The organism is Oceanobacillus saliphilus (assembly GCF_023522835.1).
Classification (GTDB): domain Bacteria; phylum Bacillota; class Bacilli; order Bacillales; family Amphibacillaceae; genus Oceanobacillus; species Oceanobacillus saliphilus.
The window spans coordinates 115,344-205,534 of record NZ_JALCZU010000009.1 but is presented as its reverse complement, the minus strand read 5'-3'; the positions used below and the strand labels follow the sequence as shown (position 1 = coordinate 205,534).

The 90,191-nt window shown below is 37.9% G+C and carries 92 protein-coding genes, 4 pseudogenes and 1 riboswitch (1 of these 97 only partly in view); of the genes and pseudogenes, 84 read left to right on the top strand and 12 right to left on the bottom strand.

The genetic code is table 11. From position 1 onward, the window contains the following. Positions 1–893: 893 nt before the first annotated feature. Complete coding sequence (locus MN204_RS15535) at positions 894–1,670, bottom strand: YqhG family protein (protein WP_249871990.1); 777 nt, start codon at positions 1,668–1,670, stop codon at positions 894–896. After that, positions 1,657–3,309 (bottom strand): DEAD/DEAH box helicase, encoded by a 1,653-nt coding sequence (locus MN204_RS15530; RefSeq protein ID WP_249871989.1) that lies wholly within the window; start codon positions 3,307–3,309, stop codon positions 1,657–1,659. Before MN204_RS15530 ends, MN204_RS15535 begins: the two co-directional genes overlap by 14 nt. Before the next feature lie 137 nt (positions 3,310–3,446). Further along, positions 3,447–3,534, top strand: a riboswitch (glycine riboswitch). Positions 3,535–3,711: 177 nt separating this feature from the next. Here MN204_RS15530 and gcvT point away from each other — a divergent pair. The 3 genes from gcvT to gcvPB are packed head-to-tail and all read left to right on the top strand — an operon-like array spanning position 3,712 to position 7,643. Then, the gene (gene gcvT / locus MN204_RS15525) at positions 3,712–4,827 is read left to right on the top strand and encodes a glycine cleavage system aminomethyltransferase GcvT (RefSeq protein WP_249871988.1); all 1,116 of its coding nucleotides are present in this window, start codon (positions 3,712–3,714) and stop codon (positions 4,825–4,827) included. A 13-nt stretch (positions 4,828–4,840) separates the two neighbouring features. After that, positions 4,841–6,190, top strand: coding sequence for an aminomethyl-transferring glycine dehydrogenase subunit GcvPA (gcvPA, locus tag MN204_RS15520; protein ID WP_249871987.1), 1,350 nt, complete (start codon positions 4,841–4,843; stop codon positions 6,188–6,190). After that, entirely contained in the window at positions 6,183–7,643 is a 1,461-nt protein-coding gene (gcvPB, locus tag MN204_RS15515) for an aminomethyl-transferring glycine dehydrogenase subunit GcvPB (protein WP_249871986.1), read from the top strand. The genes gcvPA and gcvPB overlap by 8 nt, the downstream gene beginning before the upstream one ends. 51 nt (positions 7,644–7,694) lie before the next feature. Here the strand turns inward: gcvPB and MN204_RS15510 are convergent, their stop codons facing one another. Next, positions 7,695–8,069, bottom strand: a complete 375-nt coding sequence (locus MN204_RS15510) for a rhodanese-like domain-containing protein (RefSeq protein ID WP_249871985.1) — start codon at positions 8,067–8,069, stop codon at positions 7,695–7,697. A gap of 381 nt (positions 8,070–8,450) precedes the next feature. On the opposite strand from MN204_RS15510, the pseudogene MN204_RS15505 reads away from it, so the two are divergent. The 13 genes and pseudogenes from MN204_RS15505 to MN204_RS15445 all read left to right on the top strand — a co-directional run. After that, positions 8,451–9,263, top strand: a pseudogene (locus MN204_RS15505) (ribonucleotide reductase barrel domain-containing protein); the annotation flags it as partial. Between the two features lie 420 nt (positions 9,264–9,683). Further along, a pseudogene (locus MN204_RS15500) lies at positions 9,684–10,331 on the top strand (ribonucleotide reductase barrel domain-containing protein); the annotation flags it as partial. A 193-nt stretch (positions 10,332–10,524) separates the two neighbouring features. After that, positions 10,525–11,460, top strand: coding sequence for a PDDEXK family nuclease (locus MN204_RS15495; RefSeq protein WP_249871984.1), 936 nt, complete (start codon positions 10,525–10,527; stop codon positions 11,458–11,460). 60 nt (positions 11,461–11,520) lie between these two features. After that, positions 11,521–12,642 (top strand): annotated as a pseudogene (locus MN204_RS15490) (ribonucleotide reductase barrel domain-containing protein); the annotation flags it as partial. Positions 12,643–13,046: 404 nt separating this feature from the next. After that, positions 13,047–13,469: a TnsA endonuclease N-terminal domain-containing protein gene (locus MN204_RS15485; protein WP_249871982.1), complete on the top strand. Its 423-nt coding sequence runs from the start codon at positions 13,047–13,049 to the stop codon at positions 13,467–13,469. 74 nt (positions 13,470–13,543) lie between these two features. Next, positions 13,544–14,107, top strand: coding sequence for a TnsD family Tn7-like transposition protein (locus MN204_RS15480; protein ID WP_249871981.1), 564 nt, complete (start codon positions 13,544–13,546; stop codon positions 14,105–14,107). Positions 14,108–14,377: 270 nt separating this feature from the next. Beyond that, the gene (locus MN204_RS15475; protein WP_249871980.1) at positions 14,378–15,046 is read left to right on the top strand and encodes a response regulator transcription factor; all 669 of its coding nucleotides are present in this window, start codon (positions 14,378–14,380) and stop codon (positions 15,044–15,046) included. Next, positions 15,043–16,410, top strand: a complete 1,368-nt coding sequence (locus tag MN204_RS15470) for a sensor histidine kinase (protein WP_249871979.1) — start codon at positions 15,043–15,045, stop codon at positions 16,408–16,410. Before MN204_RS15475 ends, MN204_RS15470 begins: the two co-directional genes overlap by 4 nt. 116 nt (positions 16,411–16,526) lie before the next feature. Further along, entirely contained in the window at positions 16,527–17,438 is a 912-nt protein-coding gene (locus tag MN204_RS15465) for an ABC transporter ATP-binding protein (protein WP_249871978.1), read from the top strand. Continuing rightward, complete coding sequence (locus MN204_RS15460) at positions 17,435–18,145, top strand: ABC transporter permease (protein WP_249871977.1); 711 nt, start codon at positions 17,435–17,437, stop codon at positions 18,143–18,145. Before MN204_RS15465 ends, MN204_RS15460 begins: the two co-directional genes overlap by 4 nt. Next, complete coding sequence (locus MN204_RS15455) at positions 18,146–18,874, top strand: ABC transporter permease (RefSeq protein ID WP_249871976.1); 729 nt, start codon at positions 18,146–18,148, stop codon at positions 18,872–18,874. Positions 18,875–19,452: 578 nt separating this feature from the next. Continuing rightward, positions 19,453–19,872 (top strand): transcriptional regulator MntR, encoded by a 420-nt coding sequence (gene mntR / locus MN204_RS15450; RefSeq protein WP_249871975.1) that lies wholly within the window; start codon positions 19,453–19,455, stop codon positions 19,870–19,872. Between the two features lie 165 nt (positions 19,873–20,037). Next, complete coding sequence (locus MN204_RS15445; protein ID WP_249871974.1) at positions 20,038–20,928, top strand: patatin-like phospholipase family protein; 891 nt, start codon at positions 20,038–20,040, stop codon at positions 20,926–20,928. A 16-nt stretch (positions 20,929–20,944) separates the two neighbouring features. On the opposite strand, the gene MN204_RS15440 is transcribed toward MN204_RS15445, so the two are convergent. Further along, positions 20,945–21,328 (bottom strand): SA1362 family protein, encoded by a 384-nt coding sequence (locus tag MN204_RS15440; protein WP_249871973.1) that lies wholly within the window; start codon positions 21,326–21,328, stop codon positions 20,945–20,947. Between the two features lie 314 nt (positions 21,329–21,642). Between MN204_RS15440 and MN204_RS15435 the strand changes: the two genes are divergently transcribed. The 24 genes from MN204_RS15435 (at position 21,643) to spo0A (ending at position 41,842) form a co-directional block, all read left to right on the top strand. Further along, complete coding sequence (locus MN204_RS15435) at positions 21,643–22,152, top strand: YqhR family membrane protein (RefSeq protein WP_249871972.1); 510 nt, start codon at positions 21,643–21,645, stop codon at positions 22,150–22,152. Positions 22,153–22,261: 109 nt separating this feature from the next. After that, positions 22,262–23,323 carry a M24 family metallopeptidase gene (locus MN204_RS15430; RefSeq protein ID WP_249871971.1) on the top strand — a complete coding sequence of 354 codons (1,062 nt, stop codon included), beginning with the start codon at positions 22,262–22,264 and terminating at the stop codon, positions 23,321–23,323. A gap of 26 nt (positions 23,324–23,349) precedes the next feature. Beyond that, positions 23,350–23,910, top strand: a complete 561-nt coding sequence (gene efp / locus MN204_RS15425; protein ID WP_249871970.1) for an elongation factor P — start codon at positions 23,350–23,352, stop codon at positions 23,908–23,910. 261 nt (positions 23,911–24,171) lie between these two features. Next, positions 24,172–25,152 (top strand): stage III sporulation protein AA, encoded by a 981-nt coding sequence (gene spoIIIAA / locus MN204_RS15420; protein WP_249871969.1) that lies wholly within the window; start codon positions 24,172–24,174, stop codon positions 25,150–25,152. Then, positions 25,097–25,609 carry a stage III sporulation protein SpoIIIAB gene (spoIIIAB, locus tag MN204_RS15415; RefSeq protein ID WP_249871968.1) on the top strand — a complete coding sequence of 171 codons (513 nt, stop codon included), beginning with the start codon at positions 25,097–25,099 and terminating at the stop codon, positions 25,607–25,609. The genes spoIIIAA and spoIIIAB overlap by 56 nt, the downstream gene beginning before the upstream one ends. Before the next feature lie 98 nt (positions 25,610–25,707). Further along, positions 25,708–25,908 carry a stage III sporulation protein AC gene (gene spoIIIAC, locus MN204_RS15410; RefSeq protein WP_067728093.1) on the top strand — a complete coding sequence of 67 codons (201 nt, stop codon included), beginning with the start codon at positions 25,708–25,710 and terminating at the stop codon, positions 25,906–25,908. Between the two features lie 13 nt (positions 25,909–25,921). After that, entirely contained in the window at positions 25,922–26,314 is a 393-nt protein-coding gene (gene spoIIIAD / locus MN204_RS15405) for a stage III sporulation protein AD (RefSeq protein ID WP_249871967.1), read from the top strand. 51 nt (positions 26,315–26,365) lie between these two features. Further along, positions 26,366–27,547 (top strand): stage III sporulation protein AE, encoded by a 1,182-nt coding sequence (gene spoIIIAE, locus MN204_RS15400; RefSeq protein ID WP_249871966.1) that lies wholly within the window; start codon positions 26,366–26,368, stop codon positions 27,545–27,547. 12 nt (positions 27,548–27,559) lie between these two features. Continuing rightward, positions 27,560–28,177, top strand: a complete 618-nt coding sequence (spoIIIAF, locus tag MN204_RS15395) for a stage III sporulation protein AF (RefSeq protein ID WP_249871965.1) — start codon at positions 27,560–27,562, stop codon at positions 28,175–28,177. Then, positions 28,174–28,803 carry a stage III sporulation protein AG gene (spoIIIAG, locus tag MN204_RS15390; protein ID WP_249871964.1) on the top strand — a complete coding sequence of 210 codons (630 nt, stop codon included), beginning with the start codon at positions 28,174–28,176 and terminating at the stop codon, positions 28,801–28,803. The genes spoIIIAF and spoIIIAG overlap by 4 nt, the downstream gene beginning before the upstream one ends. Positions 28,804–28,815: 12 nt before the next feature. Then, positions 28,816–29,367 (top strand): SpoIIIAH-like family protein, encoded by a 552-nt coding sequence (locus tag MN204_RS15385; RefSeq protein WP_249871963.1) that lies wholly within the window; start codon positions 28,816–28,818, stop codon positions 29,365–29,367. Positions 29,368–29,722: 355 nt separating this feature from the next. Continuing rightward, positions 29,723–30,217 carry an acetyl-CoA carboxylase biotin carboxyl carrier protein gene (gene accB, locus MN204_RS15380; protein WP_249871962.1) on the top strand — a complete coding sequence of 165 codons (495 nt, stop codon included), beginning with the start codon at positions 29,723–29,725 and terminating at the stop codon, positions 30,215–30,217. Between the two features lie 13 nt (positions 30,218–30,230). Then, a complete protein-coding gene (gene accC / locus MN204_RS15375; RefSeq protein WP_249871961.1) occupies positions 30,231–31,586 on the top strand; it encodes an acetyl-CoA carboxylase biotin carboxylase subunit in 1,356 nt (451 codons plus the stop codon). Between the two features lie 29 nt (positions 31,587–31,615). Then, entirely contained in the window at positions 31,616–32,011 is a 396-nt protein-coding gene (locus tag MN204_RS15370) for an Asp23/Gls24 family envelope stress response protein (protein ID WP_249871960.1), read from the top strand. A 294-nt stretch (positions 32,012–32,305) separates the two neighbouring features. Next, a complete protein-coding gene (gene nusB / locus MN204_RS15365; RefSeq protein ID WP_249872004.1) occupies positions 32,306–32,686 on the top strand; it encodes a transcription antitermination factor NusB in 381 nt (126 codons plus the stop codon). A 14-nt stretch (positions 32,687–32,700) separates the two neighbouring features. Then, a complete protein-coding gene (gene folD / locus MN204_RS15360) occupies positions 32,701–33,558 on the top strand; it encodes a bifunctional methylenetetrahydrofolate dehydrogenase/methenyltetrahydrofolate cyclohydrolase FolD (protein WP_249871959.1) in 858 nt (285 codons plus the stop codon). Then, a complete protein-coding gene (gene xseA / locus MN204_RS15355) occupies positions 33,551–34,897 on the top strand; it encodes an exodeoxyribonuclease VII large subunit (protein ID WP_249871958.1) in 1,347 nt (448 codons plus the stop codon). The genes folD and xseA overlap by 8 nt, the downstream gene beginning before the upstream one ends. Continuing rightward, positions 34,897–35,127, top strand: a complete 231-nt coding sequence (locus tag MN204_RS15350) for an exodeoxyribonuclease VII small subunit (RefSeq protein ID WP_249871957.1) — start codon at positions 34,897–34,899, stop codon at positions 35,125–35,127. The genes xseA and MN204_RS15350 overlap by 1 nt, the downstream gene beginning before the upstream one ends. A gap of 2 nt (positions 35,128–35,129) precedes the next feature. Beyond that, positions 35,130–36,017 (top strand): polyprenyl synthetase family protein, encoded by an 888-nt coding sequence (locus MN204_RS15345; RefSeq protein ID WP_249871956.1) that lies wholly within the window; start codon positions 35,130–35,132, stop codon positions 36,015–36,017. 212 nt (positions 36,018–36,229) lie between these two features. Beyond that, positions 36,230–37,057: a TlyA family RNA methyltransferase gene (locus MN204_RS15340; protein ID WP_249871955.1), complete on the top strand. Its 828-nt coding sequence runs from the start codon at positions 36,230–36,232 to the stop codon at positions 37,055–37,057. 48 nt (positions 37,058–37,105) lie between these two features. Further along, positions 37,106–37,555, top strand: a complete 450-nt coding sequence (gene ahrC / locus MN204_RS15335; protein WP_249871954.1) for a transcriptional regulator AhrC/ArgR — start codon at positions 37,106–37,108, stop codon at positions 37,553–37,555. Between the two features lie 49 nt (positions 37,556–37,604). Beyond that, on the top strand, positions 37,605–39,305 hold the full coding sequence (recN, locus tag MN204_RS15330) for a DNA repair protein RecN (protein WP_249871953.1): 1,701 nt from the start codon (positions 37,605–37,607) through the stop codon (positions 39,303–39,305). Positions 39,306–39,557: 252 nt separating this feature from the next. Further along, on the top strand, positions 39,558–40,799 hold the full coding sequence (spoIVB, locus tag MN204_RS15325; protein WP_249871952.1) for a SpoIVB peptidase: 1,242 nt from the start codon (positions 39,558–39,560) through the stop codon (positions 40,797–40,799). Positions 40,800–41,062: 263 nt separating this feature from the next. Continuing rightward, a complete protein-coding gene (spo0A, locus tag MN204_RS15320; RefSeq protein WP_249871951.1) occupies positions 41,063–41,842 on the top strand; it encodes a sporulation transcription factor Spo0A in 780 nt (259 codons plus the stop codon). Between the two features lie 153 nt (positions 41,843–41,995). Here spo0A and MN204_RS15315 read toward each other — a convergent pair whose 3' ends face one another. After that, positions 41,996–43,342 (bottom strand): aspartate kinase, encoded by a 1,347-nt coding sequence (locus tag MN204_RS15315; RefSeq protein WP_249871950.1) that lies wholly within the window; start codon positions 43,340–43,342, stop codon positions 41,996–41,998. Positions 43,343–43,443: 101 nt separating this feature from the next. Next, positions 43,444–43,689, bottom strand: a complete 246-nt coding sequence (locus MN204_RS15310) for a DUF2627 domain-containing protein (protein ID WP_249871949.1) — start codon at positions 43,687–43,689, stop codon at positions 43,444–43,446. 149 nt (positions 43,690–43,838) lie between these two features. On the opposite strand from MN204_RS15310, the gene MN204_RS15305 reads away from it, so the two are divergent. The 10 genes and pseudogenes from MN204_RS15305 (at position 43,839) to MN204_RS15265 (ending at position 54,607) form a co-directional block, all read left to right on the top strand. Beyond that, positions 43,839–45,887 (top strand): sigma 54-interacting transcriptional regulator, encoded by a 2,049-nt coding sequence (locus tag MN204_RS15305; protein ID WP_249871948.1) that lies wholly within the window; start codon positions 43,839–43,841, stop codon positions 45,885–45,887. Positions 45,888–46,081: 194 nt separating this feature from the next. Next, positions 46,082–47,176: a Leu/Phe/Val dehydrogenase gene (locus tag MN204_RS15300; RefSeq protein WP_249871947.1), complete on the top strand. Its 1,095-nt coding sequence runs from the start codon at positions 46,082–46,084 to the stop codon at positions 47,174–47,176. Positions 47,177–47,182: 6 nt separating this feature from the next. After that, a complete protein-coding gene (gene buk, locus MN204_RS15295; RefSeq protein ID WP_249871946.1) occupies positions 47,183–48,286 on the top strand; it encodes a butyrate kinase in 1,104 nt (367 codons plus the stop codon). Between the two features lie 4 nt (positions 48,287–48,290). Then, positions 48,291–49,712 (top strand): dihydrolipoyl dehydrogenase, encoded by a 1,422-nt coding sequence (gene lpdA / locus MN204_RS15290; RefSeq protein ID WP_249871945.1) that lies wholly within the window; start codon positions 48,291–48,293, stop codon positions 49,710–49,712. 17 nt (positions 49,713–49,729) lie between these two features. Next, positions 49,730–50,728 (top strand): thiamine pyrophosphate-dependent dehydrogenase E1 component subunit alpha, encoded by a 999-nt coding sequence (locus tag MN204_RS15285; protein ID WP_249871944.1) that lies wholly within the window; start codon positions 49,730–49,732, stop codon positions 50,726–50,728. Between the two features lie 14 nt (positions 50,729–50,742). Next, positions 50,743–51,726, top strand: a complete 984-nt coding sequence (locus MN204_RS15280) for an alpha-ketoacid dehydrogenase subunit beta (protein ID WP_249871943.1) — start codon at positions 50,743–50,745, stop codon at positions 51,724–51,726. A 23-nt stretch (positions 51,727–51,749) separates the two neighbouring features. After that, a pseudogene (locus MN204_RS21730) lies at positions 51,750–52,194 on the top strand (biotin/lipoyl-containing protein); the annotation flags it as partial. A gap of 20 nt (positions 52,195–52,214) precedes the next feature. Further along, entirely contained in the window at positions 52,215–53,009 is a 795-nt protein-coding gene (locus tag MN204_RS21725) for a dihydrolipoamide acetyltransferase family protein (protein ID WP_438804711.1), read from the top strand. A gap of 117 nt (positions 53,010–53,126) precedes the next feature. Beyond that, positions 53,127–53,558, top strand: coding sequence for a BrxA/BrxB family bacilliredoxin (locus MN204_RS15270; protein ID WP_249871941.1), 432 nt, complete (start codon positions 53,127–53,129; stop codon positions 53,556–53,558). Between the two features lie 77 nt (positions 53,559–53,635). Further along, entirely contained in the window at positions 53,636–54,607 is a 972-nt protein-coding gene (locus MN204_RS15265) for an aromatic acid exporter family protein (RefSeq protein WP_249871940.1), read from the top strand. Positions 54,608–54,823: 216 nt separating this feature from the next. Here MN204_RS15265 and prli42 read toward each other — a convergent pair whose 3' ends face one another. Next, the gene (gene prli42, locus MN204_RS15260; RefSeq protein ID WP_249871939.1) at positions 54,824–54,961 is read right to left on the bottom strand and encodes a stressosome-associated protein Prli42; all 138 of its coding nucleotides are present in this window, start codon (positions 54,959–54,961) and stop codon (positions 54,824–54,826) included. 130 nt (positions 54,962–55,091) lie between these two features. On the opposite strand from prli42, the gene MN204_RS15255 reads away from it, so the two are divergent. From MN204_RS15255 to MN204_RS15235, 5 genes are all read left to right on the top strand, one after another. Further along, a complete protein-coding gene (locus MN204_RS15255; RefSeq protein ID WP_249871938.1) occupies positions 55,092–56,738 on the top strand; it encodes an acyl-CoA mutase large subunit family protein in 1,647 nt (548 codons plus the stop codon). A gap of 13 nt (positions 56,739–56,751) precedes the next feature. Further along, positions 56,752–57,573 carry a methylmalonyl-CoA epimerase gene (mce, locus tag MN204_RS15250; RefSeq protein ID WP_249871937.1) on the top strand — a complete coding sequence of 274 codons (822 nt, stop codon included), beginning with the start codon at positions 56,752–56,754 and terminating at the stop codon, positions 57,571–57,573. Continuing rightward, complete coding sequence (locus MN204_RS15245) at positions 57,573–59,135, top strand: acyl-CoA carboxylase subunit beta (protein WP_249871936.1); 1,563 nt, start codon at positions 57,573–57,575, stop codon at positions 59,133–59,135. The genes mce and MN204_RS15245 overlap by 1 nt, the downstream gene beginning before the upstream one ends. A gap of 43 nt (positions 59,136–59,178) precedes the next feature. After that, entirely contained in the window at positions 59,179–60,306 is a 1,128-nt protein-coding gene (locus MN204_RS15240; protein WP_249871935.1) for a M20/M25/M40 family metallo-hydrolase, read from the top strand. Positions 60,307–60,412: 106 nt separating this feature from the next. Continuing rightward, a complete protein-coding gene (locus tag MN204_RS15235) occupies positions 60,413–61,651 on the top strand; it encodes a DNA polymerase IV (protein ID WP_249871934.1) in 1,239 nt (412 codons plus the stop codon). A gap of 353 nt (positions 61,652–62,004) precedes the next feature. Here MN204_RS15235 and MN204_RS15230 read toward each other — a convergent pair whose 3' ends face one another. Genes MN204_RS15230 through MN204_RS15220 form a run of 3 tightly spaced genes read right to left on the bottom strand, consistent with a single transcriptional unit; the run spans position 62,005 to position 65,078 of the window. Beyond that, complete coding sequence (locus MN204_RS15230; protein ID WP_249871933.1) at positions 62,005–63,375, bottom strand: aldehyde dehydrogenase; 1,371 nt, start codon at positions 63,373–63,375, stop codon at positions 62,005–62,007. A 13-nt stretch (positions 63,376–63,388) separates the two neighbouring features. Further along, entirely contained in the window at positions 63,389–64,315 is a 927-nt protein-coding gene (gene rnz / locus MN204_RS15225; RefSeq protein WP_249871932.1) for a ribonuclease Z, read from the bottom strand. A gap of 37 nt (positions 64,316–64,352) precedes the next feature. After that, positions 64,353–65,078 (bottom strand): glycerophosphodiester phosphodiesterase, encoded by a 726-nt coding sequence (locus MN204_RS15220; RefSeq protein WP_249871931.1) that lies wholly within the window; start codon positions 65,076–65,078, stop codon positions 64,353–64,355. A 311-nt stretch (positions 65,079–65,389) separates the two neighbouring features. Between MN204_RS15220 and MN204_RS15215 the strand changes: the two genes are divergently transcribed. The 3 genes from MN204_RS15215 to MN204_RS15205 all read left to right on the top strand — a co-directional run bounded on the left by MN204_RS15215 (position 65,390) and on the right by MN204_RS15205 (position 67,631). Continuing rightward, entirely contained in the window at positions 65,390–66,343 is a 954-nt protein-coding gene (locus MN204_RS15215; RefSeq protein ID WP_249872003.1) for an MBL fold metallo-hydrolase, read from the top strand. Further along, the gene (locus MN204_RS15210; protein ID WP_249871930.1) at positions 66,333–67,127 is read left to right on the top strand and encodes an SDR family NAD(P)-dependent oxidoreductase; all 795 of its coding nucleotides are present in this window, start codon (positions 66,333–66,335) and stop codon (positions 67,125–67,127) included. The genes MN204_RS15215 and MN204_RS15210 overlap by 11 nt, the downstream gene beginning before the upstream one ends. Positions 67,128–67,298: 171 nt before the next feature. After that, on the top strand, positions 67,299–67,631 hold the full coding sequence (locus MN204_RS15205; protein ID WP_249871929.1) for an iron-sulfur cluster biosynthesis family protein: 333 nt from the start codon (positions 67,299–67,301) through the stop codon (positions 67,629–67,631). A 72-nt stretch (positions 67,632–67,703) separates the two neighbouring features. Here MN204_RS15205 and MN204_RS15200 read toward each other — a convergent pair whose 3' ends face one another. Continuing rightward, on the bottom strand, positions 67,704–68,624 hold the full coding sequence (locus MN204_RS15200; RefSeq protein WP_249871928.1) for an aldo/keto reductase: 921 nt from the start codon (positions 68,622–68,624) through the stop codon (positions 67,704–67,706). 135 nt (positions 68,625–68,759) lie between these two features. On the opposite strand from MN204_RS15200, the gene MN204_RS15195 reads away from it, so the two are divergent. From MN204_RS15195 to MN204_RS15100, 20 genes are all read left to right on the top strand, one after another. Next, positions 68,760–69,305 carry an NUDIX hydrolase gene (locus MN204_RS15195; protein ID WP_249871927.1) on the top strand — a complete coding sequence of 182 codons (546 nt, stop codon included), beginning with the start codon at positions 68,760–68,762 and terminating at the stop codon, positions 69,303–69,305. A gap of 3 nt (positions 69,306–69,308) precedes the next feature. Beyond that, the gene (locus tag MN204_RS15190; RefSeq protein WP_249871926.1) at positions 69,309–70,472 is read left to right on the top strand and encodes an endonuclease Q family protein; all 1,164 of its coding nucleotides are present in this window, start codon (positions 69,309–69,311) and stop codon (positions 70,470–70,472) included. Between the two features lie 87 nt (positions 70,473–70,559). After that, on the top strand, positions 70,560–71,195 hold the full coding sequence (gene spoIIM, locus MN204_RS15185; protein ID WP_249871925.1) for a stage II sporulation protein M: 636 nt from the start codon (positions 70,560–70,562) through the stop codon (positions 71,193–71,195). Between the two features lie 108 nt (positions 71,196–71,303). Beyond that, positions 71,304–71,762 carry a ferric iron uptake transcriptional regulator gene (fur, locus tag MN204_RS15180; protein WP_249871924.1) on the top strand — a complete coding sequence of 153 codons (459 nt, stop codon included), beginning with the start codon at positions 71,304–71,306 and terminating at the stop codon, positions 71,760–71,762. 256 nt (positions 71,763–72,018) lie between these two features. Next, positions 72,019–72,222 (top strand): DUF4227 family protein, encoded by a 204-nt coding sequence (locus tag MN204_RS15175; protein WP_249871923.1) that lies wholly within the window; start codon positions 72,019–72,021, stop codon positions 72,220–72,222. Between the two features lie 7 nt (positions 72,223–72,229). After that, the gene (xerD, locus tag MN204_RS15170) at positions 72,230–73,120 is read left to right on the top strand and encodes a site-specific tyrosine recombinase XerD (RefSeq protein ID WP_249871922.1); all 891 of its coding nucleotides are present in this window, start codon (positions 72,230–72,232) and stop codon (positions 73,118–73,120) included. Positions 73,121–73,215: 95 nt separating this feature from the next. Beyond that, complete coding sequence (gene deoB, locus MN204_RS15165) at positions 73,216–74,394, top strand: phosphopentomutase (protein ID WP_249871921.1); 1,179 nt, start codon at positions 73,216–73,218, stop codon at positions 74,392–74,394. Positions 74,395–74,406: 12 nt separating this feature from the next. Beyond that, positions 74,407–75,231 (top strand): purine-nucleoside phosphorylase, encoded by an 825-nt coding sequence (locus tag MN204_RS15160; protein WP_249871920.1) that lies wholly within the window; start codon positions 74,407–74,409, stop codon positions 75,229–75,231. A gap of 20 nt (positions 75,232–75,251) precedes the next feature. Next, positions 75,252–76,556: a pyrimidine-nucleoside phosphorylase gene (locus tag MN204_RS15155; RefSeq protein WP_249871919.1), complete on the top strand. Its 1,305-nt coding sequence runs from the start codon at positions 75,252–75,254 to the stop codon at positions 76,554–76,556. Between the two features lie 114 nt (positions 76,557–76,670). Then, a complete protein-coding gene (locus MN204_RS15150) occupies positions 76,671–77,840 on the top strand; it encodes a D-alanyl-D-alanine carboxypeptidase family protein (RefSeq protein ID WP_249871918.1) in 1,170 nt (389 codons plus the stop codon). Positions 77,841–77,946: 106 nt separating this feature from the next. Further along, a complete protein-coding gene (gene spoIIAA, locus MN204_RS15145; protein ID WP_249871917.1) occupies positions 77,947–78,300 on the top strand; it encodes an anti-sigma F factor antagonist in 354 nt (117 codons plus the stop codon). Further along, positions 78,297–78,737: an anti-sigma F factor gene (spoIIAB, locus tag MN204_RS15140; protein WP_249871916.1), complete on the top strand. Its 441-nt coding sequence runs from the start codon at positions 78,297–78,299 to the stop codon at positions 78,735–78,737. The genes spoIIAA and spoIIAB overlap by 4 nt, the downstream gene beginning before the upstream one ends. 10 nt (positions 78,738–78,747) lie before the next feature. Next, positions 78,748–79,506, top strand: coding sequence for an RNA polymerase sporulation sigma factor SigF (gene sigF, locus MN204_RS15135; RefSeq protein ID WP_249871915.1), 759 nt, complete (start codon positions 78,748–78,750; stop codon positions 79,504–79,506). Between the two features lie 301 nt (positions 79,507–79,807). After that, positions 79,808–80,425, top strand: a complete 618-nt coding sequence (locus MN204_RS15130; protein ID WP_249871914.1) for a stage V sporulation protein AA — start codon at positions 79,808–79,810, stop codon at positions 80,423–80,425. Then, entirely contained in the window at positions 80,403–80,831 is a 429-nt protein-coding gene (locus tag MN204_RS15125; RefSeq protein WP_249871913.1) for a stage V sporulation protein AB, read from the top strand. The genes MN204_RS15130 and MN204_RS15125 overlap by 23 nt, the downstream gene beginning before the upstream one ends. A 25-nt stretch (positions 80,832–80,856) precedes the next feature. Continuing rightward, on the top strand, positions 80,857–82,335 hold the full coding sequence (locus tag MN204_RS15120) for a spore germination protein (RefSeq protein WP_249871912.1): 1,479 nt from the start codon (positions 80,857–80,859) through the stop codon (positions 82,333–82,335). A gap of 84 nt (positions 82,336–82,419) precedes the next feature. Then, positions 82,420–83,727 carry a diaminopimelate decarboxylase gene (gene lysA / locus MN204_RS15115; protein ID WP_249871911.1) on the top strand — a complete coding sequence of 436 codons (1,308 nt, stop codon included), beginning with the start codon at positions 82,420–82,422 and terminating at the stop codon, positions 83,725–83,727. 77 nt (positions 83,728–83,804) lie between these two features. Then, positions 83,805–84,242, top strand: a complete 438-nt coding sequence (locus MN204_RS15110) for a peptidylprolyl isomerase (protein ID WP_249871910.1) — start codon at positions 83,805–83,807, stop codon at positions 84,240–84,242. A 35-nt stretch (positions 84,243–84,277) separates the two neighbouring features. Continuing rightward, entirely contained in the window at positions 84,278–84,724 is a 447-nt protein-coding gene (locus tag MN204_RS15105) for a site-2 protease family protein (protein ID WP_249871909.1), read from the top strand. Positions 84,725–84,928: 204 nt separating this feature from the next. Continuing rightward, positions 84,929–85,306, top strand: coding sequence for a GNAT family N-acetyltransferase (locus MN204_RS15100; protein WP_249871908.1), 378 nt, complete (start codon positions 84,929–84,931; stop codon positions 85,304–85,306). Positions 85,307–85,495: 189 nt separating this feature from the next. Here the strand turns inward: MN204_RS15100 and MN204_RS15095 are convergent, their stop codons facing one another. Beyond that, the gene (locus tag MN204_RS15095) at positions 85,496–85,579 is read right to left on the bottom strand and encodes a YjcZ family sporulation protein (RefSeq protein ID WP_249872002.1); all 84 of its coding nucleotides are present in this window, start codon (positions 85,577–85,579) and stop codon (positions 85,496–85,498) included. A gap of 147 nt (positions 85,580–85,726) precedes the next feature. Here MN204_RS15095 and MN204_RS15090 point away from each other — a divergent pair, with 147 nt between their 5' ends. The 6 genes from MN204_RS15090 to MN204_RS15065 form a co-directional block, all read left to right on the top strand. After that, positions 85,727–86,467 carry a segregation/condensation protein A gene (locus MN204_RS15090; protein WP_249872001.1) on the top strand — a complete coding sequence of 247 codons (741 nt, stop codon included), beginning with the start codon at positions 85,727–85,729 and terminating at the stop codon, positions 86,465–86,467. A 2-nt stretch (positions 86,468–86,469) separates the two neighbouring features. Continuing rightward, positions 86,470–87,054 (top strand): SMC-Scp complex subunit ScpB, encoded by a 585-nt coding sequence (gene scpB / locus MN204_RS15085; protein ID WP_249871907.1) that lies wholly within the window; start codon positions 86,470–86,472, stop codon positions 87,052–87,054. A gap of 121 nt (positions 87,055–87,175) precedes the next feature. Further along, positions 87,176–88,285 carry a D-alanyl-D-alanine carboxypeptidase family protein gene (locus tag MN204_RS15080; RefSeq protein WP_249871906.1) on the top strand — a complete coding sequence of 370 codons (1,110 nt, stop codon included), beginning with the start codon at positions 87,176–87,178 and terminating at the stop codon, positions 88,283–88,285. Next, positions 88,278–88,862: a nucleoside recognition domain-containing protein gene (locus MN204_RS15075; RefSeq protein ID WP_249871905.1), complete on the top strand. Its 585-nt coding sequence runs from the start codon at positions 88,278–88,280 to the stop codon at positions 88,860–88,862. The genes MN204_RS15080 and MN204_RS15075 overlap by 8 nt, the downstream gene beginning before the upstream one ends. A gap of 2 nt (positions 88,863–88,864) precedes the next feature. Next, positions 88,865–89,395: a spore maturation protein gene (locus MN204_RS15070; RefSeq protein WP_249871904.1), complete on the top strand. Its 531-nt coding sequence runs from the start codon at positions 88,865–88,867 to the stop codon at positions 89,393–89,395. Positions 89,396–89,469: 74 nt separating this feature from the next. Further along, a protein-coding gene (locus MN204_RS15065) for a pseudouridine synthase (protein ID WP_249871903.1) crosses the window boundary here: on the top strand, positions 89,470–90,191 show its 5' portion. It continues 13 nt past the right edge of the window; the window shows 722 of its 735 coding nt (coding positions 1–722); it begins with the start codon at positions 89,470–89,472; its stop codon lies off the right edge, out of view.

The following is a 90,191-nucleotide window of genomic DNA, read 5'->3' as shown; positions in this document are numbered from 1 at the left end:
ATAAATATAAATAGAAAAATAAGCGTGATACCTTTTTTCCAATTTTCATGGAATGGTATCACGCTTATTTTTATTTACTGGGGTTTTGTCCCAGCCTCTTTTCAATAACTCAATTTTGCACTAATAAGTAATGTTTGTTGATTTAAAAACCTCGAATTTTATGTGAACTCCGAATTAACTTAATTAATTACAATTGGATTTGATATAAGCTGTGACGCGGTATAAGTAACTTCGGCGATCGCTCTGGGGAATACACTACGCTTTTCGCGGGCGGCTGGTGAGCCAACTTGCGCTAAAGCGCTACGCTGGCTCACCGATGCCTCTCTTCCCGCAGAAGTCTCCGTGTATTCCCCAGAGCTAGGTAGAAGATTGCTGACAACTACTCCTGCGCATCCCCATAGAATAATCGAGTCTAGTGAAGATGATTACTAAATATCTTTGAAGCTTGTTATAAAAATGCTGAATTTGATCAAAGTTAACCGAAAAGCTTCGATTGTTCTGAGATTTTGTCTTTTTGAAATAACTCCTATACTAGCAGCCCGTATACACGGAGACTCCAACGGGAGGAAAGGCATCGGTGAGACACTGAAATGCGTGATTCTTGAAGGGGCTCACCAGTCGCCCGTGGAAAGCGCAGTGTATACGGGCTGCGGTTGCTTGAGAATCTATTATTCATTAAAAATGCTTTAAATTTAACATTGAAGTTACATCGCATTTTATATCAAATACGATGGTAAAAAGCCTTGGATATAGACCTAACAATTAATCCAAAGTCAATTGAAGCAGTGTATCTCCATTCTCCAATTACTACTCAGGTTATTTGTAGATTTTCCATGCGAAAGTTTAGTGAATAACATATAGAAGGGAATTTCAAGTATTCACGAAACTGCAAATCATAAAGCATCTTTCTCCAAATAAAATATCCCTCCATTAATGACGTTCATCGTTATACAAGGATTGTAACGATTGGTTATTTCGTCCATTTCCTTCTTCATTTTCGGATCATCATCATCTGTATAAAAATGCTTTAACGTACGAATTTCTTCATCCAGGATTTCCAAAGAACTTTTCGCCCAGTCATGATCCTGACTATAAACGTAATTGGAAATAACCTCTTCCATTCTAAAATAGCCACTTTTAAGCTTAATGATTGGAGAGAGGGTGAAACAAAAGTCGGAAATTGTCGTCTGAAGTTCCAATTCATTCAATGCTTCCATCATATCTGTTCTCATTCTGCCATTGACTAGTTGCAAGCCTATTGAAAATATCTCATCTTTTTTAAGTTGACCCTGGTAACTTATTTTAATATTGGTTACTAGCCATGGGTAGAGAGGGGTTTTGTTTGTAGTTTCTATTTTTTGAAACAACTTCGTAAAGCGTTCATTACGCTTCAGATTATTCATAATCTGCTGCAGTCTGGGACTTCCGAAGTGGATCCATTCACCAGGTATATCACGCTTGTCAGGATTTGTAATTAACGTTAGCTGCATGGGATCACCTTCACGTCCGATCTTTTTAATATAATGCCAGTAAAATGGTCTGTTCATTAATTCCCTGTCCATTTGTTCATTCAGCTGTATGTTGAGTATCCCATCATTATTCTGGATAATCCTGCATTTTTTTGCAGTGAAATAGCTACATAAAAATGAATTCAGATTAGTTATTGCCATAACGTCTCTCCTCCGTATCATCATGTATCGCAGAACTTTGTATGATCGATGATAGGTTATTTAATTTGATCCTGACCTCTCCTGAAGATGTAGATTCCTTATAAATCGATTCCATTTCAGTCTCAATACTTTGTATATTGAGCTCTGCAAGAATATCATCAAGATTTCCGACAACTTTTTCGAACAAGTTGATTTTTTCATAGAGTAGGGTAAGGATATGTTCCTCAATTGTATTTCGAATAACAAGATTATAAATATGAACATCCTTTTCCTGGCCATATCGGTGTATACGTCCAATTCTCTGTTCAAGCCGCATCGGATTCCATGGGAGGTCATAATTAATCAAGTGATTGCAGAATTGGAGATTTATACCTTCACCACCGGCCTCTGTGGCAATTAGTACTTGTGCATGATCTTTGAAAAGCTGTTTCATCCAATCCTTTTTCCCTCTTTTAAATCCACCCCTGAAAGGAACCGATGAAATCCCATGCTGCTTAAGAAACCATTGAAGATAAAATTGTGTTGCACGATATTCGGTAAAAACGATAATTTTTTCATCTCCAATTGATTTAATTAATTCTACAATCTTTTCGGCTTTTATATGATGGGGTAGTTGTTCAATTTTGGTTAGAAGCGGCTTAATTCCTTTATTATTCTCCACAATTTTTGCAAGCGACATGTAGCATGCTTCCCGTGATGAACAAAATTCTCTTAAATAAGTAATTTTAGAAAAAGTTGAATATCCTAATGAAGTTGTTACAAGCTGATCATAAGTATTACCAAATTCTTCATTAAAATCGAGCCAAACCGTTTTTATTTTCCGTTTTGATTGGGTAAGCTTGGTTGCTTTTCTGGTATTGCGAATCATGACCTTTTGAATTAATTGCTTTAAATATGGATCTTGTTCCAGCTTATTCCGGTCTTTGCCAAACTTTTCGACAAAGGATTCATAGCTTCCTAAATGTCCGGGTTTAAGAATGGTGATCAGATTAAATATTTCAATCAGGCGGTTCTGCACTGGTGTGGCTGTCAGCAGCAGACAATATTTCTTTTTCAATGCCCTAGCAAATTGGTAGTTTTTGGTCTTATGATTTTTCAACTTATGTGCCTCGTCAATCAGAATGAAATCATAGGCTGTATCCAAAATCTCTTCCTGATTGGGAGAACGCTTCGCAGTATCCAGTGAAGATACGATAACCGGATTGTCCTTCCAGCTGTAGTTCTTTCGATGAGCTACTGCAGGTATATAAAACTTTTCGTTCAATTCATTGACCCATTGATTGACTAATGAAGCCGGCACAAGAATTAAGGCGTTCTTAACCAACCCTCGAATCATGTATTCTTTTAAAATAAGCCCAGCTTCAATTGTCTTACCTAAACCTACTTCATCTGCCAATATCGCTCTCCCATTCATCGTTTCAATTGCCTGTTGGGCCACTTCAATCTGGTGTTCCAAAAATTTCATATGAGGGAGATATGTTAGGGCACGCAGCCCATTAAATGAAGGGGTTATTGTCGTTAGCTCAGCTTGATAGGCCATTGAAAAAAGATCCCAATTAGATAGTTGATCATTTTTCTCAATGACTGACTCGAGTTCATCTATAAAAGATGTATCTTTCTGTACATGAATAGAATCCATATGATAATTCCACTTCCCATTATTAAAATTTGGATTTTACTATAATTTTAGTATTTATTATGATATAATTCTAAAAGAAATAGACTTTCTCAAGTACTGGTTCATAGTATAACCAAATATATTATTTTCATCAGCGGATGATTACAAGGGGAGAGCTTACGAACAGTAACGCCGAAGGAGCAAGTTAAGAGCGAATCTCTCAGGCAAAAAGACTCTTGTAGGACGCAACTCTGGAGAGTGTTTACGTATGTAAACCACCCACGAAGCAAGTATCTATATTGATTGACATTTAAATCGGTACAGATATGCAACTTTCTGGTTTAAGGACAGAGATTTTCTTCAGTATGGAGGAAGTCTCTATTTTTATGTAATTTTTAATTTAAAGACAGGAGAGTGGATGGGATGAATGAATTAAAACGCACACCTTTATTTCCTGAATATGAGAAACATGGGGCAAAAACAATTGATTTTGGTGGATGGGATCTTCCAGTACAGTTTTCCGGTATCAAAAAGGAACACGAAGCAACACGTACAAAAGCAGGTCTTTTTGATGTTTCCCATATGGGGGAGATTTCTGTAAAAGGACCAAAAAGCTTGGAATTTTTACAACATTTAGTAACAAACGATGTATCAAAATTAGTGCCTTTCCGTTGTCAATACACGATTATGTGTTACGAAAATGGCGGTACGGTCGATGATCTGATTGTGTATATGTTGGAGGAAAACAATTATCTTCTCGTTGTCAATGCGGCAAATACAGAAAAGGATTATAAATGGCTGATTCAAAATAATCATTACACCGATGAAGAAGTATCGATTACTAATGTATCGGAACACTATGTACAATTGGCTTTGCAAGGTCCAAAATCGCAGGAAATTCTGCAAAAGATAACGGACACGGAACTAGGTGAAATTGGATTCTTCCGTTTCAAGGATGATGTCCGCTTCACAGATCTTAAAAGCAAGGCAATTGTTTCCCGTACTGGTTATACAGGGGAAGATGGGTTTGAGATTTATATTGATAAATCAGATGGCCCCGCACTGTGGAATTTGATACTCCATGCAGGACAAGAAAATGGCATTGAACCGATAGGGCTCGGTGCAAGAGATACACTTCGATTCGAAGCAAATCTAGCATTGTACGGACAAGAGTTATCAAAAGAAATTACTCCTGTAGAAGCCGGTCTTACATTTGCCGTTAAGGTGAATAAGGGAATAGACTTTATCGGTAAAGATATTCTAAAAGAGCAGATTGAAAATGGACCATCCAGAAAATTAGCAGGTATTGAAATGATTGATAAAGGTATTCCTCGCCATGGTTATTCCGTAATAAAGGATGGGGAAGAAATCGGATTTGTTACTTCAGGCACACAATCACCTACATTGGATAGAAATATTGGTCTTGTCTTGGTAGATTCGCAGTACGCCAGTGAAGGAACGGAATTGGAAGTACAGGTAAGGAAACGTACACTTAAAGCAGTTGTAGTAAAAACACCATTCTACAAACGTGATAAATAGGGAGGAACTAGTAATGGAATTTCGTTATTTACCTATGACAGAAACTGATAAAAAAGAAATGCTCCATTCAATCGGAGTAAAGTCTACAGACGAACTTTTTTCAGACATTCCGGACAATGTTAGGTTTAAAGGGGAATTGGACCTAAAAAATCCTGTCAACGAATATGAGTTAAAAAAAGAACTTACCGCTATGGCAAATAAAAATGCCAACTTGAAGCAATACAGTTCCTTTCTCGGTGCTGGAGTTTATGATCACTTTATACCTTCCGTCGTCGATCATGTCATCTCAAGATCTGAATTCTATACTGCATATACACCATATCAGCCAGAAATTTCTCAAGGTGAGCTGCAGGCTATTTTTGAATTCCAGACAATGATTTCCGAATTAACAGGAATGCCTGTCGCAAACTCTTCCATGTATGATGGAGGAACTTCACTCGCTGAAGCTGTGAATTTAAGTGCAGCTCAGACAAAAAAGAAAAAAGTACTTGTCTCGAAATCTGTCCATCCTGAATCACGTGCTGTAATCGAAACGTATGCAAGAGGGCAGGGTGTGGAAATCGTTGAGATTGGATTGATCGATGGCCTAACCGACCTCAAGCAGTTAGATGAGGAATTGGATGACACAATTGCTGGTGTTGTTGTTCAATATCCAAACTTTTTTGGTCAGATTGAGCCATTGCAAAAAATAGAAGAGTTAATCAAACAGCAAAAGAAGACAATGTTTATCGTATCCAGTAATCCATTGGCACTAGGGTACCTGACCCCACCTGGTGAATTTGGTGCTGATATCGTTGTCGGTGACACACAGGTATTTGGAATTCCAGCACAATTTGGAGGTCCTCATTGTGGATATTTTGCTACTACAGAGAAATTAATGCGTAAAGTGCCCGGGCGACTCGTCGGCCAAACAAAAGATGAAGATGGTGTAAGAGGTTTTGTTTTAACATTGCAAGCAAGGGAGCAGCATATTCGCCGTGATAAAGCTACTTCAAACATTTGTTCCAATCAGGCGTTAAATGCACTTGCCAGTTCTGTCGCGATGAGTTCTATTGGTAAACAAGGAATTAAAAAGATGGCAACATTAAATATGCAGAAGGCAAGATACGCAAAATCCAGAATGAAAGAAGCTAATTTAGAAGTCGTTTTTGAAAGTCCTTTCTTCAATGAATTTGTTGTAAAGCTTTCCAGTTCTGTAGATGACATCAACAACAAACTGTTTAACAAAGGAATCATCGGTGGGTATGATCTCGAACGCGATTACCCTGAGTTAAAAGGACATATGCTGGTTGCAGTGACAGAAATACGTTCAAAAGAAGAAATTGATACTTTTGTTAAGGAATTGGGGGATATCAATGGCTAATCAGGATTTTCCATTAATTTTCGAACGCAGTAAAGAGGGTAGAACCAGCTACAGTCTGCCGGAGTTGGATGTAACTGAATTCGATTTGGACGCTGAATTGGAAGATGTCTACATTCGTAAAAATGCACCAGATTTACCTGAAGTAAGTGAACTGGATATCATGCGTCATTATACGGGACTTTCCAATAGAAACTATGGTGTCGATTCCGGATTTTATCCACTTGGATCATGTACAATGAAGTACAATCCGAAGATCAACGAAGATGTGGCACGTCTAGAAGGATTCACGCATATACACCCTTATCAGGATCCGAAAACCGTACAGGGCGCAATGGAAATGCTCTATGATTTACAAACGTCCCTGAAGGAAATTACCGGTATGTATGAAGTCTCCTTGCAATCAGCTGCCGGAGCACATGGCGAATGGACTGCTTTAATGATGATTCGCGCTTTCCATGAGTCCAATGGTGATTACGAAAGAACTAAAGTTATCGTTCCTGATTCAGCACATGGTACTAATCCAGCCTCTGCAGCCGTGGCAGGATTTGAAGCAGTTACAGTAAAATCAAATGAAGCTGGCTTAGTCGACTTGGAAGATCTAAAGCGTGTCGTTGGTAGAGACACAGCTGCACTCATGCTGACAAATCCCAATACACTTGGTTTATTTGAAAAGGAAATACTTCAGATGGCTGAAATTGTTCACGGAGCAGGGGGTAAACTCTATTATGATGGGGCGAACCTGAATGCGATCATGGGATATGTCCGTCCGGGAGACATGGGGTTTGATGCTGTCCATCTTAACCTCCATAAAACATTTACAGGTCCTCATGGTGGTGGTGGACCAGGTTCAGGACCAGTTGGTGTATCCAAAGAACTTGAACCGTTTCTTCCCAAACCTGTTATCACAAAGAAAGATGATGCGTATGTATTTGATATCGACAGACCGCAATCGATTGGAAGAATAAAACCGTATTATGGTAATTTTGGAATCAATCTGCGTGCATACACGTATATTCGTACAATGGGTGCGGAAGGATTGAAAAAGGTTAGTGAATTTGCCGTATTGAATGCCAATTACATGATGCGTAAATTGGAAAAGGAATATGAATTACCATATCCACAACATTGCAAACATGAATTTGTCCTATCAGGAAGCAGACAGAAAAAATTAGGTGTACGTACACTTGATATTGCAAAACGGCTTTTAGATTTCAATTATCATCCGCCAACAATTTACTTCCCGTTAAATGTTGAAGAAGGATTGATGATTGAACCGACAGAGACTGAATCCAAAGAAACACTGGATGGTTTTATCGATACGATGCTTACAATTGCTGAAGAGGTCCGAAACAATCCGGAAATCGTTCAGGAGGCACCACATACCACAATCGTAAAACGTATGGATGAAGCAACAGCAGCAAGAAAGCCAATTCTTAGATATAACAAACAATGATTTGACATGAAGAAAAAAAGCCCAGGAGTTAACATGCCTGGGCTTAAACTTTTAATTTTTGGTTTTTATTTTACCAGTCCATTTTTTGAAGCCGCCTTTTAGCTGGTAGATATCCTGATACCCTTTTTTATGCAGTAACTGTGCCGCTCTGGCAGAACGAGAACCACCCTGGCAATATAGGTATACTGGTTTATCTTTTCGCATTTCGACAAGCCGTTGACGCATCTGGCTAACCGGAATATTTCTCGCTCCGAGAATATGTCCACGGTCAAATTCCTGAGGTTCTCTTACATCGATAAGCTGTGCTTTACGGTAACCTTCCCGGAACTGATCCTCTGTTAACACCTTTAAATAATTTCGTTGTCTATAGTAGCGGAAAACTCCAACCGCAAGTAGAACAACTAAGACAATAAATAAAAACTCCATTATAGTTCCCCCGTCTGTCCAAAAATGTACATTATCTATTATATGGCTAGTTGGGTTATTTTTCAAAGTTTTTATCCTGAATACGTATCAAGAAATAGCGAAATCAAGGATTTTGTCGAAATTTAATGGATTATGACAAAATGCAATACGTAAAAAAGGTTGTTTTTATGAAAAAATAGCAGCTTCACATTCAATAGCTTTATTTTCCTTCCAAAATCATAGGTTTTCCACTATTGACAAATCGATAAGTATTTGCTTCTTATACAATATATAGTATTTTTAATAAAAATTAATACTATATATTGTTTAATTATAATTCGATGTGGTATTGTATAACTATCGATTGTAAAATAGATAGATATATACAAAAGGAGAGATCGAATGTCGATTGTTGTAGATTCTCAAAATAAGCTGGATGTGGAGTCGTTAAACGAGGATATTAAGCTTTTCCCACCAGTACATCCTATTACAGAAGATATGAAGCTTACCCATAAGGGCGTATCACGTTTGGTAATGTTGGATCGTTACGCATTTAAAGATACGGAAAAGAAAACATTAAAAGTTGGAGACTTTGTCGTGCTTACAGTAAAAGCAGATCCTAAGTTTCCTGCAAGAGGACTTGGCTTTGTGAAAGAAATCGATTGGAACGAGGAAAAAGCCAAGGTGCTAGTTGATCCGGAATTTGTCTCCGTGCTCGACGATGAAGAGGAAGCGGAAACTGGAATCATCACACGTTCGCTTGATATTATCGAAAAGCCATTGGAAGTATATTACGAACAAATCGCAAAGCGAAATGCAACTGGTCTTTCCAGCGTGGAAGAAACAGAAGAGCAACGTAACAAGTGGTTCGACGTCTTCAATAAAGAACTTGCTGACTTGAACTTCATTCCTGCAGGACGAGTGCTGTACGGAGCAGGGGCAGATACAGATGTCACCTATTTCAATTGTTATGTAATGCCGTATATTAAAGACTCAAGGGAAGGTATTTCCGATCACCGTAAACAGGTAATGGAAATAATGTCCCGCGGTGGTGGTGTTGGTACAAACGGTTCCACATTGCGTCCTAGAAATACACTGGCTAGAGGTGTTAATGGGAAATCATCAGGTTCTGTCTCATGGCTCGATGATATTGCCAAACTGACTCACCTTGTTGAACAAGGCGGTTCAAGACGTGGTAAAATGATGTGCCTCGTCTATAAACAAACCTCGTGAATTGCTGGGAACTCTTTAGATTTCATCAATGAATGATTACCTTAGAAAAATAAGCACGTTGAGGTGGAATATGTATGAAATCATATGATGCTAAAAAACCAAAGGAATGTAAAATTTTTAAAACTGTGGAAAGCATCATATATGACTTGTTGGCTACAACGTAACTGGAAACGGTAAGCGTGAATGCAAAAAACAACAGGTGGATAAAGACAATCAGCAGCCAAGCTTCTAAATAGATAGAAGAAGGTTCAACGACCATCGAAAACACGTCAAGAAGGCGGAAGTGAGTAGAGTAGAAATCAAGTGATTTCGAAGTGCGAGGACACAGAATCATGTGTAAGATATGGTCTGAACTCTAAGGTGACTTAGAGAGTTGATGTAACGAATCAACGTAACAAACTGGCACAAATGATTATGTTAGTGGATTCTCATCCGGATATAATCGAATTTATCATTTCAAAAATGCAAAACCCTAGAATTCTCCGTTATTTGGTCGAGAATACAGAAGATGAACAAATCAAACGACTTGCTGAAGAAAAATTAAAGTTTACACCATTAACAGAAACGGAATTCGATTTATACCAAAGTGTTGTAAACTACAAAGCAATCCAAGGACTAGGCGGATTTACAGAGGCAGCAATTAGAGAAGCGGATGAAAAACTACGAACAGGCGGAACGTATTCCGTCCATAATTCTGAATTTCTGACTGGTGCGAACATTTCCGTATGTATTACAAAGGAATTTATGGAAGCAGTCGAAAATGATGAAGTCTATGAGCTTCGCTTCCCGGATGTAGAGAATTATACAGCTGAGCAGATGCAAGATTATAACGAAAAATGGCATGAAGTAGGCGATGTTCGTAAATGGGAAGAGATGGGCTACGGTGTCCGTGTCTATCGTCGGATCAAGGCAAAGGAACTATGGAATTTAATTAATGTTTGTGCGACCTATTCTGCAGAGCCAGGCATCTTCTTTATCGATAATGCAAACGATATGACCAATGCCAAAGCATATGGCGATCAAGTAGTTGCAACAAACCCGTGTGGTAAAGTCGCGTAGTTTGCCTCACGTAAAACATTGCGGGATGAAGCGGGAAGGCTGAGATGCTAATCCGAACCGAAGGCTGAAGGTAAAAATTCAGTCAGGGGCAACGCATAGGTGGTGAACCTCTTGGAGAATATAATCCACCCACGAGACCGCAACATTACACACACTTAAAATTTTATGGTATCGGGTGATAGGAATGAATCGCGGATATGCAGGGTTCTATAAAGGTTATTACTTAAGAAGCTCATATGAATACGCATATGCTAAATTTTTAGACTATCATTCAATAAGTTGGAAATATGAACTAGACATTTTTGATATCGGCTATCGAATATATAAACCAGATTTTTTTCTGTACAACAGTAAAAATAATTTGTATAAAATAGTTGAAATAAAATCAAGAAATGAAATTGAAAAGGCTAAAGCACAGAAAGCTCTAAGTGCTATTGAAAATCTCTTTGAAATTAAAACTGAACTGATTTCATACAAAGAATTGTTGAGTTTGTATATAGGACTACCTTTTTCATTGAATTCTATAATAACTGAGTGGATATCCTCTGAAAACACAACTATTAATAAATCTGCTTTTGGAGAGTTAAACGGCCATTACAACAGGACGCATACATTAGAAACCAGAAGTAGAATTGGTAAAAACACCAAAAAAATATGGGCGTCTGATAGTATAGCTAAGCAAAATATGGTTGAAGGATTAAGAAAATCTGGATTGTCTCAAAAAGGAAAAGTAAAAACTCCTAGAGAAAAGAGACAATGTACAGAGTGTGCAAAAACATTTATAGTCATGATTTCTTCTACTCAAAAATTTTGTAGTCAAACTTGTGCAGGAAATTCTGCTATCAGAAATGCAACTGTTGCATATGTAAATAAGCGAAATCAGATAAAAGAGGATATAAAAAAATATATTATCCAATGGTCAAGACAAAACAAAGAGATAGTTTTAGCTGCAACTTTCAATAAGATTAGTCCAACTTTAAGTCCTCTACTGAGAGACATTCAAGATCAATTTGGAGTTAAAGATCTTAGAGTTATCTGCAATGCAGTATTCGGTCAAGATAGAGGGCGTAAAGAGCTTTTAAAATTCATGAATCATGTGTGTAATGAAAAGATATGCTGAACTTGCAGGAAGACAACTGTAAGAACTATCGGATAAAAAGCCGGTAGGATAACAAAATTGGAACAACCACTTGCACCTTATTCAGTGTGTAACTTGGCTGCGGTAAACTTAGCTGAAATGGCTGATAAGGATACGAAAACAGTTAACTTTGAAAAACTTAAACAAACCGTTCAGACTGGTGTAAGAATGCAGGATAATGTAATCGATGCAACACCATATTTCCTGGAAGAAAACAAAAAGCAGGCACTTGGAGAACGACGTGTAGGCTTAGGTGTCATGGGTATGCACGACTTGCTAATCTACTGTGAAACCCCTTATGGAACAAATGAGGGAAATGACTTGGTAGACAAAGTATTTGAAACCATTGCAACAACTGCGTACCGAACTTCCATTGAGATTGCGAAAGAAAAAGGTAGTTTCCCATTCCTGATCGGTAACACGGAAGAAGAAACAGCAGCATTGCGTGAAGCCTTCATCCATACAGGATATATGAAGAAAATGCCTGAAGATATCCGACAAGATATCTTGAAATATGGTATTCGTAACTCACACTTACTAACGGTTGCACCAACAGGCAGTACGGGTACAATGGTTGGAGTGAGCACAGGTTTAGAACCTTATTTCTCCTTCTCCTATTTCAGAAGTGGAAGACTTGGTAAATTCATCGAAGTGAAAGCAGATATTGTGCAGGAATACTTGGATAGAAATCCTGACGCAGATCCTGAGAATCTTCCGGAATGGTTCGTTACAGCCATGGATCTGGCTCCTGAAGCACATGCAGATACACAATGTGTCATACAGCGCTGGGTCGACAGTTCCATCTCTAAAACCGTTAATGCACCAAAAGGATATACGGTAAATCAAGTAGAGAGTGTTTATCAACGGCTTTACAATGGCGGAGCAAAAGGTGGAACGGTCTATGTGGATGGAAGCCGTGACTCACAAGTTCTGACCTTGAAAGCAGAAGAAAATACGGTCGGGGAACAAACAGAGTTGTTTACAGATCAGGAAAAACCAAAAGTCGTATTAATGGATACCATTCAGGAACTAGGAAAGACAAATGTTACAATCGGTTCCGAAGTCGGAGACACCTGTCCAGTGTGCAGAGAGGGAAGTGTGGAAGATATCGGTGGTTGTAATACATGTACAAGCTGTGGAGCACAGTTGAAGTGCGGATTATAGGAGAGATGGAAAAGGACCATATGTGGCTTTGAATTAAAGTTTGATAATTTTAAATAAAGATTGATAATCCGTATTAAAGTTTGATAAAAAAACAACCTTTTCGGTATGATAGCCGTAAGAGGTTGTTTTTTATATTTCTGAAAAATACAGTTATGAATGTTACCTAAATATGGCCCGATATTTATTCGAATGGCTAGTTTACTTCAAATGAACCATTTAATTAGGAGGGGGTTTCATCGCAAAACGAAAACGTTCATCATCAATAGAGTGAAAGTTTAAGGAAGGGCTTGGACAAGGCTTTGGTAGCGATTATAAACCGTGGATTAAAATTCAAGGTGTACCATCACTAGGACGCTCTACTCGATTAAAAGGGATTACCTAGACAATATGAATTTCTTTCAGACTTGGAACGGAACTATTTTTACTTGTTGGAATACTCCGATTCAGTCATAGACATTCGCGAACAGTTTCCATTGCTACCCGTGGCTGAGACAATAGTTATAGCAGATGAATTAGGAATAAAGCATCCCACCAATCCCAAAACAGGTGAACCAGCAGAGATGACTACAGACTTTTTAGTTACTATTAATAATAATGGTCAATCTCAACATTTAACTAGGACTTTAAAATATAAAGATGAGTTAATGGATGAACGTGTACTAGAGAAATTTGAAATTGAACGTATTTATTGGGAAAGAAATGAAGTAGATTGGGGTATCGTAACGGAATTAGAAATACCAAAGACAATGGCTGCTCATAATTGCTTTTGTACGTGTGGTGAGAGAAATTCCCGAATTCTAATCGAAAGCAATTTCAGACGGAGTTAAAGAAAACTTTTACTTACTTATATAATCATGATAGAGAATGGCTTGATGCCAAATTCCCTTCAAAACGTGATACCTTGCATACACCGAAGAATCCCAATATTACTTTAAAAAATAATACTGAAAATCGTATTGAATACTATCGTTTCTTGTTATTAGATGCAATAAAGGAATGCCCTGATGTTACGAGAACACAGCTAAGGCGAAAATTCCAAAGAGTATATAAGTACCTATCTGAAAATGATAAAGAATGGTTCGATGCTAATTTACCTCAGACACGTCAGGCAACAATAATAACAAATGCAACTGACTGGAATAAGCGCGATCAAGAATATTATCAAAAGATAAAGGAAGTTTATCCCGAATTAATGGCATTAGAAAAGCCAGTTAGAATTACAGGTACATTATTTAGCAAACGATTAAATATATTCAACCTCGCAATTAAAAGTTATGTGGAAAAACTACCACAGACTAACAAGTTACTTAATGAAATTACAGAAACAGTTCAAGAGTTTCAAATTCGCCGTTGTTGCATAGTGATAGATCAAATGTTAGAAGAAGATAATGTCGTGAGATTTGAAAAATTAAGGGATACTTGTGCAATAGAAACCAAGAATTTTAAAAAAATAAACATTACTTAGAGGAATATATAAGTAAGAAGCAAAAAAAGATTTAAAATAAAGAAAAAAAAGATGTTATAACGTCCGTCCTATTTGCATTAATCTTTGTTCCGCAAACGGTCCAGTTTGTGGAGGACTTTCTCAAAGAGAAGGGAAATTTAGCTCCCTTGAAAGGTCCGGATTATATACGTTTAATTGTATTTATTTGTAGGATTTTTTAATAGGGGCTAATTTTTAGAAACTGTAGTTTAAGGTTGTTATATTTGATCTAAAAATAGGGGAGAGCGAAAAATGATTCAAATATTGTATATAGAAGACGAGATAGATATTGGTAGTTGGGTGACAAAGGAGTTAACGGAAAGAGAATATGTTGTAACTTGGCTAAAAAATGGAGAAAATGCTGAAAAATATCTTCAAAATGCAGATATAGTCATTTTGGATATCATGTTGCCCGGTTTAGACGGTTTTTCTATCGGAAAACGTATTAAAAATGAAATTGCTGATTTACCTATATTGATGCTTTCGGCGCGAACTGCAGTAGAAGATAAGATAGAAGGACTCAGTTTTGCAGACGATTATTTAACAAAACCATTTCATCCAGATGAACTGGTTGCACGAATAGAAGTGTTATTGCGAAGATTCCAAAAGAATGAAGACATACTAGAGATCAAGCATTTGAAAGTATATACAAAAGACAGGAGAGTCGTTAATAGCAACACTAATGAGGAAATTTCATTAACGGGAAAACAATATTATTTATTTCAATATTTTATTCGAAACTTAAATCAAATTCTAACTAAGGAACAGCTATATGAAGGAGTTTGGGGCGAAACATACATGGAAGGCGATAAAACTTTAATGGTACATATTCGGTACTTGCGAGAAAAACTTGAAGAGAACCCAGCAAAACCAATGATTATCGAAACCATTCGAGGAATTGGATATAGAGTGAAGGTATGAGGGAATTTTTAAGATCTTTACAAGCAAAATATATGCTCATTATTTTGATAGCCATATCTCTTATTCAAATCGGATATTTATTCATTGCAATCTTTGTAATGGGTATAGCTAAAAACATGGATAATCAAAACTTTTCAGAAGATATAACTAATCCTGATGCAATAGAAGGGAAATGGCATGAAGAGGCAAATGATTTACAGCATATCTCGGAGGAGCAAATAATTCAACACTTTGCAAAGTGGAAAAAGTCATACCCAGAAGCCTCAATGTTTTGGGTGGATGAAAATGGAGTATTGGCAGAACAAATGGATGTGAAAGAGGAACTTCCATACGATTGGACACCTTCTTTTACGGCAAAGTTTATTAAAGAGCGTTATGGAGGAGATCCCTTTACCGTTATTGCATTTATCGGAAAAGATGAAACGAACGGATTTATTGTTTTGGAGATTACTAGAAAATCTTTCCAACCGCCATTGCAAACAGTTTATGACCAATATGGAACAATTCTATTGATAGGTATGATTCTGATCATACTATTATTCATTACCGTTTCATTTTTGTTTTTTAGGAGTATTCGAAAACGATTATTGCAATTGCAAGAGGCGATGGCAATAAGGGATGTGGATGGTTTGCCAATTCAAATTGATGTAAAAAAGATGGATGAAATTGGACAACTCGAAAAAACGTTTAATGAAATGGTACTGGAGTTAAGAGAAAGTAAACAAAGAGAACAAGAGGAAGAGCAATTACGGCGGGAGTTAATCGCTAACCTTTCTCATGATTTACGCACACCATTAACCAAATTACGGGCGCAAACCTATTCATTAGGAAGAGAAACTTTAACTCAACAGGGGAAACAGGCTGTTAAAGCTTTAGAAACTTCTATTGTGGATACGGATAGACTTATAGATAATTTGATGTCCTATACCCTATTAATGGCAAGTAAGTATAAACTTGACCGAAAAGAAATTGATGTTGTTCGTTACGTACGTGAATCTTTGGCTTCATGGTATCATTTATTTGAAAAAGAAGAATTTGATATCGAAGTTGAATTACACCCATTTAAGAACAATAAATGGAAGATTGATCCGATTTGGTTGGGACGCATAATAGATAATTTATTGCAAAACGTGCTGCGCCATGCCAAGAATGGTAAATATATTGGAGTAAAAACAGAATCAACAGATGAATATGATGCGTTTGTCTTTATTGATCGGGGCAAAGGGATGAAAAATGAATCAATTGAAAGAGGAGTAGGGATTGGTTTATCTATTGTCGATATGATGGTAAAGGGCATGAAACTGGATTGGGATATTGAGTCAAGTGAAAAAGGAACAACTATTAAAATAAAAAGATATAGGTAAAGCATATCTAAAAGGTCCTTAATGCCTTTTGGATATGCTTTTTTAAACAAAATTTAAACTTTATATATACCTTATTTTAACCTTTCATCTCTATGATAGTTTTTGAGGTGAGAGAAATGGAATATGTAGTAAAAACTAAGGGTTTAACAAAGAACTTCGGAAAAGAAAAGCCAGTTACCGGATTGGATATGAAAATACCAAAAGGGGAAGTATACGGGTTTTTAGGACCAAATGGAGCTGGTAAGACAACAACGATTCGAATGTTATTAGGTTTGATGAAACCAACAACGGGAACAATTCATATTTTTCAAAAGGATTTAAGAAAAGAAAGAGTAAACATCTTAAAAAGAGTGGGTTCACTAGTGGAGAATCCATCCTATTATCCTCATTTAACCGCATATGAGAATCTAGAAGCATTGAGAAAAATTTTGGGTGTTCCGAAAAAAAAGATTTACGAAGTATTAGAAATTGTCCGCTTATCAGATGTGGCTAATAAAAAAGTAAAAGGATTCTCACTTGGGATGAAGCAACGTTTAGGAATTGCTGCATCTCTATTGAATAATCCTGAATTATTAATCTTAGATGAACCGACAAACGGGTTGGACCCTTCTGGAATTATTGAGATTCGCCAATTAATTAAACGCCTGCCTGCTGAATATGGTATGACGATTTTAATTTCAAGTCATTTATTATCAGAGATTGACCAAATGGCAACAACTGTTGGAATTGTAACGAATGGAAAGATGATTTTTCAAGATTCAATAGAAGTGATGCGTATGCTCTCTCAGCAGAAAATTTCATTAAAGGTTAACAATAGTGAGCAAGCTTGGCGCTCGTTATTAGCGAAAGGAATAAAAGCAGATTATAAGGATGATACCGTTTTATTATCTGAACATTCAAACAAAAAAATAGCAGAGGCTGTTCGTACTCTTGTTCAAGATGGATTTTCTATTTATCGAGTAGAAGAGGAAAAAAGATCACTGGAAGACATCTTTCTTCAAATGACAAGGGGTGGGAAAGAAGGATGATAAAAAAACTTTTAAGTTCAGATTTTTTAAAAATAAAGCGAAAAGGATTCTGGTTTTTAACGTTTTTAGGGCCTTTTGGCGTTGTTGCTTTGCAAATGGTGAATTATGGTGTTCGAAAGGATTATCTACTCCAGCAAAGTGACAATGATTGGGATTATTACTTATTGAATGTAAGTACGTTTACCCCACTTGCTCTTGTATTGGGAATTGTGATTTTAACTTCATTTATGGCAAGTTTAGAAAATGAAACGAATGCATGGAAGCAATTAATTTCGCTCCCGGTTTCTAAAATGAGCGTATATTTATCAAAATTCACGGTACTTGCATTTTTATTATTGATTTCTTCATTTATATTAATGTTGTTCACTCTAGCATACGGGGTTTTTCTAGATTTAGGTGAGGAAATATCATATTTTGAACTATTTAAGTTTAGTTTCTATCCGTACTTTGCAGGGTTACCTATACTAGCATTACAGCTTTGGATTGCAACTGTTAGTCAAAATCAAGGGATTCCGATTACTATAGGTATTCTTGGAGTCATTTTCACCTATTCAGCTTTTATTTTACCAGATTGGATGATTTGGAAGTGGCCGTCATTAATTAATGAATGGAATGAACCGATCATTAATGTCCTATTAGGTATCGGTGTTGGATGTTTATTGTATATCGTTGGAATGTTCGATTTCACAAGAAGGGATGTGAAGTAGATGTTATCAATTTTACAAGCAGAATGGTATAAGTTACGAAAATCAAAAATTTTATTTATTATTTTTGTAGGGCCACTGATAGGACTTTTTCTTGGATTAACTTCTAATTTATCAATTGATGTGGCGATTAATGAATGGTATTTATCACTCTTTTCTATGAATTTAACATATGCATTGCTTTTCTTGCCCCTCATCACAGGAATTTTGGCCAGTATCATTTGCAGATATGAGCATCAAGCGGGCGGCTGGAAACAACTATTAGCACTACCTGTAACAAGAGGAAAAGTATTTATAGCAAAATATGTAATATTGATGCTAATTGTACTGGCTATACAATTATTATATCTTGGTGCTGTTTATGTAGTGGGAATGATAAAAGGCATCACAGACCCTTTTCCGTTAGAGATTGTTTGGAAAAGTATTTTCGGGGGATGGGTGGCGACATTTCCATTAGTTGCTTTGCAATTGTGGATGTCTATTCTATTCAAAAGTTTTGCTGCACCATTTACTGTTAACGTTATCTTTACATTACCATCAATATTAGCAGTGAATTCAGAGCGTTTTGGGCCTTATTATCCGTGGGCGCAGCCTTTTTCAATGATGTATATCGGTGGGAATACAGATGATATATTTTTTGTTCCGTGGGATCAATTATTGACCGTTGTTGGGGGGAGTTTTGTCTTATTCTTTCTTGGAGGATATTTATACTTTCAAAGAAAGTCCGTTTAGGGATTGGCATCAATGGTCAATAAAAAAATGTTAAACAGGATATAAAACGGCTTTATTCAACTAAACGAAATCAAAAAGGGCGAAGTTACTTTTGTAGCGACGAGAATATGGGCTTTTTTTAAAGTTGTACATTTTACCTCTTGGATGATGTACGCAAAGGGTAATGTTATGAAATATATTCCTTAGTCGGGGCGCGATTGTTGAAGATTACAGCTAGAAATGATCAAACTTTTTTACAAAATATGTGCAATGTATTACAAATAAAGAACCCGTTTTGATCAAACTTTTTTTTCAAAACGGGTTCTTTTAAGTTAACGTAAGATGTGGGTTTGTGAGATGTTTTTTAATCAAACTTTATTCCAAAGCTACAACCATATCCATGTGGTCCTTTTCCTTATGGAGCAGAAATGTATAAATCTTGGCAAGCAATTATATTCGTACAGGTAGTGAACCTTTCAGATCCGGGCTTTTGTTCTGCCAACGATATCACTTGAGTTAAACTTGAATTTCCTGTATCCTCAAAGAATAGAAACAGTTTTGCCCTAGATAAAAATATTTTTGAAACGAGGAGATCCCTTATGCCTACACCAAGTATGGAAGATTATATAGAACAAATATATAACCTGATCGAATCCAAAGGGTATGCCAGAGTATCCGATATTGCCGAAGCACTTGAAGTACACCCTTCATCCGTGACGAAAATGGTTCAGAAGCTGGATAAAGATAAATACTTAAACTACGAAAAATACAGAGGGTTCGTCCTGACTGCAAAAGGAAAGAAAATTGGAGAGCGCCTCGTCTTCAGACATGAACTCCTTGAAGAGTTCCTAGAGATAATTGGGGTGGAAAAGGAAAATATATATCAAGATGTTGAAGGAATTGAACATCATCTGAGTTGGAATTCCATTGATCGCATAGGGGACCTTGTGAACTATTTCAAATCAGACAATATTCGAATAGAAGAATTAAAGAAATTAGCAGATGTAACCGAAAAATAATTTCATCCTAAAACCATACAATTATGACTAAATTGTATGGTTTTTCTATGCATCGGTTCTATTTTTTAAAATCAGTGCTTACATATAGATTAAATCGATTCGAAAGTTATAAGTCTTTTTTTTAATCACACCACGATGGACAAAATAAGCATAGGGAGCGATCCTATGAAAATTGATGCTGTATTTTCAGGTGGAGGAGTAAAAGCATTTGCTTATTTAGGTGTTCTCGAAGTATTGAATGAGCAAAACCTGGAATTAGAACGTGTAGCAGGCACATCGGCAGGAGCAATTGTAGCTTCATTGATCGCGGCAGGATTCGAACTCGATGAGATTAGAGAAATAATAAACCAACTAGATTTATCCGAATTTGTAGATCCACCTGTATTGACTAGAATATTGCCATTTTCCAAGTGGCTATTCCTTTACAGTAAGCTTGGCATCAATAAAGGAGATAAACTGGAAAACTGGCTCAACATGGTATTGGCGTCCAAGAAAATTCATACGTTTCGTGATATTCGACCAGGATATCTGAAAGTCGTTGTCAGTGACCTTTCATTAGGTAAACTTATTGTGATACCGGATGATTTGGAAAGAGTATATGACATTCAGCCAGATTACTTTCCAGTTTCTAAAGCCGTCAGAATGAGTGCTGGGTTTCCGTTCTTTTTTATGCCAAAGAAAATGCCTGGAAGGTATAAAAAGAAAAGTGTTATGATCGATGGTGGATTATTAAGTAATTTCCCATTATGGATTTTTGATAATGGTGCAAACATTAAAAAAAGACCCATACTTGGAATAAAGTTGACCGACTCGGATACAGGGGTAGGGCCAAGAGACATCAACAATGCACTCGACATGTTCCAGGCGCTTTTTACTACGATGAAGCAGGCCCATGATACAAGATATATAGCCAAGAATGATAAGCAAAATATCCTATTTGTGCCCGTCAAACCGACAGGAGCGGTAAATTTCCAAATTTCTGAAAAGGTTAAGGCAGAACTAGTAGAAAGTGGAAGAGTAAACACTGAGAAATTTTTAAGTAAGTGGAACAGATAAAAAGACCGTACTTCTTTTAGAAAGAAGCCCGGTCTTTTCCTTTTGGTTTATTTCCCTCAATTACCCTTAAATGGGATGTGCGTCTATTTCGCTTTTTCTTTTGTGGAAGCTGTTGTTTTATATTATTTGATGCATGGAAATTAACTTGGTTCGGTTGTTTATATTTGGATTTAGATTGCTTGACAGCCTGTTTGTACTTCTTCATATCATTCGAATTGGAAGGACCTCTTTTCTTCAAAACAAAAAAATAAAGTAGGGCGAATATTGCTGCTCCAAATCCAAGCATCAGGAGAATATTGGTAAGGAAGTTTACTGTATTGCCTAAAAGCTGAGAAAACAATCCGATAACTGCAAATCCAATTATCAAATATATGAAAATAGAAAATTTACCGCGTCCCATAAGATTTCCTCCTTTCATGTCTCTTCAGTTATGATGCCTCTTACTATGATATACCTCTAATGATGAGTTTTTATCCATCTTTTTTAAAAAAATTCACTTAAAAGTTTCTATTAGAATTGTTTCCAGAGTCAAAGGAAAATATTCAACAGGAAGATAATTTTCCGAATTACTCATTTTTACGTTTCATCTTATTTCTATTCTACTAAATTAATCTATTCTTAACTACTATTATTTTTTATTATAGCCTGCATAACATTCATATTTTGTAATTTGTTTCATGGTATTTGGCAATAATACGGTTGGAGGTGCATGAAATGAAAGCAGAAAAACAAGAAAATAAAGTTAGCTCAGAAGAACAGTTATCGATTTTATCGAGGTCCTTACTTACCGGATTTATCGGAGGGATATTATGGAGCAGTATAAGTAGTCTCATGTATTATTTTAATTTCAGTGAAGTGGCACCCAAATATTTTATATTAAGATCTTGGCTTGATGCTCCTTGGACAGACAGATGGCTTGGTGTCATCATTTCCATACTGCTTGCTGGTTTGCTTTCCATTGGGGCTGCTTTTATCTATTATGGTTTATTCAGAAAGATTAACTCCATGTGGATGGGGTTATTGTATGGTGTAATCTTATGGGTCATTATTTTTATTGTTATGCAGCCCATCTTTCCAAATATACCGAGTTTCAATGATTTATCATACAATACACTCATCTCTACATTGTGTCTTTATGTTCTTTATGGGACTTTTATTGGCTACTCTATATCTTATGACTATCACGATATGAAGATAAGAGAGATAAAGAAGAAAGAGGGTTAAAAAAGAGGATACAGATTAGAATAAATTATTCAATTTTCTTCATTTATGATACACTTAGACACAGAAAATAAGAGAAATTGTCAACGTTGGAGAGGGAGATGACCATTAAATGGAGAAACTTAAAAAGTTGAGAAATAGCCTTGAATTAAATTCACTTGATGCAATACTTATAGCTAGCCCTATCAATAGAAGATATGTAACAGGTTTTACAGGAACAGCGGGAGTTGCTTTAATTTCCGATAAGGATGCAAAGTTCATCACTGACTTCAGGTATACGGAGCAGGCCGCAGACCAAGCGAAAAATTTTACTGTTATTGAACATAAACAACTGATAGAACATGAGATTGCTGATCAGTTAAGAGAAATGGGAATTAAACGGCTTGGTTTTGAAAAAGACTATGTGACTTATTCTCAGTTTGAAACCTATACGAAGAATTTTGATGTTGATCTCAAACCTGTAAGTGGATTAGTTGAAGAAATCCGGATGATTAAAACAACGGATGAACTGAATATAATGAAAAAAGCAGCAAAAATCGCAGACGATGCGTTTGAACATATTCAGTCATTCCTGAAGCCTGGTGTTAAAGAGATAGATATTTCAAACGAACTTGAATTCTTTATGCGCAGAAACGGAGCGGTATCTTCGAGTTTCGATACGATTGTTGCATCCGGCTTCCGTTCAGCATTTCCACATGGTGTTGCATCTGAGAAAGAAATTCAGAGCGGTGAACTGGTTACACTTGATTTCGGTGCACTGTACGAAGGCTATTGCTCAGATATTACAAGAACTGTTGCTGTCGGAGAAATTTCGAGCGAATTAAGGGAAATCTATGATATAGTATTAGAGGCAAATCTTCGTGGAGTGAACGGGATTAAACCGGGAATGACTGGTATTGAGGCTGATGCATTGACAAGGGACTATATTACGGAAAAAGGCTACGGGAAAAACTTCGGCCATTCCACTGGTCACGGATTAGGCTTGGAAGTGCATGAAGGACCTGGATTATCCACTCGTTCCAATAAAATTCTGGAAACAGGCATGGTGGTTACCGTAGAGCCTGGTATTTATGTTAACGGTCTTGGCGGCTGCAGAATAGAAGACGATATCGTAATAACAGATAGTGGGAATGAACGTTTGACCTTTGCTCCGAAAGAATTGATACAACTTTAAGCATTTCTACATAGGGAGGAATTAGAATGATCTCAGTTAACGATTTTAAAACTGGTTTGACGATTGAAGTGGACAAAGACATCTGGCAAGTATTGGAATTCCAACACGTAAAACCTGGTAAAGGTGCTGCATTTGTCCGTTCAAAACTCCGCAATTTACGGAGTGGGAACATCCAGGAAAAAACATTCCGTGGTGGGGAAAAAGTTAGCAAAGCACATATTGAAAACAAGAAAATGCAATATCTGTATGCTTCTGGAGATACGCATGCATTTATGGATACGAATACCTATGAACAGATTGAACTTCAAAGCAGTCAAATAGAACAGCAGCTGAAGTTCATCAAAGAAAATATGGAAGTATCAGTAATTAGCTACGAAGGTGAAATACTAGGTGTTGATCTTCCGAATAACGTAGAGTTGGAAGTAGTGGCAACCGAACCAGGGATTAAAGGTGATACGGCAAGTGGTGGATCAAAACCAGCGACACTCGAAACAGGTCATACGGTACAAGTACCATTCTTCATCAATCAGGGTGATGTATTGATCATCAATACGTCAGACGGGAAATATGTTTCAAGAGCTCAATAATTGAATGTAATAACAGGAACAGTCCTATATGGTAGGGCTGTTTTTTTGTGTGGACGTATAAAGAATAGACAACCAAAAGGAATGTGTATGTACGTTCCCATCCTTCCCTTTTCTTCTACTTCTCCGCTTCTTCAGTGGAATGATCAGCCATTTCTCATGTACATACCAATCGATAGAATTTCTTACTTACAAGAAGGTCATAAATTAACCATTTGAACATACATTTACTATAAAGCTACTTCTAAAAAGTGAGGAATCAAAATGGACGAGATTATGCGATTGTTTCCAAGTGAAATGAGGCAGGCTGTAAGAGTGAAAATCGATGATAGATGGCAATTCTTACAGGAAATACGGATACGTTTGCATCGTCCTGTAGAGCTGATTTTTGATGACAGGACAGAATGGCTGAAATCAACAGTTCCAGGAAATGATGAAGGCATTTACTTAATTAACCAGCTTAGTGAGTTTTCATTATATAGGATGGAAGATGAATTAAGAGAGGGTTATATAACGATTGAAGGCGGTCATAGAGTAGGAATTGCCGGCAAAGTAATTACTTCAAACAGCAGGGTCAAAGCAATACAGAATATTACTTTTTTTAATATTCGTATCGCAAAAGAAAAAATTGGATCCGCATCATCCATCCTCCGACATCTATTCAAGGGAGAATACTTGAACAGCCTGATTATTGGCCCACCGCAAGCAGGAAAAACAACGCTGATCAGAGACTTAACCCGATTGATTGCTAATGGAACTGAAAAAATAGAAGCAAAAAAAGTTGCAGTTGTTGATGAAAGATCTGAAATAGGTGCTTCCATAAAAGGGATTCCCCAGCATAATTTAGGATTACGAACAGATGTAATGGATGGCTGTCCGAAAGCTGATGGGATGATGATGCTGATCAGGTCCATGTCTCCAGAAGTAATGGTTGTTGATGAGATAGGAAATAAGAAAGATATTGAAGCTCTACTGGAAGCTGTCAACACGGGGGTAACGATAATTTGTACCATACATGGCAGCGATATGGAGGAATTAAAACGTCGTCCTTCATTAAAACCCGTGTTTGAACATAGGATTTTTGAACGCTTTATTTTTTTGGATAGGAAACAACAAAGACCCGGGCAAGTTGGAAAGATATTGGATAACAATGAAAATGAACTGTTTCAGAAATCGAGGTGTAAGGAAGATGAAGTGGATTGGAGCGCTACTTTTAATAGGCACAGCCACTTTGGTAGGATTTGAATGGAGTAATCGACTTACAAATAGACCAAAGCATATTCGACAATTGAAGAGCGCATTACAAATATTGGAGGCTGAAATCGTTTATAGTCAGGCACCGTTGAAAGAAGCATTCTTATCAATCTCGAAGAAAATTCCGGATCCTTTAAAAACCTTTTTTACAGGACTCGGAAATGAAATGAATGAAGAACAAATTGACTTTTTCCGACTATGGGAAATAAAAGTGGATGACCTGATAAAGAATTCCACCCTGAAAGAATCCGAATATGAAATACTGAAGCAATTCGGCAGAACACTTGGTCAACATGATATTCATCAGCAACAGAAGCACATACACCTGGCAATCGTCCATTTGGACAGAGAACTCGAAGATGCAATTGACAACAAACTTAAATATGGGAAGATGGCAAAAAGTTTGGGCGTATTAAGTGGGATATTTATTGTATTGCTACTCATCTAAAAATATTTTGATGATCGAAACGTCATATACAAGTTTTAAAATATAAAAAGTGTATATGTTGCTAGCGCTGTCTTTGGACAAGGGGAAGGAGCAGATTCATGTTTACAGATGCATCCATTCTTTTCCAGATTGCTGGAATAGGGATAATCGTGGCAATGATTCATACGATTTTAAAGCAGATGGGCAAGGAGGAAATCGCTCAGTTTGCAACATTGATTGGCTTCATTATTGTGCTGGTTATCGTAATAAATGGGCTTTCTGACCTTTTTCAGCAAATTAAATCGGTATTTCTGTTCTAGGAGCTAAAAATATATGGATATCCTGCAGATTGCTATTTTAGGCATAATAGCCAGTATTTTATATATCGTTTTAAAAGACATCAACAAGTCATTTGCTTTTTATTTGATTTTAATTACAGGCATTATTATTTTTCTTGCTATTATCCAACAGATAAGCATTATTTTTGAAATGATACAGACTTTGGGACAAAAGGCAAATATTGAAGGACTTTACATGGAAACGATTCTGAAGATTATTGGAATTTCGTATATCGCTGAATTAGCTGCCAATCTTACGAAGGATGCGGGCCTTAGTTCTGTTGCAAAATATATAGAACTTGCTGGTAAGATATTTATTCTGCTGTTGGCAGTACCTATCATAACTGCCGTCATAGAAGCTATAGTCAGCTTTCTGCCGAGTGTTTAGCATAATCTACACTATTTTCTTTGTATTGGCTGAAGGGAGCAATCGGGGTGGATGAAATCAAATAAGAAAGCTCTTATATTTCTGCTTGTATTTATATTCTTACTGAATGGCCAATCTGTCATCAATGCATCTACAGCCAGCGATGAACGTGAAATTGAGGAAGCGATACTACAGGATATTTCACTGGACGGAGTCAGTCAGTATTGGGACGAGCTTGTCAGTGATTATGGAGGCTTTTTACCTGATCTAGAAAAAATAACAATTAATGAATTTATTAAAAGCCAGGACTCATTTTCACTTAAAAATATTTCAATTGGATTTATAGATTACCTATTTCATGAGCTTATTCTCAATGGAAAGCTACTAGGAACTTTATTGATGCTTACATTATTTTCGGTTGTTTTGCAGACGATGCATACGGCATTCGAGCAAAGTGCTGTAAGTAAGATTGCTTATTTTGTTGTTTACCTGGTGCTTATTTTCATAGCGCTTAACAGTTTTTATTTGGCTGCTTCCTATACACAGGACGCAATCGATGCGATGAAGGGTTTTATGATTGCACTGCTGCCATTGGTTCTGGGGTTAATGGCAACATTTGGAAATGTCATATCTGTCTCATTTTTCCATCCGATTATTATTTTTCTCATCAATTTCAGTGGAATTCTCGTTTCTACATTTATCCTGCCATTATTATTTCTGTCCGCCTTACTGCTGATTGTCAGCAGTATGAATGATAACTATAAAGTTACACATTTGGCAAATTTATTTAAATCAGTAGGTCTGGGAACGCTTGGTGTATTCCTCACCTTATTCCTTGGTGTCATTTCGGTACAAGGAACAGCAGCAGCCATACAGGATGGCATCGCCATGAAAACGGCGAAATTCATAACGGGAAATTTTATCCCTGTAGTGGGAAGAACCTTTACGGACGCGGCCGACACGATTCTTAGCGCTTCATTGGTTCTTAAAAACGCAGTGGGGATGGCTGGTTTATTGATTATACTGTTAATTGTCGTATTTCCTGCTATTAAAATAGCTGCTATTGCATTAATCTATAAATTGGCTGCCGCCATCCTGCAGCCAATCGGTGGTGGCCCTGTAATAACAGCTTTGAATACAATCAGCAATTACATATTATATATCCTTGCATCTCTGCTTGCTGTGTCTTTAATGTTTTTATTGGCTATCGTAATCATCATTTCTGCCAGTAATATAACAATCTTGCTGAGATAGGGAGAGAAATCGATGGATGTCATTATACAATGGGTAACCCAGATTATATTATTTATTGTTATTGCTGCAATTATCGATTTATTGATCCCTGCAGATTCAATGAAGAAATATATTAAACTGGTTGTTGGATTAATTTTACTATTGATTCTGCTTAAGCCAATTTTTTATCTCTTCAATACAGATATTGAAAAGACGATTGAGACGTCAATTAACCAGATTGAACAGGAATATAAATCGGATAGTTCCATAGAAAATCAGATCGAATTTCAAAAAAAAGAAATACAGGACAGTCAACATGCATATATTTTAGAACAAATGGCTGTCCAATTGGAAAATTTAGCCGAGGACCCCTTGAAGGAAGAATATCAGGTTGAAATCAGAACGATGGATTTTAAATTCCATGACCCTGATAATATCTCCTTTGAGGAGCTTGCAGAAGTCATTGTTTATATAAATGAAGCGCAACATGGGGAGGGAGCGGTGAACACAGTTGAAGATGTCGTAATTAATTCCAGTGATCATCAGGAAAAACCTGCAAGAGATACAAATGGAATAGAAGTATTGCTAATGGATGTATGGGAGCTGACAGATAAGAAAGTATCTATTTATTGGGAGGGAGGGACATCTTGAAAAATAAATTGGATCAGTTCTTTCGACCAAAAAAAGAAGATGGAGGAGACAAAACTCCATCCAAAAAATTGGGGTATCTTATTATTTTAGGCCTGACAGGAGTATTCTTGATTATTATCAGTAATATCTTCTCGTCAGAAGAAGAACCCGAAATAATTATGCAGTCTCAAAATGAAGTCGAGAATTCATTACAGACTGAAAATTCAGCAGAGCAATCTGCTTCTGATATAAGTGAACTGGAGGACAGCTTGGCGCAACAACTTTCAGGGATGCTTAATAAAATACAGGGATTGTCCGAGGCGGAGGTAATGATAAATCTTGATGCAACCAGTGCCAATATTTATGAAAAGAACTTGATGAGGGGACAGCAGACAACTGACGAGACAGACAGAAATGGTGGTACAAGAAAAATTGAGGACCATACGGAAGAAAATCAAGTTGTTCTTGTTCGTAAGGGAGACCAGGAGGTTCCTTTACTGGTACAAACGAAGCAGCCGGAAGTCAGAGGGGTTTTTGTAGTTGCAAAAGGCGCAGACAATCCCACACTTAAAAATCAGATTGTGGAGTCAGTATCGCGCTTACTCGATGTTCCAACCCATAAAATCTCTGTAATGCCAAAAAACTAAGGAGGAGTTTTCATGTTGAAAAAACAAACGGTTTGGCTTTTAACGATGTTGAGTTTAATGATTGTGTTAAGTGTCTATTATATAATTTCCCCGACAAGTGAAGATTTAGCTTACCTTGATGATGGACAGGCAACCACAGAACAAACTTCCACTCAAGGTATAGAGGAGTCTGACGAAACCGAAGTAAATAATATATCAAATCTTGGTAAAGATGAATTATTTACAACCATCAGGATGGAGATTCAGGATGAGCGAAGTATGAAAAAAGGCCGATTGACCGACATCGTGGCATCCGCATCTGCCAATACAGATGAGAAGGAGCAGGCATTAAGAGATATTGATGTATTGGATGAGTTATCTACAAAGGAAACCATTCTTGAAGAGCAAATTATTGGTGCGACCGGCTTTCAAGATGTACTCGTCAGATCTGATGGTAGTAAAGTACATGTTCATGTAAAGGCTGATCAACTTTCAGAAACAGAAGTAGTGAATATCATGCAAATGGTAAGAGATGAATTTGGAGAAATCACTGCTGAAGTAAACTTTCAACCAACTGGAGAGTAAGACTTCGAAGGGGTAATCCTTTCACCGGGCGTCGCTGCTTAATGATAAAAATAATTAAAACGAGAAACATATCCTTTCCAACCTTTTAAGAGAATATATTGTGTATGAAAAAATCCAGACGTTATAACGTCTGGATTTTTTCATACACATTAAGTGGCATTCGCATTGTAAAATCAATACTGCTATAATGAAGGTACAAATAATATTCCAAATTATAAAAATAAAGATGTAGACTTGATGTTTAGTATTCCTTTATCGTAAACTGTTAACAGGTGTTATTAGTACCTAATATTAAATATGATGATAAGTTCTAACCTATCAGTGATAAGTATTGATTATAAGAGGGGTGTCACAAATGTTAAAAGTACAGGAAATACGGGAGATAATAAAATTGATTGACCAATCAAGCATAACCGAATTTACCTATGAAACGAACGGGACTAGCGTTTCGCTGAAAAAAGAATCTGCTGGAACAGCAACTGTTAGCGCACAGCCAGCAGCAAATCAACAAGTAAGGGTAGCCGAGGAAAAGCCTCAAGCGCAAATTCCAGTGGAATCTGATCCTAGTGAATCAGTGCCTGCTAATGAAACAACAAGCAATGCTGATTATGATTATGAAATTGTTTCCCCTATGGTAGGAACATTTTATACAGCTTCATCACCTGAAAATGATCCGTACGTTTCAACTGGAAGTTCTGTTAAACCAGATACCGTTGTGTGTATTGTTGAAGCAATGAAATTATTTAATGAAATTGAAGCCGAAGTATCCGGTGAAATTGTCGAAATATTAGCTGAAAATGGCCAACTGGTTGAATACGGACAACCATTATTTAGAGTTAAGAAAAAATAAGGGGATGAAGCAATTGATTGAAAAGTTATTAATTGCTAACAGGGGAGAAATTGCAGTCCGCATCATACGAGCATGTAAAGAACTCGATATTGAGACTGTGGCAGTCTACTCAGAGGCAGACAAAGAGTCATTGCATGTTCAATTGGCAGATGAAGCATACTGTATTGGACCCAAGCTAAGTAAAGATAGCTATCTGAACTTCGCAAATATAATAAGTGTCGCTACATTGACCGAAGTCGATGCCATTCATCCAGGGTATGGATTCCTGGCTGAAAACGCAGACTTCGCTGAACTATGTAAAGCCTGCAATATTATTTTTGTCGGTCCGACTCCTGAAGCAATCCAAAAAATGGGAATAAAAGATGTAGCCAGAGAGACAATGAAAGAAGCAAATGTCCCGATCGTACCTGGCTCTGACGGTATCATTGAAAACGAGAAGCAGGCGATTGAAGTTGCCAATGGAATTGGATATCCTGTAATTATTAAAGCGACTGCAGGCGGTGGCGGTAAAGGAATCCGTGTCGCACGATCTGAAGACGATTTAATTAACGGTATCCGGGTAACCCAAAAAGAAGCAGAAACCGCCTTTGGTAATCCTGGCGTTTACATTGAAAAATTTATTGAAGATTTTCGCCATGTTGAAATCCAAGTATTGGCAGATACATTTGGCAATACCGTGCATCTTGGGGAAAGAGATTGTACGATCCAACGAAGATTACAAAAACTTATCGAAGAAACACCTTCTCCTGCATTGACACCTGAGATTCGTGAGAAAATGGGTGCAGCTTCCGTTAATGCGGCCAAGGCAGTGAACTATGTGGGTGCAGGTACAATAGAGTTCATATTTGATAGAAAGAGCAAAGAATTCTATTTCATGGAAATGAACACACGTATACAGGTTGAACATCCTGTAACAGAAATGGTGACTGGAATTGACTTAATTAAAGAACAAATACGAATTGCAAATGGGGATGAACTCTCCTTTAAGCAGGAGGATATTGAATTTAATGGATGGTCGATTGAATGCAGAATCAATGCAGAAAATCCATTTAAAAACTTTATGCCCTCTGCAGGAGAAATTCAAATGTATCTCCCTCCTGGTGGTTTTGGCGTGAGAGTGGATTCTGCAGTCTATTCCGGCTATAAAATACCTCCTTATTATGATTCCATGATAGCAAAACTGATTACGTATGCCCCAACTAGGGAAGAAGCAATTAAGCGTATGAAACGTGCACTGGATGAATTTGTTGTTGAAGGAGTCCATACTACGATACCGTTCCATCATTTAATTATGGATCACGATGTATTTTTGCAAGGGGACTTTAACACCAATTTCCTGGAAAACAATCCAATACTTGAAAAAGAGTAGTGAAGTAACAGTAGAAGGGGTGATTTAGCATGAGTGAACAACCAATACTGGAAGTAAGTGATAACACTGCTTTAGGAAGAGTAGAGATTGCACCTGAAGTTATAGAGGTTATTGCTGGTATCTCTGCTACAGAAGTAGAAGGTCTTTATGCGATGAGAGGTAATTTTGCATCTGGTGTAGCAGAACGCTTAGGTAAGAAAGCTCACAGTAAAGGTGTAAAAGTAGAACTAACTGATGACGGAGTTGCGATAGACATCTATGTCATTTTAAATTTTGGTGTCTCCATTCCACAAGTTGCACAGGAACTCCAATCTAATATCAGACAGACGCTAGAAACGATGACAGCCATAGCATTGCAGGAAGTAAATGTTCATGTGGTCGGCATTCACATGGAAGGAAAAGAATACTCAGAAGCTGAAGAGTAAAAATTAAGCTGCACAGGCCGGAATTACCCGACCTGTGCTTTATTCGTTTGTTTCCGCTTCGTTCAGTCCGCCTGTTCTTTATATTGCCCTTTAGGTGTAAGAACTAATTGCTGCCAAAATTTTATACTTTCTTATATCTTTAGAAAACTTGGTTGTCACCAAACCTTTCGGTGACAGCCTTCCTTGCACTTATGCAAGGTGGTAAGTTTATACCTGCCTGCCTAGCAAAGGCTCTTCAATCATGTTATTATTTGAAAGAGAATATTATTGGTACATAAAAGGAGTTTATGAATGATGAAACGACATCTTGCAAGAGAAAAAGCATTTCAAATACTTTTCCAGCTGGATATAAATGATAATGATCCTCAACAGGCTATCGAAGCTTTTCTCGAGACTGAGAAAAGCGACGATTTTTTGAAAATGCTTGTTGAAGGAGTTACCGAGCATAAAGAAAAGCTTGATTCCATTATTTCGGAGAATCTTGAAAATTGGACATTAAATCGAATCGCTTCCGTGGAAAGAACCATCCTTAGAATAGCTACTTATGAATTACGTTACTTGGAAGACATTCCTAATAATGTATCTATTAACGAAGCAGTCGAATTAGGAAATACATATGGCGACGATAAATCAGGCAAATTCATTAATGGTGTATTATCAAAGATATTGGCATAAAGGAGACATTAATAATGACAGCACAACTTATTAACGGGAAAGAATTATCCGCTGTACTTAAGCAGGAAATGAAGGGAGAAGTTCAAGAATTGAAGCAACAAGGATTAACACCACATTTGACGGTTGTCCTTGTAGGCGAAAATCCCGCATCGAAATCCTATGTTAAAGGGAAAGAGAAAGCTGCTGCGGAAACCGGTATTTCTTCCTCTTTAATCGAATTACCGGAATCAACTTCGGAAGCTGAACTGCTTCAAATCATTAAAGACCTGAATACAGATGAGTCTGTACATGGAATCCTCGTACAGCTTCCACTTCCAAAGCAGATTAGTGAACAACAGGTCATTGAAACGATTCATCCAGATAAAGACGTAGATGGTTTTCACCCTAGCAACATAGGAAAGATGATGACGGGAGAGGACACATTTCTGCCGTGCACCCCATACGGGATAATCACGATGCTAAAATCCAAAAATATTGAAATAGAAGGAAAGCATGCCGTTATAATTGGTCGCAGTAATATTGTCGGTAAACCTGTTGGTCAACTGCTGTTGAATGAAAATGCAACAGTCACCTATTGCCATTCAAAAACAAAGAACTTGAAGGAACTTGCAGCAACTGCCGATATTCTTGTTGCGGCCATTGGTAAAGCTCATGCCATCACGGCTGATTACATTAAGAATGGTGCCGTAGTAATTGACGTCGGTATTAACCGGCAAGCAGATGGTACGTTAACAGGAGATGTGGATTTCGAAAGTGCAAAAGAGAAAGCTTCTTATATTACTCCGGTTCCCAGAGGTGTTGGACCGATGACGATTACAATGCTTCTCAAAAATACGATCAAGGCTGCTAAAGGACTGTCTACTATTGAATGATAACTATTTAACGGTTACTGCACTGACAAAGTATATGAAACGGAAAGTAGACATGGATCCACATTTGAAGAACATTTGGCTACGGGGTGAAATTTCCAATTTCAAACACCATAGTCGTGGTCATATGTATATGACCATCAAAGACAATCAGGCAAAGGTGCAGGCAGTTATGTTTGCGGGTAATAACAGGAACATGAAATTCAGGCCTGAGAATGGCATGAATGTACTGATAAAAGGAGAAATAAGTGTATATGAAGCACATGGTCAATACCAGCTTTATATTCAACAGATGGAACCGGATGGCATTGGTGCATTATATCTTGCCTTTGAACAATTGAAAGAAAAATTACATAGTGAAGGTCTCTTCGATGAGATTCACAAGAAGCAAATACCAGCATATCCAGAGCATATCGGTGTTATTACTTCTCCAACTGGCGCTGCTGTGAGGGATATCATAACAACAATCAAAAGAAGATACCCCGTTGTTTCTGTCACTGTCATCCCGGTTCTCGTACAAGGTCCACATGCTGCAGTGTCCATAAAAAATGCAATAGAAAGCGCCAATGATAAAAACCTTTTTGATACACTCATTATTGGGCGTGGCGGTGGGTCCATTGAAGAACTTTGGAGTTTCAACGAAGAAATAGTGGCAAGAGCGATTTTTGACTCAGAAATACCAGTTATATCAGCTGTGGGCCATGAGACAGATAGTACAATAAGTGATTTCACTGCTGATTTGCGTGCTCCGACACCTACCGGGGCGGCAGAACTTGCTGTCCCTTCTCAACTGGAGTTACGTGATAAAATCAATACAATCAGGAAAACACTCACTAGAGATATCAATAGAGAAATCGGCAATAATAAACATTATCTTGCTCGGATATTACAATCCTATGCATTTCGGTATCCGGAACAATTAGTAAGGCAAAAAGAACTGGAACTGGACAGCTATGTGGAAAAACTAGAAAGAGGAATTATAAAAAGAAATCAAGAAAACGAATCTAATTTTACACATCTTTTTAGAAGGCTGACTTCCCAGCATCCCGCCAAACAGCTGGAACAAGCGAAAAGTAATCTCTACAAATCAGTTAAACAGCAAAACAATTCCATGGCACAAATTATAGAACGAAATGCCGTTAGACTGGAAAATAACATGGATAAATTAACATTGGTAAATCCATTGGAAATAATGAAACGTGGATTTGCATTGCCATATACACAAGATGGAGAAATAATTAAAACCGTCAAAAAGGTAAAGCATGATGATGTCATAACCGTTAATTTAAGTGATGGAAATTTAAGTTGTCGGGTCTTAACGATTGAGGAGGATGCTACTTAATGAAACATGAAGATATTTCTTTTGAAGAAGCAATGGAAAAACTGGAAACGATCGTATCCAAGCTTGAAGAGGGCGATGTACCTCTTGAAAAAGCGATTAACTTTTATCAGGAAGGTATGAACCTTTCTAAAATTTGTGGAGACAAACTAAAAAATGTCCAGGAAAAGATGACGCAGATTATGAATGAGCAAGGTGATTTGCAGCCATTTGATATTCAGGAGGAAGAATAAAGATGAATGCTAACCTCTTTGACTATATAAATAAATACAGAGAAATTGTTCATAAGGAATACAATCGCTATCTAGAGATTCTCGATGTACCAGATCAACTGAAAAAATCGATGCTTTATTCTTTGGATGCAGGGGGCAAAAGGCTTCGGCCGGTTCTATTAATTGCAAGCTTTGAGGCATATGCCACTAACAATATCCAAAAAGTCCTTTCGTCTGCCATTGCACTTGAAATGATCCATACGTATTCTTTAATACATGATGATTTACCCGCAATGGATGATGATGATTACCGTAGAGGCAAACTAACCAATCATAAAGTATTTAACGAGGCAACAGCTATCTTGGCAGGTGATGCTTTACTGACATACAGCTTTGAAATTATAGCCAATGACCCTTTGCTAACTGATAGTGAAAAAGTAACTATTATTAACATGCTTGCTTTCTGCAGTGGGCCAAAGGGAATGGTTGGCGGACAAATTCTTGATATGGAAGCAGAAGATAACCCCGTTTCACTCAGTGAAATGGAACAAATTCATGCATTGAAAACAGGTGAACTGCTTAAATTTGCTATTTATACGGGAGCATATTTAGGTGATGCAACGGATGTACAGCTTGACTACTTAAAAGAGTTTGCATATTATCTTGGATTGATTTTTCAAGTTCAGGACGATATCCTGGATGTTACGGGAGAACAGGAAAAATTGGGAAAACCTGTCGGAAGTGATGAAGGCAATATGAAAAGCACTTATCCGAAATTATTAGGTCTTGAAGGAGCTATTGTGCAAAAGGAGAAATATGTAGAGCTGGCTAAACAGGCTTTGGAAAAAGCAGGTGCATCGGATTCTAATTTAATGGCTCTAACAGACTACTTCAGCAACAGGGATTATTAAATCGCCAAAGAACAAAAGCAGAGGTGCTGCCTAGAAACTTAACACATAAACAAGGAACTCAAAAAACGTGATTCGATTGCTGCTTTTTGAATTCCTTGATTACGACGGTAGTTTCTAGGAACGAGTTGACGTGGCTGTTAATGAATTATTACAGCTAAAAATTTATACTTTCTCTTCTCTTATAAAAAAGTTCTTAGAAAAGGATATTTCAAATGAGTAAAAAGCGCCTGGATGAATTATTAGTCGAAAAAGAATTAGTTGAAAACATTGATAAAGCAAAACGCATCATCATGGCAGGATTGGTTTTTTCAGAACAGGTAAGGCTCGATAAGCCCGGAATGAAAGTAGAAGAAAATTCCCATTTGACCGTTAAAGGAAAAACGATTCCATATGTCGGAAGGGGAGGGTTAAAGCTTGAAAAGGCCCTGAAACACTTCAGCATTTCTGCAACAGATCGAATATTTATCGATATTGGTTCGTCAACTGGCGGCTTTACGGATTGTGCCCTACAGCATGGTGTACGTTTAAGCTATGCGATTGATGTGGGCTATAACCAACTGGACTGGAAACTAAGGAATGATGAGCGAGTCGTAGTCATGGAGCGCACAAATTTCCGTCATGTTACCCCGGATATGCTAAAAAAAGGACAACCGGATTTGGCATCCATCGATGTATCATTCATTTCTCTAAAATTAATTTTACCAGTACTTAAAGTGCTATTATCATTAAACAGTGATGTCATTATGCTGATTAAGCCACAATTCGAAGCGAAAAAAGAACAAGTGGGAAATAAAGGAATTGTGAGAGATAAAACGATTCATATGGAAGTTTTAACCAAAATAATTGCATTTGCTGAAAAAGAGGGATATAAGTTAATTAACCTGACCTTTTCACCTATAACAGGTGGAGAAGGAAATATTGAATTTCTTGCGCATTTGGGTTGGGAAAAGGCTGTTTCGATTTCCAATGATGAGCCTCATCAAACGCTGATTGAGCAAACGGTAAACGAAGCTCATCATTTGTTATATTCTTCCACATAGGAATACCATGCGTCTTAAATGATAGGTTAAAATATAAAGAGGTGTATCATGAGTAAAATGCAACGCCATATTAAAATTCGTGAATTAATTACGGAACATGTCATTGAAACCCAGGATGATCTTGTAGATTTGTTAAAATCCCTTGGCTACAACGTGACACAAGCGACTGTTTCCAGAGATATAAAAGAGCTACAGCTTGTAAAAGTCCCTACAGTAGCAGGGCAATATAAATACAGTCTGCCTGCCGACCAACGCTTTAATCCTCTTGAAAAGTTAAAGCGTCTAATCGTTGATGCCTTTGTTAAAATTGAGCATGCCAGTCATTTTATTGTTTTGAGAACGTTACCCGGTAATGCACATGCGGTTGGAGTTCTTATCGATAACCTTGATTGGGAGGAAATAATGGGAACGATTTGTGGAGATGATACATGCTTGATTATTTGCAGAACACCAGAACAGGCTGAAGGAATTAAAAATCGATTAATTGGTATGCTTTAATGAATGACATGTGAATACTATCTTTTTATTGTTGGGGTGATGAATAACTGTGCTTACAGAAATATCTATTCGGGATTTTGCAATTATTGATGAAATTTCTATCACATTTCATGAAGGTCTTACGGTATTAACGGGAGAAACAGGTGCAGGAAAGTCCATCATCATTGACGCTATCCAGTTGTTGGCAGGTGGTAGAGGGTCAGTAGAATTTGTCAGACATGAAGCCAAAAAAGCTGAGATTGAAGGTCTATTCATCATTGACAGGAAAGACCATCCAATCTATATAGTCGGAAAACAATATGGGATTGAAATTTACGATGAACAAGTAGTGCTTCAACGCACCATAACGGCATCAGGTAAAAGTATATGCAGAGTGAACAGCAAACTGGTTACCCTTGCTATATTGAGGGAGTTCGGGAAAACATTAATTGATATCCATAGTCAGCATGAAACACAGTCATTAATGAATTCTGAAAACCACCTTGACTTCTTAGACATGTATGAGCCTAAATTGATATCCAAGGCTAAAGAAGAATATACGCAACTTTATAAAAAACTGGATACGTTGAAAAAAAGATATCAGAAGCTGAATGATAACGAACAGGAAATGGCTCACCGACTCGATTTGCTTGAGTTTCAGATGAACGAACTTGAACAGGCGAACCTGTCACCGAATGAAGATGAACTACTCGAGAATGAGCGAAACTCACTTGCAAATTTTGAACGTGTACATTCGGCGCTTCAGGACGCATACACCGCTTTGTACGGTGAGCAAAAAGGACTGGAATGGTTAAGTCAAGCTCAAACTACTTTACAGGATAACAGTAAATATGACGAATTTATAGCCGATAAATCCGAGGAAATATCCAATCATTATTTTTCCCTAGAAGAATTAACGTATGAACTGAGAAGTCAAATTGATGCACTTCAATTTGACCCGGAGCGTTTGAACGAAATAGAATCCAGACTGGATGAAATAAACCGCTTAAAGAAAAAATATGGAAGCACGGTAAATGATATTATTGCGTATATGGCTAAAATAGAAGAAGAGATGGAGCAAATTACAAATAAGGATTCCCACCTGTCTTCATTACTTCAGCAAATCGAAGAAACAGAAAAAGATGCATTTTTGGAGGCAAAGCAACTTCATGATATCCGAAAAAAAGCAGCTGTGTCATTAACAAAAGAAATTTACAGTGAACTTAAAGGACTGTATTTAGAAAAGGCTTCTTTTTCCATAAAATTTCTTGAAGATGAAATACAGTCTAAACCAAAGCTTCATAAAAACGGTTTTGATCAAATCAAGTTCCTCATTTCAACAAACACTGGTGAACCGTTAAAAGAATTAGCAAAAGTAGCGTCAGGTGGGGAACTTTCCAGAATAATGCTTGCTCTGAAAAGAATATTTTCCAAGCATCTAGGAATTACGAGTGTTATTTTCGATGAAGTTGATACAGGTGTAAGTGGTCGTGTTGCACAAGCCATTGCTGAAAAGATTTATCAAATTTCCAATGATTCACAAGTGTTGTGTATCACACATTTACCGCAAGTTGCAGCGATGGCTGATACACATAAATTTATCCAAAAAAATGAAAAGAATCATCGAACCTCAACAAATGTGAAGGAATTGACCGACGTAGAACAAATTGAAGAATTGAGCAGAATGATTACTGGTACAAAGTTGACGGAAACGGCAAAAAACCACGCTAAAGAAATGCTGACACTTGCTTCTGCATTTAAAACAAATTAATAAGGGATAAAATTCGTTAAAAACCGGAAAATATAGTATCCGGTTTTTTTATTTTCCTTTTTTAGCAATTTTATCAACTCAATCTTAGACAGGTACATGCATGTATACACTTATACTTGGTTTGCAAAAAAAGTGACAGGTAATGTTACACATATATCATATGTTTCTCCAGTTTATTTTGTACCTATCCAGGTCAAATTAGGAGTACAGAATTGAGGTATGTTGTGGGTTGGGAGAAGGAGCGTGATTCGAGTGAAAGATAAAAAAATAAAAAATCTTACAGTTTCACTATGCAGTATCCTTTTGATTATTCTATTCGCATCTTCAATATATAACGTTGGAGCAGGACAGATAAGTTTTGTTTATGGAAATGAAATTACAGCATTTCAGAATCAGACAAATAGTACAAATCCAACAAATGAGGACAGAATAAGTAGTGAAACAGTAAGTCATCAAGTTAGTCAGGCATCCGTTCTTCCCATGAGAAAAGTTAGCCGTACGACAGATTTAAGCGAAATTCGAGTAATTCCCGGAGGACAATCAATTGGTGTAAAATTAAGTACGCTTGGAGTATTAGTTGTTGGACACCATCTTGTTAATGGTGATGCAGGAGTCTCTTCCCCTGGTGAAGAAGCCAAGGTAAATGTTGGCGACGTGATACTAAAAATCAATGGCGAGCCAATAAACGGGATGAGTGATATCAAATCATACGTGAAAAAAGCAGGCCAAAATCATAGTAAAATGGATTTAACAATTAAACGAGGTGAAGAAACATTAAACACTTCCCTTCAACCTGTACTCGATGAAAAAGAAAAGGAATATAAAATTGGATTATATATACGTGACTCTGCTGCTGGTATCGGAACGATGACGTTCTATGAACCAAAATCCAAAAAATATGGGGCTTTAGGACATATCATATCGGATATGGATACGAAAAAGCCAATTGAAATAAATAATGGGACAATCGTAAATTCTTCCGTTACGTCCATCGAAAAAGGCAATAACGGTGTGCCCGGTGAGAAGCAGGCAAAATTTTCTGTTGATCAGGATAAAATAGGAACAATTACGAAGAACACACCATATGGAATATTCGGTAAACTTGAAGAATCCATAAAAAATGAAAAAGTTAACAAACCATTGCCTGTTGCATTATCACATGAAGTAAAAGAAGGACCCGCAAAAATTCTTACTGTTGTCGAAGATGAAAAAATTGAAGAATTTGACATTGAGATCGTAAGCAACATACCCCAAAAATTTCCAGCAACCAAAGGTATGGTAATCCAGATTACAGATCCAAAATTATTGCAGAGTACCGGCGGCATTGTTCAAGGTATGAGCGGCAGCCCGATTATACAAAACGGAAAAGTGATTGGAGCGGTAACACATGTGTTTGTAAATGATCCGACTTCAGGCTATGGCGTCCACATCGAATGGATGCTGCAGGATGCAGGAATTATATCAAAACGATCAAATGATAAAGAAGCAGCTTGAATCATGCTTGTAGTGGAAAAAATATCCATTACAAGCATTTTTTTAGTAGCAATTGTTAAAATATTTGTTATAATAAAATTATAGTAAAATAAAATTCGACAAAACGATTTTTTTATTATCGAATACTATCGTAAATAGGAGGAAAGTGGAAGATAATGAAGAATATCTAAATTTTTTTAATGTTTTTTAAATAAAAAGAGGATATTTTCACTTTTTGTAGAATATGTAAATAGGATACCAGCACAAAGGGGAGGAAACGTATTTTGGATAAAATATCAGTATGCTTAGTTGATGATAACAGAGAATTGATTCAGTTGATGGGGGAGTATTTCGAGGAACAGGATGATATTGAGGTTATAGGTACAGCTTATAATGGCAGGGATTGCATATCCATGCTTGAGCAGAGAGATCCAGATGTTTTAATATTAGATATTATCATGCCGCATATTGATGGACTTGCGGTTTTAAATACATTGAGAACAATGGGAAAAAAGAATAAGCCACATGTTATTATGCTTACTGCTTTTGGTCAGGAAGAGGTTATGAAAAAAGCTGTTGACCTCGGAGCTTCCTATTTCATTTTAAAACCATTTGATATGGATAATTTGGCTGATCAAGTAAGGCAGGTACAGGGAGCAACTTCCATTAGCCCGAATATGAGCAAATCATCAAAGGTGGAAAGAAAAAAGCAGGACTTGGAAGCCAATATTACCAATATTATTCATGAGATTGGAGTTCCCGCTCATATTAAAGGATACATGTATTTAAGGGAAGCAATTACAATGGTCTATAATGATATAGAACTGCTCGGGTCCATCACGAAAGTACTTTATCCGGATATAGCCAAAAAGTTTAATACGACAGCTTCTAGAGTGGAGAGAGCAATTCGTCATGCCATCGAAGTAGCCTGGAGCAGAGGAAACATCGATTCGATATCGGCTTTATTCGGTTATACGATCAATATTTCCAAAGCAAAACCTACAAATTCCGAATTCATCGCAATGGTAGCAGACCGATTACGTCTCGAACATAGAGTGAGTTAAAAAAAGAAAAAATATTACCTTCTTACGGTAATATTTTTTCTTTTTTATGGATGATACACCAGTTCATGAGTCGTACAAAAAACAGTGTTGCTTAGCGCCTGACCTTAGTAGGGGTGATTAAAAGGCGCTTACGCTTCTTTCTGTTCCTGCCGATTATTCAAAGAAAGCAGTATAAAGTGACTGAATTGCATCATTAATATCAGAGGCTTGAATACCGAACATCATGGAAACCTCAGAAGAACCTTGATTGATCATTTCAATGTTAACATTGGCTTTTTCGAATGCAGATGTAGCTTTTCCTGCCACTCCGATGGTATTTACAAGACCTTCACCTACAACCATGATTACTGCTATATCTCTATGAATACTCACTGTGTCGACATGTAATTCTTCTTTTATACGATTTACAACGGTATTTTCTTTTTCTGCAGTAAATTTACTGTCCCTAAATATTACCGACATGTCATCGATTCCGGATGGGGCGTGTTCAAATGAAATACCTTCATCTTCAAAAATATTCAATAATTTACGTCCAAACCCAATTTCACGGTTCATTAAATATTTGCTTACATACAAACTGCAAAAACCAGTATCACTCGCAATTCCAACAACACATTTTTCACTTGCTTCCTTTTCTGCGACGATGAGTGTACCTCGGGCTTCCGGATTATTTGTGTTCTTAATGCATACAGGTATCTTTTCCCTAAATGCCGGAATTAGTGCTTCATCATGAAATACTGAAAACCCAGCGTAGGACAGTTCACGCATTTCTTTATATGTCAGGGTAGTTATCTCTTTAGGATTTTTGACAATAGTGGGATTTACAGTGTAAACGGAGTCGACATCTGTAAAATTTTCATACATTTCCGCTTTTATTCCTGCAGCGATAATAGAACCAGTAATATCAGAACCACCTCTGGAGAATGTAACTAATTTTCCTTCCTTCGAATAGCCAAAGAAACCTGGGATGACAAGAACACCCTCCTTTTCACGAAGGGTATATATTTTATCGAAGCTTTCCGGTAATATTCTGGCATTTCCCGGTTCATCGCTGACAATTATACCGGCTTCTTTAGGATTAACATAGGATGCTTCTATGCCTAGTGTATTTAGGTAAGCACTAAGTATTTTAGCTGAGCTATTTTCACCGATTGCTTTAATGGCATCCATTTTATTTTCCGGTGAACCTTCAACTGCCAAAGCCGATTTAATATCTGTTTCGATTTCAGTATACACTGAATCATCAACTTTCAAGTCTTCAATGATTTCAGAGAAACGATTCAAAACAGCAATTAGATTTTCTTCATATGTCGCTCCATTCATGTACGCTGTACCGAGCTCAATAAGCATGTCTGTCATCTTAATATCGTCGCTAAATCGTTTACCAGGAGCGGAAACAACGACAAATTTTCTGTTGGGGTCACTTTTAATGATGTTCCCTACTTTTATCAACTGCGTTGCATTTGCTACTGAACTTCCCCCAAATTTTGCTACTTTCATTACAGAATCCCCCTGAAACACTTAATTTTTTACTAATATACCATATTTAAACGGCAAATCGTTAAAAATAATAAAAAAAGACGGATAATTTTCCATCTTTTTTAATTACTTTTATGCTGATTATTCTCCTTCAAATGCTGTTGCTTTTTTTTGTCCCTATAAATAATGAACCCTCCAAGAAAAAGTATGCCACCAATAAATAGTAAGAGACCGATAACAAACTGAATACTTGCGTAAAAGAATATCGGGTAAAAATCATTGAAAAGCGTATCGCGCATTAGTTTAATACCAAAGGCAGCAATGACCCCGGGAATAAAAAGCATAAGAAGTGCAATAAGTCTCACCATTCCATTTTCCCCTTTGATATTTTATCTTTGTTTCACCTATCTAATCAAGTATATCAAAATATAATAATAATAGAAATGTTTGTCTATTTGCTAATTCATGCATACTAAAGTAAACTAATATCATGCAAATAATTGCAAGGTGGGATCGCATGAAACGTATACTTATTGTCGGAGCAGGTAAAGGTGGCAGTGCCTTATTCAATCTGCTTCAGGAGATGGAGACCATGGAGATTGCTGCTGTAATTGATATTAATAAAAATGCAACAGGATTAAAGATGGCTTCAAGGAAATCTATTCCTGTCGGATCAGAATGGATTACGTGGATTGATAAAGATATCGATATTGTAATTGAAGCAACTGGCGATGAAAGCGTACTTGAGGAAATTATAGAGAAAAGACCTAAGAAAACGGTTGTTATTCCCGGTTCGGTTGCCTACATTATTTCAGAACTGCTAGATGAAAAAGAATCCCTTCTGAAAAGGTTAAAATCCCAGACAAAGAATCAGGAACTGATTTTAAATCACATTCATGACGGCATGATCGTTATCAACAGAAGTGAAAAAATCCAATTTATAAACAAAAGCGCTGAAAAGATCCTTGATAAAAAGCGAGAGCAATTTGAAGGTAGAAATATTAAAGAGCTAATCGCTACAACAAGACTACCGCACGTTCTGCAAACGCAGAGAAAAGAAGTAAACCAAAAGCTTATCCTTAAAAACGGCAAAAAAGTCGTTTCAACGAGAATTCCAATTATTAACGAAATAGGGGAGTTAATCGGGGCTTTTGCTGTATTCAAGGATATCACGGAAGTTATGAAGCTTGCAGAGGAAAATACGGATCTTATCGAAATTAAAATTTTGCTAGAAGCCATTATTAAATCCTCCGATGAAGCGATTAGCGTTGTAGATGAAAACGGAAAAGGACTTATTATCAACCCAGCTTACACTCGTATAACCGGATTACAAGAAAAGGATGTTATCGGACTTCCTGCTACTGTAGATATTTCCGAAGGCGAAAGCTTACACATGAAAGTTCTCCAAACGAGAAGGGCATTCCGGGGGGGCCGTATGAAAGTAGGACCTGGAAAGAAAGAAGTAATCGTAAATGTAGCTCCAATCATCGTCAATGGAATAATTAAAGGTAGCGTAGGTGTTCTGCATGATGTTACTGAAATCCAGTCACTGACAAAGGAATTACAAAGAGCCCGACAAATTATTCGTAATCTGGAAGCAAGATATACGTTTGATGATATTATAGGAAGCTCTCCGGAAATGAAACTTGCGCTGGAACAGGCAAAAGTTGGAGCAAAAACGCCTGCAACAGTATTATTGAGAGGCGAATCAGGTACAGGAAAAGAACTATTTGCGCATGCAATCCATAATGAAAGCGATCGAAAACATAATAAATTTATCCGGGTAAACTGCGCAGCAATTGCAGAATCTTTACTGGAAAGTGAGTTATTCGGCTATGAAGAAGGCTCCTTTACCGGTGCTAAACTGGGTGGTAAAAAAGGATTGTTTGAAGAAGCAAATCACGGTAGCATCTTTCTTGATGAAATAAGCGAACTCTCATTGAATGTACAGGCCAAATTACTTCGGGTTCTGCAGGAAAATGAAATTGTGAAAGTAGGGGGATCCAAACCCATTTCTATCGATGTACGTATAATAACTGCAACAAATGTAAATCTTGAAAAAGCCATCACGAATAATACGTTTAGAGAGGATTTATACTATCGATTAAATAAACTTCCTATATTCATTCCGTCCGTTAAAGAAAGAATGAGCGATTTACCGGAATTAATTCACCATATTATTCAGAAAATAAATGAAGACTATAGTAGAAATGTACGGACAATTTCAGATGAAGCACTACATGAATTAAAACAACACGCTTGGCCAGGTAATGTGCGAGAACTCGAAAATGTAATCGGCCGCGCCATGATTTTTATGGATTTGAATGAAGAAGTCATCAAAAAGCAATACATACCAGATTTGTCCGGGAAACCAAAAAAAGCGCGCCAACCTGCGACAACACTTATAGAAGAAAATTCCTTGCAGTATGCAACGGAATTATTTGAAAAAGATTATATTTCCAGAATTTATGAACAGAATGATTTTAATAAAACAAAAACCGCTAAAGCATTGGGTATTTCCGTGCGTAACTTATATTATAAAATGGAGAAATATAATCTTGAATAAAATAGCATGCAAATATTTGCATGTGTGCAATATTTTGCGCGTTTCACTGACGCCAAGTCTACATTTATAACGGATAAGTGTTGGCATATTTTTTGCTGTATTCATTATGAAACTTTCAATACACCATCGATTAGCTGTAAAAGGGTATTTTACAGCTAATCAATTTATCACTAGTATTTTTAGGAGGAATTCACATGGAAATCTTTACTCAGCTTGAAAAATATGATTATGAGCAATTGGTTTTTTGTCAAGACAGAAATTCAGGATTAAAAGCCATTATTGCATTGCATGATACAACACTTGGGCCTGCACTTGGCGGGACAAGAATGTGGACATACGACTCTGAAGAGGATGCAATTGTCGACGCACTTCGATTGGCAAAAGGCATGACGTACAAAAACGCTGCTGCTGGCTTGAATCTGGGTGGCGGGAAAACAGTAATCATCGGAGACCCGAGAAAGGATAAAAATCCTGAAATGTTTCGTGCCTTTGGCAGATATATCCAAGGTTTAAATGGACGTTATATTACGGCAGAAGACGTTGGCACAACCGTAGAGGATATGGACCTTATCCACTTGGAAACCGAATTTGTTGCAGGAACTTCTTCTTATACAGGTGCATCGGGGAACCCATCACCGGTTACTGCTTTTGGTGTCTATAAAGGGATGAAAGCATCTGTTAAAGAAGCGTTTGGTGATGATTCGTTGGAAGGGAAAACAATTGCCGTACAAGGGGTGGGAAACGTAGCATACGCTTTATGCGAATATCTCCATAAGGAGGGTGCACAGTTGGTTGTGACGGATATTAACAAAGATGCCGTTAGACGTGCAGTAGAAGCATTTGGAGCAAAAGCCGTCGACCCTGGAGATATTTATGAAACGGAATGTGATGTATATGCACCTTGCGCATTAGGGGCGACGATTAACGATGATACTATTCCGAAGCTAAAAGCAAAAGTAATTGCTGGTTCTGCTAATAATCAGTTAAAATCAACCTCTCATGGAGATTTCATCCATGAAAAAGGAATCGTTTATGCTCCGGATTATGTTATTAATTCAGGTGGCGTTATCAATGTAGCAGATGAACTTGCGGGTTATAATTCAGAACGAGCAATGAAAAAAGTTGAAACGATTTACACTAGTTTGGAGCGCGTTTTTGAAATCTCCAAACGGGATAAAATTCCAACGTATGTTGCTGCTGATCGTATGGCAGAAGAGAGAATTCAATCTGTCAGAAACTCAAGAAGTCAATTCTTACTGAATGAACGTCATATTTTAAGTGATAGATAATCATTTATGGAGGTTAGCGTTTTGCGGTCAGAATTTAGGTTATTAATCATTAATCCTGGATCCAATTCAACACAAGTTGGTGTATTTGATGATGAAAGATGCATTTTTGATAAAGAAATCGTGCATGCTCCAGAAGAACTTGATAACTATAGCCGAGTTGTTGAGCAGTCTGCGTTTCGCAAACACCAGATCCTGGAACTGTTGGATTATCAAGGGATTAACATTTCAAAGTTGTCTGCCGTATGTGGAAAAGGTGGTTTGCTTCGCCCCATTGAAGGTGGAACGTATAAGGTTAATGAACCAATGCTCTATGACTTAAAAACTGGACAATACGGGGAGCATGTCTCGAATTTAGGTGGCATTATTGCACACGAGATAGCTTCAGGACTTAATATAGATTCATTTATAGTAGATCCGGTAGTAGTGGATGAACTTGATGATATAGCCAGATATTCTGGCATTCCAGAAATCCAACGAAAAAGTATATTTCATGCTCTAAACCATAAGGCTGCAGCAAGAAAAGCAGCAGTTGATTTAAATTCTTCCTATCAGGAAATTAATCTCATCGTCATACACGTGGGAAAAGGAATCACGATAGGTGCTCATCAAAAAGGAAAGGTAATCGATGTCAATAATGGACTCGATGGTGATGGGCCATTCACGATGGAACGATCGGGGAGCGTACCGATTGGGGATTTCCTGAAGCTCTGTTTTTCCAAAGAGTATACGTATGAGCAACTATTCAAAAAAGTTGTAGGAAATGGCGGAATAAAGGGTTATCTCGGTAAAGGAAATTTACATGAACTAGAGAATAAGGTCAAGTCAGGTGATACGTATGCGAGAAAAATATATGAAGCCATGGCATATCAAATCGCAAAAGAAATTGGTTCCTTAAGTACCGTTTTATCTGGTGAAGTTCATGGAATTGTCTTTACAGGGCTCCTTGGAAAGGAAAGCCTGCTTACCGAATTGATAATGAAAAGAGTAAAATGGATAGCCGATATTATGATTTATCCCGGAGACAATGAAATACAGGCCTTAAATGAAGGCGTATTGCGAGTACTTAGAAATGAAGAAGATTTTAAAATTTATACTGCCAATGAGGAGTGAAACGATGTCCAAAGAATATGATTTGGTTATTTTGGGTGGCGGAACTGGTGGATATGTTGCAGCCATCAGAGCTTCCCAACTAGGATTGCAAGTAGCAATCGTGGAAAAAGCAGAATTGGGTGGAACTTGTCTCCATCGCGGATGCATACCTTCTAAAGCTTTACTCCGTAGTGCAGAAGTGTACAGGCAAACATTAGAAGCTGCAGAATTTGGTGTGGAAACACGTGATACAACATTGAATTTCACGAACGTGCAGGATAGAAAACAGAGGATTGTTAATACATTGCACCAAGGTGTACAAGGGTTAATGAAAAAGGGAAAAATCGATATTTTTGAAGGGTTTGGCCGAATTCTTGGACCAAGCATTTTTTCACCTATGCCTGGCACCATATCGGTTGAATATGAGAATGGCGAAGAAAACACGATGATTGTGCCAAAGAATGTTCTAATAGCAACAGGATCACGTCCTAAATCACTTCCAGGTCTTGAAATCGATGGTGTTTCTGTTATGAGCTCTGATGAAGCACTTCAGATGAAGGAATTGCCACAATCTATTTTAATTATTGGTGGGGGTGTTATCGGAATCGAATGGGCTTCCATGCTTTCTGATTTCGGAGTAAAAGTGACTGTACTGGAGTACCTCGACCAAATTTTACCGACAGAAGATAAAGACATCGCAAAAGAGATGGAACGTCTGCTAAAGAAAAAAGGTATTTCTATTATCAAGGGAGCGAACGTTTTATCCGATACGCTGATTAAAGATTCTGGCGTATCCATTCAAGCAGAAATCAATGCTGAAAAACGGACATTTAACGCAGAAAAAATACTTTTATCCGTTGGGAGACAAGCTAATACTGAAAACATAGGCATCGAAAATACCGATATTGTTCTAAAAAACGGATATATCGAAACCAATCGTAATTATCAAACGAAAGAATCCCACATTTACGCAATTGGAGATGTTATTGGAGGCATGCAGCTTGCCCATGTAGCTTCTCATGAAGGAATTACCGCAGTTGAACATATGGCTGATCAAGAACCACATGCACTAAACGATGAAAACGTCCCAACTTGCATCTATTCCAATCCGGAAGCTGCCAGTGTGGGACTCAGTGAAGAAGCGGCGAAAGAAAAAGGCTACCAAGTCAAAACAGGGAAATTCCCCTTTAAAGCTATTGGAAAAGCGCTTGTATATGGTGAATCTGATGGCTTTGCAAAAATCGTTGTGGACAAAAACACAGATGACATATTGGGTATCCACATGATTGGTCCCCATGTAACGGACATGATATCAGAAGCTGGACTTGCCAAAGTACTTGATGCTACACCATGGGAAATGACACAGTCCATCCATCCACATCCAACACTATCTGAAGTTTTAGGTGAAGCTGCTTTAGCTGTAGAAGGCAAACAAATTCATGGTTAAATAAGGAGGGAATTTTCATGTCAGCGATTCGGCATAGAGAATTAGAATTGTCAGATGACAAGGTTTTGGAAATGTTTAAAACAATGCTATTGGCTAGAAAACTCGACGAAAGAATGTGGCTTTTAAATCGGTCGGGAAAAATTCCATTCGTCATTTCCTGCCAAGGACAGGAAGCTGCACAAGTTGGAGCGGCTTTTGCACTGGACAGAGAAATAGACTATATTGCACCCTATTATAGAGATATGGGTATCGTTCTAGCTTTTGGCATGACTACAAAAGAATTAATGCTTTCGGCGTTCGCTAAAGCAGATGACCCAAATTCTGGCGGAAGACAAATGCCTGGTCACTTTGGACAAAAGAAAAATAGAATCTTAAGTGGTTCATCACCTGTAACAACCCAGGTACCACATGCAGTAGGGGTTGCACTTGCAGCAAAAATGGAAAAGAAAGATTTTGTTTCTTTCGTGACTCTGGGTGAAGGTTCATCCAATCAGGGGGATTTTCATGAAGGACTTAATTTCGCAGGTGTGCACAAGTTGCCAGTAATAACCATGGTGGAAAACAATAAATATGCCATCTCCGTTCCTTATGAAAGACAGGTTGCCAGTAAGAATGTGGCGGATAGAGCCCAAGGGTACGGTATGCCTGGAATTACAGTGGATGGTAATGACCCATTAGCGGTATATGCGGCTGTAAAAGAAGCAAGAAATCGTGCTGTTGCGGGAGAAGGCCCGTCTTTAATAGAGGCTATTACCGATCGACTAACTGCGCATTCCAGTGACGATGATGATCGTACGTACCGTGAAAAAGGCGAAGTGGAAGAAGCCCGAAAAAAGGATTCTATTATTACATTTGCCAGTTACTTAAAGGAAGCAGGCATTTTGACAGATGAAAAAGAACTTGAAATGAACGAAGAAATCAAGGAAATCGTAAACGAAGCAACTGATTTCGCAGAAAATGCGGCATATGCTGATCCGGAACATGCGCTTAAATACGTCTATGAAGAAGAAGAATAGGAAGGGGGATAATTATGCCAGTAATGTCATATATCCAAGCAATAACCACTGCTCTAAGGGAAGAAATGGAGCTTGATGATAAAGTATTTATTTTAGGAGAAGATGTGGGTAAAAAAGGTGGCGTTTTTAGAGCCACTGACGGATTGTTTGAACAATTTGGGGAGAATCGTGTACTTGACACCCCCCTTGCTGAATCTGCCATAGCAGGTGTCGGGATAGGTGCTGCAATGTATGGTATGCGCCCTGTTGCAGAGATGCAGTTTGCCGACTTTATCATGCCAGCTGTCAATCAGATCATTTCTGAAGCTGCAAAAATGAGATATCGTTCCAATAATGACTGGAACGCACCAATTACCATCCGTGCACCATATGGCGGGGGAGTTCATGGTGCACTTTATCATTCCCAATCTGTCGAAGCTGTATTTGCAAACCAGCCGGGACTGAAAATTGTTATGCCTTCCACCCCATATGACGCAAAAGGGTTACTGAAGGCTGCAATACGCGATAATGATCCAGTTCTTTTCTTTGAACACAAACGGGCATATCGATTACTGAAAGGAGAAGTTCCTGAAGATGATTATATTCTGCCGATAGGTAAAGCAGATGTAAAACGGGAAGGAGACGATATAACAGTCATTACATATGGATTATGTGTTCATTTTGCATTGCAGGCTGCTGAAAAACTGGCAGAAGATGGCATAAATGCGCATATTCTTGACTTAAGGACTGTTTATCCTCTCGATCAGGCTTCGATTATCGAAGCAGCCAAAAAGACCGGAAAAGTGTTACTTATTACAGAGGACAATAAAGAAGGAAGCATCATAGGCGAAGTTGCTGCAATTATAGCTGAACATTGCCTGTTCGATTTGGATGCTCCCATACAAAGACTTGCCGGTCCTGATGTACCATCGATGCCATATGCACCTCCAATGGAAAAATTCTTTATGATGAATCCGGACAAAGTAGAAAAAGCAATGCGTGATTTAGCTGAATATTAATTAATAGACAGGAGGCTCATAGGATGTCTACCCAAAAGATAACAATGCCCCAGTTAGGGGAGAGCGTAACGGAAGGAACAATAAGCACCTGGCTCGTTAAAGTCGGTGATCAAGTAAATAAATATGATCCAATTGCAGAAGTGATGACGGATAAAGTGAATGCAGAGGTACCTTCATCATTTACTGGTACGATTAAAGAACTCCTTGCAGAAGAAGGGGAAACAGTAGCAGTTGGTGAACTGATTTGTTCGATAGAAACAGAACATACAGACAGTAAAGAGCCCGAAGAAAAAGCTACTACCGATTTATCAACGAATAGCATTGAATTATCAAGTCAAGATACAAACGATTCGATGAAAAAGCGATATTCTCCTGCAGTTCTCCGACTGGCACAAGAAAATAATATCGAGTTAAGCAATGTAACAGGATCGGGACGGGGAGGAAGAATTACAAGGAAGGACCTAGAAATAATCATCGCATCTGTTGATATGCCAAAACCTGTCCAAGAAGAGGGGATACCTGTTGCCAAATCCGATGGTAAAAAGAAACCAGAAACAGGCACCAAACAACCCCAAGCCCAATCAGGTGATATTGAAATACCTGTCAAAGGTGTAAGAAAAGTAATTGCACAAAATATGGTTAAGTCCACACAAGAGATACCACATGCCTGGATGACAGTTGAAGTGGATGTAACAGACCTTGTGAGCTATCGCAATAAAGTTAAAAGTGAATTTAAAAATACGGAAGGTTTCGGATTGACATTCTTTGCATTCTTTGTGAAATCTGTAGCTCAGGCTTTAAAAGAATATCCTCAGTTGAACAGTATGTGGGCAGGAGATAAAATAATCCAGAAAAAGGAAATCAACCTTTCCATTGCAGTCGCCAAGGAGAGTGAACTCTTTGTACCGGTTATAAAACATGCGGATGAAAAAACAATCAAAGCCACTGCCCGTGATATCTATGAACTTGCCAGGAAAGCTCGAAATGGGAAGTTGACTTCAGAAGATATGCAAGGTGGAACTTTCACAGTAAATAACACTGGGACATTTGGCTCCATCTCTTCCATGGGTGTGATTAATCATCCACAGGCTGCAATTCTTCAAGTTGAATCCATCGTTAGGAGACCAGTCATTATCAATGATATGTTCGCAGCACGTGATATAGTGAATTTAGGATTGTCATTCGATCATCGCATACTAGACGGCCTTGTTTGTGGAAGATTTCTTTCACGTGTGAAGGAAATTCTCGAAAATATGAATGAGGAAACCATCAATTTATATTAAGGAAGGCAGAAACAGAATCTGCTCCTGCGCCAAACAATTAAATTGAAAATTTCTTCTAGTCTTGGTAAGCTTATGAAAGTAAGATAAATATATTAAATGTAAAGGGATGGGTATACTATGGATTTCAATTTGTTCATGCAGGATGTCGTCGATGCTGCACGTAAAGATATAAAAGAAGCTGGCTACGAGGAGCTTAGAAGTCCTGAAGAAGTTGATAGTGCATTATCACGTGAAGGCACTACTCTGGTAATGGTCAATTCAACTTGTGGTTGTGCAGGTGGGGTTGCACGCCCAGCCGCTGCGAATTCCATTCACTTTGACAAACGACCTGATCATTTAGTTACCGTTTTTGCTGGTCAGGACCGTGAAGCTACAGAGAAAGCAAGATCATATTTTGAAGGATTTCCACCTTCATCACCCTCATTTGCTCTAATGAAGGATGGAAAAATAGTAACGATGCTTGAAAGACATGATATTGAAGGACATAGTGCTATGGAAGTAACTAGTAAACTACAAAATGTTTTTGAAGAACACTGTAACGAATTGTAAGTAGAATTTTTTTGAGGCTGCCATGTAAAAGTGCCAGCCTCATTTATACATATTACAGAAGTTAAGGGGCTATAGAAGTGAAGATTGGCTATCGAACGATTAAAACTGCAATCGGTACACCGCTTTCTATTTCGATTGCACAATTATTCGGGTTAACAAATTACGTATCAGCAGGAATCTTAACCATCTTATGTATTCAACCTTCAAGAAAAAGATCCTTTTACAGTGCCTGGCACCGATTTTTGGCTTGTATGATAGCAAGTATCTATGCCCTTGTTTTTTTTGAACTTCTTGGGTACCACCCACTTATTCTCGGTCTGATGCTCGCACTTTTCATACCGACAACTGTATTTTTCAAAATCACTCCCGGCATATCTACCAGCACCGTTGTAACGTTAAATCTATACAGTTCATCCAATATCACTTTCGCGTTATTAATCGATCAGTATATATTAATTATTGTAGGGATTGGTACTGGATTGCTATTAAATTTATACATGCCGAGTCTGGATAAAAATTTGAAAGAAAAGCAGGAAAAGCTCGAGGAAAATTTCAGAATCATTCTTTATGAATATTCCCGTTACATCAAATATAAGGATACCAGCTGGAAGGGCAATGAAATTACGGATAGTGAGGACATATTAAAGGAAGCTAATCATTTGGTTGAAAGGGACAGGGAGAATCACCTTCTTAGGAATAAACACCCATATCGTGATTATTTCAGAATGCGAGCTAACCAAATTGAATTATTCAAGAAAATGCTTCCACTTGTTACGAATTTACCTAATACAGATTTAATTTCAGAAAAAATTGCGAATTTCTTTGAAAAGCTGTCAAATTCGGTCCATCCTGGAAACACTGCAATCATTTACCTTGATCAATTGAAGGAACTACGGGAAGAATTCAATAAGGTGGAGTTGCCAACTACGCAGGAGGAATTCGAAACGAGGGCAAATTTGTTTCAGCTGATGCATGAGATTGAAGATTACTTAATGATAAAAAAGAAATTTAAAGAAAGTGATATCAAACATCCTAAAAAGAAGAAATGAACAAAAGCGAGGGGAGCCGCTTAAGGGACGTACAGACTACGCTCCAATCTGTGGGGTCGTTCGACTTGTTGAACATTCCTACATAGAAGAGGAAACTTAACTGTCACCAAATCTTTCCGTGACAGCATTAGATGTACGGCTGCAACTTTTTCCTATCTCCAAATAAAGACTGGTTACCTGTAAGTAACCAGTCTTTATTCTACAAAAATATTTTTATTAAATAAAGAATGCCAACCCATACGTTAATGTGGATACCAGCATTAAGATGATCATGATATAAATAATAATTTTATTTCTGCGTTCGCGTTTAGAGCGTTTTTTCGGAGCAGATTTGTGGTTAACATTTGTAGCCAATTGAGGTCCTCCTTTATTCACATTACTTATTATTTATTCTATCGTGAATAATAGTTCTGGACAAGTATTAAAAAAAGATTGAAAATAGAATTAATGGGAACAATTTAAACCATTTAGGGGGGATTAATAGATGGATGAAAAAAAACAGCAGCTAACTGAAAAGAAAAAATGGGAAAATTCAGTAGCACAAACATTAAAGCGCTTTCCAGAAAGGGAAGAAACATTTACCACATCATCCGATATCGAAGTACAGCGTTTATATGATGCCGAAAGCAACTCCTATAAATTAAGCTATCCAGGTCAATATCCTTATACACGCGGGATTCAGCCCAGCATGTACCGGAGCAGATTCTGGACGATGCGGCAATATGCAGGTTTCGGTTCTGCAACAGAGACAAATAAACGATTTCGTTATCTTCTTGATCAGGGCCAAACCGGTTTGTCGGTCGCTTTTGATTTACCGACACAAATTGGCTATGATTCAGATGATATTATGTCTGAAGGAGAAGTCGGTAAAGTTGGAGTGGCAATCGATACATTAAAAGATATGGAACAGCTTCTTGATCAGATACCACTGGATAAGGTCAGTACTTCCATGACGATCAATGCACCGGCTTCCGTTCTCTTATGTATGTATATTGCAGTAGGGGAAAAACAGGGTGTCCCGTTGGAAAAGCTTACAGGAACAATACAGAATGATATTTTAAAAGAATATATAGCACGGGGAACTTACATTTTCCCACCGAAACCATCGATGCGGTTAATCACGAACATATTTGAATTCTGCCAAAAGTACGTTCCAAAATTCAATACAATTAGCATTTCTGGCTATCATATTAGAGAGGCCGGTTCAAACGCTGTACAGGAAGCGGCTTTTACGATTGCTAATGGGATAGCTTATGTGGATGCAGCGATTGATTCTGGTCTTGATATTGATTCCTTCGCACCAAGGCTTGCATTCTTTTTTAATGCCCACAACAATTTTTTTGAGGAAGTGGCTAAATTCAGAGCAGCCAGAAGAATATGGGCGAAGATTATGAAGGAACAATACAAGGCAAAAGACCCAAAAAGCTGGAAACTTAGATTCCATACCCAGACCGGTGGCTCAACATTGACGGCTCAACAACCGGATAACAATATCGTCCGAGTTACATTGCAGGCCCTCGCCGCTGTCATGGGAGGCACCCAAAGCCTGCATACCAATTCACGTGATGAAGCTTTATCACTGCCTACAGAAGAATCAGCGAGAATAGCATTGAGGACCCAGCAGATTATTGCACATGAAAGTGGTGTTGCGGATACGATTGACCCATTGGGTGGTTCCTATTATGTGGAAGCTTTAACGGATGAAATGGAACGGAAAATCAATGACTATCTCGATCACATTAAGGAAATTGGTGGAGCCGTCCAAGCTGTGGAAGAGGGCTATATGCAACGAGAGATACATCAGAACGCATATGAGATACAGAAACGGATTGAAAAAGAGGAAGAAATCATTGTCGGTCTAAACAAATTCAAACTGGATGAAGAGGTGAACCCTGATTTGCTAAAGGTCGATGAGGCGCTTGAAAAAAGCCAAATCGAATCTTTACAAACAATTCGTAACGAGCGTAATCAGGAAGCAGTTAACAAGGCATTGGCGGAACTGAAGGAAAATGCAAAGCATGCACAAACAAATTTAATGCCATCTATTCTTGAAGCTGTACGAGCCTATGCATCCGTTGGTGAAATCTGTAATGTTTTACGTGAGGAGTTTGGAGAGTATACAGGTCTATAAGGGGGAGAACATATTGAAAAAAATTCGTGTACTAGTTGCAAAACCCGGATTGGATGGTCATGACCGTGGTGCTTTAGTTATCGCTCAAGCCCTGAGGGATCATGGTATGGAAGTCATTTATACAGGATTGCGCCAGTCACCGGCTCAAATTGCGCAAGCTGCTGTACAGGAGGACGTAGATGTTATCGGTCTGTCTTCATTGTCTGGTGCACATCGCACTTTATTTCCGAAGGTTTTGGAAGAACTCGAAAAACGTAATGCAAGCGACATTCCAGTGATAGCGGGTGGAGTTATTCCAAGTGAAGACATTCCATATCTAATCGATAAAGGTATCAAAAAGATATTTACTAGTGGTTCATCTACTGAAGTGTTAGCTGATTACATTCAGGAACTTATTGACCCGAAAACAAAATCGATTGAAAAGCCTCACAAAATCGCTCATATCGGGATAGCGGTTGAAAGCATAGATTACGCCCTACCGTTTTATACAGACTCATTAGGACTGGAACTTGAAATGGTCGAACAAGTGGAATCGGAAGGGGTGAAAATTGCCTTTATTAAAATTGGAGAGACGAGACTGGAATTATTGGAACCCTTGAATGATTCTTCTTCAGTCCGAAAATTCCTCGATAAGAAAGGAGAAGGAATTCATCATATCGCACTGGAAGTTGATGACATAGAGACGAGATTACAGCAATTGAATAAGCAAGGAATTAAATTGATCAACGAAAAAGCAAAAACTGGTGCCCATAATAGCCAAATAGCATTTATTCACCCAAAAGCCGCAAATGGTGTCCTATTCGAATTATGCCAGCATGAAAGGAATGAAGATTGATGGATATGTTCGATAAAATTAATGAATTATATGATAAACGAAGACAAGTTGAGCTTGGTGGTGGTGATCATCGCATCGAAAAGCAACATGAAAAAGGGAAAATGACAGCAAGAGAGCGTATAGAATACTTGCTTGATGAAGGGACTTTTGTAGAACTAAATCCTTTCATCGAAACGAGAGTAACCGATTTTGATATGAATGGTAGTGGCGGCAAGGGTGAAGGAGTTGTAACAGGATACGGTAAAATTAACGGGAAATCAATCTATTTATTTGCCCAGGATTTTACGGTATATGGTGGTGCTTTGGGAGAAATGCACGGTAAAAAGATTGCCGCTGTTATGGATTTGGCGGCCAAAAACGGGTTTCCTTTTATTGGGCTAAATGATTCCGGCGGTGCAAAAATTCAGGAAGGGGTTTCTTCCTTAGACGGTTATGGTCATGTATTCTACCGAAATACAATCTATTCTGGTGTGATTCCCCAAATCTCTGTCATTATGGGACCTAGCGCTGGAGGTGCTGTTTACTCGCCGGCAATTACAGACTTTGTGATTATGGTTGAAAAAACTTCCCAAATGTTTATAACCGGCCCGAAAGTAATCGAAACAGTTACTGGTGAAAAGATTTCAGCCGAGGATCTTGGTGGGGCACATATACATAATTCAAAAAGTGGAAATGCACATTTCCAGTCAGAATCAGAAGAAGAAGCATTGGATATTGTCAGGCAATTAATTGGTTACTTGCCCGCAAATCATAAAGAAAAACCAGAAAAACTTCCCTATAGTCCGGATTCCCATGCCAATCAAAGTGAACTTCGTCCGGATCTGACTGAACTCATACCACTTGACGCACTTAGACCATATGATGTGAAGAAAGTAATCGATCAAGTCGTCGATCCGGACAGTTTCCTTGAAATCCATAGCAAATTCGCCAAAAATATTGTTATCGGTTTTGCCAGAATAAAAGGTGAAACAGTTGGTTTCGTATGCAATCAGCCTAAATACTTAGCTGGTGGTTTGGACATTGATTCCAGTGATAAGGCAGCCCGCTTTATCCGACTGTGTGATTCATTCAATGTCCCGATTATAACATTTGAAGATGTAACAGGTTTCTTTCCAGGTGTAAAACAGGAGCATGCAGGCATTATACGTCATGGTGCCAAAATACTTTATGCCTATTCAGAAGCGACTGTACCAAAAATAACTGTTATTACAAGAAAGGCCTATGGGGGTGCGTACGTCGCACTGAACAGCAAATCAATTGGAGCGGACCTTGTCTATGCATGGCCAAATGCTGAGATTGCTGTAATGGGGCCAGAGGGCGCAGCGAACATAATTTATGGGAAGGATATATCCGAAAGCGAAAATCCTGAACAATTACGTCAGGAAAAAATCGATATGTATCGGGAAAAATTTGCCAACCCCTATGTGGCTGCGAGTCTTGGAATGGTTGACGATGTCATTGATCCCCGAGAAACTAGACTTAAACTCATTCAGTCTCTCGAGATGTTGCGCAACAAACAAGAGGAACGACCAACTAAAAAACATGGAAACATTCCACTGTAAAAAACAGACAACTTGTAGTAGCCTATACATTGGAGGTTTTAATATGACAAAAGTGAACCAGAAACGGTTAATAGAAGAATTTATTGAACTCGTAAAAATCGACTCTGAGACAAAATTTGAGACTGAGATTGCTGAAGTTCTAAAAAAGAAATTTAAAGATTTAGGTCTTGAAGTCGTCGAAGATAATAGCAAAGAGGTAACAGGCCATGGCGCGGGTAATTTGATATGTACACTACCTGCCAATATAGATGGAGCAGATCCAATTTACTTTACATCCCATATGGATACAGTCGTACCAGGAAAAGGGATTCAACCTACCATAAAAGATGGCGTGATTACTTCAGATGGGACGACTATCCTTGGGGCAGATGACAAAGCTGGACTGGCTGCGATGCTTGAGGCTGTCCGTATCATGAAAGAAAATAATATACAGCATGGTGATATTCAATTCGTGATTACAGCCGGGGAAGAATCCGGCTTGGTTGGTGCAAAAGCATTAGACAAATCACTCATCCATGCTAAATATGGTTATGCATTGGACAGCAACGGAGATGTCGGGGATATTATTGTAGCTGCACCTACTCAAGCGAAAGTATTTGCAGTAGTTAAAGGGAAAACTGCCCATGCTGGAGTTGAACCGGAAAAAGGAATCTCCGCTATAACGCTCGCAGCAAAAGCAATATCCAATATGCCTCTCGGTAGAATTGATGAGGATACGACAGCCAATATCGGTCGTTTTGAAGGTGGGAAACAGACCAATATAGTTGTTGATCACGTAGAAATACTAGCTGAAGCAAGATCTCTTGTACAAGAAAAAATGGAAGAACAAGTTGCGAAAATGAAAAAAGCATTTGAACAGACCGCAGAAAAGTATGGTGGGTCTGCTGATGTGACAGTAAAAGTCATGTACCCTGGTTACAACCAAAAAGAAGGAGATCAGGTTGTTGAAGTAGCCCGAAAAGCTGCTAAATCTATCGGCAGAGAAAGTAAACTGCTGAAAAGCGGTGGGGGAAGTGATGCAAATGTTATTGCCGGACTTGGCATTCCCACCGTTAATTTGGCCGTTGGTTATGAAGGAATTCACACAACAGATGAGAAGATCTCTGTCGATGACCTCGTTAAAGTTACCGAATTAGTTACTGCGATCATAAAAGAAGTAGCAGGAAACTAGCAAAGAAACCCCCTTTAAGCAATTAAGCTAGAGGGGGTATTTCATTATGTTATAATTAAACAATACGATCAGATAAAGGATGTAATTTTAATGGGAGGGCCAGAACATGAGAAAAGGTAGAGTTATTTTTCATATCGATATGAACTGCTTTTATGCTTCTGTTGAAATGGCCTATAATCCGGAGTTGAAAGGGAAGCCACTGGCAATTGCAGGGAATCCCGAGGAACGTAAAGGCATTATCGTGACAAGCAGCTATGAAGCCAGGGCAAAAGGTGTGAAGACAACCATGCCAATCTGGCAAGCAAAAAAACGATGTCCTGAACTCATTATTATGAAACCAAACTTTAACCGATACCGTCAGGCTTCCAAAGAAATTTTTAAAATACTGTCCGAAATTACCCCTTACGTACAGCCAGTCTCCATTGATGAAGGTTATATGGATATTACAGATACCGAAAACCTTGGCACCCCACTGGAAATAGCCTATAATCTTCAGCAAAAAATACTGAATGAGCTGGATATTCCATGCAGTATAGGGATTGCTCCGAATAAGTTTCTGGCTAAAATGGCATCGGATATGAAAAAACCATTGGGAATAACGGTATTAAGAAAAAGGGAAATAGCAAAGATATTATGGCCCTTGCCGGTTGATGAAATGTACGGGGTGGGGGAGAAGACCGCGCAAAAGCTACATACGATAAACATTGAAACAATTGGAGATTTGGCAAAAAAAGACGTGTATGAACTGAAGCAATTACTTGGTATAAATGGTGAAAGATTGAAAAATAGAGCAAATGGAGATGATACAAGACCAGTGGACCCAGATGCCATTTATGAATTTAAGAGCATTGGCAGTTCGCAGACGCTTCCGAGGGACACGACCGACTGGGATGCTTTAATCCGTTTAATGAGGCAACTGGGAGAGAGTGTCGAAAGAAGAATGAAGCGAAAAGACGCAGCAGGGCGAAGTGTGCAAATCACCATTCGATATCATGACCGTAAAACAGTTACAAGAAGCAAAAAACTGCAAAACTATATAGATGATAAATCAGAAATTCTACTAATCGCAACAGAATTACTTCAAAAACATTGGAACGGTGATCCAATCCGCCTGCTGGGCATTACAGTACAGGATATGGAAGAGAAGCGGAATCTTGGCCAGCAGCTTGATATTTTTACATTTGAAAATGAATCAAAAAAAGAGAAACTCTATTCGGCAATTGACTCCCTTTCACAAAAATATGGAAAAAACCCCTTTAAACAACTTAAAAAATCGGCTGAAACAGATTCCGATCAACCAAGAACAAGTTTTCAAAAAGATTTCCTTGATGACTACAAACGCTAATGTCCCACACCTTCAAACACAGGCTAGGGACATTAGCGTTTATTATAATAGCCTCTTTTCGTAAGCTTTGTTGCCTTTACCATTATCGTAGTTGATATAAAGTGCGACGTAACATAATCTATGGTAGATCTGTATGGATTGCTAATGAAAAAAGTACTTCGGTAGCCGCCCGTGGAAAGCGAAGTGTATTTCCCAGAGCGTTTGCCGAAGTAACTTTTTTCCATAACCAGCTTAGAAATCTAATATAGATAGCAGTTAATTCCAGTTACATATTTGTGCATAACAACCGTTTTTTCGATAGTCGAGTTGCCACAGTCTCCATCTTATAGCAAATAACAATGATATAAAAAATATTATTTCATAAAATTTTTAACTACCTTTGACGCAAGTTTACTCCCAGGGTATCGGAAAGGTATATCAAATTTAGTAGTCTGTTTCAGGATGCTTTTCCTGTGTGAAAAGGTATCAAAACTGTATTTTCCATGATAGGATCCCATGCCACTGTGTCCCACTCCTCCAAAAGGTAGATGTGGATTAGCTAGATGATACATGGTATCGTTTATGGACCCTCCACCGAATGAGATATATTCCATAACCTGCTGCTGCATCTTTTCATTTTCTCCAAAATAATAAAGGGCAAGCGGTTTTTCAATTGCTCTCACTTTGTATAGGGCGTCTTCTATATTTGTAAATGTTAGAACAGGTAATATAGGGCCAAAAATCTCTTCTCTCATAATAGAATCTTCCCACGTTATTTTATCAAGAATAGTAGGCTTTATCATAAGCATTTCTCTATTTGAATTTCCTCCGTGTAAGACTGTACCCTCTGACAGGAACTTTTCAAGCCTGTCAAAATTCTTTTCATTGATTATTCTTGTATAATCTTCATTTTTCATAGGTTCTTTTCCATAGAGTGCTTTAACATGTTTTTTCATAGCCTTTAGCAGTTTGAACTTTGCTTTCTCATGGACATACAGATAGTCAGGAGCAACACAGGTTTGCCCAGCGTTCGTGAATTTCCCCCAAATGAGTCGCTTAGCCGTTAGGTTGATATTGGCATCCTCATCTACAATTGCAGGACTTTTCCCTCCCAGCTCAAGCGTGACAGGGGTTAAATGTTCACTTGCTGCCCGCATAATAATTTTTCCTATATGTGAACTGCCGGTAAAGAATATATAGTCAAATCGTTCTTTCAACAATGCTTCACTTGTTTCCTGTGCTCCTTCAATTACCGCTACATAGGAACTGTCAAATGTTTGACTGAACATATCTGCCAATAGCGCCGATGTTGCCGGGGCATGTTCAGATGGCTTAATGAGAACGCAGTTTCCTGCCGCAATAGCACCGATTGCCGGAGCGACTGCAAGCTGTAAAGGGTAATTCCAAGGAGAAATTACTAATATAACACCAAGTGGTTCCTTCATAATATAGCTCTTGGATCCCTTATGGATTAAAGGCGATTGCACTTTTTCAGGTTCCATCCAATGCCGAAGATTTTTGACTGCAAAATCAATTTCTGAATACAGCATTCCAAGCTCTGTTGTCAGTGTTTCATGTTTCGATTTATTCAGATCTCTTTTTAAGGCACGATAGATTTTACTTTCATTATCCGAAAGCATATCTCTAAGTTTGAGCAACTGTTTCTTTCGGAAAGAGTAATCAACTGTGTTGCCATTTAAATAAAAAGACCTCAAATTATTTACAATTGTTTCGGTGTACTCCATAGATTTGTCTCCTCTAGTTATGGTTATCTATATTCATTTCAAAAAAGTCCCTCGCAAGGTATGTTTCCGGAAAAATCTCGCAAGCTTCTGCTAACATGCGTTCTTCATCTTCCTGTTGATAGCGGGAAGATATGTGGGATAAAATCAGTGTTTTAACACCACTTACAGAAGCCAGGGTAGCAGCCTGTACATTCGTGGAATGGAAATATTCTTTTGCAAGATCCAGTTTATCATGCATAAATGTGGATTCATGAATAAGTACATCTGAATCTTCGACAAATGAGATAAATTCTTCTTGCATTCTAGTGTCTCCGAGTATGGTGACGACTCTTCCTTTTTTGCTTGGACCGATAAAATCCTTTTGGTAAAGCGGATTTCCCTCGGGTGTGACAATCTTTTCATTCTCTTTTATCTTTTGATATATAGGACCGGGCATAATACCGGCTTCTTTTAATTTATGGACCATTAGTTCGCCGGGCTTATCCTTTTCTATGATTCGATAGCCAAAGCTTGGGATGCCATGGTCAAGCTGTTTTGCAAAAACCGTGAACTTATCCTCATCCAAAATCATACCCTCGGTTATTTCGATGATTTTTATAGGGTAAGTAAGATGTGTACCACTTATTTTAAGGCTGGTTGTGACGAACTCTCGAATACCGGCAGGGCCATATAACGTTAACAAATCATCACCAGCCTGAAAGGAACGGCTGCTTAACAACCCCGGGAGACCGTATATATGGTCACCGTGCAGGTGGGTAATGAATATCTTATTTATTTTTCTTGGCTTTAGTGAGGTTCTTAGAATTTGATGTTGTGTTGCTTCGCCGCAATCAAATAACCAAATACTATTCATTTCTTGTAATAGGGTTAAAGCAACAGCAGATACATTGCGCTCTTTTGAGGGAACACCTGCACCTGTACCCAGAAATACTAATTCCATATTAAGCCTCCATAAAAATTAATTACTGTAATTACTATTATAGTATACTTCGATAGCGCAGTGCTTTATTTGGGACATCTGTGAATATACCGTCACACTCCAGATAAAAAGAGCGCATGATAGGAACAAATTTATTTACAGTATAGACACGGATTGTCATGTCTTCCTGTTTGCATTGCTGAACAAGCGATTTACGTAACAAACGATAGTTTATATGAATCGCATTTGCACCGAGATTTTTCGCATAAACGATAAGATCTTTTCGTTTTCTTGAATGAAGTAATGCCACACCTATTTTTTTGTTTAGAAATTTCAGACGCTGGACACTGACCGGATTAAAAGTTGAAAGTGTTGTACGATTCAATAATTGATAATGATCAACCATCTCATATACGATTGCTTCCATATTTTTATAATCTATTTTACTATTTTTTAACTCAATGTTTAAATCCAAGGGCTTATCCATTGCCCATTCCAAAAATTCCTGCAGAGAAATGATAGATGTACCTGCATATTTGCTGGAAAACCAAGATCCAGCGTCAAAATGTTGTAATTCGCTAAAATTGTAATCCCTTATAAATCCGCTACAGTTTGTTGTTCGCTTAACGTGTTCATCATGTATTAGTACAGGAATTTTGTCCTTTGTTAAATGTACGTCTGTTTCAATGCCTTCAGCTTTCATTTCGTAGGCAAGTTCAAAGGCTGGCATTGTATTTTCCGGAGCAAATTTGCTTGCGCCCCTATGAGCTATGATTTTAGTCAACTATACCACCTCTTATATAATTGTGTTTTATTTTTGTAGATAAGTCAATTACACAGGCTGTCTTTTCCTTTATCCTCCATATATATTGTAATGAATGTACATATATTATAAAAAAATGTACAATGAAGTGAATGGCTATTCATTTTATGCAAGTGGGGAAAGATAAATTTATTATCGCAGCTAATTGACGCACTGGAACAGTCGCGTCCAGCTCCAACAACAAGGAGCTAGCGAGGATTCCTACATTAGGTGGTTCGATTTACATCGCCACGCTTTTGTTCGTTGCTCAAGGAGGGAATTAATTGAATATCGTGGAAGAAAATATCATCCAGCTGACCTTACCAACTCCATATGAGGTCGGTGACGTACATGCATATTTGATCAAAGGGGATATGCTGACACTGATCGATGCTGGTGCAAAAACGAAAGAAGCAAGAGAGTCATTGTTTTACCAATTAAAAGAAGTTGGCTATAGACCCATCGATATAGAACAAATTGTTCTGACTCACCACCATCCGGATCATGTAGGTCTACTAGGGGAGTTTCCTCGTCTGAAACACATCGTTGCACACAAAGCAGTCGATTTATGGTTAACAAGAGATCCTTCATTTCTAATGCAAAACGAGAGATTTTTTAATACATTTTTCATTCAAAATGGGATTCCTGAAAAATTTAATTATGCTCTATCTGAGCTAACTAATTATATCGAAGTGACCGGTGAAGGGTCTTTAACTGCTATCCTCGCAGAAGAAGATACGTTACCGGGGCATCCGGAATGGAGAGTTATTGAAACAAAAGGGCATGCACAGTCACATCTATCATTCTTCAGAGAAAGCGATGGACTATTTATAGGTGGTGACCATCTAATCAAGCATATATCGCCAAATCCAATTATAGAAGCACCTATGGAAGAAGGGAGAGCAAGGCCCAGACCAATGCTGCAATACCGCAATAGTCTAAAAAAATGTCTAACACTGGGATTAACAACTGTGCTGCCGGGACATGGTGAAATATTTTCAGAAGTAGATGAAGTTATAGCCAAACGATTGTTCAGTCAGGAAAAACGGGCTGAAAAAGTATTTCAACTATTAAAATCAGGTCCACGAACCCCATACGAAATCTGTACGCAACTTTTTCCAAAACATTACGAAAAACAGATTAATCTCACCATGTTCGAATCAATTGGACAACTGGATTACTTAAATCATATGAATCTTATTGACTATTCTTTAGAGGATGGGATTATAAACTACTATGCAAAATAAACTTTATAACAGAAAAATAATCGTTACCGGGGCGTCAAGTGGCATTGGGGAACGGCTGTGCTGGCATATCGCAAAAAAAGGCGGAATTCCCATCATGCTCGCAAGATCCAGTGATAAATTAGCTCAACTAAAAGAACAGCTTAAAAACGAGTTGGGTGCTCAAAGCTATATTCATATCGTGGACCTGCAAAAACAGGATGAAATCGCTCCGGTCATTGACCACATACTGATGGAGCACAAACAAGTGCATGGTTTAATAAATAATGCTGGTATTGGGGTTTTTGACTACATAAAAGATATGAAATGGGATGAGGTATTACAAATGTTTCAGCTAAATGTATTTGCCTGTATGAAAATTTCTCAGTTGTTAATCCCTCATTTCAGCAACCATCGGGAAGGACATATTGTAAATATTATTTCTCAGGCTGCTAAAATATCTACCCCAAAATCAGCTGTCTATGGAGCATCGAAACATGCAATGCTTGGCTTTACAAACGCAATGCGCCAGGAAGTCATAAAAGAAAATATTTATGTGACTGCTGTTAATTTAGGGCCTGTGCGGACAAATTTCTTCTCGGTCGCCGATCCAAAAGGAAATTACGAGAAAAATGTAGGGAAATATATTCTTGACCCAGACAAGGTTGCATTCGTTGTTGTCGCAAATCTCCTAAAAAACAAGCGAGAGATAAACATGCCTTATTGGATGGAAATCGGGAGTATTTTTTACAGAATCTTTCCTGGTCTCACGGAAAAATTATTTAAAAGGCAATTTAATAAGAAGTAAGTGTTTAGACAGATAGCAACATAATACTAATTCAACTTTGCGTAGTGAAAATTGGCAAACAAGTCTTGGAATAATTAATACGGTTCGAGATACATTAACCAAGTTAAACGTTTGAACTTTATTTATTGGTGGAAAGTTGAGATACTAAATAGCAGGAGGTGAATACATTCAATGAGACTAACGATAACCCCCGAAGCTGAACAGCAGCTGAAACGCTTGAAAAAGGAAGATGACAAGTATCTCCTCTTATGGTATGACACAAAGGGATTCGGATGCGGAGTTAGCGGCATGCCTACCGTACGTTTGGTAAAGGAAAGGAAATCCAACCATAGTGAGGTTGAAAACACGACAATCCCCACTTTAATCAATTCGGAACAGGCCGTATTCTTCTCACAAGAAATGAAACTTGATTTAATAAAAGGTATGTACCGACTTTCAAGCAATGATGGGATACTGAACCCATTTATTCCCGAACACAATTTGGTACAGTCTAAAGAAATCTAAATCTACGGACTAACTAGTGGATAGGATAAGAAAGTGGTATCTATTTCTGATAGATACCACTTTCTTAGTTTACTACCTATGTTTATCATATCTATTCGCTTTGGTAATCTGCTGTAATTTTTCATAGAGATCATCCGTTATTGAATTTGAATAATCATGTTCGGTGTTCTCCTGCACCTGTCGAACCGAGCTTGCCCCAAAGACTGCGGTTGCGACAGCCGGATGCTTTTGCACATACTTTAGCGCAAGTGCATTCATGGAAGTATCTTCATCCAAAATGGCAGCAATTTTTTTGTTCACCTCTTTTAGTTCTTTATACGAATAATCGAGATAACCTTCTTTTCCTTTGTTTTCTATTACCGTTTCGGAACGGTTGCTCAGCATTCCTTTAGCAAGCGGTCCCCGGCTCAGCACACTGATATTATTCTCATGTAATAAATCCAGTGTTTCTTCCTCTGGTCTGCGGTCAAGAAGGCTGTACTGGGTCATTACACCATCAATTGATGAATGTTTTACATATTCTCGAATGACATTTGGACGAATGGAGGAGATTCCATAAGCTCTGATGATCCCTTCCTTTTTGAGTATCTCGAATGCATCTATCGTTTCATGAATCGGATCATCTAATGTACCGCCATGGAGCATATAGAAATCAATATAGTCTGTATTCAAACGTCTTAAACTATCCTTTACTGCCTGCATAATGTATTTCTTCGATGGATCCCAAAACCATTCGTTTCTCTCTTTATTGAAATGATTGCCGACTTTGGTTGTCAGTATGATTTCACTGCGCTTGTTTTTGATTGCGTTACCGATTATCTCCTCGTTCATGCCAAAATCATACAAGTCTGCCGTATCCAGATGATTTATTCCGGAATCAAGAGCAAAGTCAATCATTTTAACAGCTTCATGGAGGTCATTTCCAAGAGACATGCAGCCTAAGGTTAGATTAGATATCATAATATCTGACTTACCAAGTTTGTTTTTGTTCATCTTTAACACTCCCGTTTCATTATCCTTGTATTTTATTGTAAGGACAGCTAGTATGGAATACAACTTTTTATACTCAGAGAAATAAGGAAATTATGCTAAAATGGGTAATAGAATTGAGAGATGAGGATGATCATAGTGAAAAAATTTGAAGAAAAAACGACAACAAGTGAAAAAATATTTAGTGGAAACATAATTGACCTGCAGGTGGATGATGTTATATTGCCAAATGGTAGAACTTCTAAAAGGGAACTGATAAAACATCCGGGAGCTGTGGCAGTTATTCCAATAACAAAGGACAATAAAATTCTGTTTGTTGAACAATACCGAAAACCTTTGGAAAAGTCCCTGATTGAAATTCCTGCAGGCAAACTAGATAAAAATGAAAACCCAATTGCTGCAGCAGTACGGGAATTGGAAGAGGAGACAGGGTACACAACAAATGATCTATCCTTTGTAACATCATTCTATACTTCTCCCGGATTTGCTAATGAGTTAGTACATATTTATGTTACGGATCAGTTAGTGAAAATGGATAACCCTCCTCAGGGAGATGACGATGAATTTATCGAAGTTCATGAGCTTACATTGGAAGAAGCAAAACAATACGTTATGGATGAGCGAATTCACGATGCAAAAACAAACTATGCCATACTCTATCTGCATGCATTAGGGAGGATCTAGAAATTGAATTCCTATTTCGCTGATATGCACATTCATATTGGCAGGGATATGTACAATAAGCCGGTAAAAATCACCGCTTCAAAAAATCTTACTTTAACCAATATACTTCTTGAATCCAGCCGTAATAAGGGGATTGATATGATCGGAGTGATTGACTGTCACGCACCAGCTGTTCAGCAGGAAATTAAACATTTGATTGACAACGGTGATGCCAGAGAATTGTCTGATGGAGGTATCCGTTTTGAAAAAGTAACATTGCTCCTAGGTTCTGAGATCGAAATTTATGACGAAAACTGTAAGGGACCTATTCATGTTCTCTGTTATTTCCCAACCATGGATCGTATGGAAATGTTTTCAGAATGGCTGATAGACAGAATGAAGAATATTACCTTAAGTTCGCAGCGTTACTACGGTACAGCAAAAGAGCTACAGTATAAAGTAAGAGAACTGAATGGTTTATTTATTCCAGCCCATGTTTTCACTCCTTTTAAAAGTTTATATGGTAAGGGAGTGAAACAATCCTTACTAGAAGTATTCGATGCCGATCTGATTGATGGGATCGAACTCGGTTTAAGTTCCGACACTTCCATGGCAGATCAAATCGAAGAATTACATGACTATACTTTCGTATCCAATTCGGATGCTCACTCATTGGCCAAAATAGCCAGAGAATATCAGGAAATCGCTTTAAAAGAACCATCTTTTAAAGAGTTCAACTGGGCCCTGCACAAAGTAGGTGGTAGAAAAATCAAACGAAATTACGGATTGAATCCCAAATTGGGAAAATACCATACGACTGTTTGCATCGATTGTATGACAGCCACTACTAAAGGAATGAAAGACTGTCCCAAATGCGGTTCGCGCAAAATTGTCAAGGGTGTATATGATCGTATTCAGGAACTAAGGAATACAGTAAACAACTATAATCTTCGCCCGCCATATCTATATCAAGTTCCACTCGAGTATTTGCCGGGTCTTGGTCCTAAAACACATGGGAAACTGCTTAAACAATTCGGCACGGAAATGAATGTTCTCCATGACGTGCACCTCGAAGAATTAATAGAAGTGATCCCGGAAAAACTAGCACGCTCTATTATTCAGATGCGTGAAGGAACATTAAAGATACATGCGGGCGGTGGAGGAAGGTATGGGACGATCGCTCCTTGATTGTCTATTAAATTTCAATAGTAGGCATTTTTAATAAGGAATCCTCATAGTTTTAATTATAGACTATTGTTTGCTGGGAGGATTCCGATGCATAAAAACAGCTTTCTAGTATGGGAACATATTAAAAATCATGCAACTATCTATCTTTTTATGATTATTTTATTTTTAACTGGGATTATTTTTGGGGCAGTGATTGTCAATAGTATGGACTTCATACAGAAACAAGATCTGTTTTTTTATCTCGAGCGCTTTTTCATACAAATTACGGAAGGAGTGCCCATAGGGAAAAATGATATCCTGTGGGAAAGCTTTACGTTTCATGCAAAATATTTAATGCTACTATTTATTTTAGGTTTGTCTGTTATTGGACTTCCCCTTGTCTGGGTTCTTTTGTTCGTAAAAGGAATGGTGGTTGGGTTTTCAGTTGGTTTTATTGTCAATCAACTTGGACTGGAAGGGCTGCTTCTGGCTTCCTTCTCCATAGCGCCTCAGAATATAATCATTTTTCCTGTTTATATAGCAGCAGGTTCTTTATCGATGATTTTTTCCCTCGGGTTATTGAATAAACTTTTTTCACGCAGAAATAATCAGCAACTTCTCAAGCCATTTATCAGATACTGTATCATTTTTATCTTCCTATTACTATTATCATTCACCGCAGCATTTATTGAAGCCTATATTGCCAATAAAGCCATGGAAGAACTGATAAAATCATTTTACTAATACTTATTTTTACTTTATAATTAGTATAATTAAAAGATGAGAATATACTTTGACACGACAGTATTTGGTGCCTATAATAAAGATGGGATATGAGGGAGGCGACCTGCCATGGAACACCGTATTGAACAAATAAAAAAGCAGCTTCATGCACAGAGTTATAAGCTTACTCCACAGAGAGAGGCAACGGTCCGTGTCTTGCTCGAAAGGGAAGAGGACCATCTTAGTGCAGAAGATGTTTATCTTCTCGTAAAAGAAAAATCTCCTGAAATTGGTTTGGCAACAGTATACAGAACGTTGGAATTGCTTTCTGAATTGAAAATTGTCGATAAAATTAATTTTGGTGATGGAGTCTCTCGTTATGATCTTCGCAAAGAAGGAGCCAAACATTTCCATCATCACTTAGTATGTATTGAATGCGGATCAGTTGAAGAGATATTTAACGATTTATTGGAAGACGTTGAAAGAATTGTCCAAAATGAATGGGGATTTGAAGTAAAAGATCACAGGTTAACATTTCATGGAATATGCAAACAATGTCAGTCAGCGACTGTAAAAGCAACTACCTGATAAAATTGGAAAAGCCTTTTTCCTCATGGAAAAAGGCTTTTATGATGGAGTAGAAGTATAATCCTTTTCTACTCTACATAAGTGCAACTACGGCTATAGCTGTGACCGAAAGCTTGGTCGTATTTTTTTACGGTATTTTTCTGTCCATACACTCTGATTTACAAAATACATGAAAAAGGTTACATTTGAGTAGTATTATGTGTTTCCCCCTTTGCATATCTTAAAATTAGAATACTAATTTTAGGGAGATTAGCTTATGGGCAGATTTATATGGGATACGGTGAAGGTATTTATCATATTTACGATATGTACATTCCTATTTTATTATGGTTTAAAGCTATTGCATAACGAGTACGAACAAATTCATCGTTACGACCCTCCTCAAGGGCCGGCGATAAAGGTATTTGAATCGAAGGGCATATTAGAGAGAATTCATATCATTTTTCAGCAGGGAGAGTAGACGATATATGCTTAAATATGCTATTGAGGATTTTTTTCATTTTCTACAAATAGAGCGGGGATTATCCGACAATACCCTTCATTCCTATGGACGTGACTTGAAGCATTATACGAACTATATTGAGAAGTCAGTTAAAAAGCAGTCTTGGGATAAAGTAACTAGAAAAGATATCATGGGCTTCTTATATATTTTGAAGGATGAAGGAAAGTCGACTTCCACGATCACACGCCATGTTTCTTCCATTCGAGCATTTCATCATTTTCTAATCAGGGAACAAATTGCAACGAGTGATGCAAGCTTACATATTGAAACACCGAAAAAGGAAAGAAAACTGCCTGAGACGCTCTCACAGGCAGAAGTGGAAAAATTGCTTCATATACAAGAAAATACTACACTGGCAATTCGGAACAAAGCTATGCTGGAGCTGCTTTATGCTACCGGGCTGCGGGTTACAGAACTGATTACTTTAAAAGTCAGCGATCTTCATCTTACAATGGGGTTTGTTCAGTGTTTTGGCAAAGGATCAAAAGAGAGGATTGTACCATTAGGTGATGTAGCAAAAAATGCAATGGAAAATTACCTGGAGGTTTCAAGGCCTAAATTGGTAAAAAATAAACAGGAAACGGCTCTGTTTGTTAATCATCATGGGAGACCTCTATCACGTCAAGGTTTTTGGAAAATACTTAAAGCTTTAGCAATCGATGCCGGTATAAACAAAACCATTACTCCCCATACGCTCAGACATTCATTTGCGACCCACCTGCTGGAAAATGGGGCCGATTTGAGAGTTGTTCAAGAGATGCTTGGACATGCGGATATTTCAACTACACAAATATATACCCATGTCACAAAAACAAGATTAAAAGATATGTACAAGGCCTATCATCCAAGGGCATAGTAGATTGATCATTTTAGTTGTCTGACATCCTACATCATAATTTAAAACATATATATGAATTGATGCGGGAATATAGTTACTGGAGGTCTGATAATATGACAAAATTTAAACGAGTATTTTTGATAGTTATGGATTCAGTAGGAATTGGAGAAGCACCAGATGCTGCTAAATTTAACGATGTTGGCGCAGATACGCTCGGGCATATAGCTGAACATATGAATGGGCTCAAGATGCCTCATATGGCTGAACTTGGCTTGAGTAATATTAGAGAAATAAAAGGTATTGAAAAAGCAATGAAACCAAAAGCTTTCTATACAAAAATGCAGGAAGCATCAAATGGGAAAGATACTATGACAGGCCATTGGGAGATTATGGGCCTGAATATTAGCCAGCCATTCCGGACATTCCCAGAAGGATTTCCAGATGAATTGTTAAACGATCTGGAAGAAAAAACCGGTCGTAAAATAATTGGAAATAAACCTGCTTCAGGAACAGAAATACTGGATGAATTAGGCGAAGAACATATGAATTCAGGAGCATTAATCGTCTATACATCTGCTGATTCTGTCCTGCAGATTGCAGCACATGAAGAAATTATCCCCATCGAAGAACAGTATCAAATTTGTGAAATCGCCCGGGAACTGACCCTTCATGAAAAATACATGGTTGGTCGTGTGATTGCTCGTCCATTCATAGGTAAACCCGGTGCATTTGAGCGTACCTCAAATCGCCACGACTATGCTCTAAAACCATTTGGAAGAACGGTTATGAATGAGCTTAAAGACCATAATTATGAGGTCATAGCCGTCGGGAAAATTTCCGATATCTACGATGGTGAGGGAGTAACAAAATCTGTTCGCACCAATGACAATGATGATGGAATGACGAAGCTAGTAGCGTCAATGGGAGAAGATTTTACAGGAATAAGTTTTCTGAACCTAGTTGATTTCGATGCGAAATTCGGTCACCGCAGGGACCCTGAAGGATATGGAAATGCACTGGAGGAATTTGATGCAAGGCTACCTGAAGTTTTACAGAAGCTGAAAAAAGACGACCTGTTGATTATTACAGCAGACCATGGGAACGACCCTGTACATCCAGGCACAGATCATACAAGGGAGTATGTGCCACTAATCGTACATCATACCGATATAAAGGAAGGCAGAGACATTCCAATCAGAGAAACTTTTGCAGATATAGGGGCGACAATTGCTGACAACTTCGGTATTCCAATGCCTAAATATGGAAAAAGTTTCCTGAAATATATTAAATAGAGGTGACTAATTATGACAAATCTTACAGCAATTTCACAAGCGAGTAGTTATGTAAAAAAACATATAAAAGAAAATCCAGCAATCGGCTTAATACTAGGTTCAGGTCTCGGTGTGCTAGGCGATGAAATAGAAAATCCAACAATCATTCCATATTCAGAGATACCACACTTCCCTGAGTCAACGGTATCTGGACATAAAGGTCAACTCGTAATTGGGACACTTGAAGGCAAACAAGTTATCGCAATGCAGGGTCGCTTTCATTATTATGAAGGATACTCAATGGAGCAGGTCACTTTCCCAATACGTGTGATGAAAGATATTGGTGTCGGATCCATTATTGTTACAAATGCGGCTGGCGGAATCAATGAAGATTTTAATCCTGGTGACTTAATGCTAATTACCGATCATATTAATAACATGGGGGATAACCCTTTAATTGGTAAAAATGATGAAGCATTGGGTGCACGCTTCCCGGATATGTCACAGAGCTATGATAGAGCGTATATTCAACATGCCAAAGATTGCGCAGATGCTATTGGACTAAACATTCAACATGGTGTCTATGTGGGAAATACCGGTCCTACCTACGAAACGCCAGCAGAGGTAAGAATGCTGAGGAATATGGGAGCCGATGCAGTTGGAATGTCCACAGTACCTGAAGTTATTGTAAGCAGACATGCCGGCTTACGAGTACTAGGAATATCTTGCATTTCCAATATGGCAGCCGGAATATTGGACCAGCCTCTAACACACGATGAAGTAATAGAAACAACGGAACAAGTTAGGGAAAGCTTCCTTAAGTTTGTAAAACAAATAATCAGTACGTTACCACAATAAATAATAAAAAGGTGATCTAAATGAGAATGTACGATATCATCGAGAAAAAAAGAAATGGACAGGAATTAACAACGGAAGAAATTAAGTTTTTCATTGATGGCTACACGAATGACCAAATACCTGATTATCAAATCAGCGCATTATTAATGGCCATCTATTTTCAGGATATGACCGAAGAAGAACGGGCATCCTTAACCATGGCAATGGTTGAATCCGGTGATCAAATTGACCTGTCAGCAATAAAAGGCATCAAGGTGGACAAGCATTCCACTGGTGGTGTTGGTGATACAACCACATTAATTCTGGCACCTCTTGTGGCATCAGTCGATGTTCCTTTGGCAAAAATGAGCGGAAGGGGGCTTGGGCATACTGGCGGAACGATTGATAAACTGGAATCCGTACCAGGATTTCATGTGGAAATATCAAACGATAAATTCATTGATCTCGTAAATAAAAACAAAGTTGCAGTAATTGGACAATCCGGCAATTTAACACCTGCAGATAAAAAGCTATACAGTTTAAGAGATGTAACCGCAACAGTAAGCTCAATCCCACTGATTGCCAGTTCCATCATGAGCAAGAAAATCGCTTCTGGTGCCGATGGAATCGTACTTGATGTAAAAACAGGAGCCGGGGCATTCATGAAAAATCTGGATGATGCAAAAGCACTGGCACATGCAATGGTATCGATAGGGAATCGCGTCGGAAGGAATACGATGGCTGTCATCTCGGATATGAGCCAGCCACTTGGGTATGCAATTGGGAATGCGCTTGAAGTGAAAGAAGCGATTGCTACGTTACAGGGAAATGGACCAGAAGACCTTACTGAATTGTGTCTAACGTTAGGAAGTCAAATGGTAGTACTAGCTGAAAAAGCAGACACGCTTGACGAAGCAAGAGAAAAATTGCAGGAGAATCTCAAAAATGGGAAAGCCTTTGAAACATTCAAACGTTTTCTTGAGTCTCAAGGTGGCGATGCGAGTGTAGCTGATAATCCAGATCTATTGCCACAAGCGGCTTATAAAATTGAACTGCCTGCAATGTCTTCTGGTAAAGTTAAAAAAATCATTGCCGATGAACTGGGTACTGCTGCAATGATGCTTGGAGCTGGCAGGGCAACAAAAGAATCTGAAATAGACTTGAGTGTAGGAATCGTACTTCATAAAAAAATCGGGGATATCGTAAAAGAAGGTGAATCTCTACTAACTATCCATTCCAATCGGGAATCTGTTGAAGATGTCACCGAAAAACTATACAAAAGTATTGAAATCTCGAAAGATAATGTCCAAGCTCCAAACTTGATTTATGCTACAATAACAGAATAACCCATTTTTCAAGCACACATACGTGTGCTTTTTTCTTTTTTTATGCTTTTCCAATGTATTAAAATACCAATTTCCGGCAATCCTTACAATATATTGATTGCTGGAGGTAAAACTATGAAAAAGTATGCAACAATCGTAACAATAATGGTTTTAATTGCTACTTCAATGCCTTTTTCTGCCTTTGCAGAGGAGAAGAATAATGCATTAAATCTGGCCGAAAATGCGAAATCAGCTCTTTTACTTGAACAAGATACTGGAAAAATAATTTTTGACAAAAATGCACAAGAGCAGTTGCCGCCAGCCAGCATGACCAAAATAATGACCTTGCTTTTGATTATGGAGGCATTAGATCAAGGAAAGCTTAAAATGGATGAGATAATCCGAGTTAGTGACCGTGCTGCTTCCATGGGTGGTTCACAAATATTTCTAGAAGCAGGGGAAGAAATGTCTGTAGAGGATTTGCTCAAAGGCGTTGCAATTGCCTCCGGGAACGATGCCAGTGTAGCACTTGCAGAAAGGATTTCTGGAAGTGAAGAATCATTTGTTAATGAAATGAATGAAAAAGTGAAGGAATTAGGTTTGAAAAACACCAAGTTCCAGAATACGACAGGGTTACCTGCGGAAGATCATTACAGTACTGCCTATGACATGGCTATAATTGCAAATGAGTTACTAAAATATGAAACGATTACAGCGTATACATCGATATATGAGGACTATTTAAGAAAAGGACAAGACAATGAATTTTGGTTAGTCAATACAAATAAGCTCGTACGTTTTTACCCCGATGTTGACGGATTGAAAACAGGCTATACAAATGAGGCAAAGTATTGTCTGACAGCCACCGCTAAAAGAAATGATATGCGGGTAATAGCTGTCGTCATGGGAGCAGAATCACCTAAAGAAAGAAATGCGATGGTATCGGGTTTACTTGACTATGCATTTAATCATTATGAAACAAACAAGTTATTCGACAAAGATGAAATCATAACCGAAGTTCAACTTTTAAAATCAAAAAACAAGAACATCAACATTGTGTCGAATCAATCTGTTAGTACGCTTCATCAAAAAGGAGAAGCAGAAAAAAATATTACGACTGACATTGAACTCAGGGAAAATTGGGATTTCCCTATCAAAAAGGGCGAACAAGTTGGAAAGCTATATGTAAAAGATGGAGAAAATATCCTGTCGGAAGTACCGTTAACAGTTGAAGAGGATATTGAAAAAGCTTCTTATTTTTCTTTATTGAAAAGAACGCTGCAGGAAATGGCGAAAGTACGCTAATCGCATCTTTCTTTAACGTATTGGCACTTCTTTTGTCGGATAGCAGGAATATGCCCTCCATATGAAGAAATAGAAACATTAACGTTCTTATAAAGGAGGAAGAAACATGGGGCTTCATTCAATGTTTGATGTAAAAGGAGATGTACTGATAGTAAGACTTTCTGGTGAGTTAGATCATCATGAAGCAGAAGCGTTAAGGGATAAATGGAAAGATATGCTCTATTCCAACCCCGTAAAACATATTATTTTAAATCTTGAAGCAGTATCATTTATGGACAGTTCCGGTCTCGGTGTCGTATTGGGAAGGTATAAAGAGGTGATACAATTAGGCGGGGAAATGGTTGTATGTTCCATTTCTCCTCCAGTTCAACGATTATTTGAAATGTCTGGTCTGTTTAAAATTGTCAGACTGGAAGAAAATGAAGAATATGCCTTAGCGACTTTGGGGGTGGCTTCATGAAGAACGAAATGTCCTTGGCGTTTTCAAGTGTCAGTGAAAACGAAGCCTTTGCCAGGGTTACGGTAGCTGCATTTATAACACAGCTTGACCCAACGATGGATGAGGTTACAGAAATTAAAACAGTCGTCTCAGAGGCAGTAACAAACGCCATTATTCATGGCTACAACAACGAATCCCACCATAAAATTTTTATAACCTGTATTCTAAACGAAGGTGAAATTGAATTAACCATCAAAGATCATGGAATCGGAATAAGCGATATCGCAGAAGCGCGACAACCGTTATACACTTCCAAACCTGAGATGGAAAGATCAGGAATGGGCTTTACCATTATTGAAAATTTTATGGATTCTGTTGAAGTCATATCGTACCCGGACAAAGGGACTACCGTTACGATGACAAAGCAGCTTTCAAAAACGAAAACAGTTTATAACTGAGGATGCTGCCATGAATGTAAATGTAAAAAAAACACGTCAGAAGGAACAGTTGTCGGATGAGAAAGTAAAAGACTATATACTCAAAAGCCAACAGGGTGATAAAGAAGCTAGAGACATTTTAGTCGAAAAAAATATTCGGCTCGTATGGTCTGTTGTCCAACGATTCATCAATCGGGGTTATGATCCAGATGATCTATTTCAGATTGGAAGTATCGGGTTAATTAAATCGATTGATAAATTTGATCTGTCCTATGATGTACGCTTTTCCACCTATGCAGTTCCAATGATCATTGGGGAAATACAACGTTTTATTAGAGACGATGGCAGCGTAAAAGTCAGCCGCTCCCTGAAAGAAACCGGAAATAAAATCCGGAGAAAAAGGGATGAACTGACAAAGGAATATGGCAGATCACCGACAGTTAAAGAAATAGCCGATGCACTGGAAATCTTACCGGAAGAAGTTGTCCATGCCCAGGAGGCTGCAAAGTCACCACAATCGATTTATGAAACCGTTTTTGAAAATGATGGAGATCCGATCACATTGCTTGATCAAATAGCCGATCAGGATTCCAAATGGTTTGATAAGCTTTCCCTTCAGGAAGCTATTCGAAGCCTCAGTGAAAGAGAAAGATTAATTGTATACCTCAGATATTATAAAGACCAGACCCAAACAGAGGTCGCCGATAGACTTGGAATCTCACAGGTACAGGTTTCAAGACTGGAAAAGAAAATTTTAGAAGATATGAAGAAAAATATGGATTCAAGTTAGACCTAAGCTGACTGATCTTTTTCCTCAAATCACCATTTATATGGTGATTTTTTTTATTTTAAATGACTCCACTTTAAACGTATGAACCTATTTTATTAGTGCGAAGGTTGGTAAATGATACATTGAAACCCCACTCAGAGGTATGACCTAAAATCTGAACACGATCAAACCTTTACAGTTAATTCTTTTCTCTCCTAATCCAAAAAGTTCGGGGGTCAAAATGTTCGTAAATCCGGGATAGTTTTCTGCATCCTAACAAATACTAACGTTACACATTCTGAAAGAAAAGGAAGTTATTTTAGTGACAGTAGTTATTTATCTTCGGTTGAAGAAAATATTGGAATTAAATAAACCAAAACAAGTTTACCTCCATGACATTGCTTATATTTCTGCTGCACCGAAATATAAAAGGAAACTTTTGGATACTCCTATATATCGAATTACAGAAAAAGATAAAAACATTGTCATTATTGATAGTTTCCTGATTATTGATCATTTAACCACCATATACCCAGAATTGGAAATTCAACTTTTGGGACCTGAGCAAACTATCATTCAAATTTCTGATCGAAAAAAACCAATTAATATATGGGTGGCATCTTTTGTATGGCTATTGCTTTTTATAGGAACAGCCATGACCATTATGAATTTTCATTATGACGTCAGCATGCAGCAGGTCCAGCAAAAACTACATTTCATCCTGACTGGGGAAGAAAATGAATATCCTCTATGGATACAAATACCATACTCGCTCGGATTAGGTTTAGGGACACTTCTTTTTTTCAATCATTGGTTTAACAAGCGGTTCAATGAAGAACCCAGCCCTCTAGAAGTTGAAATTTACAACTACCAGCAGGATCTCAGTAATTATTTAAATCACCATGAGAACAAGTTAAATGATACAAACCCTTCTGATTAACCTTCTACAGATACTTATCGGGTTTGGGGGAGGTCTTGCTGTTGGAGCTGGGTTTGTTGCATTTATTACTGTATTGGGGATTATTCCCCGCTTAATTCAATTGAGTAAAACGGAATCACTAATAAAAGTTTACAGTGCCAGTGTCATTATAGGGCTTCTGATTGGAACCTATTTCTCTTTTGCAACTGTTTCGTTTCAGCAGCCTGTTGTTGCGCTTATAATCTGGGGAATTCTGCATGGTATATTCAATGGAATGCTTGCAGCTGCATTAACCGAAGTGCTTAACGTCTTTCCGATTTTATCCAGAAGAATACGGATGGAGAATTATCTATTGTTTTTATTGATGGCAATCTTATTCGGTAAAGTATTTGGCTCATTGTTCCAATGGACTTATTTTGTCAGATAAATACATTTCAGAAGGGGATATCGGAATGACGATTTTAAAAAATAATCACATGGTATCTGCCAGCATTCAGGATAATAAAGCATATATGGAAGAAAGACTTGGAATGAGAAACTCATTTGATATAGGCTATCGTGAATTAATTATTCTAAAAAGAAAAGTTCATATTTATTATGTTACTGGTTTATGTGATTCTGCTATCATACAAGAGTTAATAAAAAAACTTGTCGAAATAAATGATGTAGAGACGAACGTAAAAAAACTGCCAGAAATAATTGAAAACCGACTGGTGCATCAGCAGGTTAAGCCTGTAAAGACAATGGACGAGGCTGCAGATGAAATACTCTCTGGTTTAATCGCTGTCTTTATTGATGGGGAAAAAATTACGCAAATCATCGATGTTAGAAGTTATCCAGGAAGAAATCCGGAAGAACCCGATACAGAGAAAGTTATTCGTGGATCGAGGGACGGTTATACTGAAAATATCATCCAAAATACTGCGTTAACAAGAAGAAGACTACGTGATGAAAGATTGCGCAATGAGATGATGAAAGTAGGAGAACGGTCCAAAACGGATGTTTGTATCAGTTATTTGCAAGATGTAGCAAGTGATGGTCTCGTTGATTTAATAAAGGAACAAATAGAAGCTATTGAAATTGACGGTATCACGATGGCAGAAAAAACAATTGAAGAATATATTATCAATCGAAAATGGAATGTTTATCCACTTGTACGTTATACAGAAAGGCCCGATGTAGCTGCAAGTCATTTACTTGAAGGGCATGTGCTGATATTCGTGGATACGTCACCGAGTGCGATCATTCTTCCAACTACTTTTTTTCATCACCTTCAGCATGCAGAAGAATACAGGCAAGCACCTTCCATCGGGACATTTATTCGATTCATAAGATTTATGGCTGTGTTTGCCTCCATGTTCCTTCTCCCATTGTGGCTTCTATTTGCCTTGGATCCAACATTACTTCCAAAAGAATTAAGTTTTATTGGGCCAAACGAGGAAGGTAATGTGCCGGTAACACTCCAAATCATTATTGCGGGATTTGGAATAGAATTTCTCAGAATGGCCGCCATTCATACTCCGACTCCATTGTCGACAGCCATGGGACTTATTGCAGCAGTATTGATCGGTCAAATAGCGATTGATGTTGGATTGTTTTCACCGGAAGTTATCCTTTATGTTTCAGTCAGTGCTATTGGTGCCTATGTAACTCCAAGCTATGAATTAAGTGTTGCGAATAAGTTAATGAATCTCATCTATATTATGTTAGTTGGCCTCTTTGGTTTGACTGGGTTCGTTGTAGGGTTTGTTGCATATTTATTATTCCTAGTCAACATAAAATCACTGAAAACACCTTATCTATGGCCATTCTTACCTTTCAATGCAAAAGCAATGCTTCACATCCTACTAAGGATTCCTGTCCCTTATACAAATAACAGACCAAGTATCGTACATCCAAAAAATAATTATAGACAACCGAAAAAGAGCTAAAAAAGTGCTTAGCTCTTTTGTTTTTAACGTCAATATGGTAAAGTATTTATTATTTCAATCAACACAGTGGAGGAACAAAATACTATGATACTAGATCATCATCCGTTTCCAGTTAATCCTAACGGCCATCTTGAAATAGGCGGCGTGGATACGGTGGAACTTGCCAAAAAATATGGCACACCTTTATATGTTTACGATGTATCCATGATTCGCCAGAATGCCAGAACATTTGTAAGCTCATTTAGTGAAATGAATGTTAAAGCTAAAGTGGCCTATGCGAGTAAAGCGTTTTCCTCAATTGCAATGCTGCAAGTAGCGAAACAGGAAGGTTTATGCCTCGATGTCATATCTGAAGGAGAATTATATACAGCATTACAGGCGGGTTTCCCGACTGACAGAATACATATGCACGGAAACAACAAAAGCCAGCAGGAAATAGCAATGGCCATTGAAAATGATATTGGCTGTATCGTAATTGATAATCTATATGATATCGAATTGATTGAAGCGGAGTTAAAAAGGCAACATAAGACCATCGACGTGCTTTTACGTGTAACTCCTGGAGTAGAGCTGAAAACTCATCAATATATTATTACAGGCAATGAAGATTCAAAATTTGGCTTCAATCTCCAGAATGGCCAGGCAAAAGAAGCATATAAATTACTGCATCAACATGATTCCATCCATCTAAAAGGCCTTCACTGCCACATTGGTTCCCAAATATTCGAAACAGAAGGGTTCCGGGTAGCAGTGGAAATTCTTTTCCATGAATTGTCCAACTGGAAATCTGAATATAATTATATTCCCCAAGTGCTAAATTTGGGAGGCGGGTTTGGGATTCGTTACACAAAAGAAGACGAACCTTTACCTCACAGTGACTATGTAAAAGTTACAGTAGAAGCAGTACAGGAACATTCAGAAGCATTGCAAATTCCTATGCCTGAAATTTGGATTGAGCCTGGGAGGTCAATCGTGGGCAACGCGGGTATTACGCTTTATACGGTCGGCGCAATCAAGAAAATCCCGGGCGTAAGGGAATATGTATCTGTTGATGGCGGAATGACTGACAATATAAGACCTGCGCTCTATCAGGCAAAATATGAAGCAGTAATTGCGAATAACCCGAAAGCCAAAGTGGTCAATGAAGTATCGATTGCTGGAAAAGCCTGTGAATCCGGCGATATGCTTATATGGAATCTACCAGTTCCGGAAATTAGTCACGGTGATATACTTGCTGTTTTTTCAACCGGAGCTTATAGCTATTCCATGGCAAGCCATTATAACCGGTTACCAAATGCGGCCGTCGTGTTTGTGGAAGAGGGAGTAGATAAATTGGTAGTAAAAAGAGAAACATTCGAGGAAGTAGTCAAAAATGACTTGTCCTATGAATAGTAAAACCGGATTTCTTTCAAATTGAATCATTTAATGATAAAATAACATTGCTTAACTAATGAAAAGGGGATGTACATATGTCTAAAAAAGGTTATTTCTTGTTGGAAAATGGAAATAAAATCGAATTTGAACTTTATGAAAATGAAGCACCAAATACAGTTGCTAACTTTGAAAAACTTGCAAATGAAAATTTCTATGACGGCTTAACGTTTCACCGAGTAATACCAGGATTCGTCAGTCAGGGCGGATGTCCAGTCGGAAATGGAACAGGCTCTGCCGGATATACAATTAAATGTGAAACGGAAGGAAACCCTCATAAACATCAGGAAGGTTCACTTTCCATGGCACATGCCGGAAAAGATACTGGAAGCAGTCAATTCTTTATCGTCCATGAGCCTCAGCCACATTTGAATGGCGTACACACTGTATTTGGACAGGTTACTTCCGGAATTGAGCATGCCAAATCCATGAACAATGGTGATGTTATGAAAGAAGTTAGGGTCGTTTCAGAATAATCTTTTCATTATCGCTGATTGGAACGTTAGTATAAATGGATAGTTATTTAATTGCCAACCTTATATTTGTTATTGCACCATTAACCACCCTGATACATGAACTTGGCCATGTATCAGGGTCATTAGCTTTAAAGGCTGATTATGTCCAGCTGTGCATGGGCATTGGAAAGAGAAAGTCTGTTACAACATACAGACGTGTTGAATTTATCGTTTATCCTTTCTTTTTTATAGGGGGCTTCACCAGAAGTGAAAGAAACAAACCATATTTGAAATCAGAACGAATATGGATTACAATTCTTGGACCAATATTTAATGGAATAAGTGCTCTAGTTAGTTATCTTTTAAACGAGGTTTATCCCAGTGAGTTTTTACAGTTATTTTTTTGGTTTAATATATGGATGTCTTTCGTAAATATAATTCCTTTCAAAATCAATGGAAAACAAACAGATGGATTCACCATCCTCGAATTGATTCGAAAATAATCGGTATTACAAATTGTAGTATGATTACTCCGAAAATTGTCAATGCTTGTAAAATAACGAAAATCAGAGTGTGTCTTTGATTTGACAAAAGCCACCAATAGTGCAATAAATAGATATATACTTCTTCGGTGTAAGGTTAAAGGCAGTTCGTAAGGTTATACAGATTATTTTATCAATCAAACGTTTTATTAATGAGGGGTAACTATGTTAATTCGATACAAGAAAAATTTGGAAAAAATTGCAATGGGATTATTGTCTTTTATGCCGGATGAAAAAAAAGACATTAAGAAATTGCAACAAACTGTTAAAGAATACGAAACCAATGACAACTGGCATCTTCATTTATGGAAGGAAGAAGATGTGCTCGGAGCTATTGGTGTGCGGATTGAGGATGAATTTAATGCTGTTATTCAGCATGTATCTGTCAATCCATCGCATCGCAATTCGGGGATAGGTAAAAAAATGGTTAATGAGATCAAACACATTTATCAGAATAAATATGCTGTCAGTACAACGGACGAGATTGAGGAATTTTATAATAAGTGTACAGAAGCGGAAGAACCTACCACGCCTGCTGAGTAGAAAATAAGGCATTTGCCTAAGATGTTAGGTGAATGCCTTATTTGCACTTATGCAAGTAAGAAAATTTATATTTTCTTACTTGCCAAAAAAACCAGCCCTATCCAGTAAGGGGCTGGTTTTCCTGTCAACAGGTAAATCCACCTGATTTATTTGGGTGGCATCTTCAAACTATATAATTTTCGTGTTAATTTAGAACCAAGCAGCACCAACAATGATCAAGAGAATAAATAAAACTACGATTAACGCAAAGCCTCCACCATAACTAGAACCCATAATAAACTTCCTCCTTTTTCTTCATTCCATAAATGTTTTGTGGTAACATTTATCTTACGTTATAGCTTATGTCAGGAAGAAGACCATGGTATGGGCGCTTTTGGTCAATCTGTCATTACTTTGCAATCAAGAAAGGAAGAAAAGTCTGTGAATCAAGCATATGAGGTGAAATTGGATGCTTTTGAAGGACCGCTTGATTTATTGCTCCATTTAATAAACCGCTATGAAATTGATATATATGATATTCCAGTCGCTCAAATCACACGGCAGTATATGGAATATATACATACGATGCAACGAATGGAACTGAACATTGCGAGCGAATATCTTGTTATGGCCTCTACATTGGTTGCTATTAAAAGCCAAATGCTCTTACCCAAGCAGGAAATCGACATAGAGGATTCAGAGGAGTATATGGAAGATCCAAGGGAAGAACTCATGAAGCGACTCATCGAGTATCGAAAATACAAAGAAGCAGCAGAAACGCTTAAAGAGAAGGAAATGGAAGCAAATCAACTATTCACAAGAGCTCCAGTGTCCTTTGAAAATTTAACCTTTGATAAAGTACCAGTCGTCCAAGGCGATATTTCTATTTATGATATGCTTGAAGCTCTCGGGAAGATGTTTGAGCGAAAAAAATGGAACACACCGCATGATACAACCGTTCAACGTATGGATATACCGATTGAAAAAAGAATGCAGGATATCCTGCACAAAGTAAAGGACTCAAAGGGTGGAATAGAATTTGACCAATTATTTCCATATCCTTCACGAACGCATGTTGTCGTAACTTTTATGGCGCTTTTAGAGCTTATGAAAGCTAAGGAAATATACTGTAAACAAACAAAACATTTCGATACACTGTATTTATATTGTATGGAGGAATAGAAGTGGAAATTGATGAATTAAAAGCTATTGTGGAAGGTCTGCTTTTTGCTAGCGGTGATGAGGGAATGACACTTAAACAAATTTGTAAAGTTCTTGAGTTACCAGAGTCTGCCGTCCAACATATTATTGAAGAACTGAAATATGACTATGAACGTAAAGATCGAGGGTTAATGATGATGCAATCCCATGAGGTTCTTCATCTAACGACAAAGCCCGAACATAGCAGCTATTTCAAAAAACTGTTGGAGCTTCCACAAGCAAGCAGAATGTCCCAGGCAGCACTTGAAACGTTGGCAATTATTGCTTATCAACAACCGATTACGAGAACGGAAATAGAAGAAATCAGAGGAGTAAAGAGTGATCGACCTGTCCAGACCCTTCTTTCAAGAGCTCTGATTGAAGAAACAGGCAGAAAAGAAACTGTTGGAAGGCCTATTCTTTTTAGAACAAGCAAAGATTTTTTGACTTACTTTGGTCTAACATCACTTGAAGAACTTCCACCATTGCCCGAAGCAACCGAAACAGAAGAAGATACAAAAGAAGCAGATTTATTTTTTGAGAGATTTAGCAACGAAATGGATGACTGAACAAAAGCGCGGGGTGCCTTGATGAAGGCGCCCCGATTTTTTGTTCAGTCAAAAAATTGTATTCATAACAGTTCGTCCCGAGCATAAGATATATAGACATCTTTCCCGGGAGGCTTCCGTTATGCGTTTTTTAATTATATTGCTAATCGTAATCTTAATAAATCTCAGTTTTCCTGTAACTGGACAAGCAGCACCTGGAGTCTCAGCGAATAATGCCATTCTTATCGAACAATCTACAGGAAGAGTGTTGTTTGAAAAAAATGCACATGAACAGGCAAATATAGCAAGCATCACTAAAATCATGACTGCAATTATTGCTGTTGAATCCGGGAAATTGGACGAGTATGCTAACGCTACAAGAAACGCCATCTATACAGAAGGGTCCTCCATTTATCTGGAGCAAGGGGAAAAAATGAAATTGGAAGACCTTGTTTATGGATTAATGCTAAGGTCGGGCAACGATGCAGCAGTCGCGATTGGTGAACATGTAGGAGGGAGTTTAGAAGGGTTTGTTTTCATGATGAATGAGAAAGCGACATGGCTCGGGATGACCAATACCCATTTTGATAACCCTCATGGTCTTGACTCTGATACGCACTACTCCAGTGCATATGATATGGCAATACTTATGAAATACGCCATGGAAAATGAATCATTCAAAAAAATAAGTGGAACCGTATCCTATAAATCTGACAACAGATCGTACAGCTGGCAAAATAAAAATAAGTTGCTCACCCAATTCTATGAGTACTGTACAGGGGGAAAAACCGGCTACACAAGACAAACAGGCAGAACATTGGTTAGTTCAGCAGAAAAGGACGGTATGGAACTAATTGCTGTAACACTTGATGCTCCGGATGACTGGCGGGACCATATCTCCATGTTTGAGTGGGGCTATGAGAATTATAAAATGGAATCCCTTACGGACGAAGGTCCTGTGAAGTATAAGCTAAATAAAGATAATCGGACAATGAACGGATACGTAAAGGAGGAGCTTTCTTTTCCTTTAGCCGTAAATGAACGTGACAACATTTCCTTCAAAAATTTCCTGTTGGATTACCCAGATTTGGAAAAGGAACAGGTTATCGGTAAAACTGTATTTTACGTAGACGATATACCACTTACCGAGACCACTATATACAGCGTTCAACTAGCCAAGGCAGATAATTCGTTTATACAGCAGGTGAAATCCATATTCAAGAAGACATTGGGAATGAAATCGTATGATTAATATTATTTGGGCTTTCATGGCTGTCATAGGAATCGTTTTTGCCATGTTCAATGGACGAATGGAAGAAGTTAACCAAGCAATATTCGAGAGTGCAGGTGAAGCTGTTACACTTTCGATTGGTTTAATAAGCATTTTGGTATTTTGGCTTGGAATTATGAAGGTTGCTGAGGGTGCCGGGATTTTAATGGTCCTCACGAAATTATTCAGACCCGTCATTGTGCGGCTGTTTCCTGATATTCCGAAAGACCATCCAGCTTTTGGCTATATACTATCCAATATTACTGCAAATCTGTTTGGATTAGGAAATGCTGCAACACCCATTGGCATTAAAGCAATGGAACAAATGAAACAATTAAGCGGAACGGACACAGCTTCCAGATCAATGATTACCTTTCTAGCATTAAATACATCCGGTCTAACGTTAGTGCCAACAACAGTGATTGCTATTCGCATGCAATATAATTCCGTTTCACCGACCGAAATTGTCGGGACAACAATCATAACTACCTGCATCTCAACGGCAAGTGCCATTTTAATCGATCGCTTTTATTATTATAAAAGTACTTGGGGGAAATAGATATGGGGATTATTACATCAATAAGCACATGGATTATCCCATGTTTTCTGTTAATCGTATTATCTGTTGCTGTACTGAGGAAAGTTCCGGCATATGAATTATTTGTGGAGGGAGGAAAGGAAGGTGTCAAAATGGCATTTTCTTTACTTCCTTTTTTAGTTGGAATGATTGTAGCTATTTCCATTCTCCGTAGCTCTGGAGCAATGGAAGCTTTCATCAACTTCATTTCACCGGTACTGCTTTTTATAGGGTTCCCTCCGGATATCGTTCCATTGGCGTTGATAAGACCGATCTCTGGTACTGCTGCACTCGGAATGACCACAGAATTAATTGCAACTCACGGTCCAGATTCCTTTATTGGCAGACTCGCATCAACTATGCAAGGCAGTACCGATACTACATTGTACGTGCTAACGGTCTACTTCGGAGCAGTAGGTATTAAAAAAATGAGATATGCATTGAAAGTGGGACTGCTGGCAGACCTAATTGCTATACTTTCATCAGTCGTTCTTGTTAAAATGGTATTTGGATAAGATTTAAAGTGGCGTTAATGTAAAGTTAACGCTATTATTATGTAGTAAATAACAAGTAAAGCATGGTGATAATAATGACAACTAGTGGTGAAAGACTGCAGAAGGTAATTGCGCAAAGTGGAATAACGTCCCGAAGAAAAGCGGAACAACTCATTATAGATGGAAAAGTGAAGGTGAATGGTGAAATTGTAACGGAACTTGGAACAAAGGTTACAGGGGATGACAATGTAGAGGTTAACGGAGTTCCATTGGAAAAAGAAGATTCCGTTTATTACATGTTGTACAAGCCAAGAGGTGTAATCTCCAGTCTAAAGGATGATAAGGACAGGAAAGTTGTTATTGATTTAATGGAAGGCGTAAGTGAAAGAGTATTTCCTGTAGGAAGACTCGATTATGATACTTCTGGATTGCTACTTTTAACAAATGACGGGGATTTCGCAAATTTGTTAATGCATCCAACCCACGGAGTAGAAAAGGTGTACGTTGCCAAAATTAAAGGAATACCTGACAAGAGAGAACTCGGAAGACTAAGAAGAGGCGTCAAATCAGAAAAGGATTTGTTAAAAGCTTCTAATTACAATGTACTCACAACCGACAAAAAGAAAAATACCGCCATTATTGAATTAACTTTACAAGAAGGCAAGAACAGACATGTAAGAAGAATGATGGAGCAATTAGGCTATCCTGTCATGAAACTGAAACGGGAAAGATATGGAAACCTTACATTGGACGGCCTGAAACCTGGTGAATACAGAGCACTTACACCTAAAGAAATAAAACAAATCAGGAATGCTGC

Coding starts and splice junctions, on each gene's coding strand:
- MN204_RS15150 (WP_249871918.1), top strand. CDS start 76,671: ATGAAAAAGTATGCAACAATCGTAACAATAATGGTTTTAATTGCTACT.
- mntR (WP_249871975.1), top strand. CDS start 19,453: ATGCCTACACCAAGTATGGAAGATTATATAGAACAAATATATAACCTG.
- MN204_RS15300 (WP_249871947.1), top strand. CDS start 46,082: ATGGAAATCTTTACTCAGCTTGAAAAATATGATTATGAGCAATTGGTT.
- MN204_RS15080 (WP_249871906.1), top strand. CDS start 87,176: ATGCGTTTTTTAATTATATTGCTAATCGTAATCTTAATAAATCTCAGT.
- MN204_RS15105 (WP_249871909.1), top strand. CDS start 84,278: ATGGATAGTTATTTAATTGCCAACCTTATATTTGTTATTGCACCATTA.
- spoIIIAD (WP_249871967.1), top strand. CDS start 25,922: ATGGATATCCTGCAGATTGCTATTTTAGGCATAATAGCCAGTATTTTA.
- spoIIIAA (WP_249871969.1), top strand. CDS start 24,172: ATGGACGAGATTATGCGATTGTTTCCAAGTGAAATGAGGCAGGCTGTA.
- MN204_RS15310 (WP_249871949.1), bottom strand. CDS start 43,689: ATGGTGAGACTTATTGCACTTCTTATGCTTTTTATTCCCGGGGTCATT.
- MN204_RS15210 (WP_249871930.1), top strand. CDS start 66,333: ATGCAAAATAAACTTTATAACAGAAAAATAATCGTTACCGGGGCGTCA.
- ahrC (WP_249871954.1), top strand. CDS start 37,106: ATGAGTAAAATGCAACGCCATATTAAAATTCGTGAATTAATTACGGAA.
- folD (WP_249871959.1), top strand. CDS start 32,701: ATGACAGCACAACTTATTAACGGGAAAGAATTATCCGCTGTACTTAAG.
- MN204_RS15100 (WP_249871908.1), top strand. CDS start 84,929: ATGTTAATTCGATACAAGAAAAATTTGGAAAAAATTGCAATGGGATTA.
- MN204_RS15205 (WP_249871929.1), top strand. CDS start 67,299: ATGAGACTAACGATAACCCCCGAAGCTGAACAGCAGCTGAAACGCTTG.
- MN204_RS21725 (WP_438804711.1), top strand. CDS start 52,215: ATGCCAAAACCTGTCCAAGAAGAGGGGATACCTGTTGCCAAATCCGAT.
- MN204_RS15160 (WP_249871920.1), top strand. CDS start 74,407: ATGACAAATCTTACAGCAATTTCACAAGCGAGTAGTTATGTAAAAAAA.
- MN204_RS15070 (WP_249871904.1), top strand. CDS start 88,865: ATGGGGATTATTACATCAATAAGCACATGGATTATCCCATGTTTTCTG.
- MN204_RS15455 (WP_249871976.1), top strand. CDS start 18,146: ATGTTATCAATTTTACAAGCAGAATGGTATAAGTTACGAAAATCAAAA.
- MN204_RS15240 (WP_249871935.1), top strand. CDS start 59,179: ATGACAAAAGTGAACCAGAAACGGTTAATAGAAGAATTTATTGAACTC.
- MN204_RS15445 (WP_249871974.1), top strand. CDS start 20,038: ATGAAAATTGATGCTGTATTTTCAGGTGGAGGAGTAAAAGCATTTGCT.
- MN204_RS15495 (WP_249871984.1), top strand. CDS start 10,525: ATGAATCGCGGATATGCAGGGTTCTATAAAGGTTATTACTTAAGAAGC.
- MN204_RS15270 (WP_249871941.1), top strand. CDS start 53,127: ATGGATTTCAATTTGTTCATGCAGGATGTCGTCGATGCTGCACGTAAA.
- MN204_RS15125 (WP_249871913.1), top strand. CDS start 80,403: ATGATACAAACCCTTCTGATTAACCTTCTACAGATACTTATCGGGTTT.
- gcvPB (WP_249871986.1), top strand. CDS start 6,183: ATGGCTAATCAGGATTTTCCATTAATTTTCGAACGCAGTAAAGAGGGT.
- spoIIIAF (WP_249871965.1), top strand. CDS start 27,560: ATGGATGTCATTATACAATGGGTAACCCAGATTATATTATTTATTGTT.
- xerD (WP_249871922.1), top strand. CDS start 72,230: ATGCTTAAATATGCTATTGAGGATTTTTTTCATTTTCTACAAATAGAG.
- MN204_RS15155 (WP_249871919.1), top strand. CDS start 75,252: ATGAGAATGTACGATATCATCGAGAAAAAAAGAAATGGACAGGAATTA.
- spoIIAB (WP_249871916.1), top strand. CDS start 78,297: ATGAAGAACGAAATGTCCTTGGCGTTTTCAAGTGTCAGTGAAAACGAA.
- MN204_RS15285 (WP_249871944.1), top strand. CDS start 49,730: ATGTCAGCGATTCGGCATAGAGAATTAGAATTGTCAGATGACAAGGTT.
- MN204_RS15510 (WP_249871985.1), bottom strand. CDS start 8,069: ATGGAGTTTTTATTTATTGTCTTAGTTGTTCTACTTGCGGTTGGAGTT.
- MN204_RS15075 (WP_249871905.1), top strand. CDS start 88,278: ATGATTAATATTATTTGGGCTTTCATGGCTGTCATAGGAATCGTTTTT.
- spoIIIAC (WP_067728093.1), top strand. CDS start 25,708: ATGTTTACAGATGCATCCATTCTTTTCCAGATTGCTGGAATAGGGATA.
- MN204_RS15230 (WP_249871933.1), bottom strand. CDS start 63,375: ATGGAGTACACCGAAACAATTGTAAATAATTTGAGGTCTTTTTATTTA.
- lpdA (WP_249871945.1), top strand. CDS start 48,291: ATGTCCAAAGAATATGATTTGGTTATTTTGGGTGGCGGAACTGGTGGA.
- lysA (WP_249871911.1), top strand. CDS start 82,420: ATGATACTAGATCATCATCCGTTTCCAGTTAATCCTAACGGCCATCTT.
- deoB (WP_249871921.1), top strand. CDS start 73,216: ATGACAAAATTTAAACGAGTATTTTTGATAGTTATGGATTCAGTAGGA.
- MN204_RS15245 (WP_249871936.1), top strand. CDS start 57,573: ATGGATATGTTCGATAAAATTAATGAATTATATGATAAACGAAGACAA.
- MN204_RS15315 (WP_249871950.1), bottom strand. CDS start 43,342: ATGAAAGTAGCAAAATTTGGGGGAAGTTCAGTAGCAAATGCAACGCAG.
- MN204_RS15305 (WP_249871948.1), top strand. CDS start 43,839: ATGAAACGTATACTTATTGTCGGAGCAGGTAAAGGTGGCAGTGCCTTA.
- MN204_RS15350 (WP_249871957.1), top strand. CDS start 34,897: ATGAAACATGAAGATATTTCTTTTGAAGAAGCAATGGAAAAACTGGAA.
- spoIIM (WP_249871925.1), top strand. CDS start 70,560: ATGCATAAAAACAGCTTTCTAGTATGGGAACATATTAAAAATCATGCA.
- MN204_RS15110 (WP_249871910.1), top strand. CDS start 83,805: ATGTCTAAAAAAGGTTATTTCTTGTTGGAAAATGGAAATAAAATCGAA.
- nusB (WP_249872004.1), top strand. CDS start 32,306: ATGAAACGACATCTTGCAAGAGAAAAAGCATTTCAAATACTTTTCCAG.
- MN204_RS15175 (WP_249871923.1), top strand. CDS start 72,019: ATGGGCAGATTTATATGGGATACGGTGAAGGTATTTATCATATTTACG.
- spoIIIAE (WP_249871966.1), top strand. CDS start 26,366: ATGAAATCAAATAAGAAAGCTCTTATATTTCTGCTTGTATTTATATTC.
- MN204_RS15280 (WP_249871943.1), top strand. CDS start 50,743: ATGCCAGTAATGTCATATATCCAAGCAATAACCACTGCTCTAAGGGAA.
- MN204_RS15465 (WP_249871978.1), top strand. CDS start 16,527: ATGGAATATGTAGTAAAAACTAAGGGTTTAACAAAGAACTTCGGAAAA.
- MN204_RS15530 (WP_249871989.1), bottom strand. CDS start 3,309: ATGGATTCTATTCATGTACAGAAAGATACATCTTTTATAGATGAACTC.
- MN204_RS15095 (WP_249872002.1), bottom strand. CDS start 85,579: ATGGGTTCTAGTTATGGTGGAGGCTTTGCGTTAATCGTAGTTTTATTT.
- gcvPA (WP_249871987.1), top strand. CDS start 4,841: ATGGAATTTCGTTATTTACCTATGACAGAAACTGATAAAAAAGAAATG.
- MN204_RS15440 (WP_249871973.1), bottom strand. CDS start 21,328: ATGGGACGCGGTAAATTTTCTATTTTCATATATTTGATAATTGGATTT.
- MN204_RS15470 (WP_249871979.1), top strand. CDS start 15,043: ATGAGGGAATTTTTAAGATCTTTACAAGCAAAATATATGCTCATTATT.
- MN204_RS15430 (WP_249871971.1), top strand. CDS start 22,262: ATGGAGAAACTTAAAAAGTTGAGAAATAGCCTTGAATTAAATTCACTT.
- MN204_RS15340 (WP_249871955.1), top strand. CDS start 36,230: ATGAGTAAAAAGCGCCTGGATGAATTATTAGTCGAAAAAGAATTAGTT.
- accB (WP_249871962.1), top strand. CDS start 29,723: ATGTTAAAAGTACAGGAAATACGGGAGATAATAAAATTGATTGACCAA.
- MN204_RS15370 (WP_249871960.1), top strand. CDS start 31,616: ATGAGTGAACAACCAATACTGGAAGTAAGTGATAACACTGCTTTAGGA.
- sigF (WP_249871915.1), top strand. CDS start 78,748: ATGAATGTAAATGTAAAAAAAACACGTCAGAAGGAACAGTTGTCGGAT.
- rnz (WP_249871932.1), bottom strand. CDS start 64,315: ATGGAATTAGTATTTCTGGGTACAGGTGCAGGTGTTCCCTCAAAAGAG.
- MN204_RS15385 (WP_249871963.1), top strand. CDS start 28,816: ATGTTGAAAAAACAAACGGTTTGGCTTTTAACGATGTTGAGTTTAATG.
- MN204_RS15345 (WP_249871956.1), top strand. CDS start 35,130: ATGAATGCTAACCTCTTTGACTATATAAATAAATACAGAGAAATTGTT.
- MN204_RS15200 (WP_249871928.1), bottom strand. CDS start 68,624: ATGAACAAAAACAAACTTGGTAAGTCAGATATTATGATATCTAATCTA.
- fur (WP_249871924.1), top strand. CDS start 71,304: ATGGAACACCGTATTGAACAAATAAAAAAGCAGCTTCATGCACAGAGT.
- MN204_RS15435 (WP_249871972.1), top strand. CDS start 21,643: ATGAAAGCAGAAAAACAAGAAAATAAAGTTAGCTCAGAAGAACAGTTA.
- MN204_RS15255 (WP_249871938.1), top strand. CDS start 55,092: ATGGATGAAAAAAAACAGCAGCTAACTGAAAAGAAAAAATGGGAAAAT.
- buk (WP_249871946.1), top strand. CDS start 47,183: ATGGAGGTTAGCGTTTTGCGGTCAGAATTTAGGTTATTAATCATTAAT.
- MN204_RS15475 (WP_249871980.1), top strand. CDS start 14,378: ATGATTCAAATATTGTATATAGAAGACGAGATAGATATTGGTAGTTGG.
- spoIIAA (WP_249871917.1), top strand. CDS start 77,947: ATGGGGCTTCATTCAATGTTTGATGTAAAAGGAGATGTACTGATAGTA.
- MN204_RS15235 (WP_249871934.1), top strand. CDS start 60,413: ATGAGAAAAGGTAGAGTTATTTTTCATATCGATATGAACTGCTTTTAT.
- MN204_RS15120 (WP_249871912.1), top strand. CDS start 80,857: ATGACGATTTTAAAAAATAATCACATGGTATCTGCCAGCATTCAGGAT.
- efp (WP_249871970.1), top strand. CDS start 23,350: ATGATCTCAGTTAACGATTTTAAAACTGGTTTGACGATTGAAGTGGAC.
- MN204_RS15535 (WP_249871990.1), bottom strand. CDS start 1,670: ATGGCAATAACTAATCTGAATTCATTTTTATGTAGCTATTTCACTGCA.
- gcvT (WP_249871988.1), top strand. CDS start 3,712: ATGAATGAATTAAAACGCACACCTTTATTTCCTGAATATGAGAAACAT.
- MN204_RS15460 (WP_249871977.1), top strand. CDS start 17,435: ATGATAAAAAAACTTTTAAGTTCAGATTTTTTAAAAATAAAGCGAAAA.
- spoIIIAB (WP_249871968.1), top strand. CDS start 25,097: ATGAAGTGGATTGGAGCGCTACTTTTAATAGGCACAGCCACTTTGGTA.